Genomic DNA, 111,166 nt, shown 5'->3' with positions numbered 1-111,166 from the left:
GAGTGCCCGTTGGCGTGCCAACAGCGCAGTTGTCGCTGGCCTCAGGAGCGCTGATCTCCACGCGGGCGCTACAAGCGCCGGCATCGGTGTTGGCCGTCACGGGCTCGGTAGCGGCGATCACCGGCGCAATTTCATCCTTCACTATAACCTGTTGGGTAGCAGTTGTAGAATTACCATTGCCGTCGCTGAAAGTCCAGGAGATAGTGTAAGTACCCTGAGTAGTATATTCTGTTGGGTTTGATGTTGTTCCCGTTACTATGCTGGCACAGTTGTCAGTTGTAGTTGGAGCAGTTACAGTTACTGAACATTCCCCTGTGGCGGCAGCTATAGTTGGTGTATCAGGAGCTGTTACGTCTTCTATAGTTACAACAGTGGGCTCAGAAGCAGATGATGAGCATCCGTTTGCTGATACAATAACTGTGTAAGAGCCACTCTCATTTGCTGTAAATGACTGGCTTGTTGCTCCAGATATTATATTCCCGTTTCGATACCACTGGTTTCCGGAAGAGGCAGAAGATGTTAAAGTAACTGTACTTCCTGGACATGCCGTTGTTCCAGATTGAGCAGTTATAGTTGGTTTGTCTGGGGTAGTGCAAGGAGCATTATAAGTATAAGCATTCGCTAATGTTGCAGTACCAGAGTTACCGCCACCGGGTGCAACAACTGTTATTGAAACGTCTAAAGTACCTGCTGATTGTGCGGGAGCAATTGCTGTTACAGTATTATTATTTATACGCGTACCTGTTACTGATAAATTTCCAAATTTAACAGTAATAGATGAGGCAGAACTTACATAACCTGATCCTGTTAAAGTAACTAAAGTACCACCTGTTGTTGGACCACTTGTAGGTGAAATTGAAGCTAATGTTGGCGCATCAGTAAAATATGTTCTGGCTTCTGCACCACTTTGTTTGCCATTAACTATTACCGTAAAAGCGACACCCAAGTGCCGATCTTCTATAGGAAACTCAATTTTCCATGAGCCATCTGGATTAACTTTTGTATCATGATAGCCATGATGATGATCATGGGCTGGTTCTTCTTCAAAGTGGACATCAACTAAACTATCTTGTGTCCATCCATAGCCAGTTATGATGGCTATCTCCCCAGGTGCATAATCATCCTTATCAGACATTACAGTTGGCTGATAATTATTGAAGGCGCTTACGCCAACAAAAGTGAGTGTACTAATTAACGTGATAAGATACAGGACACGCCATTTAGATGATTTCTTGAGTAAATTTTTCACATACATACTACTAGGGTTATTTTTTTTATAAAACTGACTCTACATTAACTCGCGACATCTAACTGTGGCGCAACAAAAGGGCATAACTCACCTGTAATGGTCAAGCGAAACAGCTTTACCAGGCAAGTTTAAGTTGATGAACCACCATCAGTAGTTATCAAAACTTAATCAATTAAATATTTATTAGATTATTTTAGCTTTATTTAAGACTTATACAAATTAATGTATAAAAAGTTGTATTAGTTCTATAACCAACATAAAATAATGTAGACGCGATGTTATGTTATGCCAATGGATTTATTATTAGAGTGGAGCATATATGTACCAACTATAAGCGTTATCTATAGCACACTTCGAACTATTATGAAAGTTAACTTAGACTTAAATTTTATATCTTTGCATTTGTTCTAGTTGAGAGAGAACTGGCAAGGTTTTTTCGGGAGGATTTAAACCCGTACCTAAAACGCAAATAGAATTTATCTGATGAATAAGTACCTGTTTAGACTACTGTTTCTTTTTCTTATTTTGACTTCTGGTACTAGAGCTAGTGCCCAGGTTAAACTTCCGCAGGCCAGCCCTGAGTCCTTTGTAAAGCAAACTATAGGGCTTACAGATGTTTCAGTACATTATCATGCACCTGGCGTAAAAGGCCGTAAAGTTTTTGGCGGGCTTGTTCCTTTCGGCAAACTATGGCGTGCAGGCGCTAACGATGCTACACTCATCACTTTTACAGACGAACTATTCCTGAACCACGAGCGGGTGCCAGCAGGTACATACTCATTTTTTATTCTACCGGAGAGCGACAGCGTGTGGAACGTAGTGTTGAACCGCGATACTACTTTATGGGGCCTCGAAGGATATGACGAGTTGAAGGACGTAGCTTATTTGCGTGTAACGCCGAAAAAAGTACCGTTCCACGAAACATTACAGTTTAGTTTCTCCGAAATCGGCACAAATACGGGCTATCTGAACCTGACCTGGGAAAATACACAGATCTCGCTACGCATCGAAACAGAAATAGAAAGGAAAGCACTGGCAAATATTGAAGATGCGCTTTCCAAAGCCGCCCCTGATGACTGGTACATCTGGGCGCAGTGTGCTGATTATATGATCTCCCGAAAAGAGCTTCATCAGCGTGCCCTGGAGATCATTAATAAATCAATCGCTATTAAGGAGACATTTTTTAATAACTGGGTGAAAGCCAAACTATACGCTCTAAACCGTGAATATGGTGTTGCAGCCGATCTGACAGCAAAGGCTATTAAATTAGGGCAGCAGGAACCGGAGTCGTATCAGACGTATGCCCGTGATATTGAAAACGCACACAGCGCCTGGAAAAAGCGTAAAATGTAAGAACTATAGTTTATAGTTGAGAGCCTCTACTTCGGGGCTCTTTTTTTAACTATAGGTTAGAACTTAGCTACGAAACGCAGATTTAATCGGCGGCCTGTCAGGTAGTTCGGCACAGCATATGTTATGTTATTTAAATCTTTAACATAAGTATAAGATACTCTGTTGTTTGCATCGATAATATTAAGTACTTCCAGCCCTATCCAAAGACTTTCCAACGCAAACTTGTTTCGCTGCACAAGCTCATTCTCCAGAATCAATACTTTTGAAAAACCAATGTCGATGCGTTTGTAAGATTTGCCCGAAAAAGAATTACGGAACTCTGGCTGACGTGGCGGCCCAAACGGTAAACCGCTGCCGTACACCAGGTTCAGGTACATTCTTATAGTTGGGTTATCAGGGAGGTGGTCCTGAAAAAAGATTCCAACATTCACGATCTGGTCTGAAGGTCTGCGGATATACCCCTGTGCCTCTCTGCCTGTCTCCTGCCCTGCCGGATTAAATACTGTTACAGAGTCACCGGCTACATCTTCGCGGGTTGTCATCAGTCCAAGGCTCAGCCATGATTCCGCTCCTTTTATAAATTCACCATTCACACGCACGTCAAATCCAGCTGCATAGGCCTTGGCGTTGTTATGCGCATAATAGCGCAGCCTTACATTGTCGATGTCATAAGGCACTACATTGGTCAGGTGTTTATAGTACAGTTCGGTTGTCAGCTTAAAATCACGTTCCCAGGCCTTAAACAGGTAATCGCTGCCAACTATAGCATGTACAGATCGCTGTGCTTTCAGGTCCGGATTCAGGTTACCGTCAAAATCGCGGAGCTCGCGGTAGAAAGGTGGCTGGTAATATACGCCGAGCGCTGCTTTAAATGAGAGATCAGGATTATGGCGGGTAATGAAGGAATATTGAATACGCGGTGAAATGAGCCACTCACGGTTCAGATCCCAATAGCTTGCACGAATACCATAGGTCAGGGTTTTTAGCGTGTCCAGGTTTATAGTATGCTGCAGATAAGCATTATAACGGATCGTGTTCAGGTTTAGGCCTGCATCCAGAAAATAGGTCTGCGACACATAATCAGCTGAATCGGTAAAACCATACTCTTCCAGCTTATCCTGTATCTTTTCCAAACCAACCTTTAATCCGAACAGTAGCTGGTTATGCTGATTCAGTTGCCAGGTATTTCGGGTTTCAGCAGTAAAAATACGGGCCAACAATGCATTCCGGGCGTGGTTAAATTCGCTGCCAACACCCAGCACCATCTGGCACTCCTCAAAGTTACCGGTGTTGTCCATTTCGCAGATACGGTAGCCGGCTTCCAGATCGCGGAACTCCCGCTCCCTCGACTCCACCCCGGAAACTATAAGCTCGGAGGTATAGTTTGTTGTAAACTGATGGGATAGGTTAATGCCGGCCTGGTACGTGTTATAGGTCATTTTCTCACGACCATCAAAGCCGACATAAAGGCGGAGCGGTACCTGGCGTGTACCAAACGTTGTAACTCTTGATTCCGGAATAACCAGGTAGTCGTTGTTGGCGTAGCTGGTAAGAATGCTAAGCATCGTTTTACCAGTTGGCTCTGCTCCTTTGGTCAGGTCCAGATTAACGAGCGCCTGCGCATCGCTGAAACGGGGCCTGTATTCGCCATCTGTTTGCAGGCTCTGCAGCATATACTGTCCATTCTTATGCCGTACACCAAATAAGTAAGATATGCGTTTGTTTCGGGACGCATTCTCTAAATGTATTGAGCCGCCTGTCAATCCGCCTGTAACGGAGGCAGCAAATTCGGTAGGTCGTTTATAGGCAATGCTTAACACCGACGACAGCTTATCGCCATACTTCGGCTGCCAACCTCCAGAAGAAAACTCAATGTTCTCAACCAAATCCGGGTTTACAAAGCTGAGTCCCTCCTGCTGCGCATTGCTGATGAGGAAAGGCCGGTAGATTTCGATCCCGTTAACATAAACCAGGTTCTCATCAAAGTTACCGCCACGGACTGAATAAGTGCTCGACAGCTCGTTATTGCTGCTAACGCCTGGAAGTGTTACAAGAATTTTGTTGAAGTCACCATAAGCTGATGGCAGGTTGCGGATCTCACGCGGGTCGAGTTTAGTTGTACTTACTTGTTCCCGGGTATCGTCATCGCGTTTGCCATGTACCTGCACTGTGTTCAACTGCTTTGGGTCAGGCTCAAGCACAATACTTAAAGCTATAGTTTGCCCATATGGCACCTGTACCTTTTGTATCAGCTCTTTATAACCCAGGTACCGGATGTGCAACTCTAGTGGCTTACCTGCCGGAACCCGTAAGCTAAATTCACCGTTGGCATTGGTTTTTGTACCAAGGGTAGTTCCTTTAACACCTATAGTTGCCAGCTCCAGCGGCAGCTTATCCGGGGTGCTGACAGTACCTTTTATAGTTCCCTCTTGAGCTAAAACACACAGCGGCAAAAGCAGCATACACCATACCGTCAGATATTTCAGCATCAGGGCGACTAATTATTTAGATAAGTTCTTCAGATCTGCGATGGTGGTAATAGGATCAGCAGCAGAAAACACAAAGCTACCGGCTACTAGTACATCAGCACCGCTTTCAACGAGTTTTGGCGCATTCTGTTGGTTAACTCCACCATCAATTTCGATAAGTGCCTGAGAATTATGCTGTATAATCAGATTTTTTAATGTTTCGGTCTTTCGGTACGTGTTTTCAATAAACTTCTGACCGCCGAAGCCAGGATTCACTGACATCAGGCAAACCAGGTCCAGGTCAGCGATAATATCTTCGAGCAGCCTTACAGATGTATGCGGGTTAACAGCAACGCCGGCTTTTGCTCCGGTTGCTTTTATCTGCTGTATAGTGCGGTGCAGGTGGTTACAGGCTTCTATGTGTACCGAAATAACCTCAGCTCCTGCCTCGCGGAATCGCTCAATGTAAAGCTCAGGCTCTACAATCATCAGGTGCACATCCATCGGCTTCTGCGCATGCTTTTTAATGGATTCCATCACCGGGAAGCCAAAGGAAATGTTCGGCACAAAACGGCCGTCCATAATATCAATGTGCAGCCAGTCTGCCTGGCTTTTATTTAGCATTTCTACTTCGGACTGCAGGTTAGCAAAATCTGAAGCTAGTACGGAAGGGGCAATTAGTGGTCTCATGCCGGCAAAGGTATTGAATTATATAGAAGTTGAAAAAGCATACTTCAGGGCTATTACCCAGGAGCAGCACTTTATAGTTTTACAAAACGAATGGTAGCAACCTGTTTACCCGAACGGACTTTGCACAGGTACATACCTTTCTGCAATGCCAGCGGCTGCAGATCTATAGTTTGCCTGTCAGCAGTTACTTGTATGGAGTAGGTTTTTAATGCTTTTCCAGTTGCGTCCAGCAACTGGACTTCCGCTTTCTGGCCATGCCATAGTTCTGATAACAGCAACACCAGTTCGTTACCAGCTACCGGATTTACAACCTGAACCCCATCATTGGCAAATAAATTAGGTAAACCAGTAACTACCCGTTTATAGCTCGGAATACCATAGCCGTAAATATTATCCGGGGCACTGGCCCTGTCGCCGGACTGCCGGATAAACTGGATCAACTCCAGGTTAGTTTTAGAATTATAGCCCTGCCAGAGTATTGTGGCAAAGCCAGCCATAATCGGACCTGAAAATGAGGTTCCGTTGCTTCTGACTAGATTGCCTGCAGTGTTCAACACATAGGTATTTTGCCCCAGCGCTACCACATCAGGTTTTACACGACCGTCGGATGCAGGTCCCCGTGAGCTGAATGAAGCAATATTTGTAAGCGAATCTACTGCACCAACAGCCAACACAGAATCGGCATCGGCAGGAGCTGTAATATGTTGCCAGGCTTTGTTGCCTTCGTTTCCGGCACTTGTAACAACGAGCATTCCGGTAGCAGCAGCAAAATCAGCTGCTTTAGTAACTATAGTTGTATTCCCATCCATCTGCTCATAACTATAGCTTTGCGATGGCGGATCGAAAGAAGAATAACCCAGCGAAGAGTTCAGAACATCTGCTCCGGCACTATCAGCATACTCGGCAGCAATAAGCCAGTTAACTTCTTCTATGTTATGTTCAGAGGCGGCATCTTCGGTACGTAGCAAGAGGTAATTCGCTTTATAAGCAGTTCCGATCATAAAACCTGGTTCATACGCAGCCATAGTAGAGAGCACCGCTGTACCATGAGAACTAGCCGTATAAACATCCTGCTTTTTGGTAACAAAATCGAAGGTGCCCCTTAACTGATTGTTTTGGTACAGGTGAGAGAAAGCAGCAATAATATTTACTGCAAGGAAGCCTGCATCAAGTACGGCAATGGTCATCCCTTCACCCCGAAAACCAGCAGCATGCAGCTCTGTCACGCCTAGCATATCAGCCTGATGAAAAGCCCGGCCATACATGTTATTGAGTGCTTGAACAGACGATTTACTGGTTACAGCAGTTGTGTCTGAATCGGGAGTGGAATAGGTAAGCTCTGCAGATGATCCGGCTACACGGTTAAGTGAACGGGATTGCTTCACAATGTTGAGGTTATTTATCTGCTCTAGCTGAGCCTCTGTGGCCTGTACAACCACTGCATTAAACCAACGGGATGTGTACCAAACTAAAGCGCCGGTTGCTTTTATATTCTGCACGTAAGCTGGGTTAACAGGAAGATCGCGGGTAGTGACTGAAATTTGCTGCCTTGTGCGGCGGGCAATGGATTTAGCACTTAAAAACTGCTCAGGTTGTTGTATACTGTATGGCGTGCCGGCTTTATCGTTAAGGTAGATCAGGTATTTGCGGGGCGTTTCCGTTGTCTGTGCAACCGCAGTTGCAGACGCAATTACAAGCAGCAAAAACAGAAACAACCTTTGCATAAGCCTATAGTTTACCGTGTTCTATTAATACTTCAGTACGCTTATGACCGTCAAGAATAAATGGCTTTTCAGGATCACAATTCATGAGACATTCTTCGAGCTCTTTACGATCAAATAATCTATAAATACGACCTACATTCCAGGCATAAACTTCTTCTCGTTGGTCAATTTTAGTTTCAAGTAATGGAGGCTCACCGAAAGTAATCATTACTGTATTGTCATAAACAGCATTATTTAGAGGATAAGTCTGTCCAACAAATGCAAACTTCGCTTGTTCACGCTTTCCATTACCCAGTTTGCGGGTATTATAAACATCAGGTTCCCAGGTATTACCCTCTTTAACCGGAAATACCATTTTCACATAACGGGTGTTGTCCTTTGTAAGGATAACACGGTTATGATCTTTGGTAACAGTCATAACGGAATCATCCAGCCATTCAGCCTGGGCATCAGGTCGAATGGAACGGATGATTTTATAGGTAAGGGCGTTGGTCTGGTCCAGGAAAGAATCTGCAACCCACTCCCGCATCTGGAAACGCTCTTTAGTCGCCACGTTGTTCTGGTAGTGTATATCTGTTACATCGTAAATCCGATACTGCCCTACTTTTAGGGGGTAATAGTTTAACCCGCGGGCTTCCGGATCCGGTGTAACAAAGCTTTCTTCGCAACTGATTGCAACAAAAGCTAATACACACCAACAGAGCAACTTTTTTATCATGATGGCAGAACGTCTAAAGTATAGTCCAGGTTATAGTTTGTTTCGATCCAGCCACCACCAACTACATCATTTCCTTCATAAAATACGGCAGCCTGGCCAGGCGCAATGGCGTGCACACCATGTAAAAAGTGTACTTTCATTTTATCGCCTTCCTGCTCAACTATAGCTTCTGTGCCAGAATCGTTATAACGCACTTTGGTTATAGTTGGTATTGGCTGGCCAATCAGGTTCTCATACTTAACCATGTTCAGTTTGCCTACTGTCATTGCGTTTTTAGCCAGGTCTTCAAAATTACCCAGCACTACACGGTTCGCATCTTTCTCAATGCGGGTAACATACACCGGGAAACCCAGCGCTACACCTAAGCCTTTACGCTGGCCGATAGTATAGAATGGATAGCCTTCATGCGTGCCTACCACAGTGCCGTCTTCCAGCACAAACTCACCACCGGCAACCTGCTCTTCCAAGCCCTCAATGCGGCGCTTCAGAAAGCCACGGTAATCGTTATCCGGTATAAAGCAGATCTCGTAAGACTCAGGCTTGTTTACCAGTTCTGTAAAACCGCGGTCCATTGCCATTTGACGAATCTCTGTTTTACGCAGGTTACCTAACGGGAAAATAGTACGCGCCAAGCTTTTCTGCGAGATTCCCCACAGAGCATAAGACTGGTCTTTGTTTTCATCCAGGCCTTTCGAGATCACATAGCGTCCGTTTTCTTCGCGCACCTGCGCATAGTGGCCGGTAGCAATAAAGTCGCAACCCAGTTGGTCGGCACGGCGCAGCAAGGCATCCCATTTAATATGTGTGTTACACAGCACGCACGGGTTTGGCGTACGGCCGGCCATGTATTCATCTGTAAAATGGTTGATCACAAAATCGCCGAACTCCTCACGGATATCAATGATATAGTGCGGAAAGCCAAGCTGTACAGCTATGTTACGGGCGTCGTTTATCGAATCCAGGGAGCAGCAACCGGTTTCTTTTTTGCTGCCACCACTTGAGGCATAATCCCAGGTTTTCATGGTCATACCAACCACTTCGTATCCTTGCTCGTGTAACAGTACTGCTGCAACCGAACTATCGATACCTCCGCTCATGGCAACCAAAACCCTTCCTAATTTACTCATGTATGTAAGGTACTAAAATGCTACGTTTATATAATTTTGTTACAAATATAGCAACAACCTGGCACTAATAAAGATTTCAGCACATCGAATATTGGCCGGTTGCAACTATAGTATCCTGAAAAACAGGATAAAAAAGAATAGAAAAATCTGGCATCGAACCCGTATTAGGGCTTACTTTGGCAATTGAAAGAATAACAGAGATTTATATTTATAGTTTAAGATAAAGATAAAATGGGCTTACGTACCTCAGTAATAGTTAACGGAGTAAATAACCTGAGCGATGCACGGTATTGTGCCGGCATGGGCGTGGATGTAATTGGCTTTAACCTGAAACTGGACGACCCGAACCGGGTGCAGCCACACACTTTAAAAGAAATTACAGGCTGGGTATCTGGCGTAAAACTGGCTGGCGAATTTGAACGTGCCAAACCGGATATCATAAATGAACTAGCCGAAGAGTTTAACCTGGACATGATCCAGCTGGATACTCCTTACCTGATCGACGAGATAGAAGAGATCAACCGCCCGGTGATTCAGAAAGTATTCATCAACAAAGACACAGTAGTGAGTGAGCTGCTCGAAATGATGGACCTCTATAGTCCTTATGTAGATAGCTTTATTATCTACTCAAGCGACTTCAAGACAATAGACGACACCAACGAAAAGCTGCTGAAAGAAGTAGCCAAAAAGCATAACGTGTACCTGGGTTTTGGTCTACACAAAGAAAACGTTAGCCACATCCTTAACAAGGTAAAGCCAACTGGTATCGGACTACAAGGCGGAGAAGAAATCAGACCAGGCTACAAAAACTTCGACGAATTCCAGGACATTTTTGAGGAGTTAGAAAGTTAGAAAGTTAGAAAGTTTGGAAGTTAAAAAGTTAACTATGGTTTTAATATGCGGGATATGCCTCAACTATAATCCTGTTGCCTAAACTATAGTTAACAGATAAAAAAACAAAAGCCCGCTGAAGTAAAGATCAGCGGGCTTTTGTCTGAGATATATTCAAAACTTAAAAGTTATGTACTTCTAAAATACCTTTCTAACTTCCAAACTTCTCAACTTTCTAACTTTCCTTCACTGGCTTGTACTGCAGGTACTTAATTGCGATTCCTTCAGCAAGGTAGCGTTTTTCGTATGTTGTATAGATGCCCATGGTGTGCTCCTGCAGGTCGGAATTGTAAAGGTCGTGGGTTGAAACCAGGTGCTTTATCTTTCTTTCCTGAAGCACCTCCAGCGTGTAGTCGAATAACGGACCGTTGTCGGTTTTCAGGTGGATAATGCCATCATGCTTTAACAGATAACTATAAAGCTCCTGGAAACGCGGCGATGTAAGCCTGCGCTTTATGTCGCGGTCTTTCGGGCGCGGGTCCGGGAAAGTAATCCAGATTTCGTCAATTTCACCTTCAGCAAAATGGTCGGTTATCGTTTCGATGAACGTACGCAGAAAGGCAACGTTTTCCAGCCCTTCCTCAACGGCCAGCGTACTACCTTTCCAGATGCGATTCCCTTTAATATCCACGCCGATATAGTTTTTCTCAGGATGTAGCCGGGCCATACCAACCGTATATTCACCACGACCGCAACCTATTTCCAGCACAATTGGATTATTATTACCAAACTGCTCTGAACGCCACTTGCCCTTTAGCTGACCATACTTCTCATTACCATCCTGCACTACATTGTCGCGCTCAGCTATAGTTGCAAATTTCTCTAATTTAGATCTTCCCATTCTTTATAGTTCTTCAATCTCTGCCACCACAAAGGTACTGCCGCCAATAAATATTATCTCATCAGGTGCCGCATTTTCTTTGGCTGCCTTTACTGCATCCGCTACAGAACTATAGCTTGTACCACGTAAGCCTACTTTTTCTGCTTTCTGCGATAACTCTGCTACAGGCAGCGCTCTCGGAATATCAGCCTGGCAGAAATAGTAGCTATAGTTCTTTGGCAACAGCTCCAGTATAGTGGTAACATCTTTATCGTTTACCGCACCGAAAACAAAGTGCACCTGCTTAGGCTGCAGGCTATGTAACTGTGCAAGTATCTGATTAATTCCATCCACGTTATGGCCGGTATCACAGATAGTTAAAGGGCTATAGTTGAGTACCTGCCACCTGCCTTTTAGTCCTGTGAGCACTTTAGTGTTTTCCAGTCCGTTACGGATAGCCTGCTCCGTAATCTTAAACTCACGATTCAGAAGCACATCTATAGTTTGCAGCACGCCTGGCAGGTTATAACGCTGGTAAATACCGGTAAGGTCTAGTTTTAAACCATGCAGGTACAGTTCACCATTCCGGTAAACATCAACAACCTGCTGTTCCAAACTATAGCTTTTGAGTTCTACACTATAAGTATCAGATGCAAAGAATAAAGGAGCATTTACTTCTTCAGCCTTTGCAGTAAATACAGCTGTAGTTTCGGGCTGCTTCAAGCTTATAGTTGCAGGAATACCAGGTTTAATGATTCCGGCTTTCTCAGCAGCAATTTCTTCTAATGTATTACCAAGCAAAGCCTGGTGATCGAAACCAATGTTCGTGATTAGTGAGGCTTCGGGTGTAATGATGTTAGTAGAATCCAGCCTGCCGCCCAAGCCAACTTCAATTACAGCCACATCAACCTGTTCATCTGCAAAATATTTAAAAGCTAGTGCAACCGTCATCTCAAAAAACGAGGGCTGCACTTTTTCAAACAGTGGCTTATAGTTCTCTACAAAATCAATGAGATACTGCTGTGGCAACTCCGTGCCATTAATGCGGACACGTTCAGTAAAAGATTTTAAATGCGGCGATGTGTAGAGTCCCGTTTTGTAACCAGCCTCCTGTAGCACGGCAGCCAGCATATGCGAACTGCTTCCCTTGCCATTGGTACCTGCTACGTGTATGGTTTTATAGTTTTGCTGGGGGTTGCCCATGGCATCGCAGAGCGCGATGATGTTGTCCAGGCTCTTCTTAAAAGCAGCATTGCCGATGCGTTGAAACATCGGCAATTGCTGGTATAGGTAATCTAATACTTCCTGATAGTTCATTTAAAAGGCTATCTGGTTCTGATTGTATACGTTATAAAGCCCGTGGCTCCTTTGTTCTGATCAGTGTTGCCACCAAGGCGCACGAACGTCGCTTTCTTGAAAACTTCCATGCGGTAAATTTCAGCTACCTGCGGCGAAACCGTTGATTCATGCACCGTAGCACTTTCTACTACGCCATCCGGACTGATCTTGATTCTGATAACCACTTTACCAGTTTCACTGGAATTATCGCGAGGTCTTGGAATATCGCCCCAGCCCCATCCGGCCATGTTTAATGAACCTCCTGCACCGCCTCCGGCTTTTCCATAAAGCGCTTCAGCATTTAACGAACCTTTCGGATCTCCTTTATCGCCTACTGTGCCTGGATTATCTCCGTTGTTATTTCCTGTAGTTTCGTTAGATGTTCCGCTCTTGCCTGTGCCTGTTGTGGTCGAAGTCTTACCAGGATAAAGTGCCTTTGGTTTCTCAGGCTCTTTTACCGGTTCCTCTTTAGGCTGCGGCTTTGGCTCTGGTTTAACCTCCTCTTTTACAGCTACAGGTGCATCAGCAGTAGTGGTCTGCACTTTTGGCGTTTCAGTTGGCTTTGGCGGCGTTGGCTGTACCGTAGGCTTAGGCTCAGGCTTCACATCCGGTTGCGTAGGTGCAGGCTTACTGTCCTCTACGTTCTTAGACTCATTTGGCGTAGCCATCGTCTGTACTTTACCACTGCCCACATCATCCAGACCATAGTTCAGTTCAATGCCTAATTCTTCGGCAGGCGGGCCAGGTGCACGCCAGGCTATTACATATATCAAAAGCAAAAGCAGAATAATATGTACTGCTATACTTATACCAGCAGCAATACGTTTATTCTTTTCTTCTTCTCTTGTTAAGGCTATTGACGACATAGTTTCATTTATACTTATTCGCTGGGTAAAGTTGCCAGCGTCACTTTTGCGTTCAGGCTAGATGCAATACCAGCTACTCTGGCAAGATGCTCAACAGGCACTGATTTATCTACATGCAATACAACGACACCTTCACCTTCCTTAGTTCCTTGCAAAAGTGCTGCCAATTGTGGTTCAAGATCCTCAATTGCTATAGTTCGATCGTTTAAGGCGTATCTTAAATCTGAGGTTATGGTTACACTGATCTTCTGTAGTACAGTATTAGACGCCTTGCTGGAAGGAAGACTAACCGGTAGACCTGCTGGTGTAACCAGGTTAGATGTAAGCATAAAGAAGATAAGCAGCAGGAAAATGATGTCAGTCATAGACGACATGCTAAACTCGGCACTTATCTTGTTTTTAGAGCGTAGGTTCATGCTTATAGTTGTGGTTCTTGTAACAGGTCAAGGAACTCAATAGCTGAGTACTCCATTGAGTGTACAATGTTATCAATTTTTGTTGTCAGGTAGTTGTAGCCTACATAAGCCGGAAGGCCAATAATCAGACCTGTAGCAGTCGTCACCATCGCCTCGTAAATACCACCTGAAAGCAGTTTCGGGCTGATAGAACCTTCTGCCTGAGCGATCGCGATGAAAGCCTGTATCATACCGGTTACTGTACCAAGGAAGCCAAGCATAGGTGCAGCACCTGCTACAGTTGCCAAGCCTGCCAGGTTACGCTCCAGGCGGCTGATCTCGATCTTACCAACGTTCTCGATAGAAGTCTCTATGTTCTTCAGCGGGTTACCTATGCGGCTGATACCTTTAGACAGCATTCTGGCAACAGGCGTGTTTGTTTGGGCACAAAGCATTTTAGCACCGTTAATATCGCCGGCAAGTACCATGCTTTTAATGCGGTCGTTAAAGCCTTCCGGATTTTTAGCTGCTTTCTTCAGCGTCAGGTAACGTTCAACAAAGATGTAAACGGCAGCCAACGAAAGTAAAGCCAACGGATACATGGCCCAGCCTCCTGCTAATGCAAGATCGATTAATGAAACAGATGCTTCAGCAGCAGATTGTGTACCTTCAGCAATTGTTGTAGTGTCGGCAGGTGCACCGGTTGTAATTTGTAATAAGAGAGACGTCATATTAGTTATTAAGTACCCAGAGTGAATTTCCGTATGTTTTTCTGTATTCGTTCATAGCAGTTTGTGCTTCGTTTGCAGTTGCAAAATCAGCAACCGAAACGCGGAAAAGGCGACTTCCTTTTAGTGGTGTAAGCACTTTTCCATCATGGCCGTTGGCTCTTACCGCTTCACGGCTAACTTCTGCATTCGCTAAACGTGCATACCCACCCGTAATGATATAGAAACGGCCGGTTTTTTCTGAAACTGTAAGAGCAGGCGCCCCCTCTTCAACTATAGTTTCCTGATTTACATCACCTTCCGCTTCAGTAGTTAAAGCTAAGCCTGCATTATCATCCCAGCCTTCTGCATCAATATCAGAAGCTACAGCTAAATGCTCACCTTCTATTGTGGTAATAATTCCGGCAGCTGGTAATATTGCCTGATATGCTTCTAATCGCTCTTCTTCGGATACTGGTGTAAAGTCAGTTGTATAATCTGCAACTATAGATTGCTTCTCTGCTGCTGTAAAATGAGCAATCGGGTTAAGGCTGCTCAGATTATAGTCTGTCTGGATAGACAATAAGTACAAAGCCGAACCGGTAAGACCTGCAATGACCAGCGCTGCAGCCGTATTGTATACTCGGCGCAGGCGGCGCTTAAACTTATTGCCCTGTAACTGTTGCTCCTGCTCGCGATTCTTCTGCAGTGTTCTCAGTACAGCAGATTCTTCATGCCTTACCGGCCTGGCAGAAATCTCTGGTAAGCCAAAGCTGGCCTCCAGCAGGTTATCGGTTTCCTTGTACTCGAACACAAGGCGTTGCTCAGCGTTATACCTGAAAATGCCAATATCATTTAAAGTAAACGTGTTTTCGGCTCGTAATTGCGTATTTACCTGGGCCACAAAGGCAGCTACCATTTGTTGCGCTTCAGCAGCAGTAATGCTGTTCTGGTACGCAATGGTACTGATAAGCAAACCATCGTTCAGGATAAGCTTTTCATTAAAGGCTACCCTTTTGGATGGCGGTGTAATGGTATGCTTAACCGGGTGCACTATAGCCGGCACATAGCGGGTTATCAGGCCGCCAAAGCCAGGAATAATGACACAATCGTGGTCATAGAGCAAATTTCTGATGTGCTTTGCAACCATAGGCTACGTTAAAATGAATAGGTGATGCCTCCTATCAGGTTAATACTTTTAGCGTGGTAATTTACAAACCTTTCGTACTTCTTACCAAGAACATTATTGGCCATCAAAAATACGGTAAAGTTTGTTGTAAACTTATAATCCGCCTTTAAATTCAGGTCAATAATATTATCGGTCTCGCGGTTTACAAAAGTGCCGTCTGGCCTGTAAATGCGCCCGAAAGAACTCCCAATATAATAAAGTTCTGAGTTAAAGAGAATCTTGTCGTAAAAGTTATAGGTGGCAAAAGCGCTCGCCATCAGCTCCGGACGGTGAAAGGGCTGGTCTAAGGAAGCTGTGTTATATTTGTTATAATCAAGCTTTAAACCTAAACGCACCTCATCAATATAATCAAAAACGGCCTCTGAATAAATATTTAAAACATTTGTTACACCATCGTCATACACCAGATCAAACTTAGTGGAATCGGAAGCGGAATTGTTAAAGAAGTAAAGATTGCGATAGTTCTGGTAAGCTACACGGCCTGTAAGGTGCACATAGTTCGACAGATTAGCCGAAAAACCACCATATATCTCTAGGCCTTTGTTGATATCTGCTACCTGCACGTTCGGAGCCAGCCAAGGGTTCTCTTTGGTAAGCTCATATAAAGTAACTCTTTGAAGATCGCCACCTAACCCTGCGTATAACTGCAGGTTATCTTTGATCGGCTCTACTCCTATTCTGAACTGAGGATAGATATTGAACTGACGGGCATCGTTTACTTCGTCGCCGGTGTATGCCACATTCGCACCGATCGTAATACGTGCAGCACCAAACTGGCGTTCATAGCTCGGGTTCAGCTTAAAGAAAGTGCGCGACACACTGCTGGAATCCTTATGAGAAACAAAAGACAGGTCGGCATTTACTCTGAAGCCTGAAGTCTCGTCTATAGTATACTCTGAGTTAAGGTTGAGCGCGATATTTGCCTCGCTCATATCAAAACGGTCGTTGAGATAGTTTAGCTTAACGCCAGCCCTGTATAAAAGTGGTGAATTGGATGTCTGGTTATGGATGTAACCATTAGCATTAATACGGTTGAAGATCTGTTTGGTCGTGTCTTTGTCCACTTCATCCATCAGGCTTGGAGCATACCCATAAAAATGGTACTTATCACGCTCATAACCTAGTCGGCCGCCAATCGTGAAGCCTGGCAGGTAACGCTCGGCGTGTGCACCAATACTGCTGTTTGCCACCGCAGACTGGTCCTTTACTTCCGGCCCGCGTGCAGAACTTACATGGCTTACATTTGCGCCATACGATGCAGTCTCTGATCGCTTGTTATGGAAATAGCCTTTCAGGTAGAAAGTGCCATAGTTGCCAAGACCTGCCTTCAGGTAGTTGCCGTATAATTTGTTCAGCTCATCCTGCTTTATAGTTAGCACGCGCATCTGCAGGTTAATGTCCTGAGAAGGCAGGCGGTAATCTTCGAAACGATACCGCACATTACGATCGGCTACTGCGGGTGGCTCTATACGAAACTTTTCAAAGTTACGAGCTGCATTCGGCAACTCTATTACGCGGTTTTTCTCTACTACTACTTCTGCATCTTCCAGCTTAGCGCCTTCACCCCAACCGTTGTTCTGCGCCTGAGCTGTATTCATAAATGCGTAGCCAACACATAACACAATGGCCAGCGATGCTTTTCTTATCTTATTTTTCATCATGGATGCTTCTCTGTCTAAAAGTGTTTGTTTATCGTGGCTGGTTTTGCTGCGTGCCACCTGTTTTGTTCAGCTGGTCCAGCTTTTGCTTCGCCTGCTCAACAATCTCCGCTACCGGCGAACCTTCAATAATTGAATTAAGGGTTGCCTTTGCCTGGAATAGCTCATTCTGCGCTGTATAGTTATCTGCAATCAGCAGGAACGTTTTACCCAACCAGAAATCATGTGCTGAGAACTTGTTGTTGAAGGCAAAAGCCACATCCAGAGATTCTTTATACTTTTTCTGTTTGTACAGAATTTCAGCTACAAGATACTGTGCTTCAGCTCCATGCACGTCATTGGCTGCATTGGCAGCTTCCTGCAGTTCCTTTTGTGCCTGATTCAGATCTCCCTGCGCATAAGTAGACTTACCACGGTACAGCATGGCCGTGTTATAGGCATTAAGCGCTGCATTACCCTGGCTGATCAGTTCGTTGGCAATGCGCTTGCTGCCTGCGTAGTCATTCGTCAGGAAGTAGCTCATCATCAAACCAGACAGAGCGTTTTGCTGCTCTCTTCGGTTAGCGGCCACATCGCGCAATTTTGTATAGTATCTGATTGCTTCGGTATAGTTCTTTGCTTCAAACTCTAAATCTGCCACACGTTGGATGGCACGGTTCACATACTCAGACTTATTTTCAGCTACTACTTCTTTCATGCGTTGTAAGCCACGCTGTGCCTCTCCTTTGCGCAGGTAAGAATCTGCCAGGAAGTAACGGGCATCAAATACAAACGGACTCTTCGGATAAGCTGTAAGGTATGCTTCAAGCTTAGTAGCAGCCTGATCGTATTTCTCGTTGAAGTATAAGGTTTTAGCCGCCTCGAATTCAATGCTTTCTAGAGCGTTGCTTTCCGGGTTGTTAGACTTATATTTAGCCAGGTAACTATCAAACTCCTCGCTACGGTTCTGCGCAGCCAATGATTCCTGCAAACCATACAGCGCACCACTTGCAATCTTAGAAGTCGGGTATTCATCCAGCACACGCTTATAATCAACTATAGCATCATTGTGACGTCCCTGGTTCGCGTAGGCCTGACCGCGCTTATGTAACGCATTTGGTATAAGCCTGCTGTTGGTGTTTGAATTAATAAGGGTTGTAAAGCCAGAGATGGCTGGCCCATAGTTACCAGCTTCAAATTCCAGGATGGCTGCCTGGTACTGGGCATCATCAGAATAACGAGAACGAGGGAACTCGTTTATAACCGTAGACAGGCTTTGTTGTGCCTGCGCTTTGTTCCCTGTAATGCCTGCAATTACACCACGCTGGAAGAAAGCATAATCTTTGTCCGGTGAATTAGATGCAATCACCTTATTATATAGATCCTGTGCCTGGTTATAGTTCTTGCTCACATAGTACAGGTCGGCCAGGCGCAGCACCGCATCAAAATGGTTCGGGTTGCTGGCATTTGTACCGTCAACATAAGCCTTGAAATGTGGCAGCGCCTTGTCGTACTGTTTAGTGTTATAGTAGGCATAACCAATTCCATAACGAGCTTTCAGGTAATACTCCGATTGTCCGGCAGATGTATTGCGGAACACGGCAGCGTAGGAGTTAATAGCATCCTGGTAACGCTGGCCAACAGAATAAGCTTCCCCTTTCACAAAGTGGCTGGCAGCAGTCACATCCTTGTCATAAGGGTATTGCAACGATTTATCTAGCATGGCAACTGCTGCCGGAAACTTGGCTTCGTTGTACAGGTTAACACCGTGCAGGTAAGTAACACGCTGATAGGTCTGGAGTATCTTCCAGCTTTTCTTCGGCATATTCTCGATATGGCGAATTGCTTCCGGATAGTTGTTGGAGCTGAAATAGGCTTCGCTCAACAAGTCGTCAACAACAGTCAACTGATCTGAATTAGGGTAGTCGTTGTTGAATGTTGACAGGGAATTGATCACCTCGCGGTTATTACCAAGCTCATAGTTAACCTGCGCATATTTTAAAGTCGCAGCCTGAGTCACGTCTTTATCGTGGTTGTTCTTGCGGGCCTGATCAAAAGCGGTCATTGCAAACTGCTTGTTATTTTCACGCAGGTAACTCAATCCCAAGTAATAGGCCGCATTCTGGCCAAGTGCATCTTTTTTAAGCGCTACAGCTTTAAAGTTTGTGATAGCGTCTTTATAGTTGTTATTCTTATAATCGGTATAGCCGATTTTGTATTGCACTACCGAGTCCAGAGACTTTTTACCCTGCACATACTGGTCGAAATACTTGTCAGCTATTTTATAGTCGGCACGTTGGTAGTAAGCATCTCCTACCAACAGGGCAATCTCATCAGCCTGCTGTACTTTTGGGGTGCGTGCTAAGGCGGCTTCGCCATACCGGATCACTTCATATACATCGTTCTCTTTGTACAGGATTTCAGTGACCATATAAGGAACGATCTGGGCGTAAGCTTCATTCTTCTCAGCTATTTTCAGATCTTCTTTGGCAGCCGCATAGTCGCCATTGCGGTACGAAATGTACCCTGAGTAGTAATTTGAAGCATAGGCAAAACGGTGTTCTTCTTCGCGGAAGCCATTGGTCTTGTTCTTATCGAAATAGGTCTTGGCTTTTTCAAAATCTTTTGTGGCGAAGTAAGAGTAGCCCAGCTTAAACTCCAGCTCTTTGTTTTGCTTGATGCTTAACAGGTGTGTTGGGGCAAGCTGCAGATACTCCACAGACTTTTTGTAATCCTTCTGCTCAAAGTAATAAAGGCCCAGTTCATAGTTAGCTAATGCAGTTTTAGGGTGAGCAGGATAGTTCTTCGCAAAGTTGAGGATCAACTGCTCAGCATCAGGATGTAGCAGGTACAAACCGCTCAGAGCATAATAATACTGTGCATCAGCTGTTCTAGCATCATCTCCAATCAGTTCGATATATTTCCTGAAAGCTTCCTGCGCTGCACCATACTTGGCACGGTCAAACAGTTCCAGCCCTTCATGAAAATAATTGTCTTTAGCAGTGAATACCTGCGTGTTCTGGGCTGCTACCACATGCGAGCCTCCCGCCAGTACCGACGCCAGTGCAATTTTGTACGCTATCTTCATAGTATGTTCTTAAAACGGTCCTGCTAGCGCAGGTTTAATCGTTTCTGATTTCTCTAAAGTATAATTTACCCTACAAACGGGCAGTTAAAGTCAAAGTTAAGTAATTTTATAAAGGTACACAGCTGGATCGGTACTTACATAGCTTTACCCATATACAATGTAAAGGTCTCCAAAATATTGTGCACCGTTTAAAATATTACACGCTTAATATTCTGGGTACTGGGTGCAGGATCTTAAACACCAGTTCGCGCAGTATATCAGCCTCACTCATATCGCCTCCGGTAATCCCTTTCGACTGCAGATCGGCTTCTCTTATGTAATGAATAATGTCTGCAACCCGGTTAATCGGGTAAAGGCGCATGGCATGCTGAAACTCTTTTAATTTCCAGGCCTGTTGCCCAAGCAGCTTTTTTAGTCCTGCCTCTGATTTATCGCTAGCGGCGTGCAGGCTTAAAAGCTTCGTAAAAAACGAAAAGAGCATTCCGATGTTAGGGATGACCGGGTTGTTTTTTGGATTAGCTTCGAAATAATTGATGATACGGTTAGCTTTAAGTGCATCCTGGGCAATGAGAGCCGCCTGTAGTTCAAAGATATTATACTCCTTACTGATGCCTACATTTTCCTGAACTACCCGTTCATCTATAGTTTGCCCAGGCTTCAGGTTAAGCAACAGCTTGTCAATTTCATTGGCTAAGCGGCTTAGATCAGATCCAATAAACTCGCTTAGCTGCTGCACCGCCTGGGGTGTGGATTTAATGCTTTTACTTTTGAGGTAATTATTAACCCAGGCTGGCACCTGGTTCTCATACAGTTTTTTTGTGGTCAGCATAACGGCATGCTGCGCAAACATTTTAGACAGAGACTTACGGCCATCGAGCGTTTTATGCTTGTAGGCAAATACCAGAATAGTAGAAGGCAGCGGGTTCTGCAGGTAGGCTTCCAGTTGCTTCGTTCCTTCATCCTTATCAATATCCACTATACTTTGCGCTTCCTTCACGATCACCACCGAACGATCCGACATCATCGGGAAACGTTTAGCCTGAAGCAGCACCGTAGCAACATCCACATCTTTACCATAGATTACCACCTGGTTGAAGCCTTTTTCGTGCTCCTGTAACGCATGCTGCTCTATGTAATCTGAGATCAGATCAATATAATACGCCTCTTCCCCCTGCAGAAAGTATACAGGTGCAAAGTTTCGTTTCTGTAGTTGTTCTAAAATGCCTTCGGGTGTATGGGCCATGTCTGCAAAAAAAATTACCTACACAAATTTAAGGCATCAAACCTAAAATGAAAGGATAAACCCCGATTATTGCTCAGCCAGCTTATAGTTACCGGTAGTTCCGGTATGCAGGAAATCGAACTTAGGGTTTTGCTGAAATACAACCGACGCTAACAGGAATACGCTGAAACAGAACTCCTGCAGTTCCCATAGTTTGCCGGTAGGCAGTATGAGCGGCAGCATAAAGAAGCCCAGGTACATCCAGCCCCATGATTGTTTTGGGATTGGAATATACAGGTATTTCCAGTTGCGAAGCTTAGAACTATACTTATACAGCAAAGGCAACCCCAGGAAATAAAAGAAAATGCCCGAATACATGACTGTACTAAAGATTAACTTGTTGATTTTGACTTCGCCTACTTGCAGGTTATGAATATTGAACTCACCCTGTGCATTAACCGCATGTAGTTTTTCCGGTGTACTGAACTCAAGGATACGTTGCCCCCAGGAGATCTCTTCGCCACAACCAAATATAAAAACTATAGTGCCGAGTATTAAAAATGCACGCTTTACGCCGCTACTCTGGTAGGCTCCAATTCCACAAACTATAGCTATCATCAACAATGAGAGCGCTGTTGCATTTTCAATATAGCCATCTTCAATAATGTAAAGCTCAAAAAAAGAGGGATTCCAGAAAAAGCTGACGATACCAACAAGTAAGTGTACCAATACAATTGTTAAGATAACATACTCAGGAACCGTGAGTCGACCTTGATTCATAAAAGAACTGTTAAGCGGGAAAGGATACTATAATACATACGGCTCAACCTCAGCAATGTGAAAAAGAGCCTTCGCTATTTGTAACAGGCATACTATATTAATTGTTAACGGCAATCTTTAATCCTTAAACGCACCTGTACACAGAGTAGCGTACATCGTGTGTTCTTTATGCATTGCTTCTGATTATACCATGCATACTGCCAACTCTTTTTTATATTTGCCCCAAACAGTAGAAGACGCTTACATGAATCTGATAGAAGAATTAAGATGGAGAGGCATGCTCCACGATTTCATGCCGGGAACTGAAGAACAACTGGCATCCGGAATGACCACAGGTTACATCGGTTTCGATCCGACTGCATCCTCCTTACATATTGGGAACCTGGCGACTATAATGCTATTGGTACACCTGCAGCGCGCCGGTCACAAGCCAGTTGCACTGGTAGGTGGTGCTACGGGTATGATCGGGGACCCATCCGGCAAATCTGCAGAGCGCAACCTGCTGGACGAAGACACATTGCGTGCCAACCAGGAAGGGATCCGAAGACAGTTGGAGAAGTTCCTGGACTTTAACAGTGGTGCCAACGCTGCCGAGATCGTTAACAACTATGACTGGTTTAAGGACTTCAGCTTCCTGGGTTTCCTGCGCGAGGTAGGTAAGCACATTACGGTAAACTATATGATGGCAAAAGATTCGGTTAAAAAGCGTATCAGCGCCGATGAAGACGGAGAACGTGCCGAAGGCCTCTCCTACACCGAGTTTGCTTACCAGTTAATCCAAGGTTACGACTTCTATCATTTATATAAAACCAAAGGTGCCAAATTACAGATGGGCGCCTCAGATCAATGGGGAAACATTACTACAGGTACTGAACTGATCCGCCGTATGGATGGTGGCAAAGCTTATGCTTTAGTAGGTAAACTGGTTACCAAGTCAGATGGTACTAAGTTTGGCAAGTCAGAAGGGGGCAACATCTGGCTAGACCCAAATTTTACATCGCCATATAAGTTCTACCAGTTCTGGCTGAACCTGTCGGATGAGGAAGCGGAAAAACTTATTAAGGTATATACGTTGCTCCCTCAAGAAGAAATTGAACGTTTGACAGAAGAGCACAAACAGGCGCCTCATTTACGCGTTTTACAGAAAGCCTTAGCTAAGGATGTTACAATTCGTGTGCATTCTGAAGAAGACTATAATGCAGCTGTAGATGCTTCAGAAATTTTATTTGGAAAAGGCGATTTAGAAACCTTAAAGAGCTTAAAAGAGGATATGTTGCTGTCTGTGTTCGAAGGTGTACCACAGATCGAAGTGGACAAAATAACCTACGCCGGAGCTACTAGTGTAAGCGAGCTTCTTTCCGACTTAACAGGTGGTCAGGTGTTCGAATCAAAGGGCGAAGCAAAGCGCATGATCAAAAATGGCGGTGTAAGCATTAACCGACAAAAGCTGCAGAACCCGGATGAGGCCGTAAACTATAACCTTTTACAGGAAAAGTACCTTGTAGTGCAGAAGGGCAAGAAGAATTATTACCTGGTTATAGTTAAGTAACTAAAAACCAATTACTTACAAATAAAAAAGGTGACCTTAATAGGCCACCTTTTTTATTTTCAGTATGCTGTCTGATTACTATTTTTTATCAGCAGTGCTGTTCTTCATGTCCTGAACTTCCTTACGGATGTCCTGTGCCATGTTTTTCAGGTCTTGCATACCTTTACGTACACGAGTACCAGCAGCAGCGTTACCTTTGTCGTAGAACTTTTCGAAGTCAGCTTCCAGCGACATAACTAGGTCTCTCAGTTTGCTAAAGTTGTTGTTCATTAGAGCTATTTGTTATAGTGAAACATTTGGTTTGATAGCTCTAATATACACATTTAGTAATAAGAAGCAAAAATTAGAGAAATTTAATATATGCCTTTGGAGCAAGTTAAGCGGTAACCGGAGACTTCGAGTACAGGCCTTTGTCCAATTTTTGTGCAATTTTCTCAAAAGCATCAATTGTCTCCTGTACATCCTCCAGGGTGTGTGCCGCAGTCGGGATCAGGCGCAGCATGATCACATCTTTCGGTACTACCGGATACACTACTATAGAACAGAAAATATTAAAGTTTTCGCGTAGGTCTAACGTCAACTGTGTTGCATCCGGAATCTGACCGTTCAGGAACACAGGCGTTACAGGCGAAGTTGTTGTACCAATATTGAAACCTTTCTCGCGCAGGCCGGACTGCAGGGCGTCAACTATAGTCCATAGTTGGTCTTTCAGTTCAGGCTTTGTGCGAAGCAATTCCAGGCGTTTCAGAGCACCAATTACCAACGGCATCGGCAATGATTTTGCAAAAATCTGAGAACGCATGTTGTAGCGCAGATATTCTACTACCTGCTCATCAGCGGCAACAAACGCACCGATGCTGGCCATAGATTTCGCGAATGTAGAGAAGTATACATCGATACCATCCTGGCAGCCTAAATGCTCACCAGTACCAGCACCAGTTTTACCCATCGTACCGAAACCGTGTGCATCATCTACAAACAGACGGAACTGGAATTTCTCTTTCAGCTTAACCACTTCATCCAGTTTGCCCAGGTTACCAGACATACCGAATACACCTTCCGTGATAACAAGGATCGCACCGCCTGTATTTTCAGCCCAGCGCGTTGCGCGCTCCAGCTGCTTCTCCAGACTAGCCATGTCGTTGTGTGAGAACACAAAACGCTTACCCTGGTGCAGACGTACGCCATCAATTATACATGCATGCGATTCAGCATCATATACAATCACATCATGACGGTCAACCAGTGCATCGATGATAGAAAGTACACCCTGATAACCAAAGTTTAGGAGCAATGCATCCGGCTTCTGAACAAACTCAGCCAATTCTGACTCAAGTTGCTCATGATAATTGGTATTCCCAGACATGATACGGGCACCCATTGGTGTAGCCATACCCCACTGTGCAGCCGCTTCAGCATCTGCTTTGCGTACTTCCGGGTGGTTAGCAAGACCAAGGTAGTTATTCAGGCTCCAGGTAAGCACATCTTTGCCCCTGAACTTCATGCGTGGAGCAATTTCTCCTTCCAGTTTAGGAAACGTAAAGTAACCATGCGCATAGTGAGAGTGGCTACCTAGCGGACCTCTGTTGGTCCTCAGTTTTTCAAATAAATCCACTTTAGTAAGAATTAAGTTATCGGGATATTTTCTATCTAAATCTGCCTTAGATGCACTTATAGTAATCTATGCATAAAAGCTGCGCAAATTTAACTTTTTATGCAATCATTTACAATGTAAACGCCTGCTACTAATGTCTTTTTTATATATACAGCTTTTATGTTTGGCCGCAAAGCTGTTTCTTTGAATTCTGAATCAGATTAGCTCCGGCATGAGAAAAATAAATAAGATACTGGTTGCCAACCGTGGCGAAATTGCACTACGGGTTATGCGTACAGCCAAAGAAATGGGCATTAAAACTGTAGCTGTTTACAGCGAAGCAGATCGCAACGCACTACACGTAAGGTTTGCGGATGAAGCAGTTTGTGTAGGCGGCCCGAAATCAAGTGAATCTTACCTGCGTGGCGATGTCATTATAGATGTCTGTAAAAAACTGCAGGTGGATGCGATACACCCCGGCTATGGTTTCCTTTCTGAAAATGCGGGATTTGCCAAGGCAGTAGAAAATGCCGGAATTATTTTCATAGGCCCGTCGCCGGAAGCAATTGAGCTAATGGGTAGCAAACTGGCAGCGAAAGCTGCTGTAGCCAACTATAATATACCGATGGTGCCTGGCACTGAGTATGCGATTACAGATGTTGAGGAAGCTAAGATAATTGCCCAGAATATCGGTTTCCCAATCCTTATAAAAGCCAGCGCTGGCGGTGGAGGAAAAGGAATGCGTGTTGTAGAAAGCGTAGAAGTGTTTGAAGAGCAGATGCAGTTAGCTGTAAGCGAAGCAACTTCAGCCTTCGGTGACGGCTCTGTTTTTATAGAGAAATACATCGGCTCTCCTCGTCACATCGAGATTCAGGTACTGGGCGATACACACGGTAACATAGTGCACCTGTTTGAGCGTGAATGTTCTATTCAGCGCCGCCACCAGAAAGTAATCGAAGAGGCTCCTTCGGCTGTACTTACACCTGGCCTGCGCGAAGAAATGGGCCGTTGTGCGGTTAATGTTGCCAAAGCCTGCGACTATGTAGGTGCCGGTACAGTAGAGTTCCTGGTAGATGAGAATCTGAACTTTTACTTCCTGGAAATGAATACGCGCCTGCAGGTAGAGCACCCGGTAACAGAGCAGATAACCGGCCTCGACCTGGTTCGTGAACAAATCCTGATCGCTGAAGGAAAAGCCTTAAGCTTCAGACAAGAAGACCTGCAGATAAATGGGCATGCACTCGAGCTTCGTGTATACGCTGAAGATCCAGCCAATAATTTCCTTCCGGACATTGGAAAGCTGGAAACCTATAAGCGCCCTCAGGGTCTTGGCGTACGTGTAGACGATGGATTTGAGCAGGGCATGGATATTCCGATCTATTACGACCCGATGATTGCCAAGCTGGTTACATTTGGTAAAGACCGTGAAGAGGCGATAGGGAAAATGCTGCGCGCTATAGATGAATACCAGATAACAGGTATTGCTACTACCCTGCCTTTTGGTAAATACGTACTACAGCATGAGGCTTTTGTGAGTGGTAACTTCGACACGAAATTTATTGAGCGCTATTTTACACCGGAAGTACTACAACCACAAGCCACAGAAGGCGAAGAAACTATAGCTGTAGCGCTTGCCGCTTTGCTTATGCAAAAACAAAAGCCTGCTGTTGCAAGCGAATCTGCACAAGCGACTTCTAATGTTTCGAACTGGCGTAAAAACAGAACCTAAACTATAAAATAATCTTACCAACTATAAACAGGAAGGGCGCTATAGTTTAGCGCCCTTCCTGTTTATAGTTTATAGTTAAAAGCTATAGTTGCAGCCAACTATAACTATAGCAGATCAAATAAGCTCTTAACTCCGATCAATCTTTCAACGGTAAAACCCTCGCCATAGGTAGCACCAATGGCGTGTCCGTACTCTTTTGCTCGGGCTTCGATAAACTCCATAAACTCCGGAGAAGAAATATAGGTATGAGCTGAAGTATCTTCTGGGTTAAAAAACTGAGACTTAAATGCTTTTATGCTTTCAACTTTCTGCTCCCAGTAAGGGGTAATGTCCACCACTACATCTGGTTTTATGTAACGGTCCTGAATAAAGTGGTAAACAGCCGTTGGTCTCCATGCTTCCTGTTTCTCACCATCCGGCCCAAACGTTTCAATCATCTTCAACCCTGCCAGAAAACATGCATCGGACACTACCTGTGAACCACGTCCATGATCCGGATGCCGATCATAAATCGCATTCATCAACACGATTTCAGGTTTGTACTGCCGGATCTTCTCTACAATTTTTAGCTGATGTTCTTTATCGTTAAGAAAAAATCCATCCGCAAAATCAAGATTTTCGCGCACACTCAGTCCTAATATTTTTGAAGCGGCCTCAGCTTCTGCTGCACGAATTTCAGGCGTACCACGTGTGCCGAGCTCTCCTCTTGTCAGATCAACTATACCAACCTCTTTTCCGGATGCAACATGGGCTATAATGGTACCTGCGCAGCCAAGCTCAGCATCGTCGGGGTGTGCAGCAAAAGCAAGTATATCTAATTTCATAGTCGGATATCAGGTTATTTTACTCGTATTCGTTTACCCACCTGCAACGTAGAACGCGTGCTCATACCGTTAAGCTTCGTAATCTGCGATACGGATACGCCATACTTTTTAGCAATACCTGATAAAGTATCGCCCCTGCGTATGGTATGGTAATACGTTCTGCGACCACTGGAAGAACTACCGCTTTTCGCTTTATTATAATAGTTAAACAGTGCCGAAGTGATCTGGAAGTTCTGCCCCTTCAGCAGGTAATCCGGGAAGTCATAGATGTTCTCAGGGTCCAGCGGATTGCCCTGGTAGCGTACTTCATAGTGAAGATGTGGTCCGGAACTACGGCCTGTACTACCACCCAACCCGATTACCTCACCTGCTTTTACAAACTGGCCTGGCTGCGCAATAGTCTTACTCATGTGCCCATACAAAGTTTCTAAGCCGTTGTAGTGGCGAAGCACGATATAGTTTCCATACCCACTACCGTCCCACTTGTTAATGCGCACAACTCCGTCAAAAGCAGCGTAAATACTATCACCTGTATCAAGGTCAATGTCAGTACCAAAATGCCAGCGATAGCCCCGATGCCCGAAGCGACTAGTAACGGGCGTCTTTTCCAATGGCATAAAGTAGTTACGGTTAGAGCGGGGATCATAGAGTACAACATCAACGGTATCTTTCAGTTGACGGCCATCCATTTTATATGGATTGATGTTCCGCGTATCCCATATGGCATAGTAACCAGCAATCCTGATCCAGGAAGAGTCTATCAATACTTCGTCCGAAACTTCAACGATGTGTTGCTGCCCCAAGTCTAACTCTGTAGTATCTTCACTAACTATAGACAGTTCTTTTTTAGGGCTGAAATTTATAGATTTCCCAGCATCTGATTCATCATTAAACTCATCATACTCAATCAGTATGGTCGTGTCCGGACGAACGAACTGTATCTTTGGCGATTTTACCTTAAACAGGTCTTTGGCTTTCTTTTGTGCAAATACATCTGGCGTCAGATATGTTAAACACAGCAAAAAAAGTACAACTGATAAGGAGCTTTTAAACTTTGGCATTGGCTTAAAAATTAGGCATAGGGCAGTTTAGTACAGAACAATATGCTTCCTAAACTACATGATGCCAATTTTATTGTAACTATCCAAACAACCCGATGTAAAATCAATTGCAGGTGCGGGAATAGTCTTTACTTTTATTAATGCAAATTATTGGCCGCCAGGTAACGCTCGGCGTCAAGTGCAGCCATGCAACCCGTACCAGCTGCTGTTACCGCCTGGCGGTAAGTAAAGTCCTGCACATCTCCACAGGCAAATACACCATCAATGTTTGTTTTAGATGTTCCTGGTATGGTACGGATATAGCCGTTCTCATCCAAGTTGAGGTAATCTTTGAAGATATCAGAGTTAGGCTGATGGCCAATGGCAACAAAGAAGCCGCTAACATCAAGATCTTTGGTCTCGTTGGTAAGTACGTTACGCACTCTTACGCCTTCTACAACCTGATCTCCTAAAACTTCTTCAGTCACCGAATTCCAAAGAACCTCAATATTTGGGGTGCGCTTTACGCGTTCCTGCATAATAGTAGAAGCACGCATCTGATCACGACGCACGATCATATACACTTTACGGCAAAGGTTAGCAAGATATGTTGCCTCTTCAGCTGCTGTATCGCCGGCACCAACTATAGCCACATCCTGTCCTCTGTAAAAGAAGCCATCGCAAACAGCACATGCCGAAACACCTTGTCCGTTCAAACGCGCTTCTGACTCCAGTCCCAGCCATTTAGCTGATGCACCTGTTGAAATGATTACAGTATCAGCTTCAATAACTTTCTGATCGTCTATCGTAACGCGGTGCGGCTGACCTGAAAAATCTACAGCTGTAGCAATACCATAGCGAACGTCAGTGCCAAAGCGCTCAGCCTGGCGCTTAAAGTCTTCCATCATCTGTGGGCCATTGATCCCATCCGGGTAGCCTGGATAATTCTCTACGTCGTTTGTAATGGTTAGCTGGCCACCTGGCTGTAGGCCCTGGTATAAAACCGGTTGAAGCCCTGCTCTAGATGCATAAATAGCTGCCGTATAGCCGGCAGGACCTGAACCTATAATGAGGCATTTTACTCTTTCTATTTCCATGAAATCTGATGCAATATATTTTGGATGCAAGTATACAAAATTTCTACTCCTTTGCCCGCATCCAACGGCATAAATAGGCCATATAACGACAGAAGCCCCGGATTTGCGGCCGGGGCTTCTGTATATCCAATGTTATCAGCTTAACCTAAATATGGTTTAAGCGCTTTGCTTCTGGATGTATGGCGCAATCTTCGGATAGCTTTTTCTTTGATCTGGCGCACACGCTCACGTGTCAGGTTGAACTTCTCTCCTATTTCTTCCAGCGTCAGAGAATGCTCTCCGTTCAAACCAAAGTAAAGTGTAATTACATCGGCTTCGCGCTTGGTAAGTGTAGAAAGTGCACGTTGAACTTCCTTGCGTAGTGAATCATTCATCAGGCCTGTATCCGGAGATTCTTCATCTTCGTTCTCCAATACGTCGAGTAGGCGGTTTTCTTCACCCTGCACAAACGGTGCATCTACCGACACATGGCGACCTGAGATTTTAAGCGTATCAACTACTTCTGCAGTTGTTAGCTCCAGTACTTCAGCAATTTCTTCCGGCGATGGCTCACGTTCAAACTTCTGCTCCAGTTCCGAGAAAGACTTCGAGATCTTATTCAACGAACCAACACGGTTAAGTGGTAAACGCACAATACGCGACTGCTCAGCCAAAGCCTGCAGAATGGACTGGCGGATCCACCAAACGGCGTAAGAGATAAATTTAAAACCTCTGGTTTCGTCGAAACGTTTTGCAGCTTTGATCAGACCTAGGTTACCTTCATTAATAAGGTCGCCCAGCGATAAGCCCTGGTTCTGGTACTGCTTCGCAACAGACACCACGAAACGCAGGTTAGCTTTCGTTAGCTTCTCAAGTGCAAACTGATCTCCTTCTTTGATTCTCTGCGCCAACAACACCTCCTCATCCGGTGTAAGCAGATCAACTTTACCAATCTCCTGTAAATATTTATCAAGCGACTGGCTTTCGCGGTTCGTGATCTGTTTGCTTATCTTGAGTTGTCTCATCAGAGTATATAATTAATGCAATAATGTGAAATTTTCTATTCGGGCTCGGTGTGGTAACATCAGAAAATCGCGCAAAGTTCTTACATATTACGAATAAAATCAAGAACCTGTACGCGTTACCCAAAAAAATAAAAGCTCCTGGTACCGTTACAGAGAACTGCACGGCACCAGGACTTTAAAATATGATTACTAGTTTTGCTTAGGAGCTTCCGGTTTTGGAAGTGTAGCTTTGCGGGACAGCTTGAATTTACCTGTCTTCTTGTCTACATCGATCAGCTTTACTTTTACTTCCTCGCCTACTTCCAGCACGCCTTCCATTGTCTCAACACGCTCGTGTTTGATCTCAGAAATGTGCAGCAGACCATCTTTACCCGGCATAAATTCTACGAAGGCACCGTAAGGCTGAATAGACTTAACTTTACCAAAGTAAACTTCACCGATCTCAGGCTGAGCAACTATAGCTTTAATCTTGCTAACCGCGCTGTTCATAGAATCCTGGTTGCTGGCAAAGATATTTACATGGCCCTTCTCATTCTTTTCTTCGATAATGATCGTAGCACCAGTATCTTTCTGGATTTGCTGGATTACTTTACCACCTGGTCCGATTACAGCACCAATAAATTCTTTATCGATCACCATGTTGAATGAGCGTGGAGTATGCGGCTTATAGTCAGGGTTTGCATTTGTAAGCGTTTTGCTCATCTCGTTCAGGATATGCAGACGGCCGGCCTTAGCCTGCTCCAATGCCTGCGACAGCACCTCGTAAGATAAACCCTGCACTTTAATGTCCATCTGGCAAGCTGTGATACCATCTTTGGTACCTGCAACTTTAAAGTCCATATCACCCAGGTGATCTTCATCGCCCAGGATATCAGAAAGAACAGCAAATTTACCAGTATTCAGATCTGTGATCAGACCCATGGCGATACCAGAAACGCCGCCTTTAACCGGTACACCGGCATCCATCAGTGCAAGCGAGCCTGCACAAACAGTAGCCATAGATGATGAACCGTTAGACTCCAGAATATCAGAAACAACACGGATTGTGTATGGGTTCTCTGCATCCGGTGGAAGCACTTTCTTCAGCGCTCTCAGCGCCAGGTTACCATGACCGATTTCACGACGGCCAGGGCCTCTGTTAGGCTTCACTTCACCGGTAGAGAACGCCGGGAAGTTATAGTGTAATAAGAATTTATTAGAACCTGATACCATGGCGCTGTCGATCATCTGCTCATCCAGCTTAGTACCTAAGGTTACAGTAGTCAATGATTGCGTTTCGCCACGCGTAAAGATAGCAGAACCGTGTGTTGCTGGCAGGTAATTAACTTCAGACCAGATCGGACGGATTTCGTCCAATTGACGTCCATCAAGGCGCACACGCTCATCCAGAATCATATTACGCACAGCGTCCTTCTCCACATCATGGTAGTAAGTTCTGATCAGACCTTCGTCGTAACCATGCTCTTCACCAAGCGATGCGATAAATTCATTCAGTACAGCCGCAAAACCTTCTTTACGCTCAGATTTGTTAGCGCTGCCACGCTTAGCAACAGCATAAGCTTTATCATAAGTGGCGCTATATACTTTCTGGCGAAGCTCATCGTCGTGCGTCTCATGCGAGTATTCACGCTTCTGTAGTTTACCCACCATTTCAGCAAGCTCCAGCTGTGCTTGGCACTGAATTTTAATAGCGTCGTGAGCAAATTTAATCGCTTCCAGCATTTCTGCTTCAGAAACTTCACTCATTTCGCCTTCAACCATCACCACGCTGTCCATAGAAGCACCAACCATCATATCGATATCGGCACGCTGCAGGTCAGAAGTGCTTGGATTAATTACAAAATGGCCATCTATGCGGGCAACACGCACCTCAGAAATAGGGCCATTGAAAGGTATATCAGATACAGCCAGTGCAGCAGAAGCAGCCAAAGCAGCCAGAGCATCCGGCATGATCTCCGTATCAGCAGAGATCAGGTGTATCGTCATTTGTGTTTCAGCATGATAATCTTCCGGGAACAGCGGACGTAGTACACGGTCTACCAGGCGGGAAACAAGAATTTCATAATCAGAAAGGCGGGCTTCTCTCTTAAGGAAACCACCAGGGATTTTACCGGATGAAGCGAACTTCTCCTGGTAGTCTACAGAAAGTGGCAGGAAATCTACCCCTTCGCGGGCTTCTTTATTGGAAACAACAGCTGCAAGCAGCATCGTGTTTCCCATTTTTACCACAACAGAGCCGTCGGCTTGTTTGGCTAATTTACCAGTTTCAATTTGGATCTCCCGGCCATCCGGAAGAAAGATTGTTTTGTTAATCGCGTTTACAGACATCTTCAATTATTTTTTACATCAAAAAACAGGGCTGCCGTTTGCGGCCACTGTCAGGGTACTGGCAAAAAAACGGGGTGTTATAAAAAAGACTAGGGAATCCCTTTGTATGAATTCCCTAGCGCTCAATATTATTTGCTTATTTACGGATACCCAGCTCGCTGATAATAGCTCTGTATCTTTCGATATCGTTTTTCTGAAGGTAGTTAAGCAATCTTCTTCTTTTACCTACCAGTTTCAGAAGGCCCAGACGAGTGCTGAAGTCTTTTTGGTGTGTCTTCAGGTGCTCAGTCAGATCCGAGATACGCGTTGTAAACAGGGCGATCTGTGACTCCGCAGAACCAGTATCGGTTTTAGACTTTGCCAGGCCGTGTTTTTCGAAAATTTCTTGTTTCGCTTCAGTAGTTAATTTCATTTCGTATAAAATATCAATCTGTTTTTATCTATAGAGATTGCTGTATAAGCCGCAAAGATATAGAATTTTATTATAATCAAAAACTATTTTCTAGGGTTTGAGTCGTTTATAGTTGATTTATTGAATGCTTGACAACTATAGTATAAGTCAGTTTATGCCCCTTATCGTCAATAGCATCAACTCACTTCTGCCTATATTTTACTGCGTCGTAGTCGGGCCATTATTTTACGCCATAAATCAAATTCCAGCAGACTGGAGTCGTGACGTGCCTGGTAAAGGAAAAACAAACCAATTGGCAGCAGGATGGCATTGGATGCCCACATACCTACCGGCACCGGCACCAGGCTCTCTCGTGCCCACTTCTCCCCCAGAATCGAGAGCACATACATGATTATGAAAAAGATAATGGAGATAATAACTGGAACACCGAGACCACCCTTTTTGATGATAGCGCCCAGCGGTGCCCCAATCAGGAACATGATCAGGATGCTTGCAGACTGGGTGTACTTTTTCCAGATCTCAATCTCGAAGTTGTTAGCTTCGCGTATGGTGCTGTTTAACCGCTCAATGTAGCCTGTTGTATAGTTCTTAATATTACGGGCCTTATTCTTAGCCATTACGTAGGTTGTAGCGACAGGCTCCGGAAGCTGTTTATCAAATTCCTCGTTTATCCGTGCGCGGCCACTGTATTTTGCTTTGGTTGTATCCACACTCAGGTACATATAGAATGGATCTACGTTCGCAATAAACCTGGAATGTTCGTTTCCGGCCTGCGTATGCAACGAGTCTGTAATAAAATCCAGCTCCGAGATGTTTTTCATCATCTTGTTGTCTGCAAAATATTCTTCGCGTGTGCGGCTTAGGTTAAAGGAAGCCAGACTGAACATGAGCTTACTTTCACCAAAACGTTGCCTTACAAATTGTTCGCTTGAACCCTGAAAAGCACCTGAATTCTGGTTCACATAAATACTGCCCTTAAAAAGCTCCAGCACCAGATAATTATCGTTACTGGCTGTATACATACGCCCGGAATCGGCCAGTATAACCCGTGTATTGTTACCACCCTGTGTGTGGTCATAGATCATCACATCGCGCACGTTTCCGTCATCGCCCAGCTTCTCGTTTATCTTGATACTATACCCTGGAATACCGTTGTAAAATGCCCCTTCCTTAAAGTTCATCGTCGGTTTGGTCTGCCTGATGTCCCATAGCAAACTATAAGCTTTAAGGTTAGCGCGTGGCACCACATAGTTGTTAAAGAAGAAGGCACTGATTGCTAGCACTACGGAAAAAATAAGAACAGGACGTAAAATACGTGGAAGCGCAATGCCTGATGTTTTAATGGCCGTAAGTTCATGGTGCTCCCCCAGCGTACCGAAAGTCATGAGGGCAGATAGCAGTACCGCAAGCGGCAGCGCGACAGGAGCCATGTTCAGGCTGAAGTAAAAGAGTAGCTCACCAAAAATGGCAGCACCCAAATCTTTCCCTACCAGTTCATCAAGGTACTTAAGCATATACTGCGTAAGCAGGATAAACTCAACTACAGCAAAAGTTAATACGAAAGGGCCGATAAACGACCTTAAAATAAGCTTATCTAGTTTCTTCATTAAGAGCAAATAAACCACCACGGCTTTGCCTGCGCAATGGGCTTATAGTTTAACACACATCCCCCAAAAAACGTGCAAAGATACGCAGCGGAATAAGACAGCGCGCTACCCTCCTACTATTTCTCTTAATTTCTGCATCAGGTGGTCCCACAACTCGGCCAACTCTTCCACATCATTTTCTTCAGAATAGTCTGTTACTTTCAGAAACTGCTCTTGCGTTAGCTCACTTGTCTCAATAGAGAAGTCGATATAAGAGGCATCTGATACATGGTTTCTGTTTTCGTCCAGGAACATGAAACGTACAGAGCGGTTTAAGCGATAGTTTGTGAGCTCAGCATAGTGGTTGCTGCCATCCCACAAAAAATTAAACACTTTGTTCTCCTCCACCACTACATCATCGCAGAACCACTGCACAAGGCCGCCGGCCGTACTCAGGTATGGATATAAAATTTTAGCGGAAGCATTTATCGCGTACTCTTCAACAAATTTTGTTTTAGTAGACTTAATCATAGTTAGAATGGTAAGTGACTGAGTAAGTATAGTGTTATTTTTTGATTCTATTAATATATCGAAAATAAAATATTTTTTTTCTGACGAAGGTATTGTGCGGTATTAAAACTTTTACCTACATTTGCACCACAATTCGGCGGGGTAGCTCAGATGGTTAGAGCGCAGGATTCATAACCCTGAGGTCGGCAGTTCGATTCTGCTCCCCGCTACAACAAAAGCCTGCTGGTTAATTCCGGCAGGCTTTTTTGCTTTAAAACAGTCCAATATTACTAAATTAAAAAGCACAGGCTGCCGTTGTAAAACATGGCAGCCTGTGCTTTTTACAGATTAATTTTATAGTTAAGACTTAGCGAAGTTTTACCTGCACTGGTAAGTCCTCTAACTGTGCATAGCTTAGTTTCCAGGTACCGTCTTCTGCTTTCTTCCAGAGTAACATAAAGTTACCTTCCCCTTCGCCACCTGGCTGACCCGGAGCGTCTGGGAGAACATCTACGGTAAATGTACCTGCTTCGTAGGCAATGTCTCCTGAAATGCCGGAGCTAATCGTTCTCAGGCGCAGGTCGTCAATCGTTTTGATGGTTTCGTTTACCCACTTGTCCATTACTTCGGATTTGCCCCGAAAATGAATCTCGCCCTGCACAAAGTCCACATCATCGGCCATCATGTCTTCCAGCTTATTTTCGTCCCGGTCGTTCCAGGCATCAATAAATGCACGGTTAAGCTCCTGTACTTCTTTTATATCCGGGGCTTTGCTACATGATACCAGCAGAAACCCCATTACCAGCATTGTTATTAAAGATCTCATACATTCAGAATTTAGTGTATAATAAATACAAGATGTTTTTTTTCGCCTTATACGGCTATAAAAAAAACCAGACAAAGCAGCCTGGTTTTTTTATAGTTAAGAGTAAAATATTTTACCAGCTCTTTCTTCTATACTCAGAAGTATGGTACGGCTTGTCAGTATCGCCAAAGTGTGGGTTTGGCAGGAACATGTTACCAGCCAGGTACTCGAAAGAGTTAGCATTTGCTGCAAAAGCATTTTCTTGTGTGCTCGCAACCAAGGCATTAGCAGCAGGTGCCGCAACAGCAGGCGTTACTGCTTTCTTAGCTTTAGGTGCAGAGGCCATACGGGCATTAGCAGCCCTGTTAGCAGCGGCAGCACGGTTAGCAGCAGCAATTCTTTCAGCTTCTTCTTTCTTCTGCTTGTTATCTATGGCTTTACCGATACCGTAACCAGCAGCGCCACCAACAACACCACCTACTACACCACCAACCACTCTATTACGCTTATGGATGATTGCACCGGCACCTGCGCCAGCAGCAGTACCAATTACAGCACCTTTAGCCTGTGGGCTCCAGCCTTTACGTTCTTTGGTCTGAGCAGTTGCGCTCAACGACACTGCAACCAACAACACTAGGCAAAGAGCAAAACTGATTAACTTTTTCATGACTTTCATTCTTTAAGTTGAAAACATTATACGCAACTGTAGAGGGTAGTTACAATTCGCGTGCCATAATTTTAAACCCGAATTTGATTTTCTTTTTTTATACAAATATTTTCTACCTTTAAGTAAGTTACAGGCCCTTTATCCCCGCTTTCTGATGAAAAAATCCCTGAAGTACTTACTAAAGGCATACTCGCTGTTAAGTATAATAGCCTTTACCGCTGCCTGCAACCGCCCGAGTGATGAACTATACCTCGAAAGCCGGAATTTTGAACAACAGATAGCACAGGAACAGAACCTGGTATTTAAATTTAATAAAGATCTCGTCTCAGACTCCTTACTGAATCAATGGGATACGATACCTTATATCAGCATCAGGCCGGCAGTGCCCGGCCAGTTTAAATGGACTGCCCCCGATGAATTAGTGTTCTCCCCTTCTAGGCCTTTTGCACCAAGTACAAACTACCAGGCCGAGTTAACAGATAAACTGCTGCTTCATACTGGCAGCAACTATAAGATACCCAGCGGACAGGGCTTTACCTTTCATACGCCTTACCTGGCGCTTACTAAAACCAACTCTTACTGGACACTGAACGAGAATAATCCAACAGAACTGGAAGCAAACCTGCAGCTTTACTTTAACTATCCGGTTAACCTGCCGTCGCTTCGTGAGGCCTTGCAAGTGTTCCAGAACAATACCGAAGTACCGGCAGAACTTGTAAGCAGTAACCGCGAGAGCATAACGATAAAACTGAAAGGGCTGCGCCAGGAAACAGATAATGCGGTGCCGGTTCGGCTAACAATAGCCAAGGGCTTGCGCATGCCCGGCAGCACATACCAGACCACCCAAACTATAGAACGCCAAATAGAACTGCCAAGTCGCAGGCAGATGCAGATCACAGAAGTTGCCACCGCATATGAAGAAGGCCAGGAACGCATCTATGTATTCACCACACAACCAGTTACGAATGCAGACCTGCACAGCCTGCTAACGATAGAACCACGCAGAACCTTTACAGTAGAACGGCTGGATAACGGCCTGGTGCTGCAAGGTAATTTTTCGGGTCAGGAGAACTATACACTAACTATAGACGGAAAACTGGCCGGAGTAGCAGGTAAGGAAATGGGAAAGAGCTACAGGCATCCGGTAACATTTAACACGCTGCAGCCTACCGTAGCTTTTGCAAACCCCAGAAGCATTTACCTGAGCAGCAAAGGCTCCCGCGACATTGCTCTGAACCTGGTGCAGGTGCCACGCATTAAGGTCAGCATTGGCAAAGTTTACGAGAACAACATGCTGCGCTACCTGCAGGAAGGCAAACACTACGACGGCTATTACGACCAGGAAGCAGAAGAATATTACGAGAGTTACTACTACGATGTGAACGACAACAACGGAAACATCATTTTTGAGCGGGAATACGACACCAAAAGCCTGCGCAAGCAGGGCAGCAACCGCCTGCTCCACCTAGACCTCGATGACTTGGATTTTGACAGCCAGTTTAAAGGCCTATATGTAATTACAGTGACCAGTACAGAAAAGAGCTGGCTGAAAGATTCCAAGATCGTGTCTGTTTCTGATATAGGACTGATAGCTAAGCAGGGTAAGAACGATGTGGTTGTGTTTGCAAACTCTATCCGCGATGCTACTACCTTGCCCGGTGTTGAGATCCGTTTTATCAGTACCAATAACCAGGTTATTCATAAAGCTACTACTGATAAGGATGGCGTAGCAAGGTTCAGTAACATAGATAAAGTCGCTCCGGATTTTAAAATGGGCCTGATAACAGCGCGACTGGAACACGACTTTAACTACATGCCTTACAGCCAGACACAGGTCAATACTTCACGTTTTGATGTAGGTGGAAAACGCTTAGGACAGTTGGAGTATGAAGCTTACATCTACGGCGACCGCGACCTCTACCGCCCTGGCGATACGGTGCATGTCAACACCATTATCCGGACAACCAACTGGGAAACTATAGCCGGCCTGCCTGTTAAGCTAAAACTGCTGCTGCCTAATGGCAAAGAGTACCGCAGCATTAAGTCAAAACTGAACCAGCAAGGCGCCACTACTGCTGATTTTGTGTTAGGCACCGCTGCCGTTACAGGCACCTATACGATAGAGGTGTATTCCGGCAACGACGTGCTGCTAAACGCTCATAAAATTGGTGTGGAAGAATTCATGCCGGATCGCCTGAAGGTTACTGCTATCCTTAACAAATCATCTTACATACCAGGCGATAAACTTATAGTTGATTTAACAGCGCAAAACCTGTTTGGCCCACCGGCAGCAAACCGTAATTACGAAGTACAGCTCAACCTTAAAAAGAAAGCATTTTCCCCAAAAAACTACCCGGACTATACTTTCGATATCAACACCTCGGGTGCGGTAGACATACAAAGCAGCGTGCGCCAGGGAGAAACCAACGAACAGGGTAAGGGCCAGGAAACTTTCCAATTGACAGACTATAAAGATGTTGGGTTACTGGACGGTTCGGTTTATACTACTGTTTTTGATGAATCCGGCAGACCGGTTAACAGGCTGAGCAAGTTTGATGTAAGCACGCAACAGGTGTATTTCGGTATCCGGACCTTTGATGCTTATGTGAGCACCAGAAAGCAAATGCACATTCCGCTCCTTGCCCTGAATCGCGATGGTAAACCAGTAGCCGCTACAGCACAGGTGCAACTAGTGCGCTACACCTACGAATCAGTAATAGAGCGATATTCCGACAACTATAACTATAAATCGCAGCGCAAAGAAAATGTGGTGCTCAGCAAACAGGTTAATGTGCCAGCTGGCGGAGCAAACTTCAGCTTTACCCCTGTTTCGTCGGGTGAGTATGAGCTGCGTATAATGCGGCCCGGAGCCTATAATTATGTGGCGCAGGAGTTTTACGCCTATGGCTGGGGCGATACCGAAAGCACCTCGTTTGCTGTTAATACCGAGGGCGAAGTAGACATAACTATCGACAAAGAAACCTATGCGGTTGGCGATAAGGCAAAAATACTGTTTAAATCACCATTTGCTGGCAAAATTCTGGTAACCGTAGAGCAGGACCAGGTACTTAGCTATTATTATCTTAAAACTGATAAAAAAGCCGCTTCGCTTACGTTGCCTATAGTTAGCGAGCACCTGCCTACTGTCTACATCACGGCTACCGCATTGCGCCAAGTTAAGGACAACCGTATGCCTTTAACTATAGCTCGCGGCTTTAAACCGCTACAGGTTACATCATCAGAAACAAAACTTGCCGTAGCAATTACAGCACCTGATGTATCACGCTCGGGCAGGCAACAGCAGGTGAAGATCAAAACCGTTCCGAACGCCGAAGTTACGCTGGCTGTAGTAGACGAGGGCATCCTGCAACTCAAAGACTATAAAACGCCTAACCCGCATGGGTACTTTTACCAGAAACGCGCCTTGGCTACTGAAGCTTATGACCTGTACCCTTACCTGTTTCCGGAGTTGGCAGGTAGGTCGAGTGTAGGCGGTGATGGCTATGACCTGGAGAAGCGCATCAATCCGCTTACATCCAAGCGCGTTAAGCTAGTGTCATTATGGAGCGAGCATCTGAAAACGAATGGAAATGGTGAAGCTATAGTTAAAGTAAAGATACCTGAGTTTTCTGGCTCGCTGCGGGTTATGGCAGTAGCTTATAAAGGAAAATCATTTGGTTCTGCAGAGAAAATGATGCGGGTTTCTGATCCGGTGGTCATCAGTACGGCGCTGCCGCGTTTTGTTAGCCCGGGAGATACGATGCTGGTACCGGTAACATTAACCAATACAACGGCCAATACCGCAACGGCCAGCAGCAGCATTACCGTTACAGGCCCGCTCCGCCTGGTAGGCACAGCTGCTCAATCAGTAACTATAAAACCGAACGCTGAGGCCCGTGTAAACTATAAAGTAGTGGCAGCATCCAATATAGGCCAGGCTAAAGTTATCGTTACGACCAATGCACTCGGCGAAAAATTCAGTAACACCACCGACATCACCGTTCGCCCGACTGCGCCGCTTGCCAAAGTAACCGAAGCCGGGACTATAAAAGATGGTGCCACAAAAGAGATCAGGCTTAACCATGACTTTATCCCTTCATCGGTATCCTCTAAACTAATCGTCAGTAATTCGCCACTGGCACAGTTTACCGACGATATAACCTTCCTACTGCGCTATCCGCATGGTTGCCTGGAGCAGACCACATCCACGGCCTTCCCGCTGCTTTATTATACCGACCTGGCCCGCTCGCTGCAGCAAACACAGCAGAATAGGACCTACAACCCGGCTTACCTGGTGCAGGAAGCAATTACAAAGATTGAGCTCACGCAGCAGTACGATGGCGGATTTACCTACTGGCCCGGCGCCGAAAATACCGACTGGTGGAGCAGTGCCTATGCCACACACTTCTTACTGGAAGCCAGAAAAGCAGGCTACCCGGTAACACAACAGGTATTGGACAAGGCGCTGACCTACCTGCAACGCAAAGTAAAAGGCAAAGGCATGGAAGAATACCGCTACTATAACGCAAGCCGACAGGTGCAAAGCAAATACATCGCTTCGCGCGAGACAGCTTACTCACTTTATGTGCTAACTATAGCCGGCAAACCCGATTGGGCAACGATGAACTACTATAAAGCAAAGCCGGAGCTGCTCTCACTGGATAGCCGCTACCTGCTGGCCAGCACATACGCCCTGAACGGAAGGCGAGAAAGCTTTAACCAAGTACTACCCCGCTCCTTCTCCGGCGAAACGTCTGTTCGGGCATTGGATGGCAGTTTTTACTCTCCAATGCGCGACATGGCCATATCGCTGAACGGGTTGATTGAAGCTGATCCGGAGAACCCGCAGGTTGCCACGCTTGCAAGGCATTTATCTGAAGAGCTCCGATCTAACCGGTGGTACAACACACAGGAACGCGCTTTTGCTTTGATGGCGCTTGGCAAACTGGCTAGCCGCAATGCAGGTAACAGCACGCTACAGGTTTTACAGAACGGTAAAGTAATTGGCACATACCAGGATAGGGATTTGGTTTTACAGGATAAGATTAAGTCAGGCGCGATTACGTTACGCAGCTCCGGCAAGGGTACGCTATATTACTTCTGGGAAGCGGAAGGTATAAGCCAGAGCGGCAACTATAAACAAGAAGACAACTATATGCAGGTGCGCCGCAACTTTTTTACCCGTGACGGTAAGGAAATAACCAGCAACTCAGTAAAGCAAAATGACCTGGTTATAGTTAGAATAGCCCTGCAGTCGCTGGACGGAAGAACGATACCGAACGTAGCTATAACCGACATGCTTCCTGCAGCTTTCGAAATTGAGAACCCGCGCCTGATGACCGAACGTGAGTTCAGTTGGATACAGAAACAACAACCTGCATTGCCTGACTACATCGACATCCGGGACGACCGCATCAACATTTATGCAACAGCACAACCAAAGCAGCAATACTTCTTTTACCAAGTACGTGCAGTATCGAAAGGTACCTTTAAGCTGGGGCCTGTAGGTGCCGATGCCATGTACAATGCCGAATACCATAGTTACCACGGCGCCGGCACAGTTAAAGTGAGATGAGATTACATTGAGTTTGAGTACTGAGACACCTATAGTTTGATGCGTCTTTTGCTACATTCGTTTAAACTTCCTAAGCTCTCAATAGCCATAAAAAGGCGTTGGTTTGGTTTCGCGTTTGTACTGCTGACGCCTATAGTTGCTTTCTTAGTTCTTAACTGGCTTTATCCCTTAACTATAAATGTCTCTTATTCTCCGGTAATCACGGCTTCTGATGGCAGTGAGATCAATGCTTTCCTGAGCAAGGATGATAAATGGCGTATGCGATTGGAGCCCGACGAGCTGAATCCGGTGCTGAAAAAAGCCGTGCTACTGAAAGAGGACCGTTATTTCTACTATCATCCGGGAGTAAATCCTGCAGCAATCGTCAGGGCGGCTTATTATAACCTCATAACAGGTAAAACCACGTCGGGGGCATCCACTATAACCATGCAGGTAGCCAGGCTGCTGTATCCTCAAAAACGCACCTACCGCAACAAAGCCATCGAGATTTTTAGGGCGCTGCAACTGGAGCTGAACTATAGCAAAGACGAGATCCTGCAACTATACTTAAACCTGGTACCTTTTGGTGGCAACATCGAAGGCGTTAAAGCAGCGTCTGTCCTGTTCTTCCACCAATCGCCAAATCAACTAAGTCTGGCCCAGGCCGTTACGTTAACCGTTATCCCGAATAAGCCATCGTCGTTACGCATCGGTGGGCAAAATGCGCTTATAGTTGCATTCCGGAACAAGTGGCTAAATTACTATAAAAGAGAAAAAGCTTTTCCGGCGGATGCATTGGAAGATGCACTACAGGAACCTTTGGAAGCCACCCGGCTTGAGGCCCCCAAAGTTGCCCCGCATTTTGCCTACCGCATGTTCCGCAACTATAGAAATCAGCCGAACATTAAAACAACGCTTAACCGGCGGATACAGGAAAAAGTAGAGCAACTGGCCTACAACTACATGCAGCGCCTGCGTTACCAGAATATCCATAATGCAGCCGTACTGGTCATCAATAATCAAACAAAAGCAGTGGAAGCCTACCTGGGTTCTGCAGACTTTTCTGATGCAGCACATGGCGGGCAGGTAGATGGCGTACGGGCCATCCGCTCGCCTGGCAGCACGCTTAAGCCCTTTCTTTATGCTACTGCTATTGATAAAGGATTGATCACACCTAAAACCATTATCAGTGATGTGCCGGTTGACTATGCTGGTTACCGGCCCCAGAACTATTTCGGCAACTATAACGGCAACGTAACGATAGAACATGCGCTGGCCACTTCGCTGAATATACCGGCTGTAAAGTTGCTGGATCAGGTAGGCGTGCACACCTTTGTAAAAAAACTGCAGCAGGCTGAGTTCTCGGAAATGAAGCGGAACGGCAACGAGCTTGGACTGTCGCTGATACTGGGCGGTTGTGGCGTTACCCTGGAAGAACTTACGGCGCTTTATGCAGCGCTGGCTAACAACGGCAACTATAGCCCGGTCCGGTTTCTGCAGCAGGATACAACTATAGTCCAGAAGCAAGTTTTCTCCCCGGCATCGGCATACATGTTAAACCAGATCCTAACGCAGCTATTGCGACCCGATCTGCCGCATAACGCACAAAACAGTGCCCATTTACCTAAAATAGCCTGGAAAACCGGCACTTCGTATGGCAGGCGCGACGCCTGGAGCATTGGCTACAACAAAAACTATACGGTAGGTGTGTGGGTAGGCAACTTTTCAGGGGAAGGCGTTCCGGAACTTAACGGCACCGATTCGGCCACACCACTGTTGTTCGATATTTTTAATGCCATAGACTATAACAGCCCCAACAACTGGTTTTCGCCCCCTGAATCAGTAGCGAACCGTGCAGTTTGTACTGCAACAGGGGCACCGGCTAACAGCTTTTGCTCCGATCTGGTAATGGATACATTTATTCCGGGCATTTCACGTGTATCTAAATGTTCACACCTGAAAAAAGTAGCGGTTTCTGTGGATGAAAAGTACGCCTATTGTACCACCTGCCAGCCGGAAACCGGCGTGCTGCAAAAGTGGTATCCGAATCTTGCCCCAGAGATCTTGAGCTTTTATAACGCAGAGCATATCCCGTACCAGCGTATTCCCGGTCATAACCCTGCTTGCAGCCGCATTTTCCAGGAATTTGCACCAGTTATCACATCGCCTGCATCCGAAATGGAATACATTTTAGAACGGGAAGAAAAACAAAAGCTCATGTTGTACGCTAACGCACACAACGAAGTAAAGCAGGTTTACTGGTACATCAACGATAAATTTCTGAAAGTCGCCCCAGCCAGCGAACAGGTGTTTTTTGAGCCAACACGAGCCGGTAAGTATAAAATCTCCTGCACCGACGACCAGGGCCGTAATACCAACAGTTACATTACCGTGCAGTTTCTGTAACAACTATAGTTGGCTATACTTGTTTTTCAGCAAACCGTACTATCAGCATGACGCATAAAACTACGTACCAGGCCGCCCAGACTGTAGCCCAAACTATAGAACAGCACTTTGTTTCGCATTTGTCTGCTGCGCGCTCAGCCAGTGACAAAACGCTTGCACCTGCGCCCACTGCCAGACAAATAGAGAAACTGATTGATACAGCTTTCTGGGCCAGCTTACAGCGTGAGGAAGGCCACATTATTAAAATATCGCTGGCTTTTCTACCACCCGATCTGGCTGACCAACCGGTTCTGTTTCAGCAGCGCCTGCCATTAAAACCAGCTATACTTACAAAGCTTGCCCCTGGAGTTGAACGGCCAGGCATACATACCGGCGTATGGCAGGAAGATGGCGAACTATACATCTGGGGTACCACGCGCGCTATACCAAGCTTAAGCTTTGTGGTGGATGTATCGGAACCAGGTTTGCTGGTTATAAAACACCGGCGGCTGGAAGGCTTTGGTAAGTATGCCAACGTTGCCGTGCTGCAGGGCGACCAGATTAAGTTTATAGACGAGAAAAGTGTCATAATAGAGGATTGCCCTGGTATTCTGACTTCTCTGCTTGATTTTAACACCCCACTAAAGGACATAGCCGCCAATGTGCTGGTGCAGCTGGCGGTATCAATGCGGGCGCATAAGCGTGGTGGTTCCCTGCTGATTGTTCCTTCTGGAACTGATAACTGGCAGCGTTCTATCATCAAACCAATGCTTTATGCCATTACAAATTCGGTAACCGGGCTTGCCCAACTGGTAGCGCATGAGGAGGAAGAAAAAGCTAACGGCACCTGGTTTGAGGCTTTAAAAAGAGAAGTGGATGCACTCGCCGGCTTAACTGCCATCGATGGCGCTACAATTATTACGAACAACTATAACCTGCTGGCTTTTGGTGCTAAAATCGGAAGAGCTACTGGCAGCAAGCCTGTAGATGAGCTGCTTCTGACAGAACCTATAGTTGGAAATGAAGAAAAGCAAGTACACCCTGCTCAGATTGGTGGCACACGACATTTATCAGTCGCCCAGTTTGTACACGATCAGCGCGATGCCCTTGGGTTGGTCGCGTCTCAGGACGGGCGTTTTACAATCTTCTCGTGGACGCAGCACAGGCAAATGGTACATGCCCACCTGATAGATACACTGCTGCTATAGTTTATAGTTTGTAACTCGCTTTTACAGGCTGCGTTCTTAGTGGCATGAGCAGAGCATTTGTAAAAGAAGACGACTCCGGGGAAGCCCCGATCATTCCGCCCAGGGCTGCGTTGCCTGCTGGGGTAAACAACTATGTAACGCCCCGCGGGCTGGAGCTATTACGCAACGAGCTTACCGAACTGGAAGCAGAACGCAGCCAGGCAGAAGCAAACCGTGAAAACGAAGCCGAAAGAACCCGCCAGTTAACGATACTGAATGGCAGAATTGCGGCGCTCACCTCCCGAATAGCTACTGCAAAAGTAATTGATACAAAAGATCAGCCTGCAGACCAGGTTCGCTTCGGGGCTACCGTAACCCTGGAAACTATAAAGGGGAAACATCCCGGCAAACACCGAACCTTTACTATAGTTGGAGTGGACGAAGCATCTGTAGAAGAAGGCCTTATTGCCTTTGTGGCTCCTATTGCGCGGGCAGTAACAGGCGCCAAAGCCGGACAGACGCTAACTATAAAATTAGGCCGTGATGAAGAAACCGTGAAAGTAACAAACATCAGTTACGTTTAAACCAGTACTACATAAAAAAGCGCTGGTTCTACCTCCCTAATCTGAGTAGAACCAGCGCTTTTATAGTTTAGCAACAATCTATGCTTTTACAGATCTCTTAAAAATAAGATAATCGACCATTCGCCACTCTTTGCCATCGCGGCTGACTTCATAAGTCATTTTAAAAGAATCAGCAGAAAGCTTTTCGTAGATAAAGTGCTGCCACATGATACCAAACTTAGGATGAGGCTGTTGCGTGGTAAGTACCAGCTTTCCATCTCCGAAGCCTTCACTCTGGAATTTACGGTGTCCGCTATAGTTATCGAAAATGTACGCTACAAAAGTGCCTGTTTCCGGATCGGAACCCCACCACGACGTAGCCTTATAGGTATTAGGAGCTAAATCGGTGTGGTGGTGCATCAACCAGCTGCTATCAAGGGCCAAACTAAAATCGAGGGTAGCAGCAATGGGCTTGCCACTCGAGAACTGCCCTTCGCCGGTCCACTTGCCGGAAAAGAACTGTACTAACTCTTTTGATGGTTTTTGAGGCGCAGGCTGTTGTGCCTGCGCACTGAACACGGCACATAGCAATGCCAGTGTGAAGATGAGGTTTTTCATTGGTTTTATTTTGTAGTAAAAAGGGATTAGGGAGCAATGCTGCCAAAGCAACGGGCAAATTTAGTAAAATTATAGCTTATACTATAGCTCTGGTAAACTATAATCAGGTGAGCTAAACCTGTTCTACTTATGCCTCGAGAAGCTCTGGCAACTATAGCCAAACAAAAAAGGCTTAGCCGAAGCTAAGCCTTTTAAGGATTATATTGCGAAGTAAATTACTTTACTTTATCAACGATGCTCTTGAAAGCTTCCGGGTGGTTCATCGCCAGGTCAGCAAGTACTTTGCGGTTCAGGTCGATGTTAGCCTTTTTAAGGGCGCCCATTAAAGCTGAATAAGACAAACCGTGCTCGCGTGCACCTGCGTTGATACGCTGGATCCAAAGTGCGCGGAAGTCTCTTTTCTTCTGCTTTCTGTCGCGGTAAGCGTAAGTTAAACCTTTTTCAACAGCGTTTTTCGCTACTGTCCAAACGTTCTTACGACGGCCAAAGTAACCTTTGGCCATTTTCATTATTTTCTTTCTTCTGTGTCGTGCTGCTACGACGTTTACCGATCTAGGCATTTTTTTACAGTTTTAGCGGCTGGTGATTAAATCTTTAATCTTCAAAAAACCAGACACTGGGTTTATACTAATTAATTAACCTTCTAATTCCTGGAATTAGATTTGAAGCATCAATTTCACTCTGTCTGTGTCAGCTGAGCTAACCAGGCCAGTGTGCGTTAGATTACGCTTCTGCTTTGTCGTCTTCTTGGTCAGGATGTGGCTTTTGTAAGCGTGCTTACGCTTAATTTTGCCAGTACCTGTCAAAGAAAAACGCTTCTTTGCACCAGATTTAGTTTTAACTTTAGGCATGTGTATATAATTGATTAAACAAATTACTTTTTAGCAGGAGCTGCAACTTTTGGTGCCAGCATCAGGAACATTCTTTTTCCTTCCAGCTTTGGCAACTGCTCTACCTTCGCTACATCTTCAAGCGCCTGAGCAAACTTAAGCAGCAGGATTTCGCCACGCTCTTTAAACACGATAGTTCTACCAACAAAGTGCACATAAGATTTAATCTTAAAGCCACTTTCCAGGAAAGACCTCGCGTGCTTCAGTTTAAACTCGAAATCGTGGTCATCGGTGTTAGGACCGAAACGGATCTCCTTCACCACTACCTTCTGCGCCTTCGCCTTCATCTCACGGGTCTTTTTCTTCTGCTCGTACTTAAATTTCGAGTAGTCGATGATACGGCATACGGGTGGGTTGGCAGTAGGAGAAATCTCAACCAGGTCAAGATTCTGCTCATTTGCAATTCTCTGAGCATCCCTTGTCTGGAATACTCCCTGCTCTACATTGTCTCCAACGAGTCTTACCTCTCGGGCAGTAATCTTATCATTGACTTTGTATGGCTCTTCCACCTTTCCGCGTGGGATAAAGCGCCTGTTTTGCGTAGCTATAGTTTTACCTCCTTAATTTATTTTAATAATCAGGGTGCGAATATCGCAATTAATCTATCAAAAAGAAAATTCTTTTCTTAATTGTTCAGTATTTCAGCAATTTTACTCTGAAACAAGGAGATAAAATCATCTACCTTCATCGAGCCCAGGTCGCCCTCACCGTGTTTGCGTACAGAAACAGCATTTTCTTCCTGCTCCTTCTCTCCTACAATCAGCATATAAGGTACCTTGCGCACTTCTGCATCGCGTATCTTGCGTCCGATCTTCTCATCGCGGTTATCTACAAAACCTCTGATGTCCTGTTCTGCCAGACGGTCATACACTTGCTGTGCAAAATCGTGATATTTTTCTGATATCGGCAGAATGGCAAACTGCTCAGGACTCAACCACAGCGGGAAATTACCGCCGCAGTGCTCGATCAGAACTGCCACAAAACGCTCCAGCGACCCAAATGGTGCACGGTGAATCATTACAGGGCGATGTTTCTGGTTATCAGCACCAATGTATTCCAGCTGGAATCTTTCTGGTAAGTTATAATCTACCTGAATAGTTCCCAACTGCCACTTACGGCCTAGGGCATCGCGCACCATAAAGTCGAGCTTAGGTCCGTAAAACGCAGCCTCGCCCAGTTCGGTTACAGTACGTAAGCCTTTCTCGGCGGCAGCTTCAATAATAGCGCTTTCCGCTTTTTCCCAAACTTCGTCAGTACCAATATACTTACTCTTATTCTCTGGGTCACGAAGGGAGATCTGGGCAGTATAATCCTCAAAGCCAAGCGCCTTAAATACGTAAAGCACCAGGTCAATAACTTTTATGAATTCTTCCTTAACCTGATCCGGGCGGCAGAAAATGTGCGCATCATCCTGCGTAAAGCCACGCACACGGGTTAAACCATGCAGCTCTCCGCTTTGCTCATAACGGTACACAGTACCAAATTCGGCCAGGCGAACCGGAAGCTCTTTGTAAGAGCGCGGACGTGTTTTATAAATCTCGCAGTGGTGCGGACAGTTCATCGGCTTCAGCAGGAACTCTTCGTTCTCGTTCGGCGTCTTGATCGGCTGGAACGAGTCGGCACCATACTTCTCGTAGTGGCCGGATGTAATGTATAGTTCCTTGCTGCCAATGTGTGGTGTAACAACCGGCTGGTAGCCGGCTTTAACCTGCGCTTTACGCATAAACTGCTCCAGACGCTCACGTAGCAAGGTACCTTTAGGCAACCACAACGGCAGCCCTAAACCAACCTTCTCAGAGAAAGCGAACAGTTCCAGCTCCTTGCCCAGCTTGCGGTGGTCGCGCTTCTTGGCTTCTTCCAGACGCTCCAGGTATTCTGTCAGCTCCTTCTGCTTTGGGAAAGTAACGCCATAAATACGGGTCAGTTGCTTTTTGGACTCGTCGCCACGCCAGTAAGCACCAGCCACGTTCATCAGTTTGGCAGCTTTAATAAATCCTGTATTCGGGATATGCGGTCCGCGGCAAAGATCTACGAAGTTACCCTGCTCGTAAAACGTGATACTACCGTCTTCCAGATCTTTGATAAGGTCCAGTTTATATTCATCGCCTTTTTGGGTAAAGTACTCTGTAGCTTCGGCTTTGGATACTTCGCGGCGCTTAAACTCACTTTTATTACGTGCCAGCTCCAGCATCTTCTGCTCTACTTTGGCAAAATCATCCTGCGAGAATGTACGGTCACCTAGGTCAACATCGTAATAGAACCCGTTCTCTACCGGGGGACCAATACCGAATTTAACTCCAGGGTATAATTCTTCCAGGGCCTCCGCCAGCAAGTGTGCCGACGAGTGCCAGAAGGCGTTTTTACCGAGATCATCGTTCCAGGTGAGAAGTTGCACCGTAGCATCTTCCGTAATAGGGCGCGTAGCATCCCACACGGTATCATTCACTTTTGCTGCAAGCACGTTACGTGCAAGACCTTCGCTAATGCTCAGTGCAATCTCGTAGCTCGTTACCCCTTTCGGATACTGGCGAACAGAGCCATCTGGTAATGTAATGTTGATCATGTATAGTTTTATTGACTCGTGATATTATTATCTGCTTTGTAAGTACTCTATTGTATCGCGTCTTACAAAAGGAACAGGCCGTGTAAGTTTAGCTTTTAACCTATTGATGCTCTGGTTTGCCAGGGCATGATCAGGCTGCAGTGCAATGACACGCTGATACTGCTCTAACGCGTTCAGATTCTGTCCGGTTCGTTCATAAGCATTCGCAAGCGCCGAAATATACTTAATATTCTTCTGGTTGCCTTCAATTGCTTTTTCTAAATGTGAAATAGCACCTGCATAATCGTAGCGGCTATACAACAGGATGCCTGTTCTGGCATGGGCCACCTGCAGGGTATCTGCTAATTTTAATGCTTGGCTGTAGCTCCATAAGGCACTGTCTGGCTTTTGCTGCAACTGATAGTAAACACCCTGGTAAAACCAAACCAGCCCATCTTTCGGCAACAGCGCTTTCACTTTCCTAAGCTGTGGTTTGGCATCTTCGAACTGATGTTTAAAGACCAAGGCGCCTGCCAGTTCACGCTGCGCTTCAAGTAAATCGGGCTCTTCTGCTACAGCTAATCTATAGTTGGCAAGTGCACGTGTGGTATCGCCAATAGCAGCGGAAGCTTTTCCTTTAAAGTATAAGGCATAGCCGTTATTCGGATCGAATTCCAATGCTTTTCGTGCAGCTTTACCAGCCTCATTCGGCTGTTTTAACTGCAAGTAAAGGTCGCTCAGCAAAGTATACAGCGAAGCATTCTGATACGAATTGCGCTCTGCCTGTAAAGCAAGTTTTAAAGCTTCATTGGGCTTGCCCAGAGAACGTAAAACCTGCGCTTTCAGAAACAAGTAACCCATGTTGCTCTCATTTAGCCCGATGGCGCTGTTGGCATCGCTTAACGCCTTCTCATATTCCTGACGCCTGATGAGCACTTTTGCACGCCGGGCGTATAAACTTGCATCCTGTTTGTTCCGGGAAATAGCTGCATCCAGGTTACTTAACTGGGCGTCTTCGTCATCGGTTACATGCTGCAGGTCTACCATGCGTTCGCCGGTACCCCGCTCCATATTGCAGCCCGTAGCATAAACCAGCAGCGCAAACGACAAAAGCCGTCCAGCCCTGCTAATGAATGAAAATGCGCTATAGTTCCGACCTTGCATAGGTGCGCTAAATTAGATAATATTTATGGAATTATTAATGTTGGTACCTATAGCCGTAAAAGAAAAGCCTGCTACAAATCTGCAGCAGGCTTTTAAAACTTTTATACTCAATGCCTATTTCTGATACTGTTGTAGCATTATCCTGCAGCGTCGCGATAGCTCAAGTTCGTCACGTGTAGTTACTTCAAGAGCTAAAGCTTGTTCCAGTGTTCCCGTAAAAGCATCATTCTGTTTCAGGTCCTTATAAATCATCGCCAGATCGAAATAGTACTGGATGTTATTCGGGTTATACTTTATAGCCGTTTGCAGGGCTTCTATAGCTTTCTGGTTAGAGGCTTCATCACATACGCCACCGAACATCATTTTAGCTGCTACAGACTCGGCAAAGTTCAGGTTCGCCATTTTATAGTTCCATCGTGCCAGTAAATGCCACGAATCGGCATGTTTGCTGTTACTTGCCAGCGCTGCATCTAAAAATGATTTCATCTGGTTAATGCCTGTCAGCCTTTGCTTAGGTCCCGAAACCATTGCCATGGCACCTAAAGAAAGCGCCATAACATAGTTTGCATCGGCATCGGCTGGTTTCAAACTATAGGCTCTGGCCGCATATTCTTTTGCCTTGCTGTAAAATGCAATCCTGGTTCCTTCGTCTGTGATGCGTTCTCCCATGCGGCACCGCAGGAAGCTGGCTTTACACAAAGCAGTATAGTTATCAGGTACTGCCTGCAGTACTTCTTCATACATCGCCAGCGCTTCGCTGTCGCGGTAGCTAACCATGAGTTGTTCCGCTTTTTTCAGGAGCTGCTCAGTGCTCTCGCTTGCAGCAACACCCAATGGGGCGGCCAACAGCCAGAGCACTAGCAAAAATATACTTACCTGTCGCGGTTGCTTCATAAGTCAGATTACTTGTATTAAGGAATTTGGACAAGAAGCAGTGCTTATGCTAGAATAGATTCAGTTGTTTCTTTTCTTTTATAGCTTTCTTTGCACTGTTTTCCTGTATACTATCCTCTACGTCGTCAAGAGAATCAGGTTGAGTTCCGCTTGCACGTGCAGCTTCCTCAGCCAGTTCCTTTAACTCCGATGGCAGGGTAACTGGTTCACGCTTAGCACTTTTTTTAGCTTTCGGCTTCTCTTCCTCATGCTCCACTACCTCCTGTTTCGGCACGCTCACATCGTAAATCTTGAAGTAGTTGAGCTTGTTACCCATGGCCTTCCAGCCTTTCACATCAATAAACTCGCTGAGCAGTAATTTCTCAGATTCTTTCTCGCCACGCAGGCTTCGCTTGAATTTGATATCTGCCAGTGGTTCCGGATGCGTGGACACTGCTTCCAGTCTGGAGTTTTTGCTTTCAGAAATGAAGGAGAATTTCTTACCAACCGTAGAAGTCTCTATCCTGAAACGCTTTACATAGTAGGTTTTATTGTCTCCGTCATAATAAATTGACGATACAACCAACTCCGGATCAAACTTCTGCAGCACCTTGATCTTCTCAACACTATAATGGTTGTTCAGGTCAAAGGACGTTTGCTCATATGTACCGTCTTCGTAGATCACCAGGATGGTATCATCTGTATTAAAGGAACCCAGGTAACGGCCACGGCTTTCGGTATTCAGACGTCCGATCACCTCGTCGTAGAAAATCTCACGGCCACCTAAAGTAGACTCACCAAGGCTCTTCTGTACTACTTTCTTGATCGGGTATTTGGTCACGATGTTACCATTAGAACCTTTACCCTTGATCATCAGTTCGGCAAAGTCATAATCAAATTGTTTGTTGCGGGCCGTAGACTGCGGTGCAAGTGTTATACTCACCACTTCAGACTCTGAGTTCGGATTGGCTGTCAGGTAATGTACTTTCGAGCCTTTGCTTCCTTTGGTAAGGTCATATTCCTTGTCTCTGGTAATAGACTTCACGGCAAAGCGCTTCGCAAACGATACGCCGGTTTTGCCATCCACATAGATCATGTTGTACACCATGTGCTCGTCGTTCTTGTTGTAAACGCCGGCCATAATAATGTCCTTGCCCACAAAAGTCTTGTCAGCTACTTTCGTAACCATGAATTTGCCATCCTTACGGAACACGATGATGTCGTCCATATCAGAGCAGTCGCACACAAACTCATCTTTGCGCAAACTGGTACCGATAAAGCCATCCTTGGCATTCATGTACAGTTTCTGGTTGGCAATGGCTACTTTCTGTGCTGTGATCACGTCAAAGGTCTTGATCTGCGTTTTACGATCTTTGCCTTGTCCGTATTTCTTGAGTAAGCCTTCGAAGTATGCAATTGCATAGCGGATCAGGTTAGCCAGGTTATCATCTACCTCAGCCATTTCCTCTTCCAGCTTATTAATGTATTCATCCGCTTTGAAAGAGTCGTACTTCGAAATACGCTTGATCTTGATCTCTGTCAGGCGAATAATATCTTCTTCGGTAACTTCACGGCGCAACAGCTTCTTGAACGGGTCAAGCCCTTTATCAATCGCCTGCAGCACAGCTTCCCAGGTTTCGCACTCTTCAATATCGCGATAAATGCGGTTCTCAATGAAGATCTTCTCCAGGGATGAGTAATGCCACTTATCTTCCAGTTCACCTTTACGGATCTCGAGCTCACGCTTCAGCAGGTCTACTGTTTTGAAGGTAGAGATGCGCAGTAACTCGTCCACACTCAGGAAGTGCGGCTTTTCGTCGATGATCACGCAGGTATTCGGCGAAATAGAAACTTCGCAATCAGTGAAAGCATACAGCGCATCCATGGTCAGATCTGGCGATACACCAGTTGGCAAGTGCACTTGTATCTCCACCTCGGCAGCCGTGTTATCAACTACCTTCTTGATCTTGATCTTGTTGTTCTCGCTCGCCTTAACTATAGATTCCATCAAACCGGTTGTCGTTGTACCGTAAGGTACATCGCGGATGATGAGCATTGTCTTGTCTACCTTCTCTATAGTTGCGCGCACACGGATCTTACCACCACGCACACCATTGTTATAGTTGGTAGCGTCAATCATACCTCCGGTCGGGAAGTCTGGCAGCAGTGTGGTGCTACGGCCTTTCAGCACATCTATCGAACCCTTGATCAGCTCTTTGAAATTGTGCGGCATGATCTTGGTCGAAAGACCTACGGCAATACCTTCTACACCCTGTGCCAATAACATTGGGAACTTTACAGGCAGTGTCACCGGCTCGTTCTTACGACCATCATAGCTTAGCTGCCACTGCGTTGTCTGCGGATTAAATACCACATCAAGGGCAAACTTAGAAAGACGAGCCTCGATATAACGGGCTGCAGCAGCGCTATCTCCCGTACGTACATCACCCCAGTTACCCTGCGTCTCAATCAGCAGGTCTTTCTGGCCCAGGTTAACTATAGCATCTCCAATAGAGGCATCACCGTGCGGATGGTACTGCATGGTCTGACCAATAACGTTGGCCACTTTGTTAAAGCGACCATCGTCCATTTCCTTCATGGCGTGGAGAATACGTCGCTGCACTGGCTTAAAACCGTCTTCGATAGCTGGTACCGCACGCTCCAGAATTACATAAGAAGCATAGTCTAAGAACCAGTTCTCAAAAAGGCCACCAACCGGGGTTACATTATGGATGACTTCTTCTTCGCCATCGGTAAATGCTACTTCCTGTTCCTGTCCCTCTTCCTCGTGTTGGTGCAATTCTTCGTTTATATCGTCGTTATGCATATACTTCTTCAACTATGTCTTTTTCAATCTTCAAATTTTCGATAATGAACTGCTGACGCTCCGGTGTGTTTTTACCCATGTAGTAGCTTAGTATCTTCTGTATGGTAGAATCCTTCTGCAGAATTACCGGCTTCAGTTTAATGTTGTCGCCAATAAACTTGCCAAATTCGTCCGGCGAGATCTCACCAAGACCTTTAAATCGGGTAATTTCCGGCTTCTTGCCCAGTTTATTGATAGCTTCCTGCTTCTCTGTTTCGTTATAGCAGTAGATCGTTTCTTTCTTGTTGCGCACACGGAAAAGTGGCGTCTCCAGGATGTACACGTGGCCGTTACGCACCAGATCCGGGAAGAACTGCAGGAAGAATGTCAGCATCAACAGGCGGATGTGCATCCCGTCCACGTCGGCATCGGTTGCGATTACCACGCGGTTGTAGCGCAAGCCTTCCAAGCCTTCTTCAATATTAAGTGCGTGCTGTAGCAGGTTAAATTCCTCGTTTTCATAAACTACTTTTTTCTTCAGGCCAAAGCAGTTCAGCGGCTTACCGCGCAAACTGAATACCGCTTCAGTATCCACGTTGCGCGACTTGGTAATGGAACCACTCGCCGAGTCACCCTCTGTTATGAAGAGCGTAGAAAGCAGTGAGTTCTCGTGCTTGTCTTCGTTAAAGTGCAGGCGGCAATCGCGGAGCTTACGGTTATGCAGATTCGCTTTTTTAGCACGCTGGTTCGCCAGCTTTTTAACACCGGCCATGTCCTTACGCTCGCGCTCACTCTGCTCAATTCGCTTCTTCAGCGCTTCGGCTGTAGTTGGGTTCTTGTGCAGGTAGTTATCAAGCGCCTCTTTTATAAATTCGTTGATATAAGCACGAACCGCCGGACCATCAGGTCCCATTTCAATAGAACCCAGCTTGGTTTTGGTCTGCGATTCAAATACAGGCTCCTGCACGCGTAGCGAGATAGCACCGATAATGGAACCACGGATATCAGCCGCATCGTAATCCTTTTTATAGAAATCGCGCACCGTTTTTACTACTGCCTCACGGAAAGCTGCCAGGTGTGTACCACCCATCGTCGTATACTGGCCGTTTACAAAACTATAGTATTCTTCGCCGTAGTCGTTGCCGTGGGTTAAAGCCAGCTCAATATCCGCACCTTTCAGATGGATGATCGGGTAACGCATAGCTTCTTCATCGGCTTTGTTACGCAGCAGGTCTAAAAGGCCATTCTCTGAGTAAAACTTTTTGCCGTTGAAGTTTATAGTTAAGCCCGCATTCAGGTACACGTAGTTCCAGATCTGGTTCTCCAGGTACTCCGGGTTAAACTTATAGTTCTTGAAAATGGTATCGTCTGGCGTGAACGTGGTAAGCGTACCGTTTCGCTGCGATGTAGCTTCTAAAGGTAAATCGTTCGTCAGTACGCCGCGCTCAAACTCAGCAGCTTTCATCTGCCCGTCGCGCACCGACTGGATGCGGAAGTTACTTGAAAGTGCGTTTACTGCTTTGGTACCCACACCGTTCAGACCCACTGATTTCTGGAAGGCTTTGCTGTCGTACTTACCACCGGTGTTGATCTTACTCACGCAATCGATCACTTTGCCCAGCGGAATACCACGGCCATAGTCGCGCACCTGCACCTTGTGGTCAGATATTTTGATGTCAATGGTCTTACCGAAACCCATCACATGTTCGTCAATGGAGTTATCGATCACTTCCTTCACTAAAATGTAAATACCGTCGTCAGCAGCCGAACCGTCGCCGAGCTTACCAATGTACATACCAGGGCGCAGCCTGATGTGTTCGCGGGGCTCTAAGGAACGGATACTGTCTTCGTTGTAATTATGCTCTAACTCTGCCATTGTGTAAGCGTAAGTGTAGTTGTTTAAGTAAAATCAATCGGAAATATAGAAAAATAAAAGGGACAGCACGCAATAATAGTTCCGGTGCCTCCCGGTTTGCAAATTAATAAATTTTATTTGCTAATAAAATTAGCCACAAGCATTTATTACTACTAGTAGAAGCTTATCCTATAGGATATAAACCACTTAAACAGGATTCTGGTTCAACTATAGCAGTCTTTATTTTGTGGACACAAGCTAATATTTTTAGCATTAAAATATCTATTTTTTTGTATATTGTAAGCGAAAGAAAACTATAAATTAATTGCATAACCTGCAAAGGGGTGCCCGCTCCATGGAAATAAAATTACCCTCGTATTTTAAATACACTGTTATCTTACTTGGCATCATTCTGCTGATCTGGCTTTTGCAGATGTTTAAATCTGTGTTGGTGCCTTTTGCCTTTGCGGTACTGTTTGCCATGCTCCTGCTGCCCCTGGTGCAAGACCTGGAAACTAAGCTGCGCGTACCGCGGCCAATTGCCATTCTTTTCAGCATCATCCTGATCGTAATTGTGCTGGGCTTAGTTATCTGGTTCCTTTCAGTGCAGTTACTGAACTTAACTTCTGAGCTCGATAAAATTGGCAGCAACGTAAGCGACCTGGTAGATAAGGTGCAGCTGTTTTTACAGACCAAATTCGGAATAGAGCCATCAAACAAAAGCGACCTTGTCCGGAATGCCATCAGCAGCCTGCAGAATCTTGCCACTACTTTTCTGGGCAATACCATTTCCATGACGACAGGTGCTATTGCAGCGCTAACTATAGTTCCCATCTTCGTTTTCTGCCTGCTTTACTACCGCGATCACCTGCAGCAGTTTATGTTCCGGTTTGTATCCAAAGACCGCCGCAGCAGCATGATACAGACCGTTACAAATATACAGGAAGTAGTGCAAAGCTACATTTCGGGGCTGATGATCGTGATCGTGATCGTGGCATTGCTGAACTCTGCGGGCCTGTTGCTGCTTGGTGTAAAGTACGCTATTTTCTTCGGCATTTTTGCTTCCATCCTTACTATCATCCCTTACATCGGTATCCTGATCGGTGCCATGTTACCTGCTTTATTTACCCTGGCAACTACCGGCCACCTGATAGATGCTGTGCTGGTGATTGTAGTGTTTATGGTAGTGCAGTTTATGGAAGGTAATTTCATAACGCCTTTTGTAGTAGGCTCTAAAGTAAGTATAAACCCTTTTGCGGCTATACTGGGTCTGCTAATTGGTGGTGAGGTATGGGGTGCGCCCGGCATGATCCTGTCGATACCAATTATTGCCATGCTGAAAGTAATTTTTGATGTGTATGAGCCGCTGAAGCCGTTTGGTTTTCTGCTGGCCGATATCGATGATGTGGAACCGAAGCGGCATAAAAAAGTAACCAACTGGCTGCAGGAAATCTGGAACGGAATAGGCCGGGGCAAACGGAAAAAATCAGACGAAGAGCCGGAGTAAAATCCTCATCGATTACTAAGCTTATTTGCACACCAGATAGTTACACGCCTAATTTGAAACGGTTTACTAAAAATATTGGTTTAGGTATAAAGCCGCCGGCACCCGATGCTTCGGCCTTAGAAACAGACCTAAATCAGAGTCATTTGTACGCAATCATCGACATTGAGACAACAGGCGGGCAGCCTGCTCAGGATAAGATAACAGAGATAGCAATTTTTATACATGACGGGGAGAAGATCGTGGACAAGTATAACACGCTCATCAACCCGCAGCGCCCTATCCCCTATTTTATAACGCAGCTCACAGGCATTTCGGACGATATGGTGCAGGATGCGCCTAAGTTCTATGAAGTAGCTAAGGAGATTGTTGAGTTTACGGAAGGAAAGATCTTTGTGGCCCACAACGTACGGTTCGACTATTCTTTTATCAAAAAAGAGTTTGCCGACCTGGGCTATACGTTCCAGCGTAAAACCCTGTGCACCGTTCGCCTGAGCCGTTCGCTTATTCCGGGACTACCCTCCTATAGTTTAGGGAAACTCTGCAAAAGCATCGATATACCGTTGCAGCAGCGCCACCGCGCCATCGGCGATGCCGAAGCAACGGCGCACCTCTTTGATAAGCTGATCAAGATCAATCGTCCGGTGGTGGATGGCAACATGCAAATGGCTGCCGAACACACCACACAGGTACTAAAGCAGGAGATCAAAACTTCCTTGCTGCCCCCTAACATCAGCAAAGAACAGGTAGATGCGCTGCCTATGGTGCCTGGCGTGTACTATTTCCATAATGACAAGGGCGAGGTGATTTATGTGGGCAAAAGCATCAACATCAAAAAGCGCATCATCCAGCACTTCAACATCGACTATAAAAGCCGTAAGTCACTTGATTTCAAGAACAGTATCTCGGATATTACTTATGAGCTGATGGGCAATGAGTTGGTGGCTTTGCTGTTTGAATCGGCAGAGATAAAACGCATGAAGCCGCACTTTAACCGCCAGCAACGCCGCAGCGTGTTTAACACCGGCATTTTTGTATACGAAGACGAAAAAGGATATAGACGCCTGACCTTTGGCAGTATTAACAAGGCCGACAATGTGAACATGACGCCGCTGATCGCGCTATCGAATCACTATAAAGCAAAGGGTTTCCTGTTTCATAAAGTGGCGAAGTATAACTTGTGCCAGAAACTATGCGACCTGTACAAAACCACCGGTGCCTGCTTCGATTACCAGGTACATCAGTGTAATGGCGCTTGTATTGGCAAAGAAAGTCCGGAAGAATATAACAAGCGTGTAGCGGAAGCCCTCGACTCGTTTACCTATGAGCACAACAGTTTTGTAATTATAGGAAAGGGCCGCGAGCCGGGTGAGAAATCCATAGTTGTAGTTGAATACGGCACTTACTTAGGTTTCGGGTTTGTAGATGAAACTTTCTCGGCCAGCACCCTGGAAGATTTTAAAGGCGCCATTACCCGCTACAACGACAACAAAGACATCCAGCAGATCATACGCGGACACATGCGCGGCAAACACAAAGACAAAGTGATAGTGTTTGATAGTTAGCAAGTTAAAACACTTTCGAAAAGAAAAGGCTTGCCGCAACATACACGACAGGCCTTTTTTACTGACAGCTGCACTCGTAAAATTCCTGAATTTCTCAACTTTCTAACTTACTAACTTATTAACTTCTAAACTTGCTCAGCTTCTCTAAAAGCTGTTGAACTTCGGCCACATCGTTTAGTCTACAGTTGGCAGCTGTATTTTCGTCGTGGCGACCTACCAGAATGCCTATGCCCCTGCCCTGCAACGATGCGAAGGCATCTTCGTCTGTAATATCGTCGCCGATGTAGATCGGTAAAACTTCCGCTGAATCAAGGTTAAAATGCTGCAGCAGCCAGAGTACTGCTTTGCCTTTGTGCCAGTCCAGGTTGGGCTTCAGTTCCAGAACCATTTTGCCGAGCCCTTTTTTAAGCTGCGGATGCCGGGCAAGTATGGTTCTTGTTATTTCTTTTACCTGTTCCACCTGCCCATCGGGCACGTTGCGGTAGTGTACGGCAATAGCATAGCGTTTGCGTTCTACCAGCACACCGGCTATAGTTTGCGATTCACTCTTAAGTTCCTGCTCGGCGGCATCGAGGGCAGAAAGCACTTCTGTTGCTCCGCCCGGTTCGGTATGCAAATTGCCTGGCCCGGAAATATCAAAACCATGCGAGCCGGCAAAGTATAACTCATCCAGCTTTACCAACTGCTGCACGTTGGCGCGGTCTCGGCCACTAACTATAGCTACGAAACATACCTTAGCCAATTTCTGAAGCGTATCCCGCATTTCCTCTGCCAGAACAGCTTGCTCCGGTCGCTGTACGATGGGTGTCAGGCAGCCATCGTAGTCCAGGAAAACAGCAGGCTTGCGGTTCTGCAGTATTGTGTCGAAAGCTTCAAGGGCGTGAGGTAATGTAGCAGGGTCTGAAAGTTTAACTTCGGTACCGGATCTAAGCGTCATGAGTCGGAGTTTATAGTTGGCATAGCAGACTACTCAGCGTTGGCTGATGTAAACTATAGTTGTTCTGAAAAGTTGATCTCTTCTACGGGCATACCTGTTCCCGGTTATAGCAGTAGATCAGCTATAAATAAATTAAAAAGAACCGGAACTATAGTTTGTCGGTTTTACGGGATGCCTTCTGTTCGTTCGTGAGGTGGAACATTAGGCTCCTGTTCCGGATGTGTATTTCGATGGGCATTGCCTACGCCATAAGCGCTGGGTTGAGGTGGGGTACGCTTTCCATCATCTTCACGGAGTACCTGTTTCTTTGTTGGCTTATCTGCGTTTCCTTTTTTCTGATTCTGTTCCATGGTGCTACTCATTTTTAATGCTGCTGCTCAGCACATTGCCGGGCATAGTGCACTCTTTCATACGGGAGTTTGATGTTTTGGTACTATTTTCTGAACTTTAGGGTAGTTGATGCAGCTACCGAAACCGTAACCTGATAATTAAAATCAGAGTAGTTGAGCGCATAGTGCAAAACACCAACTTTCAGCTTTTATGCTCCGAAACACCACTCCTACCTCCTGCGCCTCATGGGCAGAGCTACAGGTACACTACCAGCAACTACAGCCGCAGCACTTGCGCGGGCTGTTTGCCTCTGATCCCGAACGTGCCGCTAAACTAAGCTTCCGATTCGAAGACTTTATTTTTGACCTCTCAAAGAACCGCATTACAGACGAGACGCTGAACCTGCTGGTGCAACTGGCAGAGGAAATGGGTGTGCCGGGTGCTATTGAAAGCATGTTCACCGGCGAAAAGATAAATGCCACCGAAAACAGGGCGGTGCTACACACGGCACTGCGTAATTTCTCAGATCAGGAGCTGCTACTGGACGGAGAAAATATTCTGGATGAAGTGCGCGACGTACTGAAACAGATGCAGCAGTTTTGCGATGGCATCCATAGTGGCAGCATTACAGGCTACACTGGTAAGCGCTTCCGGCATATCGTTAATATCGGTATTGGTGGCTCACACCTGGGTCCGCAGATGGTTTGCGAAGCCTTAAAAATTTATCAGCAACCGGACCTGGAAGTACATTTTATTTCAAATGTAGACGGTACCGATGCGGCAGAAGTGCTCCGGAAACTGGACCCGGAAATAACACTTTTCATTATTGCATCCAAAACGTTTACCACCAAAGAAACTATAACCAACGCCCATACTGCACGCAACTGGTTTCTGGAGCAGGCAAAAGATGTTGTGCACGTGAGCAAGCACTTTGTAGCCCTATCAACCAACACCGCCGAAGTAGAAAAATTTGGTATTGCGCCTGAAAACACGTTCCGCTTCTGGGACTGGGTAGGCGGCCGTTTCTCGTTGTGGTCGGCCATTGGGTTGTCTATTGCCTGCGCGGTAGGCTACCAGAACTTTGAGCAACTGCTGCGTGGCGCCGAAAGCATGGACAAGCATTTCCGTAAAGCGCCGCTCCGTCAAAACATCCCGGTTTTAATAGCCCTGCTGAGCATCTGGTACACTAACTTCTTTAACTGCCAGACCCACGCCATATTGCCATACGACCAGTACATGCGCCTGCTTCCGGAGTTCCTACAACAGCTAATGATGGAAAGCAATGGCAAAAGCACAGACAGAAACGGACAACCAGTAACGTACCAGACACAGCCTGTTATCTGGGGAGCGGCCGGTACCAACAGCCAGCACTCTTTCTTCCAGCTCATACACCAGGGCACTATTCTTATTCCCTGCGATTTTATAGCGGCTGCCCAAAGTAACAACCCAATTGGGGAACACCAGGCGTTGCTGCTCTCCAACTTTTTTGCCCAGACCGAGGCGCTGATGCAAGGCAAAACAAGAGATGAAGTACGAGCGGAACTACAACAAAAAAACTTGCCCGAAGCTGAACTGGAAGCGCTGCTGCCACACAAACTTTTTAGAGGCAATAAGCCAACTACCTCTATTATGATGAAGCAATTGACGCCCTATAACCTGGGTGCATTGCTGGCCATGTACGAGCATAAAACCTTTGTGCAGGGCGTAATCTGGAACATCTATAGTTTCGACCAATGGGGCGTGGAACTGGGTAAGCAGCTGGCAACAACTATAGAAAAGGAACTGCTACAAGATACCCCTGCTAACCACGACAGTTCAACCCAAATGCTGATCAATTACTATAAAAGTAACGGGTGATAAACTATAGAATTTAAGACAAAGCAGCTGCCTCTCCGGTAGCTGTTTTTTTTGTATAAGGTTCTATAAAATAGTGTTATATTTTATCCTTACTTCGCTAAAAGGATTTTAAAAAACTCTATACATAGAGAAGATAACAGGAGTAGGTACTCCTGATATACCATAGTTTCGGTAATATAAAACAAAATTAAAATGAATAAATATGATGAAGGTGAGTTAAATAAATTAAACCTAATGGTTGTTGCACTTTACTGTAGATACAGAAAGAGGGAAGATAGCTGGCTAAGCGGGTTTTGGGCAAGGTCAGTAGTTGGTGTGGCCATAGTGTTTCTGTTATTAACTTTGCTAGAAGTTGGACTAGTTTTATATGGACATGCGAGTTTAAGGACGTTTATTACTGATGCCTATTTAATTGTATTTTTCATTCTATGGGGAATTAGTACGTTTTGTGTTTATAAGCTATCAATTCCAAACGATTTGCTATACAAAATATATCTACCTGAAGAGGATTATGTTAAAGGAAATATCATTGCCTTTCTATTTCTCTTTACAGCTTTATCTATTTGTGTGTCTGTTATGTTCTATACTGACAATATGTAATATTAGTAATAGGTATAAAACTACAACCACCAACATTGTATGAACGTCACGCAACGGCAGATGGCCTAGCGCGTCGTTTATACGGGACTGTTAAGCAAGATCAAAAACAACCCAAAATATGAAGTTAAAGAAGCTCTACCTCACACTTATCGTTCTTTTATGTTTTTATGCTTCTGCATTCACGGCAAAACAGGATGCTGAGCCTGACTATTTTGTGTTTGGTCTGCTTTATGGTAAATGTAAAAGTGGGGAATGCATCACAGTATATAAGCTAGAAAACAAGAGCCTTTTTCAATACAAGGAGGAAACAGCATACTATCCACCTTTTAATACCTTTCACAATGGCGACTATATAGAGCTAAGCAGAGACAAGTATCAACAGGTAAGCACAGTAACTGCAAAAATACCACAGCAGCTTCTTCAATCACAAAGTGGCAAAATAGGCACTTTTACTGATGTCAAACAGGACAAGCTCTATTTCGAATACTCAGATAATGGAGTTAAAAAATTCTGGGTGATAAACTCAAATAAATAAAAATTACCTGCTTATTTACATGCCTTTGTTGATGAAATTGGTACTGCGATCAAGCTTATAAGAGAATAAATTCCTGAAATAAACGCAGTGAGGGTTCCATATGCAGCTATATAAGTAACCAGTAAGTACTCCATCAAGCACTTGCAAAACCATATAAAAACTGACTTTAAAACTGCAGACGAATACATCAAACTATTCTCTGAAGACGTGCAAACCATATTGGAAAAGGTTCGTGCTACAATTATTGAAACTGCACCAGACGCCATGGAGGGAATTGCTTATGGAATGCCAGCCTATAAACTGAACGGAAAACCGCTGGTCTATTTTGCGGCTTTCAAATCGCATATCGGGTTTTACGCCACTCCTTCAGGACATGCAGAATTCAAGGATCAGCTTTCGGTGTACAAACAGGGAAAAGGCTCCGTACAATTTCCAGTAGACAAACCGATTCCGTATGAGTTGATCAAGCAAATTGTAGCCTTTAGGGTAAAAGAAAATACGGCAAAGTAAAGCCGTTTTACAGCAGTATTAATTGCCCGCCTTAACAAAAATAGCCAATCATACCTATGGAAAAAACCAACAGTGAGGGTACATCAGGAGCCGCAAACAACGACCAGCGTGCTGAAACATATTACCATGGCACCAAAGCAAATCTTAATACAGGAGACCTGATTGAGACCGGCTATAGTTCGAACTATGGTCAGCGCAGGAAAGCGGCGTACGTTTACCTTACTGCCACCCTGGATGCGGCTACCTGGGGAGCCGAACTTGCACAGGGCGAAGGACGAGGCAGAATTTACATTGTTGAGCCAACCGGCCCGATTGAAGACGATCCCAACCTGACAGACAAGAAATTCCCCGGAAATCCGACCAAATCCTACCGTACACGCAGTCCAATTCGGGTTGTGGGTGAAGTTGCTGACTGGCAAGGGCACTCCCCAGAGCAGCTTAATGCCATGAAAGAACACCTGGAACGGTTAAAGCAACTTGGCATCGAGGCCATAGAGGATTAAGTACCTTCAGGTAAACCTATAGTTACTCCTTAGAAATTTGCTGATGCAATTGCTGGCTTCAACTATAGACGCATTTCTGCATGCAATGTCAGGCAGCCCTACGGAACAAACCTGCGTATGCACTTGCAAACTATAGCTATTACTGTACTGCCTTTTTGCTAAAAAATAGGCAGCGCAGCTTATAGTTGAGCTTGCTATGGAACTACTGAAGATTGATTTTGCTGCACTTTTTCACCTTAAAACACCGGTTGCAGAACTGATAATAAGAGGTGCACTTATGTACCTAGGTATTTTACTGCTGCTGCGTGTGCTACCCCGCCGCACCGGAGGCGAACTGGCCATGATGGACCTGATCTTCGTGATCCTGATTGCAGAAGCTGCCACGCACTCTCTGGGAGGTTATAAATCTATAACTGAAGGCTTTATAGTAATCACGACCTTAATGCTCTTAAACTATAGCGTAAACTGGCTAAGCTTTCGGGTAAAGTTTATAGAAAAGATCTTCTCGGCCCCGGCTTTACAAATCATAAAGGACGGCAAGCTGCTGAAACGAAATATGCGCCGCGAATACATTACAGAAGAAGAGCTGAAGGAAAGCCTTCGCAAAGAACAGATCGAACATGTTGAGCAGGTGAAAGCCGCTTATGTAGAAGGAGATGGCAGAATCAGCATCATCAGAAAAGATTAAGCCGAAGCTGTTTTAATCTAAACTATAGCAGAAAAAGCCGCGGCAAACTATAGTATCCATTTACCGTGACTCCTTTGCCTGTGATCTACATTATACTTTTGCCCACTAGACTTGATATGAATAAACTAAACTATAGGCAGCTACAGGTAAACTATAGTACTTTGCCACTTGTAAAAACTGCCTTATAATTTGTATTAGTCTTTCTTTCCGACGGCCTTTTTTACTGCAGGGGCAACTATAGTTCCGAGCAGTTCTATGGCGCGCAGCATTTTGTCATGCGGAATAGTGCCTACGCTGAACTGAAGCAGGAAACGGGTATTGCCGAACAGCTCATGCTCGTAAAGTATCTTATCTATCACCTGCTGCGGGCTGCCTACTAACAGTGATCCTTGGGGCGCACGCATAGCTTCGTAATGATCACGGCTCATCGGCGACCAGCCTCTCTCCCGCCCCAGTTTGCTCATTACCTGCGCATACGGTCCGTAAAATTCATCAGCCGCTTTTTGCGAGTCTTCAGCAATATAACCATGGGAGTTTATACCAAGTTGCATTGGAGCTGTGTGCCCTGCAGATTTATAGGTTTGTTTATAAAGATTGGTGAAAGGCACAAAACGGTCGGGCATGCCGCCAATAATGGCCAACATCATAGGTAAGCCTTTGCTCGACGCACGAACAACCGATTCTGGTGTACCGCCTACTGCTACCCATATCGGAAGCTCTTTCTGGTAAGGTCTTGGGTAAACACCACGGTTTTCGATGGATGGCCGGTGCTTTCCGCTCCAGGTAATTTTCTCACTTTTGTTCAGTTTTATCAGCAGATCCAGTTTTTCTGAGAAAAGCGTATCGTAGTCCTTCAGGTCGTTGCCGAAAAGCGGGAAGGACTCTATAAAAGAACCACGCCCAGCCATAATCTCCGCCCTGCCTTCCGATAGCAAATCTACGTGTGCAAAATCCTGGAAAACCCGAACCGGGTCGTCGGAGCTAAGCACCGTTACGGCGCTGGATAGCTTAATATTTTTAGTTTTAACAGCCGCTGCCGCCAGCACAATAGCCGGCGAAGAAACCAGGTAATCCGAACGATGATGTTCCCCGATACCAAACACATCAAGCCCCACCTGATCAGCCAGCTCTATTTCTTCCATCAGGTTCTTTAGTCGCTGGTGCGGGGGCAATAGGTTGCCGTTTGTCGGGTCGGGCGTATTCTCTACAAAAGTCGTGATTCCTATTTCCATGGGCGTTAAAATGTAAACTATAGTTTAACCAGATCAAACTATAAATGTTATTTTGAATCTATAGTTGATTGGTTGAATGGATTGATGGCTGAATGGTTAAATTATTAATTGTTAGGTCTGCTATAGTTTAAGACACAATGTATTGCGTCTCTAAAAGTCTCTACATGTGCCTTCCAAAACTCCTTAACTTTCGAACTTACAAACTTTCTAACTTCTTAACTCGCTGTAACATCTTCAGCACCAGCTCTTCGGTTCCGGATAAGTACTCGTTCTTAGATTTGGTAGCGTCGTGATTGCGCAGGTAGTTCAGCAGTTTATCTTCCCGGAACATATTCACTACCTCGGGGTGAATGTAGTATTTGCTGCACACAGTTGGCGTATTTCCCAGGCCCTTTGCCACATCTTTCACGGCTGCTTTAATGGCTTTTTCTTTCTCCAGTTCAGGGTTTTCTTCCAGCACGTTTTCCAGGCACTTTACCATGCGCACTGAGCCACCCCATGTCCGGAAATCCTTGGCTGTAAAAGGCTGGTTGGTTGCTTCGCGCAGGTAGGCATTTACGTCACCAGATTCCAGCACCTGTCGCTCCCCGTTCTCATCGTAATACTGAAACAGATCATAGCCCGGAATATCCTTACACTTCTTTACCAGCTGCGCTAGCCGGCGGTCTTTCAGGTCTATGTCGTGCTCCACTCCTTTCTTACCCCGGAACGTGAATTTTACCTGGCTGCCGTTTATTTTCACGTGCTTGTCGCGCATGGTGGTCAGGCCGTACGAATCGTTGGCTTTGGCGTACTGCCTGTTACCGATCCGGATCAGGGCATTATCCATAATAGAGAGCACCAATGCTGTTACCTTCCGCCGGTCCAGGTTCCTGGCCTGAATATCTTCCTTGATCCGGGCACGCAGCTTTGGCAGTGCTTTCCCAAACGAGAGCATGCGCCCGAACTTGGTTACATTGCGGGATTTGTTCCATTCCGGGTGGTAGATATATTGTTTCCGGCCTTTGGCATCGCGACCAGTTGCCTGCAGATGCCCCTTAGCATTCGGGCAGATCCATACTTCGGTCCAGGCGGGTGGTATTACCAGCTTATTCAGTCGCTGCAGCACTTTCTCGTCAGTTATCTTTTCTCCCTTCGCGTTCAGGAACTGGTAGCCTTTGCCTGACTTTTTGCGGGCATAGCCCGGCCGCTCATCCGAGGTATAGCGCAGTCCCGCAGCCTCAGCAGACATGACAGGGTCGCCGTGCAAGTTATGTATCTCGTTCTTATTTCCCATTCTGTTTACTTTACCTGCACTTCATACTATAGCTACCAGCAAAAGTTGTAGCGGTAATTGTTACTTTATGATGTACATTTGGCTACACCTGTTAATTTGCAGGCGCTAACGTTTAACTATAGTTATCATGCATAAAAACATTTCGTACCTGTATGCTTTTTACGGGGCATTCCTGATTGGGTGCGGCGCCGTGGCTGTGGACATAGCCGGCGAGCAGGCCAACACGGCACTTATAACCGGTGGCATCGGCGGCTTTCTGGCGCTTACGGCCGGGCACTTTTTAAAACGCGGCAAGCGCTGGGCATTCTTTTTAGGTGCCGCCGAAGCAGGTTTACTAACTATACTGCTAGCCTGGCGCTCTGCAACCTATTTCATAAAGCTGCTTGCCATGGTGCAGCAAAGCGGCGATTCGGCTGCTACCGAAACGTCTGGCATGGCATTTCTGCTCACAACCGCTATGCTGATCATCTCGCTGCTTACCCTCACGGTATCGGTTATGTTTGCACGCCAGGTTTTGGTCGATACAAAATAGGATTTGGTCTATTTTAACATAGTAAATTAAACTTCATTTCACTATATTGGTCAAAGCAAACAATAACTAAAAACTAATCTTATGCTACAAAAAATTGGGTTGAGTATTGTGCTCACAGCAAGCGTAATAGGCGCTGCCGAGGCACAGACCAAACTGGTAGAGAAAGTAACCAAAAAAGGCGATGAGCTGGTTATTCCTTACGAAAAGTATAAACTCGCGAACGGTCTTACCCTGATCGTGCACGAAGACCATTCTGACCCGGTAGTACACGTAGACGTTACGTACCACGTAGGCTCGGCCCGCGAAGAGGTTGGTAAGTCAGGTTTTGCGCACTTCTTTGAGCACATGATGTTCCAGGGCTCAGACAACGTTGCCGATGAGGAACACTTCAAGATTGTATCGGATGCAGGTGGTACCCTGAACGGAACTACAAACCGCGACAGAACGAACTATTTCGAAACTGTACCAAGCAACCAGCTGGAGACCGCTCTGTGGCTGGAAGCAGACCGTATGGGCTTTTTACTGGATGCCGTAACACAGCAGAAATTTGAAGTACAGCGCGAGACTGTTAAAAACGAACGCGGCCAGAACTATGACAACCGTCCGTATGGCCTGGTGTACGAAAAAACTTCGGAGAACCTGTACCCATTTGGTCACCCATATTCATGGACAACTATAGGTTACATCGAGGATCTGAACCGTGTTAACGTAAACGACCTGAAAAACTTCTTCCTGCGCTGGTATGGTCCAAACAACGCTACTGTAACTGTTGGTGGTGATGTGAACCCTGCTGACGTAGTGAAGCTAGTTGAGAAATATTTTGGCTCTATTCCTGCCGGCCCGGCCGTGAATGACATGAAGCCAATGCCGGTTAAACTGGAAAAAGACCGCTACATTTCTTACGAAGACAATGTACGCTTCCCGATGCTGCGCATGACTTACCCAACACCTGAAGCTGGTCATAAAGACGAGGCTGCACTGGGTGTATTGGCAGAGATCCTGGGCCAGGGCAGAAACTCCATCTTCTACAAGAACTTTGTGAAGAACCAGAAAGCCATGTCTGCTTCGGCATTTAACTCAACTTCTGAGCTTGCCGGCGAGTTTGGTATTTCTGTAATGGCTTTCCCGAACACTAGCCTTGCTCAGACAGAAGAGCTGCTTCGCCAGTCTATTGCTGAGTTTGAAACTCGTGGTGTTACCGACGAAGACCTGCAGCGTTTTAAAGCCTCTGCTGAGTCGGGCCTGGTGAACAGAATGGCCAGCGTAAGCGGTAAAGTTTCTCAGCTTGCTGCTTATGAGACATTCCGTAACAACCCGAACTATCTTCAGGAAGAAATCCGCCGCATAAATGCTGTTACCAAAGCGGATGTACAGCGCGTGTACAACCAGTACATCAAAGGCAAGTCTGCCGTTATCCTGAGCGTAGTGCCAAAAGGCAAGTCAGAGCTAATAGCGAAAGCTGATAACTATAAAGTTGATACTTCTAAGTCGGTAGCACAGCCACAGGACTATAGCAACTTGAAGTATACTAAAGCTGTTGATTCTTTTGACCGCAGCAAGCGCCCTACAGCAGGCCAGGCGAAAGCAGTTAGCGTGCCTAACTACTACACTGCAAAGTTCAAGAACGGCCTGGAAGTGATCGGTACAAAATCTGATGAGATCCCAACTGTAACACTACAGTTAACTATAGCCGGTGGCCACAGACTGTCTGCAGCTAACCCTGGCAAAGCTGGTATCTCCTCGCTTACTGCAGCTCTGCTTAACGAAGACACTGAGAACTATAGCTCAGAGCAGTTCAGCAGCGAGCTGGATAAACTGGGTAGCTCTATCCGTATAGGTTCAGGCACAGAAGATACTTACATCATGGTATCGACGCTGAAGAAGAACCTGGATAAAACGCTGGCCCTGCTGGAAGAGCGTATGTTCCGTCCGAAGTTTGCGCAGGATGATTTCGAGCGTCTGAAGAAGCAGCAACTGGAAGGCATCGCAAACCAGTCTACACAGCCAACTGCCATTGCTACCGGCGTGTACAACAAACTGCTTTATGGTGAGAACCACATCATGGCCATCCCTACTTCCGGTACAACAGAATCGGTAAGCAGCATTACACTGGATGACGTGAAACAGTTCTACAAGGCTAACTTCTCTCCTTCTGTAACTGACCTGGTTGTAGTTGGCGACATCTCTGAAAAAGAGATCATGGGCAAGCTGGACTTCCTGAAGAAGTGGGAAAAGAAAAACGTAACCATCCCTGCTGATGTAAAAACGCCTGCAATAGCTAAAACTAAGATCTACTTTGTAGACAAGCCGGATGCAGCACAGTCTGAGATCAGAATTGGTTATGTAGCAATGCCTTACGATGCTACTGGTGAATATTATAAGACTGCATCGCTGATGAACTTTGCATTGGGTGGTGCTTTCAACAGCCGCATCAACCTGAACCTGCGCGAGGACAAAGGTTATACTTACGGAGCCCGTTCAGGCTTTGGCGGTAGCAAGTTTGCTGGTCCGTTCACGGCATCTGCCGGTGTTCGTGCCGATGCGACAGCTGCTTCTGTAGTGGAGTTCATGAAAGAGATCAACGATTTCAGAGCGAAAGGTATTACCGAAGCCGAACTGCAGTTCATGAAGAACTCGATCGGTCAGTCTGATGCCCGCAAGTACGAAACGCCTGGTCAGAAAGCCGTCTTCCTGGGCCGCATTCTGGAGTATGACCTGAAGAAGGATTACGTAGCCAAGCAAACGCAGATCCTGAACACGATCACGAAGAAAGAGATCGATGCACTGGCTGCCAAACACCTGCCATCAGATAAAATGCACATTGTGGTAGTTGGTGACAAGAAGACCGTGTTGCCAGAATTGCAGAAACTGAATTACGAATTGGTAGAGCTGGATACGAACGGAAATCCCGTTGGAACATCATCCGTAAAATAAGCTATACTACACACTGGAAAGCCCCTGACACACATCAGGGGCTTTTTTTATGCCTGGCAAGCCGATCTTAAACTATAGTTTGTAAACAGCAGTAGTTTTTGCTTCGTACATTCGGGCTATAACTACACATAGTAAGGCACAAACTTTGTAGTGCCAGTAAACTATATATAAAATACCGATTACATATGAAGCTTAAAAGATCTTTACTTACGCTTAGCCTGGTAGTTGCCAGTGCTTTTACATTCTATAGTTGTGGCGACGACGGGGTGCTGCTTTTTACTGTTGAAGATGATGTAGCCTTAGGAAAACAGGTAGCCCACCAAGTAGATTCGACGTACCGAGCGCAGGGCAGATTAATGGAGCGTAACTCCACCAACCAGCAGGCCTATGCTAACCTCGACAAAATTGTGAACCGTGTTCTGAACTCAGGAGAAGTGCAGTACCGCCAGCAGTTTGCCTGGGATGTGAAACTGATCCGAGACGATTCGCAATTAAATGCTTTTGCTACGCCGGGTGGCCATATTTATGTATTTACAGGCCTTATAAAATACCTGAACGACGAAGACCATTTTGCCGGAGTAATTGCTCATGAGGTAGCACACGCAGACCGCCGCCATAGTGTAAAACAGCTGCAGCGCCAATACGGTATTAACCTGCTGCTGTCTATTGCCTTAGGTAATAACCCGGGTGCCCTACGCCAGATTGCAGGTCAACTATCGGGTACACTGGCAGGCCTCAAGTTCAGCCGTGATGCCGAAACCGAAGCCGACAATTATTCTGTGGAATACCTGGCCGGAACTAAGTATTATGCCTGCGACGGAGCTGCCGGTTTCTTTATTAAGATGAACGAAGAGGCCGCACAGGGAACACCACCTGAATTCCTGAGCACGCACCCTAACCCTGAAAACCGCGTAGAGAACATACAGCAAAAAGCACGGCAGGAAGGCTGCAGCACTACAACTGCCCCGGACAATGACTTTACAGCGCTTAAAAATGCTTTAAAATAACGAATAAAGGCCTGCAGCTAGTTGCAGGCCTTTTTTATACTACCTGAACTATGAAAAACCTGAAAGATAAAGGCACCAAGGCCATACTGAAGGCAGAAGAGAAACTGGACATGCTCACGTTTAAGCTGAAAAGTAGACTAGGCATGATGCACCCCTTACAGATCGTACCTTATCGCAGCTATGGCACTCCCGAACGCCTGTACGTAAAAGGGCGTGTATTGAAAGATAAAGGCATTACCAAATCAGAAGAACAGGACACTTTATGGGAAAACCTGCTGAACATGTACCGCCGTTTCGAAACAGACGAAGTTCCCAATGCCCGCGTGCAGCTCTGTTTCAATAACCAGTTTCATGAGATTACAACTGATGTGGAAGGCTACTTTGTGCTGAACCTGGCTCCTGAAACACCCCTGGTGCTTGATGATATCTGGCATACGATAGAACTGAAACTGATTGATGCCCCCGTTGAGCTGAAAGAAGAAGTTACTGCCACAGCGCATGTACTGGTTCCGCCTCCCGATGCTGAATACGGCATCATCTCCGACATTGATGACACCATTATGCGCACAGGTGCCACCAGTTTACTTGAATCAGGCCGGAACGTGCTGCTCAACAATGCACATACCCGCATTCCGTTTCATGGCGTATCACAGTTTTATAAATCGCTGCAGTTGGGGCGAAATGGCAAACGTAACAACCCCTTCTTTTACGTTAGCAGCAGCCCCTGGAACAACTACGATCTGCTCTACCATTTCCTGGAGCTTAACGAAATACCGCAGGGTCCGCTCCTGCTACGCGACTTTGGCATAGACGAAACCAAGCTGGGCCACTCCGACCACATGAGCCACAAGTACAAAGAGATCGAAAACATCCTGATCACTTATCCTAAACTAGACTTTATACTGATCGGCGACAGCGGACAACAGGATGCGGCCATCTACAGTGAAGTAGTTAAGAAACACCCCGGACGTATTATGGCTATTTACATACGCGACGTGAACATAGAGAAACACACCCGCAAAGTAGTGAGCATAGCTGACGAGCTAAAAAAAGGCGGTGGCGAAGTGGAGATGCTATTGGTAAAAGAAACTGCCGAAGCTGCCAAACACGCCGCCGGTAACGGGTTTATTTTTGTTGAAGAAGTGAAGGAAGTAGAGAAAGAAGTGGAAATAGACGAGGCTGGGGATCAGTAAACATCGATCAGTTAGGAATAGGCTGTAAACAGCTTTAGCTATAGTTAAGCCGGATTGGTACAGTGGTACTTATCTGGCTTACTTGTTTTTGGGTATAATAGATAATTTATATCTTTAAGCTACAAACTGCTGATAAATCCGACTTCAACAAACTTTAACCTGCCAAATTATGCTATCACCCCGTGCACTCATCACACTACTTCTTGTTATTTGTGCAATAGTTAATTCACCGGCACAAAAGCTTACCAAGAAACAGCATTACAAAAATGGTATTTCAGAAAAGTATTTTGTGCTAAAGTCGGACAAATCGGTAAAACATGGTCAGTATCTGCGTACTTATAACGACGTTTGGTTCAAAGACTACATTATTGATTTCGGGGAATATAGCAACAACCAGAAAACGGGAAAGTGGTATGAGTTCTATGCAAAAGATCCCAACAACTTTTTGAGAGCAACAGGTGAGTTTAGCAATGATAAAAAAGAAGGCTGGTGGCAGTTATTTTACTTAGAAAATTCAGCAGACATAGCCATATCATTAGGTTCCCAGAAAATCACTGCCATAATAGAACCCAGAAAGAGTTCAGACAAATATAATATCACAATTGATACAACCAGACTGAAAAAGGAATCAGAAGGCAATTACAGCAATGGTTCTAAAACTGGCATCTGGAGCTACTTTGATGTAGATGGCGCATTAATTCATCAGTACGATCATAGTTCGAAAAAGCTGGTTGCAATTAACTATACGCTGAGCCCGACTGCGTATGTGTTATATCTGGGTAATGGAGACAGGTTTCTGAATTACTACCGCGCCGCACAGCAGGATATACAGTTAACAAATAGTAAACCACCAGTTATTACTAAACCATCAGAAGTAGTTTTTGAAGCATCAGATGATGGTACTTACAAACAGATATCAGGATTTGGAGACCAACAATTTATGGCACATGTCACTCGAATTGTACAATCAATTCCTCAGGAATGGGTTTACTTGGATAAAGAGAATCCCCAAAGAGTACATTTAGTGTTTACAGCAGAATATCCAGCTATTCCTAACAAGCCTACTTTTAACATAAGTCTACGTTAGGAAACATCCTGAAACAACTTAGAGCTTTACCTAACTCGAATGATCAGCTATAATCTTCCAGCCATCTACGAAGCGTTGGAAGATAACGGAAAAATGCCCTTCTAAGTCGCCTTTTGACTCCTCGCGTTGCAAGTGCCATTTGCCCACTACCAGAATATTATCCTGAGAAAGCGGACGGATTTCTTTAAAATCAAAGGTGAGCTTACCCATGGCTGATACGTCCGGGTAGCCGCGCTTATAGTTGTCGAGGGTTTGCTGCCAGCCGTAGGTTAGGCCGCTCTTGCCGACAAAAAGCAACGAATCCGATTTCCAGTAACCCTGCATATAGCCTTCCAAGTCGCCGACGCTCCAGCGTTCAGCCTGATCTGACAGCACTTGTTTTACCTGCTCAATTGCCTCAGCATGATCTATAGTTTGCTGCTGTGCTGTAGTTGTTGTTTTTGATTGCTGGCAACCTACAACTATAGTTTGCAGGGCCACAGCGGCAACTATAAAAAAATTATTCCTTATTTTCATATGAAGGCAATATAGGTTTAATATAGTTCACTCCACCCAGTCGACCCATAGCACGCGCTATTCGGCCGCGCTTCCGCTGCACATACCCACTAGGGTTTTTAGCGCTGTACTTGATCGGATTAGGCAAAACAGCGGCAAGCAAAGCAGCATTCTGGCGCCCCACATCTTTGGCTGGTTTCTTAAAGTATAACTGACTCGCAGCTTCCACACCAAATACCCCGTCCCCCATTTCGGCAATGTTAAGGTATACTTCTATAATGCGCTCTTTACCCCAGATAAGCTCGATCAGTACCGTAAAATAAGCTTCTACGGCTTTGCGCAGGTAGCTTCTGCCATGCCACAGAAAAACGTTTTTTGCTACCTGCTGGCTGATGGTGCTTCCGCCCCTTATCGTTCCGCCCTTCCTGTTACGCTTAAAGGCATCCATAATGGCGTCCATGTCAAACCCATTATGCTGCAGAAACAACTGGTCTTCGGATGCCACAACCGCTAGCGGCAGCTGCTCCGACATCTCGTCCAGATCTACAAATCTATAGTTTATAGTCGGGTCGTTCTTATCCGTCTTGCCGGCTTCTGCGCGCCGCTTTACCATGTGCAGCGTAGCAGGCGGATCAACCCATTTATAGAGCAGCACCCAGGCAATACTCAATAAAAAGAGGCTCAGCAACAGTTTAAAAAATACCACCTTAATGGTGTGCAGCCCCATACGCTTCTTACTCATAAAAGCATGTTCAATTCAGGCCGCAAAGGTATAGTATTCGCCCTTCTCGTTCCAAACGTATTGTGTTATTGTTATTGGCTTTTACAAGCCATAATTCATAACCTGTTTACTCTAACTTTAGAAGCTTAGAAAAAAGAAAAGTCTATCGAGCGGGAAACAGTTACTCACTAAGATGTTTTTTGCTTCCTACTTATAACTCCGATAGTTAGTAACCCAACACCGGCTGTGGCTAACCCACCGGCAATGGCAGCACCCAGGTTAAACTTCCATTTCATATAATAATCTGAGTCTCCGGAGTTATATTCATAGTCAATCTTTGAAACCCGTTTCTGTTTATAATAAAACTCATTGTTATTGAAGTAAGCACCTGCCATAACAGCCATAATCATCGCTAATCCTGCTATTATATTGTAATGTCGCTTCATAAGATTACTAAACAATTTTTGCCAAATATATAAGATTAAGCAAATTAAAAAACCTTACGTTGAGGGGCTTCAGTATTTGTAGTAATTCAAAATGAATAAATTCTCATCTAATAAAGAGATAAAAACAAAACGCCACCCTGATCAACGTAAAGGGATTTTATAAGTCAAAATTTAATGCTTTGCCAACTGTTGCGTGGGGCTCCTACGTAAGTTTAACAGATACCCGATGTTTACCTATTTTAAAACTTCATACACATGTCACAATATCTGCCCTTATTTCCATTGAATATTGTGGTTTACCCTGGCGAAAAATTGAACCTGCACATTTTTGAACCACGCTATAAGCAGCTTGTGCTTGACTGCATGATGGACGGGAAAAATTTTGGTATCCCGACCTATATTCAGAATGGTGTAGGCCAGTACGGCACCGAAGTAGAGATACTGAACATTGAGAAGAAATATGACAACGGAGAAATGGATATCCGGAGCCGGGGTGTTCGTACATTCAAGATCCTTAGCTTTGATAAAACGGCACCAGGCAGACTATACGCTGGTGGTGAGGTGGAATCTATAGTTTACCAGGACGATGAAGACATCATTACAAAAACCAAAATTCAGGAACTGATGCAGCAACTGTACGAAGCGCTTGGATTAAAAGGCCTGGCCAGTAGCCTGAGTGACGATTTTAACAGCTTTACTGTTGCACACCAGCTAGGCCTGAACCTGGAACAGGAATACGCACTGCTGCAAATGAAAAGTGAATCTGACAGGCAGGAGCTGATTCTGCAACATTTGCAAAACATACTGCCTATCGTGCTGGAAACCGAACGCTTAAAAGAACGTGTAAAGCAAAACGGGCACTTTAAATCGCTCACTCCACCGGAGTTCTAATAATCAGTATTCTATGAATAAATAACTTTTTAACCTTCTAACTCTCAAACTCTCTAACTCCTCAACTTACTCAATGCTTCTGTACTTTTTGATCATAGTGCCAACTCTTTTTGCATCTTTTCTGGTGTTCAGTTACTGGCAGGAACGAAAGTATAGACGCAAACCCTACTATAAATTAGCAGATGTGGGCTGGAGACAAAACACGCTCCCTCCCGACTCCGAGAAACTTTATTCTCTGGCTATGCTCGGCGATATAGGTGCCGTAGCCACTAATGGTACTGATCCGGTTTTGAATCATTTTAAACTATGGCAATCCGAAAACCGGGGAGCTGAAACTGCGGTTTTTCTGGGAGATAACCTGTACCCTGTTGGCCTGCCACCCGAAGGGCACCGGCACCGCGCTATGGCCGAAACCCGGCTGCAAACTATACTACAACAGTTGCAGGCTTACCAAACGAACTCAGTATTTCTGAGTGGCAACCACGACTGGAACAAAGGCCGCCCAGATGGTTACCAATACATGCTGCGACAGGAAAAATATATAGTTGAAGCGCTTGAGAACCCCGCCGGTTATCTGCCACCACATGGCTGCCCCGGCCCTGTTACGCTGCAACTAGCCGAAGGGCTACTGCTTGTGGTCATCAATACACAATGGTGGGTACAGCGCGGCGAGAAGCCGTTAGGCAAAAACTATAACTGCCCTTATACCGATATCGAGGAGTTTTACCTGAGCCTGAATGATCTGCTGCGAAAAAACAGGCACCAGCGCATTGTTATAGCCGCGCACCACCCGCTTTACAGCAACGCCCTGCATGGAGGTAAATTTACCATTAAGCAGCATGTTTTTCCGCTCACAGCAGCACATAAGCGTTTCCTGATACCACTGCCTTTACTTGGCTCACTGTACCCTTTTTATCGCCGCTATTTTGGTGCTTACGAAGACATGTCGCATAAAAAGTACAAGCGTATGCGCAAAAGGCTGCTACAGATTTTCCACCGCTATCAGAATATAGTGTATATAGCGGGGCACGACCATAACCTGCAGCACTTCGAGAAGCGTGGTAACCATTACATGGTAAGCGGCTCGGGTAGTAAGACAGCCTTTGTAAAGAAAGGTGGCAGCGCAACCTTTACCCTGGAGCAGCCCGGTTTTATCGTGTTAAATTATTACCGCTCAGGCGAACTATGGATGGAAGTGCACGTGGTGCCAGCTACCCCTGCAGAAGCAGCAACAGGCACCGGTGAGGTTATTTTCAGGAAAAAACTGGAGAGCGTACTTGTACCACAGCAGGCCCCCGTATAATTCAGGCTTCTTCTGGTTCCGGAACAGGCAGCAACACCTGAAGGCTTCTCGGCTTTATAGTTACCCTAACCTCTTTCCCCAGATCTATTGGCTCCCCGTCTATATGCATTACCTCGTTATCAGTATTGTAAATAGTGGCGGTGCGGCAGGTTAGTTTCCGGGTGTATACAGAGGTATCGATGCTATCAGTGTATAGTTTGTAGAGGATACCCAGGCCTGCTGCTTTCGGGAAGCGCTCAATCAGGCATATCTCAAAGCGTCCGTCATTAAGTATGCCATTTGGGTTAATAGCTGCATTACTCCCAAAGGCATTGGCATTAGCTATAGTTACCATAAACGCCTCGCCCTCAAAACGCTCCATATCGGTTTCAATCACATAATATTTTGGCTCATAACTCAGGTATTCCTGCAGCGCGATCCAGGCATAAGCGCCTGGTCCTCTGCTCTCACCATCCGAAAAGCGTTTTACAACCAGTGCGTTAAAGCCCAGGTCCGACAAGTGAATAGATGGATGGCCATTTATGTCAAGGGTATCAATGTTGCGAACCACATGCCGGTGGATCAGCACAAGTGCTTCTTCAATATCCTGAGGTATATTCAGGTCTTTTGATAAGCCATTACCCGAGCCAAGTGGAATAATACCCAATGGAATTTTCTGGTCGATCAGCAATGCAGCTACAAGGTTTACAGTACCATCGCCACCAACGGCAAATACAGCATCTGGTTTCTTTTCGCTTATAAGGCTTCTAATATGCCCTGCATCATCGTCTCCGGAGGTTTTATAGATATGCCCTTTAATATTGTGCTCTCTGCAGATTGCTTCTACCTGCTCTTCCAGGTCTGATTTATCTATATCACCTGCAATCGGGTTTATCACAAAAAGTAAAGTTTCGGCTGCCTGCATAAAATGTAATTATAAGGGTAATTAAGCACTGATACGAAGAAAACAGGATTGGGTAATGCACAAAAAAAACTAACCTGCGGGGTTAGTTTTTTCTGCAGCCGGCTTACGGCTGAGTTTTCAATAACTACTTGTTTTTAGATCCAGATGATCCGGAAGAAGAACCTCCTGAAGATGATCTGGAAGAGCTAGAGCCTGATGAAGAGCCGGAAGCACCACCAGAGCTTTTAGAAGTAGTTGACTTGTTTGCACTTGTTTTACCAGAGGTTGACGAAGAAGATCCTGACTTCGATGAACCGCTTTTCTGATTGTCGTTTTTATTAGTAGCCATTTTAATTAGCTTACAAGTTATAGTTTGTTTTGTATATGGCAGATGTGCCCGCAGCAGGGCTGCGTAAATGGAGCATTTGCAGTGAACTGCAATTTTCTTATACATAAAGTTTGATGGAAAGTTTTGTTTTCGACTTGCTTTCTCAACATTTTTTTAAGGCACAAGCCCTTCCGGCAGGCCATTTGGGTATTCCTGCTGAATGGCTTGTTCAATTTCAGCTATTCTATTTCCGGGGTTTGGGTGCGTCTGGGCAAACTCTGGCCCGTTGGATCCACCGCTTGCCTGCTCCAGTATGCGCATCACTTCAATCATGGCGCGTGGGTCATACCCGGTAGCACCGGTAAGCTTTACAGCCAGTCTGTCTGACTCAAGTTCATCTTCACGTCCATAGCGCATGGTCAGCAATTTACCTACCATGGCAGCAGCTATAGCTCCTGTGCGCGAGGCAGGATTATCAGGGTCGTATGTAGCGATGGCTGCAGCCCCAGTCAGCCCCTGTGTTAACCTAGATTTCGCTAACTGTTCAGCAGAGTGGCGCGCTACTACATGCCCTATTTCGTGGCCTAAAACGCCTGCCACCTGGCCTTCAGTGCTCAGCCTTCGTAATAAGCCTGCAGTAATAAATATCTGGCCACCGGGCAAAGCAAAAGCATTCACGGTCTGCTCATCTGCCAGCAAATGAAAATCGAATTTATAGGGTGTATTGGCCACTTCAGTTTCTTGTACAAGCCGCTGCCCTATTTCCTTTATGCGTTTAGCTGCTGCCTGATCGGGGTGTAAGCCACCGTACTGCGATGCCATCTCGGGAGCAGCCTGCAGGCCAAGTGCTATCTCCTGCTCCACTGTCATGTCTACATGCTGGTTTTCGCCGGTAAATTCGTTTTTTTCGGTATTGCACCAATATGTTACCAGCGATACAGCTGCAACAAGCAGCCCGATTATAAACTTTATGATTCCTCTCATGCTATAGTTATCTCATAGTTTCTGCAGGCATATATACGCCTGTAAAGCAGTTTGGCTGAGTGTAAAATTACCTTCGCAGCATCAAGCGCTAAAATGCTATACCTAATTATAGGATTATCGTATTACAGTTACGCAGGCTGCTATTGTGGCAGCTTACCTACATAAAAACGAAGAACTATGAATATGAAAAGAACTTTTGGCGCCCTGCTTACCATATTGGGTATCATAGGCATCATCTGGGGTGCTTATGCGTTTCTGATGGGCGGTGATGGCGCAGCAGTTGGCAAGTACACCTCTGCTATTCCATTTGTAATTGGCCTGATCTTCTTCTTTTCGGGCATCAGCCTAGTGAAAACTACAAAAGATCAGACTTAATAACTATAACACTATTATAACAAAGAAGCCCCTGCAGGATATGCAGGGGCTTCTTTGTTATAATTCAGCTTCTATTAGCTTGAAAACGCTGTAAGTGGCATATCAGCTGCAAAAGACTCTATAGCCAGTTCCATGTCCAGGTAATCTGATGTATATGGTTGGTTGCTGTGGTGTAAAAAAAGCACTGTTTCATCTTTGATTACATCAATCACCTCTTGCGATATTTCGGTTGGCAATGCCGGGCAACCCAGGCTACGGCCTAAACGGCCATGCTGCTTAATAAAATCCGAGGTTGCATAATCAGCGCCGTGTACAACTATAGCACGCTCCATGGCGTTGCTGTTAAAGCCTTCATCCATGCCTTGTAACCGTAGCGACAGGCCGTGCTTACCATAATAAGTCTTATCGGTTACATAAAAGCCTAGACTGCTCATATTAGAGTTAGGTACATTAGAAAACTTTTCGGCCTTTACATTTCCAGTGTTTTTGCCGTGCGATACCAGCGTATTATAAAGTAATTTTCTGGCAGAAAGATCTATAACCCATAGGCGCTTATGGTTACTGGACTTAGTGAAATCTATAACCGTAAGAATTGATTTTGAAGAAGATACACGGTTCTGTTGCTTCAGGTTGGTAAACCCGACAAAAGCTTTCTGGAATACCGCAAACGAAAGCCCTTTGCTTTCTAAGCCTGCTTCCTGGTATACTTGCTCTACATGCTGGGTAAAGGCAAGCTGTTTTTTCTCAAACGTTAACTCTGCTTTTTCTATCGTTTCAAAATTACCTGCTGTCATGGCGGCTGGTCTGATTTCAGCCATTGGGGAGTTGAAAGATTGCAGGCTGAGGGCAAGCAGAATAATGGTTGTTCTCAACATAAAATAGAGGTTCTTGTTTACGCAATTAATTTTTCAACAGGTAAAGCAGACAGAATTGTTCCGGACGGGTTAAAAATATGCCGGTTCGTAACTCCAAATTTATTCTATTTATAATACAACGCGCAACTATAGACCTGTGGTACAACCGACCTCAAAATATTTATTTAGCTGATATCCTGTAACTAAAACAAACTATAGAATAAGGTAAACTGAGCTTTATACCGTATTTTTACAGCATGAAAAAGCTGAACACGTTTCTGTTTATAGTTGCCTGCTGCCTTACAACTGCCTGCAGCACACCCGAAAGTTTACAAGGTTTTGATAGTGACACCTGGAAAAGCGACAAGAATGGCTGTTTAGGAAAACGCACAACACTTATACCTGAGTTTGAAAAAATCAGAAAAGAGCTTTATGGTAAAAAGGAATACCTGGTTCGAAACCTATTGGGTAAGCCCGATAAGGAAGAACTGATGGAGCGTAGCCAGCGCATTTACTATTACTATCTGGAAAGCGGTGCACAATGCGAGCAAACTATAGAACTATCCGATGCCTTGCGTGCAGAAGTACGGATAAATTCATTGGGTAAGGTTTCGGAGATCACTTACAATCATCCTGATGAAATAAAAAAGCCCGAGTAACCGGGCTTTTATATTATTCGTTTCCTAATTCCGAGAGATGCAGCATGTTCTGCCTTCCTTCAAGTTCCAGAAAACGTTGAACCTGTTCAGGCGTTAATATCTTCATCAGGGCTTTATCGTTATTCAGGTGCACTTTCTGTACAGCCAGCTGGCGTGTCCGTAGGTCTGTCAGCTCCGATTCCTGTAGTTGTTCGTAACGCTGCCGGTTAAGCTGCATCACTTCTTGCTGCTGTTCTGTGGTCAACTTCAGCTCCTGCACCATTTCCAGCGTTAGCAGCGCCGGCCCGGTAACATCAACAGCCAGTACTTTCTTATCCAGCCCATCATCTGCTTTCGTAATCCGCTGTGCGAATGCAGTTGTAGTGGCTAAGCCTAAGACAAAAATAAGTATAGAGAGTTTCATAGGGTATCCGTGTTAGGTTGTATGCTACACAATGTGTTATAGTTACTACAACGGAAAATCGGATTCAGGGTTAGGCTGTTTTAGTATATTTTAAATATCACACACATTACCAATTGCACCTATAAAAACACTAAAAATATGACTTTTTATATTTAAATGAATATAGTACAAAGAAAATGGTATATAAAACGGGATTAAGGTAACATAGATTTTTTTAGCTGGTATACACTATAAAATAAAATGATTAGTACTTTAATTAGCCCGCACACCTTTTAACCGCGGTTAACCATACGGAAAATATGAGAACAGAGAACTATAACCCCAGCATACTTGAAGTAGATTTCGCAAGAGCTTTTCATGAGATGAGTTCCCAACTTAGCAATCATATAACAGGCGGAAAAGTTGTAGAAGTGAAGTCCTACCCGCATCTGGACAATCCGCAACTTACCTACCGCATTAAAGACGAAGAAGGCGATCTGCATGAAATAGTGGTGCAAATCATACAGCGCCCGGATCACTTCATCAGCTAAATTAAGTAGCCACAAAACTATAAGCCCTGCCAGATCGGATCTGGCAGGGCTTATAGTTTATAGTTCATTTAACTTACCTGTTATCAGGGACTGTTCGGTACGGTATGGTCGTTCCGCTTAAAGAATTGCATGGCAATAAACCCGATCATTGCACCTGATATAACGCCTTCCATCATTAGTACCATGAATATAACAATGCCGGGTGTGCTTTCTACGCGCTCACCAAACATGCGGTCTGCCGAGATCACTTCTATCAACGAGTCGTCGAAGGCTTTAATGTATACCAGCATAAAAGCGGAAAAAACCACTGTAGCTGCCAGCGCTGTAATGAAAGATAACCCAAGGCCGCTCAGATATGGCACGTAGCGCGTTTTTTCGCGCCGCTTATATGCCCTGAGCGCCATGACAATTCCTATTGCCATAATGATACCATTCAGGAAACGGAACTCGAGGATATGTGACAGGCCGATCAGTTTCATGAACAGAAAATAGGCGATCAGGCCTGCTGCCGTCATCAAGCCATATTTCAGGCCCAGCTTTTCCATAGATTTTTTGGCTTATAAGGATTCTTATACAATCAAAGCTAAACCCGCTCTGTAAGCGAGTGGTCGGCACGCTTAAACCATTGCATGGCCACAAAAGCAATAATAAAACCAGGCACAGTGCCGTAAATAATGGTCAGGACAAACAGTGCTAGCAAGGAAATACTTTCCGGGAACAGCGAACTTGCTTGTAGGTGAGCCAGGTAAGTAGAATCGAAAAGGCTGATATACAACACCAGGAACAGCCCCAGTATAGTGGAAGATGCCACGCCTACAGTAGCACCAATAGCCAGCCCCTGGAAATAGTGGATCATACCATTCTTAATTCGCTTAAATTTAGAGATTGCCAGCACAATACCTATAACCAGGAAGATTGCGCTGATAAAGGAAAGCGCTACAATATCGTGTAAACCGAAAATGCCCATCAGCAGGAAATATACGATGTGCGCAGCACCTACCAGTATACCATACTTTAATGCAACTTTCTGATATGTTATTTTTCCTAATGCCATGATATTAAAAGTTTAGGGTATTCAATTACTTAATTCAGAATGAACAGTTTAGCAGCAGAATTGGTTAGTAAAAAAGTTACTAAGCCTATAGTTGGCTGCTAACTGAAATATTATTTAAACTATATACTAAAGAAGTATGGGTGGCGTTGTGCTTTGTAGCATATATTTTTACCACAATCACCACAACAACCTGTTTACAAGCACATTATAGCAACACTGATGTGCAACTATATTCAGCACCGGACAGGCATATCTTTAAACCCGACTTTTATTTTGTAGTTTTGCATTCAGAATCCATTTAATTCTCTAATAAGAAAGCATGATCAGCACTAGCAATGTAAGCCTGCGGTATGGCAAGCGCACATTATTTGAAGATGTAACTATAAAATTCGTTCCCGGCAACTGCTATGGCCTGATAGGTGCCAACGGTGCGGGTAAATCTACTTTCCTGAAGATCCTTTCGGGCGAGATAGAACCAAACACGGGCTCTGTGGAGATTCCGCCGAAAGCCCGTCTGGCTGTCTTAAAGCAGAACCACTTTGCTTACGATGAGTACCAGGTACTGCAGACAGTAATAATGGGCCACAAGCGCCTGTTTGACATTATGCAGGAAAAGGACGCCATTTATGCCAAAGCTGACTTTACGGATGCAGACGGCGAGCGTGCTGCTGAGCTGGAAGGCGAATTTGCTGATATGGAAGGCTGGAACGCTGAATACGAAGCGGCAGAGTTGCTGAGCGGCCTTGGTATAAGCGAAAGCCTGCACTACTCAAAAATGAAAGACCTGAGTGGTAGCGAGAAGGTACGTGTGTTATTGGCGCAGGCCCTTTTCGGTAACCCGGATATTCTGTTGCTGGATGAGCCTACCAACCACTTAGACGCAGAATCGATCATGTGGCTGGAGAACTTCCTGGGTAACTTCCCGAACACGGTTATAGTTGTATCGCACGACCGCCACTTCCTGGATGCGGTTTGTACACACGTAGCCGACATCGACTTTGGCAAGATCAAGATGTTTGCCGGTAACTATAGTTTCTGGTACCAGTCGAGCCAGCTGGCGCTTAAGCAACGTGCCGATGCCAATAAGAAGACCGAAGACAAGCGAAAAGAACTGGAAGAATTTATCCGCCGTTTCAGTGCCAACGCTTCCAAATCAAAGCAGGCTACCTCACGTGCCAAGTTACTGGAGAAACTTACGGTAGAAGATATTCAACCATCGTCGCGTAAATACCCATACATTGCCTTTAAACCAGAGCGCGAAGCAGGTAACCAATTGCTGAACGTAGAGAATCTGAGCAAGGCTATAGATGGCCAGCCGATATTCACGGATGTAACTTTCATGGTTGATAAAGGCGACAAAATCGCTATTCTTGGCCGTAATGACATTGCTGCAACTACTTTCTTTAAAATACTGGCAGGCGAAGAAAAGGCTGATACCGGTGAATTTAAATGGGGCACAACTATAAACACGGCTTTCTTCCCGAAAGACAACGCCGAGTTCTTTAACACTGACCTTAACCTGGTAGACTGGCTGCGTCAGTTCTCTGTTGAGAAAGACGAGAGCTTTATCCGCGGTTTCCTGGGCCGTATGTTGTTCTCAGGCGAAGAGTCTCTGAAGAAGGCTAACGTACTGTCGGGTGGTGAGAAAGTGCGCTGTATGTTCTCTAAAATGATGCTGCAGTCGGGCAACTTCCTGGTAATGGACGACCCAACCAACCACCTGGACCTGGAGTCAATTACGGCACTGAACAATGCCCTGAAAGACTTTGATGGAACTGTTATCTTCTCTTCGCATGACTTACAGTTTGTAGATACCATTGCCAACCGAATTATCGAATTAACGCCAAACGGCATGATCGATAAGCGTATGACATACGAAGAGTACCTGCAGGACGAAAATATCCGCGAACTGCGTAAAAAGATGTACGAAACAGCTACAGTTTAAAAACAGATGTCAGCTAACCCTACTTCTCTATTTGCAAAGTGCCTGCTGGCACTTTGCTTTTTTGTGCTTTGCTCGATCAGTGCTAACGCTCAGGTGGAGCCTGATACGGTGAAACGTAAGCCAGCCCTGCCAACCGGACCTCCGGGGAGCGGCCAGCCTGTATATACACCAACGCGCACACAACCACAGCAGCCTCCCAAGCCTAAGCCAGAGGTTGTAAAGCCGGTAGTACAGGAAGAAGAAAAAGAGAAGGAAGAGTTTATAGACAAACTATATTTTGGCGGTAGCCTGGGACTGCAGTTCGGTACATACACTAACATTTCTTTATTGCCTATACTTGGCTACCGTATTACTGACAGGCTGAGCGCTGGCGTTGGAGCAGTGTACCATTACATTAAGGATGGCCCCTACTCCATGCACAACTATGGCGGACGGTTATTTGCACAGGTAGAAATGTTTGATATTGGCGATGGAGCCATACTGGCGCATGCCGAAGCAGAGAACATCAGAAGGGAGTACCTGCGCGTAAACAGCACACAGACAGCCCTTGAAAAAGCAAATAAAAATCTGTTATTGCCTTTGGTTGGGTTAGGGTATCGCCAACGCATTTCCGAAAAGGCATCTTTTGATATTCTGGTGCTTTATAACAGTAACAACGATCCGGTTAACCCTTATAGTAACCCGGTTATCAGAGCTGGTGTAAATATTCCCTTCCGGAAATAACCAACTATAACATACAACAAAAAAGAGCTGCCTTACAGGGCAGCTCTTTTTATTTACTTCAGTTTATAAACCAATGGTTGCGTCAACCCCTTATAAGGCGTAACAGCACCATGATAACGGCGATCACAAGTAGAATGTGAATCAGGCCACCCACGGCATCAGGGAATCCCAGGAAGCCGATCAGCCAGAAAATCACAAGGATAACTGCTATAATATACAATAAATTTCCCATAGTTTTAATTGTTTAATGAAGGATGTAAGTTCATTGTTTTAAATAATAACGTGTTTTACTGTTCTAAGTTAGACTCCCCGAATCAGGCGAAGCAGTACAGCAACAACTGCCAGTACAAGCAACACGTGAATGATACCACCTACGGCATCCGGAAATCCTAAAAAGCCGATCAACCAAAAAATGACCAGCACCACGGCGATGATATAAAGTAAGTTTCCCATTGTTAAGAGTCTTTTAATTTTTAAAACAACTGCTGCCAATATTTATAAAGCAGCATAGTTGCACTTTTTTTGTTTAAGCTTTTACGCATATATATTGTAAAGGATTTATTAAATGCATATTTTTTTCATCCTTCAACAGTTGTTGCAACTTTAACCCAGTATTAAACTATAGCCAACTAACGTATATAAACAACTCATTTTAAGATGATTTAACCACCCCACTTCCTCCTTCTTTCTAGAGAAAAAACTTAAACATGAAAGTTCGATTTTACATCCGCAGAATTGTATCTGTGTAGCCCTAATGGATTGTCATTTTTTGAAGTATACCGTGAAATACAGTATTAATTCCGAAGAATATTAGATTTTATTTTAGCTTTGTATGCTTTACAAAAATTACGAACCCGCAATTCCTATGAACAAAATAGCAGTTATTGGCTCCGGCACGATGGGCAACGGTATTGCCCACGTATTTGCGCAAAATGGCTTCCAGGTATCACTTGTAGATATTTCGCATGATGCTTTAAATAAGGCTCTGGCAACAATCTCAAAAAACCTGGACCGCATTATTGCCAAAGGCAACCTTACCGAAGAGCAGAAAACACAGACATTAGGTAACATTACCACCTTTACCAACATGCAGGAAGGTGTGCAGGATGCAGACCTGGTAGTAGAAGCTGCCACCGAAAATGTGGACTTGAAACTAAAGATCTTCCGTGACCTGGATACATTTGCGAAACCAGAAGCTATTCTTGCCAGCAACACATCCTCTATCTCCATTACTAAAATTGCCTCGGTTACCAATCGACCTGAAAAAGTAATTGGCATGCACTTTATGAACCCTGTTCCGGTAATGAAACTGGTGGAAGTGATCCGTGGTTACTCTACTACCGATGAAGTTACGCAGCAGATCATGGAGTTGTCGAAGAAATTAGGCAAAGTTCCTGCAGAGGCGAACGACTACCCAGGCTTTGTGGCGAACCGTATCCTGATGCCGATGATTAACGAAGCGATCTATAGTTTATACGAAGGCGTTGCTGGTGTAGAAGAAATCGATACGATCATGAAGTTAGGAATGGCACACCCAATGGGCCCACTACAGTTAGCAGACTTTATTGGCCTGGATGTGTGCTTGTCTATCCTGAATGTGCTGCACGATGGCTTCGGCAACCCGAAATACGCACCATGCCCGCTACTGGTAAACATGGTACAGGCTGGCCACAAAGGTGTAAAGACCGGACAAGGCTTCTATAGCTGGACACACGGCACCAAAGACCTTATAGTTGCTGACCGTTTTAAGAAGAAGTAATTGTTAAATGGCTGGATGGTTAAATTGTTGAGTGATTTAACTGTCGCAGAATTTAAACTATAGTTAGAGCCGCTGCAGGGTAAACTTGCAGCGGCTTTATTGTTTATCTGAAGCAGGATTTTCAGGATTTAAGGATTGGCAGGATGATGTGTATTGACCTTTATTATAATATCTTTAAACCAACTATAAACATAAGAGCCTTCACCACTCAGGCAAAGGCTCTTATGTTTATAGTTGATTACTATTATGAATTCAGGTCAACAATTTAACCACTCAACAATTAACAATTAAACCGCTACCGCATTTTCGCGCAGCGCGTCGTTCAGTGAAGTTTTCAGGTCAGTGCTTTCTTTACGCTGGCCGATGATCAGGGCGCAAGGCACCTGGAAATCGCCTGCCGGGAATTTTTTGGTGTAAGAACCAGGAATTACAACCGAACGTGGCGGCACATAGCCTTTGTATTCTTTCGGCTCGCTGCCTGTTACGTCGATGATCTTGGAGCTACCAGTTATCGTGACACCGGCACCAATCACAGCCTCGCGGCCAATGCGGCAACCTTCCACCAGGATACTTCTTGAGCCGATAAAGGCATTGTCTTCGATGATAACCGGGGCAGCCTGAACAGGCTCCAGTACACCACCCAGACCAACGCCACCACTCAGGTGCACGTTTTTGCCTACCTGCGCGCAGCTACCAACTGTTGCCCAGGTATCTACCATCGTTCCTTCGCCTACATAAGCGCCAATGTTCACGTATGATGGCATCATGATAACCCCCTTCTCCAGGAACGAGCCATAACGCGCAATAGCATGAGGCACTACACGCACGCCCTGTGCTGCATAGTTGGTTTTAAGCGCAATCTTATCGTGAAATTCAAAAGGACCTACTTCTATGGTTTTCATGGCCTGAATCGGGAAGTACATCAGCACGGCTTTCTTTACCCACTCATTCACCTTCCACTCGTCGCCATTTGGCTCTGCTACGCGCAGGCGGCCTTTGTCAAGTTCTTCTATTACAGCGCGTACTGCATCTACAGTAGCCTGTTCTTTTAGCAGGTCTCTGTTTTCCCAGGCCTGTTCTATTATCGTCTGAAGCGCCATCTATAATATAGTTGATGTTGAATAATGCGTAAAAGTATTAAATTTAACCGATGTCTGAAAAGAGAATTCTGCTGGCTTCGCTGCTAAAACCCGTGAACGACACCCGTATGTACGGGAAGTTGGGGCTATCGCTGTGCAAGTTACCGGAGGTGCAGGTGCATGTTGCAGGCTTCACAGCCCCTCTTCCTGCAGAGGCTCCAAATAACCTTCACTTCCACCCGATCTTTTCCTTTAAAAGACTGAGCAATGGCAGGTTTATAGCGCAGCAAAAGTACTGGCAGCTACTCAAAACGGTTAAGCCAGACCTGCTTATAGTTTGCACACATGAGCTACTCTTGCTTTCGTGGCTGTATTGCAAAAACCATAGTTGCAAACTGATCTATGATGTGCAGGAAAACTATAGATTAAACCTTACCGCGCAGGATACTTACAACCCTATCCTGAAAAACTTGTTAGCAAAAGGCGTACGGACGATTGAAAACCTGACTGCATCAACTATAGCACACTTCTTTTTGGCTGAGCAGAGTTATGTAAAAGAGTTACCTTTTATAGATGATCGGTATACTATAGTTGAAAACAAGTATAAACCAGCCCCGAACTATAAGCCAAGGCCTACGCCGGTGAACTTAAAACCCGGACCTTTGAAGCTGCTCTACTCGGGCACCATCTCGGGCATCTATGGCATTTTTGAAGCGGTGGAACTGGCTAATAACTGGCATAAGCTTAACGCGCAGGTAACCTTAACAATTATCGGGTATTGTGCCCACAAGCCAACCCTGCAAAAGCTAAAGCAAACTATAGCTGACAAACCTTACATTACCTTAATCGGCGGCGACAAGCTGGTACCGCATCCAGAGATATTAAAAGCCATCACAACACACGATTTGGGCTTGCTGCCGTATCAGCCTAACGAGAGTACTTGCCGATGCATCCCTACCAAACTATACGAGTATATGGCATATGGCTTACCAGTACTGATGCAGCACAACAAACTATGGGATGACATCCTGACAGCAAACAATTCAGGCTTAAGCATAAACTTTAACAACACAACTACAGAAACCATAGAACCAGATATTTACAACAGTTCTTTTTACACAAACGGAATACCTAAAAACGTATTCTGGGATACTGAAGAACGGAAGCTTTTAACGATCACAAGCCAGGTTTTACAGCAAAACCAACTATAAAAACCAGAGAAAAATATTTTTAGACGAATCTAAATTTAAAAATAAACAGTATATTTGAACATTAACAACTATAACTATGCGCAATTCAAAAATAGCTGGCGTTGGCCATTATGTACCTGAAAAAGTGGTTACCAATAAAGACCTGGAGCAGATAATGGATACTTCGGATGAATGGATCCGTGAGCGCACAGGGATAGTGGAGCGTCGCTACTTTACTGAAGGAACCGACACTACTGCCAACATGGGAGCAAACGCAGCCCGTATGGCCCTAAAAAACGCCGGCCTGGAGGCTTCTGACCTCGACATGATCATCTTCGCTACGCTTAGCCCTGATTATGTGTTCCCGGGTTCGGGTGTGTTGTTGCAGCGTGAACTGGGCCTAAAAGAAATTCCTGCCCTGGATGTGCGTAACCAGTGCTCCGGCTTCGTGTATGCCCTATCAGTTGGCGACCAGTTCATCAAAACCGGCATGTACAACAATGTGCTTGTAGTTGGCTCAGAGATTCATTCCAGCGGTCTGGACTTCTCTACACGTGGGCGTAACGTATCGGTTATTTTTGGGGATGGCGCAGGCGCTGTAGTCCTTACTCCTTCTGAGAGCACAGACAAAGGCATACTTAGCACACACCTGCATGCCGATGGAGAGTTTGCTGAAGAACTGGCAACTATAGACCCAGGTAGCAAAAAGAAAGACCGCCTGACGCACCAGATGATCGATGAGGGAACCATCTTCCCTTACATGAATGGTAACATGGTGTTTAAGCATGCGGTTACCCGCTTTCCGGAAGTGATTGAAGAAGCACTTAACAAGAACGGCTATAAAGCATCTGATATAGATATGCTTATACCTCACCAGGCCAACCTGCGCATCACGTCTTACATACAGCAAAAAATGGGACTATCGCCGGACAAGGTAATGAGCAACATCCATAAGTATGGTAACACAACAGCAGCCTCGGTACCACTCGCGCTGAGCGAAGCCGTACAGGAAGGCCGCATTAAAGAAGGTGACCTGGTTTGTATGGCAGCGTTCGGCAGCGGCTTCACCTGGGCATCTGCGCTTATCCGTTGGTAGGTTTAAAGAATTATGAATGCTGAATTATGAATTATGAATTGTGAGAGTGGAGACTTGGCGTTTCTCATTCATAATTTATAATTCATAATTCATAATTACTCAAAATGAGCCACAGCTTTACAGAAGAGAATTACATAAAGGCGATCTATAAGTTATCGAATGGGCGGGATGGCGTAAACACCAATGCCATTGCCGATGCGCTGGAAACAAAGGCTGCTTCGGTAACCGATATGCTGCGCAAGCTTAGCGCCAAAGGGCTTGTAGATTACGTGAAGTACAAGGGCGTATCGCTGACGGATGCCGGAGAGCGCGTTGCACTGCAGGTAATTCGCAAGCACAGACTTTGGGAAGTGTTTCTGGTGGATAAGCTGAAGTTTAACTGGGACGAAGTGCACGAAGTGGCTGAAGAACTGGAGCACGTAAGCTCCGAGCTGCTCACCCGCCGCTTAGATGAGTTCCTGGGTTACCCGCAGTTCGATCCGCATGGAGATCCGATTCCGTCTGAAGACGGCAAACTGAAACTGAAGCCGCAGAAGTTGCTGGCCGAGATGGAAGTGCAGGATTCGGGGGTGGTAGTGGGCGTTAATGACTCGCAACCTTTGTTCCTGCAGTACCTCGATAAGATGGGCATTTTTCTGGGAGCTAAAATTAAAGTAATAGATAAGATCCCTTACGATAGTTCCCTGGAGATCAACATAGAAAACAAAAAAGACCTGGTAGTATCCAGCGAAGTAGCGCGAAACATTTTCCTGTCTGCTTAGCATTTTTATGAACGCGTACCGTACCTCCCTCCTGACCTTACTGTTGCTGTGCCTGCTGTGTTTTGGCTGTGCTCAAACTATAGACAAAGGTCCTGTGCCCGAAGGCAAGAAAATGTATGTGGTAACTACTACGGGGATACTGGGCGATGCGGTAAAGAACATAGTTGGTAATGCTGCTACTGTTGATGCGATTATGGGTAGCGGTGTAGACCCGCACCTGTACAAGGCCACACAAGGCGACCTGCAGAAACTGACCGATGCCGACGCTATAGTTTACAATGGCCTGCACCTGGAAGGTAAAATGGGGGAAGTACTCGGCAAGCTCGATCGCTTTAAAACTGTAATAACAGGTAGTGCAAGCATACCGGAGCAGCAACTGCTACGCTCTCAGGCCTTCGCCGACAGCCACGACCCGCATATTTGGTTTGATGTGCAACTATGGCAATTGGTGGTACAGCACGTTGCTGCTGAGCTCCAAAAGAAGGACCCGAAAAACGCTGAACTATACGCCCGAAATGCACAGACTTACCTGGGCAAACTGGGACAACTCCATGCCAGCACCAAACAAGCCATTGCATCTATCCCTGAACAACAACGCATCCTGATCACGGCACACGATGCTTTTGGCTATTTCGGTAAGGCTTACGGAATAGAAGTGCGCGGTTTACAGGGCATCTCAACTGTGTCGGAGTTCGGGTTGCAGGATGTGTCGCGGCTGGTAAACTTTATAGTTGACCGTAAGATAAAAGCAGTGTTTGTAGAATCATCAGTATCGCCGAAAGCTATCGAAGCAGTTGTAATAGGCAGCAAGCAAAAAGGCCATGAAGTACGCATTGGCGGCACTCTTTACTCTGATGCGCTGGGCAAAGCAGGCACACCGGAAGGCACTTATATTGGCATGGTTGAGTATAACGTAAACAACATTGTATCGGCTTTAAAATAAAATAATTACCCCATGATACTTCATGTAGAACATCCGGTAGTAGAAGTGCACGACCTAACTGTTAGTTATGAGCGGAAGCCAGTGCTTTGGGGCATTGACCTAACCTTGCCCGCCGGCTCGCTGGTTGGTGTTATTGGTCCGAATGGGGCAGGAAAATCTACCCTGATCAAAGCTATTATGGATCTGTTGCCGGCAAGCAGTGGGTATGTTCGCATCTTCGATGAGCCGATAAAACAGGTGCGTAAACGCATTTCCTATGTGCCACAACGCGAGTCTGTAGACTGGGACTTCCCGGCTTCGGTATTTGATGTAGTGCTGATGGGGCGTTATGGCAACCTGGGTTTGTTTAACCGGCCGCGCAAAGCTGATAAGGACGCTGCCATGCAGGCGCTCGAAAAAGTGGGCATGCAGGCTTTTGCAAACCGCCAGATCTCACAACTATCGGGTGGGCAACAGCAGCGTGTATTTCTGGCAAGAGCACTGGCCCAGAATGCCGACATCTATTTTATGGATGAGCCTTTTGCCGGCGTAGACATTGCCACCGAAACAGCCATTATAGAACTATTAAGAACAATGCGCGAGCAGGGTAAAACGGTTATAGTTGTGCACCACGACCTGCAATCGGCAAGCCAGTATTTTGACTGGGTAATTTTACTGAACATGCGTCTTGTGGCATCCGGCCCGACAGAACAGGTACTTACGCAGGAACTACTCGAACAAACTTACGGCGGAAAGCTAACTGTGCTCAGTAAAGTGGGCGACCTGCTCCGCAAACAGGAATTCCCAGTGAGAGAGAAAAGAAGTTAGAAAGGTGATTTTAGTTTAGGAGTTTAGGAGTTTTAGAATTGTAGAGACGTAATACGTTGCGTCTTTTACGCCAGGAGACATAACAATTCAACCTCTAACCATCAACAATTTAACAAATAACAACCAGCAACCAACAACTATAGCATGAACGATTTTGTGGAGTTCTTTTCGTTTGTTGATGCCAACATACGGTATGTAACGTTGGGCTCTGTGCTGTTAGCAGCCAGTTCGGCGGTGGTGGGCTGCTTTACATTGCTGCGTAAAAGAGCGCTGGTTGGCGATGCGGTGGCCCATTCAGTTTTGCCTGGGGTGTGTCTGGCATTTATACTTTCAGGCACTAAAAACCCGCTTATTTTATTGGTAGGTGCGTTTGTAACAGGCTGGCTTTCGCTGGTATCTATAGATTATATTACAGCCCGCTCACGCATAAAAGAAGATACTGCTATCGGGCTGGTGCTGTCGGTATTCTTTGGAATCGGTATTTTGCTGCTAACGTCCATACAACATTCCGGCGATGCTGCGCAAAGTGGCCTCGATAAGTTCCTGTTTGGCAAGGCAGCTTCACTTGTTGGTGAAGACCTGATCGTATTCAGCGCCGTAGCTATCGTTTTGCTTATCACCACCATCCTTTTTTATAAAGAGCTAAAGCTGCTTTGTTTTGATGAAGTTTACGCCAAAAGCATCGGCTTCCCGGTACGGTCGCTAGAGCTGTTACTTACTACGCTTACGGTATTTGCAGTAGTAGTGGGCATTCAGGCTGTTGGAGTAGTACTGATGGCAGCGATGCTGATAACGCCGGCTGCAGCTGCACGCTTCTGGACTGAACGGCTTGGTGTAATGCTGGTATTGGCAGCGCTTATTGGTGCTTTCTCGGGTATTGCAGGAGCATTTGTTTCTTACACCGCCCCTGCCATGCCAACAGGCCCCTGGATCGTGCTGATTGTGTCGATGATCGCTATTATCTCGTTCGCATTGGCACCAAAACGCGGCTGGGTAGCCCGCTTATTAAGACAGCGTAAAAACAAAACACAGATACTGGAAGAGAACCTGCTGAAATTGCTTTACCAGCTCGGCGAGGCACACGAAGACTACTTCAGTAACCGAAACCTGGAATCAATACTGGAGCGCCGCAACTTCCCGAAAAGGCAGGCGCTTGCTGGGCTGGCAAAACTGAAACGGCAAGGCTACATTCAACGCCACCCGGACGGCTGGTCGCTTACTATTGAGGGCGAGGCGCGCGGCAAGCGGGTAGTGCGCCTGCACCGCCTGTGGGAACTATACTTAACGCAGTACTTGCAACTTGCCAGCGACCATGTACACGAAGATGCTGAAACAATTGAACACATCATCACCCCCGAACTGGAGAAGCGACTAATGGAAGAACTCAATTACCCTGCCCTGGACCCACACCAGACGCGAATCCCATAGTTCTTTTTAATTATGAATGATGAATTAAGAATTATGAATGGAAAGGTGTAATAACACAGCGGCAAACAACAATTTAACAACCAACAATTTAGCAATTAAGAATTGAACGCTTTCTGGATCATATTAACCGGCTCATTGGTGGCAACCTGCTGTAGTTTGCTGGGTTGTTACCTGATACTCCGTCGCATGGCCATGGTGGGCGATGCCATTTCGCATGCCGTGTTGCCAGGTATTGTTATTGCCTTTTTGTTCACTGGCTCCCGCGATTCGTTACCTATGATCATTGGTGCTGGTTTGCTGGGCGTGATCACCACCTTCCTGATCGAGTTTTTTCACCGCTATGCACGTGTACAGGCCGATGCTTCTATTGGCATTACGTTTACCTGGCTTTTTGCGATCGGCATTATTCTGATCTCCGTTTTTGCAGGCCAGGTAGACCTGGACCAGGATTGCGTGCTTTACGGCGAAATTGCCTACGTGCCATTGGATCTCTGGATTACCGATAACAACCTGAGCTATGGCCCGCGCACGATCTGGACCTTAGGTTTTGTTACCTTACTGATCATTGCCGTTATCGTTTTAGGCTACAAGGAGCTGTTTTTAACGGCTTTCGATCCGGCTTATGCTGCGGCAATTGGCATTTCCACATCGGTTTGGTATTACCTGCTCATGACGGCCGTATCCCTGACTACAGTTGCTTCGTTTGAGTCGGTAGGTGCTATTCTGGTAGTAGCATTTCTGGTTGGCCCGCCGGCCACAGCTTACCTGCTTACCGATAATTTTAAAAAGATGCTGGTGTTGTCTGTACTGATCGGAATTGTAACGTCTATAGTTGGGTATTACCTGGCTTTCTGGCTCGATGGCTCTATTGCAGGTGCCATGGCAACTATAACAGGCCTCGCATTTTTACTGGCCTTCCTGTTTTCGCCAACGCACGGACAATTTTTTAAGCGGCGTAAAGTTATTCCAGCATAGCAGGTTCTGAAACATTTCCGGCCCAAACTTTGTGATAGAGAAAACCAACCCCAACATGAAAAGAAACACATATACGCTTTTTGCACTTTTGGCATTGCTGATCGGCGTTTCAGCTTTTAAGATGGCTGATAACTCTGGTAAAACGCAGGATAAGCCCGCCAAAGGCGAAACTATAAAATGGATGACGCTTGCAGAGGCTGAAGCCAAAACAAAGAAAGAACCCCGCAAAATTTTTATCGACGTGTATACAGACTGGTGCGGCTGGTGCAAAAAGATGGACAAAGACACCTTTTCTGATCCGGAGATAGCAGCCTACGTGAATAAAAACTTTTACGCAGTAAAGCTAAATGCTGAGGGTAAAGAACCTATCACCGTAGGCGGCCACACTTTTACCTATAAGCCGGAGTATAAAGTGCATGAACTGGCCATTGCCTTACTTAACGGCCAGATGAGCTACCCCACCACTGTTTACCTGGACGAGAAAATGAATATGCTCTCCCCTGTTCCGGGCTACCTCGATAAAAAGAACTTCACCAAAATCATCCGCTACTTCGGCGAGAACCACCACAAAACCATGAGTTGGGCGGAGTATGAGAAAAGGAAGTAGCTATGTTTAGTTGCCTGAATCAGGATTTACTGGATTTGATCTATAGTTCTAAAGTCACTACATCAACACCCCTGTAGTCCCCTCAAGGGGACACTTTCTGTTATTACTGTAGCTAAGCGATAGTTCTATAGTTTAGGTTTGTCATACCCCTTCGCCCCCTCAAAAGGAGACTTTTTCTGCTATAGCCAAATCAAAAGCTATCGTTCTATAGTTACAGCCTATGATTCGGACAGGTCGCGACCTGTCCCTACGGAAAAATGACCACGAGAAAGCCACAGAACTATAGCTATTCAAACTATAGGAACTATAGCTATCGAAGGATTTCAGTCTTTGGGTTGAGCGCCTTTGACTTGTTGCGGTGCCGCAGGCAATCCGACGCAGGAGGATAGCAAGAAGGCAGCAGTGCGATGCCCAAAGACGAGGCCTCGCGGCCGTGAGCGCACCAAAGTAACTATGACAACTATAGGCTATTAGAGCTCCCAGGATGAAGGGTAACTATAGCATGAACTGCTTGTGGCAAGTAGCAACTAAAGGTAGCTATAGGTCATATAAGATGTCTCGACTTCGCTCGACATGACGGTAGAGAACTATAACATTAAACGCTCCGAGGTGCAAGCACGCTCGGAGGTTTTCCCAACTTATAGTTAACTATAACTCAACTAAAACCACTACATCAGAATAACTTTGTAAATTTGCATTCTGATAAAAAGAACTGATTTGAATCCGCATATACTTACTAACGATACCATTGTAGCAGTAGCTACCGCTTCCGGAGCCGGAGCTATTGCTGTTATTCGCCTGTCCGGGCCCGATGCTGTAACGATAACGCAGCGTGTGTTTAAAGGCAAGAATCTCGAACAGCAGACATCACATACCATACATTTCGGTACTATCCGCGACGAAGATAAAATTGTAGACGAAGTGCTGGTGTCGCTGTTTAAAGCGCCTCACTCCTACACAAAAGAGAATGTGGTAGAGATCTCGTGCCACGGGTCTGATTACATTGTGCAGCAAATTGTGAAGCTACTCCTGAAGCAAGGTGCACGTTTAGCCAATGCCGGTGAGTTTACAAAGCGCGCTTTCCTAAACGGGCAGTTTGACCTGGCGCAGGCCGAAGCAGTGGCTGACCTGATCGCTTCAGACTCGGCTCTGTCGCATGAGGTGGCGATGAAACAGATGCGTGGCGGTTTTTCGCAGGAGATTAAACGACTGCGCGCTGAACTGGTGCATTTTGCCTCCATGATTGAACTGGAACTGGACTTTGGCGAAGAAGACGTGGAGTTTGCTGACCGCGACCAGCTACGCAACCTGATCCTGAACATACAGCGCATCATCCGCGAACTGCTTAAATCGTTTGAACTGGGTAACGTGATCAAGAATGGTGTACCGACGGTTATAGTTGGAAAACCAAACGCTGGTAAGTCTACGCTGCTTAATGAGCTGCTGAACGAGGAAAAAGCCATTGTATCGGATGTGCCGGGTACTACGCGCGACTTTATCGAAGATGAGATCAGCCTGGGTGGTGTTACGTTCCGCTTTATAGATACTGCCGGCCTTCGTGAAACGACCGATAAGGTGGAAGCCATTGGTGTGGAGCGTACCATGCAGAAACTGAATCAGTCGTCGCTGATTATTTACCTTTTCGATATTACATCCACCACACCTCAAGAGGTATTACAGGAAATTGCAGAGCTGAATCCGAAAAACCTGCCTCTCCTTCCTGTAGCGAATAAAATAGACGAAGCATCTGCCGAAACGCTTGCTGCTTTTGATACACTGGAGGGATTAGTTAAGATTTCGGCTGCAGAGGGTGCTAACATGGAGGCCCTGAAAGAAGCACTGATAGAGAAAGTGAACCTCGGCAAACTGAATACCCAGCAGCAAACTATAGTTACCAACCTGCGCCACGTAGACAGCCTGAATAAAACTTACTCCGCACTGGATGATGTGCTGAACGGTCTGGCATTAGGCATGAGCGGCGACCTGGTAGCAGCCGATATCCGTAGAGCACTCTATAGTTTGGGCGAGATTACCGGAGAGATCACCACTGACGATCTGTTAGACAATATCTTTACCAAGTTCTGTATTGGCAAATAAACCAAACGCCTGATCATAAACCGGTCAGGCGTTTTTATTTAAACTATAGCTTAAGCTAATTTCGGTTCCGGAACATGCGAACTGGGTACAGGCGCGCTTCTTCCAGGCAGACCACGTAAAGGCTGCCGTTCCAGTGGATGACCGGCACCAGTTCAGCCATGTTGTGGCTATGACCGGGAAACAAAACCATGGTATTTCCAATGTAGCTGATGTGATGAATACCCAGCTTTTCTGAGACGTATTTTATAAAAGCATCTTTCTCTTCCTGATCCGAAGTATAGCCTATTTCATGGGTTCGTTGTACATCCGGCGTTTCCACTTTCAGGTACACAATACGCGAGTAAGTATTCAGGGCGATCTCTGGTAATCCAAGTTTCGGTACGCTTGAGATAGATTGCTTTGTGTCTTCAAACACCTGCTGGCTTACTATACGGTTAAGTGCACGATGGTTGTGTCCGTTCTTATTATCGCGTTTAAACGGGTTGGCTATAGTTCTTCTTGCTTCTGCAACCACTGGCTCCTGCTGTACGTCGTGGTGCAGCTGATGCACATTCATGATCACGGTAAAAGTGTTCAGGAAATGGTCGGTGTGCTGCAGGTGGAAAAGCTCTAACTCATGCCCCCTGCCTCTTTCGACCAGGTACGTATGGATGCGCCTTGTTTTGTGATACACCTGCTCTATCTGCCGGAGGTGTGGCGTGTTTTTATACTGCGTACCCAGCAGCTTCAGCGCCTGCAGTCGCCGGTTAGATTCCTGAATATAGGGCAGTTCGTTTACAGGTATATTGCCTGGTAGCCCTACTACTTTCCTGTTACTGCCCGCTTTTTTACTCCCGAAAAGGGAACGCCAGAAACCGCTCATTTCGTGAGAATCTTTTTCAGATGCTGTGTTTCGATCTCGACCTGCACTTTTTCGGCAGCTTTCAATTCGTTATAGATCTCGTCCAGCCGTTTTACATACAAATCAAGAATGGCTTCCTGCTCCTGCGTCAGGATGTTGTTTTGGTGGTGCTTTTTATCGTCGGGCATTATCAGGTCTCGATCTGTTTGGATTTGCTGAAGGAGTTAATGATTTTGGTGTTGAGTTCTTCCTGTACGGCGGCCAGTTCTTTTACAGCTTCCTGTCTTTTCTTGGCCCCTTCTTCCGATATTTTCAGTACCGCATCCAGTGTTTCCACCATATCACGGTTCACTTTTTTAAGGGTTTCGACATCCACAATGCCGCGCTCGTTTTCCTGGGCAGCATTTATCACATTGCCCTTAAGCAGCTCAGAATTCTTACGGAGCATTTCGTTGGTAGTATCCGTTACTTTTTTCTGTATCTCAAGTGCTTTCCGCTGTTTTTCCAGGCCAAGCGCAATGGCTACCTGTTGCCGCCAAACCGGGATTACGGTAACGATGGAGTTCTGGATTTTCTGAGCCAGCACATCGTTTGTAGTCTGTATCATCCGTATCTGCGGCATCGACTGTGTGGCTATAGTATGAGAGAGCGTGAGATCGTGAACTTTCTTCTCGAGCCGGTCTTTAAAAGCCACCAGGTCGCTGAGGCGCTGCACAAGCAGTTCGTCCTGATTACTGGCTTCCACCTCAGCCTGTAGTTTCGGAATCTGCTCGTTCTCCAGTTCGGCAATCTTCATTTTACCGGCAGCAATCACAGCGCGCACTTCGTGTATATATTCCACGGCCTGGTTAAACATCACCTCCAGGCTGGTAGAGTCTTTCAGCACACTCTGGCGGGTTTTCTCCAGCTTCACCACCACATCATCCACGTTATCCGATATGTTGTTGTATTGTATGGCCAGGCGCTTGGTGCGGTCTTTTATTTTTTTGGCGAAAGGAAGTCGGGCAAAAAAGCCGGGTTTCTCTTCCTCGTCAATCTTGATCATGTTGATCTGGGTGAGCAGTTCGTTGATGGCTTCGCCCGCATCGCCGGCATCTTTGGCTTTCACTTTGGTGAGCAGCTCGTTGGAATAATAGCCGAGTTTACGTTGTGTTTCCACACCAAAGTTGGTGAGTGTTTCGGGTTTGGCAGGATCTATCGTGTTGGATAGTTCACGGGCTTTCTGCTCCAGCTGGGTGTTGTTTTCGGCTTTGGTCAGGTTGGTGTTTTCCATGGTGTTATTCTCCGAAATGTTGTTTATGCAGGGTATCTGCGGTGTGCAGGTTACGTTTTATTCTTTCGTGCTGTTCGGTTGTTTCGTACCATTCTATGTCTTCCAGAGGCAGGTAATCGCCCAGCAGGTCGCGCACTTCCTGCAGCAAAGCCTCTCCTTTCCGGGTCCTGAAATCCGGGTTTTTATAGTTGGCACTGATGTATTCTACTTTCACCTGCCCGCCCTTGGTTACGGCCAGCTCCTTTACTTCAACTATAAGTTCTGAGGTCTGGTTATTATCCGTAACTATCGTTTTATATACGCCCTTGTGGCCTTCCTGTAGCATTGTTCCAGCCAGCTGCTTTGCTTTCTCGAGGCTCTGGCGCAGGCGCATATTGGGTCGCACATAATGGCCGATCAGATAACCCAGCACTGCTCCTATCACAAACGTCCAAAAAATGATCATAACGCTGTTCTCTTAAAAGGTGAATTTATTTCCTATACGCGTTTTTAGTCCTCACAGATGATAACTACCTGTAACCTAACCATTCATAAACTATAACTACTCGCAAGAAACTATAGCCCGACCTACAGGGCGAGTGATGTTATCGGCTTAAACAAGTATCTTTAGCCATGGATTTTGTAGCCCTTGATTTTGAAACCGCCACCCCGCAGCGCGACAGCCCCTGCGAAATTGGCCTGACCGTGGTAAGCAACAATGCTATAGTTGAAACGCGCTCATGGCTGATCAAACCTCTGTATTACCCACATTTTAATCCGTTTAATATTGGAGTGCATGGCATTTTGCCCGCAGATGTGAAAGATCAGCCGGATTTCAGGGAGTTGTGGCCGGTGCTGAAGCCTTACCTGGAAGGCCAGCTGCTGATTGCCCACAATGCCAGTTTTGATATGAGTGTACTGCGCAAAACCATGGCTACCTATAACATTCCGTTGCCGGATGCCCATTACGCCTGCAGCCTCAAGTTCTCTAAAAGCATCTGGAAAGGCCTGCGCGCTTACGACCTGAAAACGCTCTGTAGCATGCACCGCATCGATTTTCTGCATCACCGCGCTGCTTCTGATGCCTATGCCTGCGCTTCTTTATCTTTAAAAGCACTGGAACTAACCGGCACGGGCTCCGAAACCGAATTTGCTGCAAACATGGGCTGTGGCATCAGCAGTTTAAATTAGCATAAACTATAGTTTTATCTATAACCAAAATCCAACTATAGCTGTTGCCTTCTGGCAAACCCGAACACTACATACCTGATGAAGAAAACCCTTAAAGTTGTACTGGCTGCCTGCCTGTTTTTAATATTGCTGGCAACCGTGGCTGGATGTTCCATTTTAAACCTCTCGCCGCAGTTTGGTGCCGAAGCGGAAGGTGCCCGCCTGCAAAAAATACAGCAATCGCCTAATTACCGCGACGGACAGTTCCAGAACCCTGTGGAGACCAACATGGACATTGGCTTTAGCGGCTACATGAAACTGCTCCACACACGGCTTTTCGGTGAAACAGCAGACCAGCTTCCGGACCGCCCGATCCCGGTGAAAGCAATAAACCCGACCCGTTTGCAGATGCCCCAGGATACCGCAACTATAGTTACCTGGCTGGGTCATTCGTCTTTTATAGTGGAGATAGACGGAAAGCGCCTGCTGCTGGACCCGATGCTAAGCGACATGGCTTCGCCTTTCAGTTTTATTGGCCCTGAACGCTTTGCTGCCCTGCCGATTACCGTGGACGAATTGCCAACGATAGATGCCGTACTCATCTCGCACGACCACTACGACCACCTGGACTATAGCTCTATTCAGAAGCTGAACAAGAAGACCGGTCACTTTTTTGTTGCCCTGGGCGTGGGCGCACACCTGGAGCGCTGGGGCATACCCGCCACCAAAATAACAGAACTGGACTGGTGGCAGGAAACAAACTATAAAGGACTCACTTTTGCCGCCACCCCATCGCGCCACTTTTCCGGCCGTGGCCTTTCCGACCGCATGAAAACACAATGGGCATCGTGGGTTATAGTTGGCAATGATGACAGAATCTTTTTCAGCGGCGACTCCGGTTATTTTGATGGGTTTAAAGAGATCGGCAACAAGTACGGCCCCTTCGACCTGACACTGGTAGAGTGCGGCCAGTACAACGAACTATGGTCCAGCATCCACATGATGCCCGAGCAAACCGTGCAAGCCCACCTCGACCTGAAAGGTAAATTGCTTATGCCCATTCACTGGGGAGCCTTCTCGCTAGCCATGCACTCCTGGACCGACCCGATAGAACGCGCCTCCGCGGAGGCAAAACGGCTGAACGTGCCCATGGCTACGCCAAGAATTGGGGAATCTATAGTTATAGGTAAGAATGCACCGGTAAAAGCCTGGTGGAGGGAGTAATTTTAAACTGACTACAAGTTTGCTGTCTAAGAATTACTACCTTAGTTTGAAATCATAACATCATAATGGCCGACATTTCTACTACACTCAAACTATACCTGAAAAAGTTTATTAAACTGCGTCAAGGAGTTACGAAGTATGGCAAAGCCCCGCATAAGCCAGTCCTATTGTTAACATTAATTGACCGTTTTGAAAAAGGAGAGTTTAGTGAAAATAGAATCTATATTACTCCCGAGTTAGTTGGTTTGTTTAAAGAAACTTTCTCTCTTCTTGCAAGAACAGCGCACAAATCTGAATTCTCACTTCCATTTTATCATTTATCAGGAGAAGGATTTTGGGCCGTAAAAACTAAAAGCGGTGCTACTTTAAACCTGCACATCAAAAGCATAAACACATTAGATGAAGTTGTTGATTATGCTTATTTCACCGACGATCTTTATCTATTACTTATAAACAAAGAGAGTCGGAACATTTTAAAAACGGCTTTACTCGATCATTACTTTTCAGACACTAAAACTGAATACTTAAAAGTAAAGCAAGGTTGCTATATCCAGAATCTTCAGAGCTATCTGCTGAACGAATCAACCGTTGAATACAGGATAGATCCAACAGAAACAGATGAGGAAGAACAATACATTAGAAGTGGATTATTCAAAAAGCTCGTGCCTCAGGTCTATAATCATACATGCAGTATTTCCGGAATGCGGTTAGTCTCCAGTCACGGTTTTTCAATGATTGATGCTTGTCATATTGTTCCGTTCAGCCTAAGTAAAGATGATAAAATCACGAATGGTTTAGCACTCTGCCCTAATTTGCATCGCGCTTTCGACAGGGGCTTGATTACCGTTGATGTTAATCTGAAAGTACTGGTTTCTGATACTATAGCAGAAGATATTTCTAATAACTATGCACTCCAGCATCTGAAAGGCAGACCATTAAGTTTACCATTTGGAGCAAAACATTACCCAGCCGTTGCTAATTTAGCATGGCACCGTGATCAAATTTTTAAAGGCTAATCCATCACATCAACCCCATGACAAAACAAGACCGCTATACCCTTACTGTAAGACAAACCTTCAGCGCTTACCTGGATGGAATTATCGACAACGAAGAACTGATTGTAAAGCTTAGGGAAATTGAGATGCAGATCATGTCGGATTATGACACGGAGGAGGAAGAATATGTAGCCGATAAAGGGTTATGGATTCGATTTTTCAGCGGCGATACAGAAGGGCTTACCATTAACGAAATTGAAAAGGACCTGCAAAACAGGGATCATCCCAACTATAAAATTCTCAAGCATGGCATTGCGATTGGTTTGGCAGATGATGAACTGGAAGTACATTATTCGTAAGTGCTCTAACCCTTAAAATAACGATGTTCTAAAATAAAACAGGAACTTAGGTTTATAGTATGTATCTTTAAATAAACTATAAACATAACTGTTATGGCAAAGTCACAAGACGCAAAGAAAGAAGCGAAGAAAAAGCCTGCTAAAACTGCGAAAGAAAAACAGGCAGCTAAACTCGAAAAGAAAAAGAACAGCTACGATTAAATACATACTGTTCCGTGAGCATAAACAAGCCGCAGATCATCTGGTCTGCGGCTTCTGTTTTTATAGTTTATGTAATTACAATCTATAGCCCTGCGCCTACCGGTGCTGCTCATACTTATTTGCCGGTAAAACAGCCTTCAGGTGTTCGACTTCACTATTGGGCAACGGCGCAGTACTGGCAGCCAGCAACGCATCCTGTAGCTGCTCCTCTGTTCTAATGCCCAGTACAGCAGAACTTACAGCCGGATGATGTAACGCGAACCTGACAGCTACCTCAGCTGGTTTTCGGTTGGCTCCTGCTACTGCCTGCACTGCTGCTGCGGCTTTATCAACTTCCTCTAAACTATAGTTCAGGTAAGGTTTGGCTGGTTTTCCGGCTAATAAGCCTTGCGCCAGACTACCGCGGGCCAGTACACTTATGTTGTGCTCGTGTAGCAGGTCCAGAACGGTTTCTTCCGGTCTACGGTCCAGCAGGCTGTATTGCATCATCACGCTAACTATAGCAGCGCGGTTCACATATTCTCGTATCACATTCGGGCGGATAGATGAGATGCCGTATGCCCTGATCTTACCCTGCTGTTTCAGTAGTTCAAAAGCTTCTATCGTTTCGTCAATCGGGTCTTCTATCGTTCCGCCATGTAGCTGGTACAGGTCGATGTAGTCGGTTTGCAGGCGGCGCAGGCTCTCCTCTACTGCCTGCAGTATGTAGGATTTGGTTGGGTTCCAGCCCCAGCCGCTGCCATCTGGGCGCCACTGGTTACCAACTTTGGTCGCAATAATTACTTTATCGCGCATCCCCTTAAAAGCTTTGCCAACCATTACCTCGTTCTCACCTTTTTCATACAAATCAGCAGTGTCAAAAAAATTGATTCCCCGGTCCAGGGCCTTATACAGCAGGTCAATAGCTGTTTTCTGTTCACTACTTGTCAGCGACATGCACCCAAAGCTGACTTCGCTTATGCGCAAACCTGAATTTCCGAGTTGGTTATAGTTCATAATAGCTCTCCTTTAAAAAGGTAATTATAGTTAACTCTACAGCCCGTTTCCCGAAATGTTTTAGTAATGTAGCTTACGCTGGTTATAGTTTAACTATAGCCAGAGAGATGCAAGCGGGCATTAGGTAACTATAAAATTCGCACTATATTTACAGATGCATTCTAACGTATCGGCACCCCAGCCGACTATTAGCACGACACAACAACACAACAAATATCATGAGTAAACTAATCATCAGCAGCTTACAGGAACTGACGCAGTACGAAGGTCAGGAAATGGGCATTTCAGAGTGGCACACCATTACACAAGAGCAGATCACCAAATTTGCAGATGCCACCCTCGATCATCAGTGGATACACCTGGATGCAGAACGTGCCAAAACCGAGACACCATTCGGGGCTACCATTGCACACGGCTACTTAACCGTTTCGTTGCTACCTTACCTGTGGTCGCAGATCATCGACATCCGAAACCTGAAAATGCAGGTAAACTACGAAATCGAAAGCCTACGATTTAACCAAGCTGTAACCGTAAACAGCGACGTGCGCCTACGTGCAAAACTATTGTCGATAAAAGACCTGCGCGGCATTGCCAAAACCCGCATAGAAGTAACTCTGGAGATAAAAGACAGCAAGAAGCCGGCTTACACAGGCATCATTACTTTCCTGTATCATTTTAACGCGTAAAAGACTTTTACAAACTATAGCCAGCATCAATTCCTGAACTGAAGCGCGGGCGGCAGAGTATACCAAACTATGGAAGAACCAAACCTGAACGAGTGGGACGAAGAAAGATACCGGGAGCTGAACTCGTACTTCCGGGTAAGGATACAGGTGCTTGTTGACTCAGATCCTGTTATTAAAGAAATGGTGCAGCAGGGCAAAAGCATGCAGCTCAGCGACCTCATCAACCAGTTGTCGGAAGACGACCAGCAACTATGGCATGAATTTATTAAGCTGGATGCCATTAAGCTGCACTTTGATATGCAGAATCACCTGGAAGGTAAGGGCACTCCCTACAATCCACGCGATGGTTTCAGCAGCTCCGCCGATGACGATGAAGAGGATGAGCGCCCGCCAACCTGGTAACTATAGTTTTGAATGATCTTACAAAGCCACCTTTAAAACAGGTGGCTTTTTTATTGAAATTAAAGTTAAACACAACTGGTATAACTGACACTGCATCATTACCGTTGTTTAACTATAGTTACCTTTTTAACAATAAATCGAACAGGAAGTCTAGTCGTTCTAATCCGGCTGAAACAGAAACAAACGGCACGTGTGGCTGTTAGCTTTATGGTGTTTAATTCCGTAGCTTCGGTGCGGTTCTCAGGACCTGCACAAGTACAATAATCCTATCAGATTATAAAACTTTTTTGAAGAACACCGTTAATAGGTAAGACGTCCGAAGTGCCGGATGTTATTACATTGTAAATTTTAGATATTACAACAGGCAAATTTCATTTTAAATCATATTTTGTATAATTTCGCCTTCAACAAACGAGACACTACAACAGACATAAATTAATCGAACCAATGTCAGATTTCGCTGAAATTATTTTAGAGGGTAAATCCTATAAGATGCCCATCGTAGTAGGTACCGAAGATGAGAAAGCAATCGATATCAACAACCTGCGCGCTGAGAGCGGTTATATAACGCTTGATTCTGGTTATAAAAACACCGGTGCGACAAGCAGCGCCATCACTTTCCTTGATGGTGAAAAAGGTATCCTGAGCTACAGAGGCTATCCTATCGAGCAACTGGCCGAACAGTCAAGCTTTATAGAAGTTGCCTACCTGCTGATCTATGGCGCGCTTCCTACAACGCAGGAACTGGCTGATTTCAGCAATTCTATAAAAATGCATACCCTTGTAAACGAGGATATGCGCAAGATTTTAGATGGTTTCCCATCTGCCGCTCACCCAATGGGCATTTTGTCTGCACTGGTTAGCTCCCTTACTGCTTTTTACCCTGAGTCGCTTAACCCGAACCAGAGCACCGATGAGCTTAACCTATCTATCATCCGTTTGATGGCGAAAATGCCAACTATAGCGGCCTGGTCATACAAAAACTCTATTGGTCATCCGGTTAACTACCCTAAAAACAAGCTGGATTACTGCTCGAACTTCCTGCACATGATGTTCGCCTACCCTACCGAAGAGTACGAAATGAACCCGGTAGTTGTAGATGCGCTGAACAAGCTGCTGATCCTGCACGCTGACCATGAGCAGAACTGTTCTACATCTACTGTACGTCTGGTAGGTTCAGCTAACGCAAGCCTTTACTCTTCTGTGTCTGCAGGTATTTCGGCGCTGTGGGGTCCGCTACATGGTGGCGCCAACCAAGCTGTAATCGAGATGCTGGAAGAAATAAAAGCGGATGGCGGCGATTCTAAAAAATTCATCGAAAAGGCGAAAGACAAGAACGATCCGTTCCGCCTGATGGGCTTCGGTCACCGTGTTTACAAGAACTTCGATCCACGCGCTAAAATCATCAAGAAAGCTGCCGACGAAGTATTAACTGCACTAGGCATTAACGACCCGATCTTGGACATCGCGAAAGAGCTGGAAGAAGCTGCCTTGACAGACTCTTACTTCGTGGACCGTAAACTGTACCCGAACGTAGACTTCTACTCAGGTATCATTTACCGTGCACTTG

The 111,166-nt window shown here is 45.6% G+C and carries 104 protein-coding genes and 1 tRNA gene (1 of these 105 only partly in view); 47 read left to right on the top strand and 58 right to left on the bottom strand.

Going from position 1 to position 111,166, the window contains the following annotated elements; translation table 11 throughout:
• Positions 1 to 1,249: IPT/TIG domain-containing protein (locus GXP69_RS09620; RefSeq protein WP_204281970.1), on the bottom strand; the 1,249-nt coding region annotated here is incomplete at its 3' end.
• A 525-nt stretch (positions 1,250 to 1,774) separates the two neighbouring features.
• Here GXP69_RS09620 and GXP69_RS09615 point away from each other — a divergent pair.
• A complete protein-coding gene (locus GXP69_RS09615; protein ID WP_235925643.1) occupies positions 1,775 to 2,602 on the top strand; it encodes a DUF2911 domain-containing protein in 828 nt (275 codons plus the stop codon).
• 56 nt (positions 2,603 to 2,658) lie between these two features.
• On the opposite strand, the gene GXP69_RS09610 is transcribed toward GXP69_RS09615, so the two are convergent.
• From GXP69_RS09610 to mnmA, 5 genes are all read right to left on the bottom strand, one after another.
• Entirely contained in the window at positions 2,659 to 5,091 is a 2,433-nt protein-coding gene (locus GXP69_RS09610; RefSeq protein ID WP_163914754.1) for a TonB-dependent receptor, read from the bottom strand.
• A 12-nt stretch (positions 5,092 to 5,103) separates the two neighbouring features.
• Complete coding sequence (rpe, locus tag GXP69_RS09605; RefSeq protein WP_163914752.1) at positions 5,104 to 5,760, bottom strand: ribulose-phosphate 3-epimerase; 657 nt, start codon at positions 5,758 to 5,760, stop codon at positions 5,104 to 5,106.
• A 71-nt stretch (positions 5,761 to 5,831) separates the two neighbouring features.
• A complete protein-coding gene (locus GXP69_RS09600) occupies positions 5,832 to 7,484 on the bottom strand; it encodes a S8 family serine peptidase (RefSeq protein ID WP_163914749.1) in 1,653 nt (550 codons plus the stop codon).
• Between the two features lie 4 nt (positions 7,485 to 7,488).
• Complete coding sequence (locus GXP69_RS09595; RefSeq protein WP_163914747.1) at positions 7,489 to 8,190, bottom strand: hypothetical protein; 702 nt, start codon at positions 8,188 to 8,190, stop codon at positions 7,489 to 7,491.
• Positions 8,191 to 8,198: 8 nt separating this feature from the next.
• Positions 8,199 to 9,329: a tRNA 2-thiouridine(34) synthase MnmA gene (mnmA, locus tag GXP69_RS09590; protein WP_163914745.1), complete on the bottom strand. Its 1,131-nt coding sequence runs from the start codon at positions 9,327 to 9,329 to the stop codon at positions 8,199 to 8,201.
• A gap of 231 nt (positions 9,330 to 9,560) precedes the next feature.
• Between mnmA and trpF the strand changes: the two genes are divergently transcribed.
• On the top strand, positions 9,561 to 10,181 hold the full coding sequence (gene trpF, locus GXP69_RS09585) for a phosphoribosylanthranilate isomerase (protein ID WP_163914743.1): 621 nt from the start codon (positions 9,561 to 9,563) through the stop codon (positions 10,179 to 10,181).
• Positions 10,182 to 10,395: 214 nt separating this feature from the next.
• Here trpF and trmB read toward each other — a convergent pair whose 3' ends face one another.
• The 10 genes from trmB to GXP69_RS09535 form a co-directional block, all read right to left on the bottom strand.
• Positions 10,396 to 11,061 (bottom strand): tRNA (guanosine(46)-N7)-methyltransferase TrmB, encoded by a 666-nt coding sequence (trmB, locus tag GXP69_RS09580; RefSeq protein ID WP_163914741.1) that lies wholly within the window; start codon positions 11,059 to 11,061, stop codon positions 10,396 to 10,398.
• A gap of 3 nt (positions 11,062 to 11,064) precedes the next feature.
• On the bottom strand, positions 11,065 to 12,357 hold the full coding sequence (locus GXP69_RS09575; RefSeq protein ID WP_163914740.1) for a bifunctional folylpolyglutamate synthase/dihydrofolate synthase: 1,293 nt from the start codon (positions 12,355 to 12,357) through the stop codon (positions 11,065 to 11,067).
• Positions 12,358 to 12,365: 8 nt separating this feature from the next.
• A complete protein-coding gene (locus tag GXP69_RS09570) occupies positions 12,366 to 13,244 on the bottom strand; it encodes a hypothetical protein (protein ID WP_163914738.1) in 879 nt (292 codons plus the stop codon).
• 14 nt (positions 13,245 to 13,258) lie between these two features.
• Positions 13,259 to 13,660: an ExbD/TolR family protein gene (locus GXP69_RS09565; protein WP_163914736.1), complete on the bottom strand. Its 402-nt coding sequence runs from the start codon at positions 13,658 to 13,660 to the stop codon at positions 13,259 to 13,261.
• A gap of 2 nt (positions 13,661 to 13,662) precedes the next feature.
• Positions 13,663 to 14,370, bottom strand: coding sequence for a MotA/TolQ/ExbB proton channel family protein (locus GXP69_RS09560; protein WP_163914735.1), 708 nt, complete (start codon positions 14,368 to 14,370; stop codon positions 13,663 to 13,665).
• Between the two features lies 1 nt (position 14,371).
• Positions 14,372 to 15,496 (bottom strand): HU domain-containing protein, encoded by a 1,125-nt coding sequence (locus tag GXP69_RS09555; protein WP_163914734.1) that lies wholly within the window; start codon positions 15,494 to 15,496, stop codon positions 14,372 to 14,374.
• 8 nt (positions 15,497 to 15,504) lie between these two features.
• Positions 15,505 to 17,253, bottom strand: a complete 1,749-nt coding sequence (locus tag GXP69_RS09550) for a TonB-dependent receptor (RefSeq protein ID WP_317164577.1) — start codon at positions 17,251 to 17,253, stop codon at positions 15,505 to 15,507.
• On the bottom strand, positions 17,225 to 20,260 hold the full coding sequence (locus GXP69_RS09545) for a tetratricopeptide repeat protein (protein WP_163914733.1): 3,036 nt from the start codon (positions 20,258 to 20,260) through the stop codon (positions 17,225 to 17,227). Before GXP69_RS09545 ends, GXP69_RS09550 begins: the two co-directional genes overlap by 29 nt.
• Positions 20,261 to 20,456: 196 nt before the next feature.
• On the bottom strand, positions 20,457 to 21,503 hold the full coding sequence (holA, locus tag GXP69_RS09540; RefSeq protein ID WP_163914732.1) for a DNA polymerase III subunit delta: 1,047 nt from the start codon (positions 21,501 to 21,503) through the stop codon (positions 20,457 to 20,459).
• Positions 21,504 to 21,569: 66 nt separating this feature from the next.
• Entirely contained in the window at positions 21,570 to 22,262 is a 693-nt protein-coding gene (locus GXP69_RS09535) for a hypothetical protein (protein WP_163914731.1), read from the bottom strand.
• Positions 22,263 to 22,506: 244 nt separating this feature from the next.
• Between GXP69_RS09535 and tyrS the strand changes: the two genes are divergently transcribed.
• A complete protein-coding gene (gene tyrS / locus GXP69_RS09530; protein ID WP_163914785.1) occupies positions 22,507 to 23,811 on the top strand; it encodes a tyrosine--tRNA ligase in 1,305 nt (434 codons plus the stop codon).
• 78 nt (positions 23,812 to 23,889) lie between these two features.
• Here the strand turns inward: tyrS and GXP69_RS09525 are convergent, their stop codons facing one another.
• Positions 23,890 to 24,081 carry a histone H1 gene (locus GXP69_RS09525; protein ID WP_163914730.1) on the bottom strand — a complete coding sequence of 64 codons (192 nt, stop codon included), beginning with the start codon at positions 24,079 to 24,081 and terminating at the stop codon, positions 23,890 to 23,892.
• A gap of 106 nt (positions 24,082 to 24,187) precedes the next feature.
• Positions 24,188 to 25,426, bottom strand: a complete 1,239-nt coding sequence (locus GXP69_RS09520) for an aminotransferase class I/II-fold pyridoxal phosphate-dependent enzyme (protein WP_163914729.1) — start codon at positions 25,424 to 25,426, stop codon at positions 24,188 to 24,190.
• A 211-nt stretch (positions 25,427 to 25,637) separates the two neighbouring features.
• On the opposite strand from GXP69_RS09520, the gene accC reads away from it, so the two are divergent.
• On the top strand, positions 25,638 to 27,134 hold the full coding sequence (accC, locus tag GXP69_RS09515) for an acetyl-CoA carboxylase biotin carboxylase subunit (protein ID WP_163914728.1): 1,497 nt from the start codon (positions 25,638 to 25,640) through the stop codon (positions 27,132 to 27,134).
• Between the two features lie 104 nt (positions 27,135 to 27,238).
• On the opposite strand, the gene bshB1 is transcribed toward accC, so the two are convergent.
• The 8 genes from bshB1 to GXP69_RS09475 form a co-directional block, all read right to left on the bottom strand.
• Positions 27,239 to 27,958, bottom strand: coding sequence for a bacillithiol biosynthesis deacetylase BshB1 (bshB1, locus tag GXP69_RS09510; protein ID WP_163914727.1), 720 nt, complete (start codon positions 27,956 to 27,958; stop codon positions 27,239 to 27,241).
• A 14-nt stretch (positions 27,959 to 27,972) separates the two neighbouring features.
• On the bottom strand, positions 27,973 to 29,019 hold the full coding sequence (locus tag GXP69_RS09505; protein ID WP_163914725.1) for a M23 family metallopeptidase: 1,047 nt from the start codon (positions 29,017 to 29,019) through the stop codon (positions 27,973 to 27,975).
• 137 nt (positions 29,020 to 29,156) lie between these two features.
• Positions 29,157 to 30,095, bottom strand: coding sequence for a thioredoxin-disulfide reductase (gene trxB / locus GXP69_RS09500; protein WP_163914723.1), 939 nt, complete (start codon positions 30,093 to 30,095; stop codon positions 29,157 to 29,159).
• Positions 30,096 to 30,235: 140 nt separating this feature from the next.
• Complete coding sequence (locus GXP69_RS09495; protein WP_163914721.1) at positions 30,236 to 31,099, bottom strand: sigma-70 family RNA polymerase sigma factor; 864 nt, start codon at positions 31,097 to 31,099, stop codon at positions 30,236 to 30,238.
• Positions 31,100 to 31,288: 189 nt separating this feature from the next.
• Positions 31,289 to 33,427, bottom strand: a complete 2,139-nt coding sequence (gene pnp / locus GXP69_RS09490) for a polyribonucleotide nucleotidyltransferase (protein WP_163914719.1) — start codon at positions 33,425 to 33,427, stop codon at positions 31,289 to 31,291.
• 136 nt (positions 33,428 to 33,563) lie between these two features.
• Positions 33,564 to 33,839 (bottom strand): 30S ribosomal protein S15, encoded by a 276-nt coding sequence (rpsO, locus tag GXP69_RS09485; protein ID WP_163914718.1) that lies wholly within the window; start codon positions 33,837 to 33,839, stop codon positions 33,564 to 33,566.
• Positions 33,840 to 34,030: 191 nt separating this feature from the next.
• Entirely contained in the window at positions 34,031 to 35,446 is a 1,416-nt protein-coding gene (locus GXP69_RS09480; RefSeq protein WP_163914717.1) for an LptF/LptG family permease, read from the bottom strand.
• Between the two features lie 105 nt (positions 35,447 to 35,551).
• Positions 35,552 to 35,956 carry an START-like domain-containing protein gene (locus GXP69_RS09475; protein ID WP_163914716.1) on the bottom strand — a complete coding sequence of 135 codons (405 nt, stop codon included), beginning with the start codon at positions 35,954 to 35,956 and terminating at the stop codon, positions 35,552 to 35,554.
• A gap of 135 nt (positions 35,957 to 36,091) precedes the next feature.
• On the opposite strand from GXP69_RS09475, the gene GXP69_RS09470 reads away from it, so the two are divergent.
• A tRNA-Met gene (locus GXP69_RS09470) sits at positions 36,092 to 36,165 on the top strand.
• Positions 36,166 to 36,302: 137 nt separating this feature from the next.
• On the opposite strand, the gene GXP69_RS09465 is transcribed toward GXP69_RS09470, so the two are convergent.
• Positions 36,303 to 36,761, bottom strand: coding sequence for a YybH family protein (locus tag GXP69_RS09465; protein WP_163914715.1), 459 nt, complete (start codon positions 36,759 to 36,761; stop codon positions 36,303 to 36,305).
• Positions 36,762 to 36,873: 112 nt separating this feature from the next.
• Positions 36,874 to 37,407 carry a glycine zipper domain-containing protein gene (locus tag GXP69_RS09460; RefSeq protein ID WP_163914714.1) on the bottom strand — a complete coding sequence of 178 codons (534 nt, stop codon included), beginning with the start codon at positions 37,405 to 37,407 and terminating at the stop codon, positions 36,874 to 36,876.
• Between the two features lie 154 nt (positions 37,408 to 37,561).
• On the opposite strand from GXP69_RS09460, the gene GXP69_RS09455 reads away from it, so the two are divergent.
• Genes GXP69_RS09455 through GXP69_RS09440 form a run of 4 tightly spaced genes read left to right on the top strand, consistent with a single transcriptional unit; the run spans position 37,562 to position 47,117 of the window.
• Positions 37,562 to 42,982 carry an alpha-2-macroglobulin family protein gene (locus tag GXP69_RS09455; protein ID WP_163914713.1) on the top strand — a complete coding sequence of 1,807 codons (5,421 nt, stop codon included), beginning with the start codon at positions 37,562 to 37,564 and terminating at the stop codon, positions 42,980 to 42,982.
• A gap of 39 nt (positions 42,983 to 43,021) precedes the next feature.
• Positions 43,022 to 45,367, top strand: a complete 2,346-nt coding sequence (pbpC, locus tag GXP69_RS09450; RefSeq protein WP_163914712.1) for a penicillin-binding protein 1C — start codon at positions 43,022 to 43,024, stop codon at positions 45,365 to 45,367.
• 47 nt (positions 45,368 to 45,414) lie between these two features.
• Positions 45,415 to 46,554 carry a putative sensor domain DACNV-containing protein gene (locus tag GXP69_RS09445; RefSeq protein ID WP_163914710.1) on the top strand — a complete coding sequence of 380 codons (1,140 nt, stop codon included), beginning with the start codon at positions 45,415 to 45,417 and terminating at the stop codon, positions 46,552 to 46,554.
• A gap of 44 nt (positions 46,555 to 46,598) precedes the next feature.
• Complete coding sequence (locus tag GXP69_RS09440) at positions 46,599 to 47,117, top strand: GreA/GreB family elongation factor (RefSeq protein ID WP_163914708.1); 519 nt, start codon at positions 46,599 to 46,601, stop codon at positions 47,115 to 47,117.
• Positions 47,118 to 47,195: 78 nt separating this feature from the next.
• Here the strand turns inward: GXP69_RS09440 and GXP69_RS09435 are convergent, their stop codons facing one another.
• The 9 genes from GXP69_RS09435 to GXP69_RS09395 all read right to left on the bottom strand — a co-directional run bounded on the left by GXP69_RS09435 (position 47,196) and on the right by GXP69_RS09395 (position 57,865).
• The gene (locus tag GXP69_RS09435) at positions 47,196 to 47,714 is read right to left on the bottom strand and encodes a DUF1579 domain-containing protein (RefSeq protein WP_163914706.1); all 519 of its coding nucleotides are present in this window, start codon (positions 47,712 to 47,714) and stop codon (positions 47,196 to 47,198) included.
• Between the two features lie 215 nt (positions 47,715 to 47,929).
• Positions 47,930 to 48,274: a 50S ribosomal protein L20 gene (gene rplT / locus GXP69_RS09430; RefSeq protein ID WP_162344375.1), complete on the bottom strand. Its 345-nt coding sequence runs from the start codon at positions 48,272 to 48,274 to the stop codon at positions 47,930 to 47,932.
• A gap of 96 nt (positions 48,275 to 48,370) precedes the next feature.
• Entirely contained in the window at positions 48,371 to 48,565 is a 195-nt protein-coding gene (gene rpmI / locus GXP69_RS09425; RefSeq protein WP_163914704.1) for a 50S ribosomal protein L35, read from the bottom strand.
• A gap of 23 nt (positions 48,566 to 48,588) precedes the next feature.
• Positions 48,589 to 49,113: a translation initiation factor IF-3 gene (gene infC, locus GXP69_RS09420; RefSeq protein WP_163914702.1), complete on the bottom strand. Its 525-nt coding sequence runs from the start codon at positions 49,111 to 49,113 to the stop codon at positions 48,589 to 48,591.
• Between the two features lie 116 nt (positions 49,114 to 49,229).
• Positions 49,230 to 51,167: a threonine--tRNA ligase gene (gene thrS / locus GXP69_RS09415; RefSeq protein WP_163914700.1), complete on the bottom strand. Its 1,938-nt coding sequence runs from the start codon at positions 51,165 to 51,167 to the stop codon at positions 49,230 to 49,232.
• A 27-nt stretch (positions 51,168 to 51,194) separates the two neighbouring features.
• Positions 51,195 to 52,256 carry a tetratricopeptide repeat protein gene (locus GXP69_RS09410; RefSeq protein ID WP_163914698.1) on the bottom strand — a complete coding sequence of 354 codons (1,062 nt, stop codon included), beginning with the start codon at positions 52,254 to 52,256 and terminating at the stop codon, positions 51,195 to 51,197.
• A 168-nt stretch (positions 52,257 to 52,424) separates the two neighbouring features.
• Complete coding sequence (locus tag GXP69_RS09405) at positions 52,425 to 53,204, bottom strand: tetratricopeptide repeat protein (protein WP_235925641.1); 780 nt, start codon at positions 53,202 to 53,204, stop codon at positions 52,425 to 52,427.
• 49 nt (positions 53,205 to 53,253) lie between these two features.
• Positions 53,254 to 56,010: a DNA gyrase/topoisomerase IV subunit A gene (locus tag GXP69_RS09400; protein ID WP_163914697.1), complete on the bottom strand. Its 2,757-nt coding sequence runs from the start codon at positions 56,008 to 56,010 to the stop codon at positions 53,254 to 53,256.
• A complete protein-coding gene (locus tag GXP69_RS09395) occupies positions 56,003 to 57,865 on the bottom strand; it encodes a DNA topoisomerase IV subunit B (protein WP_163914695.1) in 1,863 nt (620 codons plus the stop codon). Before GXP69_RS09395 ends, GXP69_RS09400 begins: the two co-directional genes overlap by 8 nt.
• 304 nt (positions 57,866 to 58,169) lie before the next feature.
• Between GXP69_RS09395 and GXP69_RS09390 the strand changes: the two genes are divergently transcribed.
• Both GXP69_RS09390 and GXP69_RS09385 read left to right on the top strand, forming a co-directional pair.
• The gene (locus tag GXP69_RS09390) at positions 58,170 to 59,351 is read left to right on the top strand and encodes an AI-2E family transporter (protein WP_235925639.1); all 1,182 of its coding nucleotides are present in this window, start codon (positions 58,170 to 58,172) and stop codon (positions 59,349 to 59,351) included.
• A gap of 143 nt (positions 59,352 to 59,494) precedes the next feature.
• Complete coding sequence (locus GXP69_RS09385; RefSeq protein ID WP_163914783.1) at positions 59,495 to 60,913, top strand: exonuclease domain-containing protein; 1,419 nt, start codon at positions 59,495 to 59,497, stop codon at positions 60,911 to 60,913.
• A 118-nt stretch (positions 60,914 to 61,031) separates the two neighbouring features.
• Here GXP69_RS09385 and otsB read toward each other — a convergent pair whose 3' ends face one another.
• A complete protein-coding gene (gene otsB / locus GXP69_RS09380; protein ID WP_163914691.1) occupies positions 61,032 to 61,850 on the bottom strand; it encodes a trehalose-phosphatase in 819 nt (272 codons plus the stop codon).
• 164 nt (positions 61,851 to 62,014) lie between these two features.
• Positions 62,015 to 62,200: a hypothetical protein gene (locus tag GXP69_RS09375; protein WP_163914689.1), complete on the bottom strand. Its 186-nt coding sequence runs from the start codon at positions 62,198 to 62,200 to the stop codon at positions 62,015 to 62,017.
• 190 nt (positions 62,201 to 62,390) lie between these two features.
• Between GXP69_RS09375 and pgi the strand changes: the two genes are divergently transcribed.
• The 6 genes from pgi to GXP69_RS09345 all read left to right on the top strand — a co-directional run bounded on the left by pgi (position 62,391) and on the right by GXP69_RS09345 (position 66,873).
• Positions 62,391 to 64,037: a glucose-6-phosphate isomerase gene (pgi, locus tag GXP69_RS09370; protein ID WP_163914688.1), complete on the top strand. Its 1,647-nt coding sequence runs from the start codon at positions 62,391 to 62,393 to the stop codon at positions 64,035 to 64,037.
• A gap of 192 nt (positions 64,038 to 64,229) precedes the next feature.
• On the top strand, positions 64,230 to 64,637 hold the full coding sequence (locus GXP69_RS09365) for a hypothetical protein (protein ID WP_163914686.1): 408 nt from the start codon (positions 64,230 to 64,232) through the stop codon (positions 64,635 to 64,637).
• A 118-nt stretch (positions 64,638 to 64,755) separates the two neighbouring features.
• The gene (locus GXP69_RS09360) at positions 64,756 to 65,172 is read left to right on the top strand and encodes a hypothetical protein (RefSeq protein ID WP_163914684.1); all 417 of its coding nucleotides are present in this window, start codon (positions 64,756 to 64,758) and stop codon (positions 65,170 to 65,172) included.
• A gap of 141 nt (positions 65,173 to 65,313) precedes the next feature.
• Entirely contained in the window at positions 65,314 to 65,682 is a 369-nt protein-coding gene (locus tag GXP69_RS09355; RefSeq protein ID WP_204281969.1) for an iron chaperone, read from the top strand.
• A gap of 56 nt (positions 65,683 to 65,738) precedes the next feature.
• The gene (gene arr, locus GXP69_RS09350) at positions 65,739 to 66,185 is read left to right on the top strand and encodes an NAD(+)--rifampin ADP-ribosyltransferase (protein WP_163914682.1); all 447 of its coding nucleotides are present in this window, start codon (positions 65,739 to 65,741) and stop codon (positions 66,183 to 66,185) included.
• A gap of 196 nt (positions 66,186 to 66,381) precedes the next feature.
• Positions 66,382 to 66,873, top strand: coding sequence for a DUF421 domain-containing protein (locus tag GXP69_RS09345; RefSeq protein ID WP_163914680.1), 492 nt, complete (start codon positions 66,382 to 66,384; stop codon positions 66,871 to 66,873).
• A gap of 194 nt (positions 66,874 to 67,067) precedes the next feature.
• Here GXP69_RS09345 and GXP69_RS09340 read toward each other — a convergent pair whose 3' ends face one another.
• Positions 67,068 to 68,105 carry an LLM class flavin-dependent oxidoreductase gene (locus GXP69_RS09340; protein ID WP_163914678.1) on the bottom strand — a complete coding sequence of 346 codons (1,038 nt, stop codon included), beginning with the start codon at positions 68,103 to 68,105 and terminating at the stop codon, positions 67,068 to 67,070.
• 196 nt (positions 68,106 to 68,301) lie between these two features.
• Complete coding sequence (locus GXP69_RS09335; RefSeq protein ID WP_163914676.1) at positions 68,302 to 69,381, bottom strand: DNA topoisomerase IB; 1,080 nt, start codon at positions 69,379 to 69,381, stop codon at positions 68,302 to 68,304.
• Between the two features lie 127 nt (positions 69,382 to 69,508).
• Here GXP69_RS09335 and GXP69_RS09330 point away from each other — a divergent pair, with 127 nt between their 5' ends.
• The 5 genes from GXP69_RS09330 (at position 69,509) to GXP69_RS09310 (ending at position 76,134) form a co-directional block, all read left to right on the top strand.
• On the top strand, positions 69,509 to 69,913 hold the full coding sequence (locus GXP69_RS09330) for a hypothetical protein (protein ID WP_163914674.1): 405 nt from the start codon (positions 69,509 to 69,511) through the stop codon (positions 69,911 to 69,913).
• A gap of 81 nt (positions 69,914 to 69,994) precedes the next feature.
• On the top strand, positions 69,995 to 72,847 hold the full coding sequence (locus GXP69_RS09325) for a M16 family metallopeptidase (protein ID WP_163914672.1): 2,853 nt from the start codon (positions 69,995 to 69,997) through the stop codon (positions 72,845 to 72,847).
• 185 nt (positions 72,848 to 73,032) lie between these two features.
• On the top strand, positions 73,033 to 73,854 hold the full coding sequence (locus GXP69_RS09320; protein ID WP_163914670.1) for a M48 family metalloprotease: 822 nt from the start codon (positions 73,033 to 73,035) through the stop codon (positions 73,852 to 73,854).
• A gap of 50 nt (positions 73,855 to 73,904) precedes the next feature.
• The gene (locus GXP69_RS09315; RefSeq protein WP_163914668.1) at positions 73,905 to 75,047 is read left to right on the top strand and encodes an App1 family protein; all 1,143 of its coding nucleotides are present in this window, start codon (positions 73,905 to 73,907) and stop codon (positions 75,045 to 75,047) included.
• Between the two features lie 169 nt (positions 75,048 to 75,216).
• A complete protein-coding gene (locus GXP69_RS09310; protein ID WP_163914666.1) occupies positions 75,217 to 76,134 on the top strand; it encodes a toxin-antitoxin system YwqK family antitoxin in 918 nt (305 codons plus the stop codon).
• 30 nt (positions 76,135 to 76,164) lie between these two features.
• On the opposite strand, the gene GXP69_RS09305 is transcribed toward GXP69_RS09310, so the two are convergent.
• From GXP69_RS09305 to GXP69_RS09295, 3 genes are all read right to left on the bottom strand, one after another.
• The gene (locus GXP69_RS09305; protein ID WP_163914663.1) at positions 76,165 to 76,650 is read right to left on the bottom strand and encodes a YybH family protein; all 486 of its coding nucleotides are present in this window, start codon (positions 76,648 to 76,650) and stop codon (positions 76,165 to 76,167) included.
• The gene (gene mtgA, locus GXP69_RS09300) at positions 76,634 to 77,371 is read right to left on the bottom strand and encodes a monofunctional biosynthetic peptidoglycan transglycosylase (protein WP_163914662.1); all 738 of its coding nucleotides are present in this window, start codon (positions 77,369 to 77,371) and stop codon (positions 76,634 to 76,636) included. The genes GXP69_RS09305 and mtgA overlap by 17 nt, the downstream gene beginning before the upstream one ends.
• A gap of 167 nt (positions 77,372 to 77,538) precedes the next feature.
• Positions 77,539 to 77,796 (bottom strand): hypothetical protein, encoded by a 258-nt coding sequence (locus GXP69_RS09295; RefSeq protein ID WP_163914660.1) that lies wholly within the window; start codon positions 77,794 to 77,796, stop codon positions 77,539 to 77,541.
• Between the two features lie 255 nt (positions 77,797 to 78,051).
• Here GXP69_RS09295 and GXP69_RS09290 point away from each other — a divergent pair, with 255 nt between their 5' ends.
• Positions 78,052 to 78,687, top strand: coding sequence for an LON peptidase substrate-binding domain-containing protein (locus tag GXP69_RS09290; RefSeq protein WP_163914658.1), 636 nt, complete (start codon positions 78,052 to 78,054; stop codon positions 78,685 to 78,687).
• Between the two features lie 73 nt (positions 78,688 to 78,760).
• Positions 78,761 to 79,990 carry a metallophosphoesterase gene (locus GXP69_RS09285; RefSeq protein ID WP_163914656.1) on the top strand — a complete coding sequence of 410 codons (1,230 nt, stop codon included), beginning with the start codon at positions 78,761 to 78,763 and terminating at the stop codon, positions 79,988 to 79,990.
• Between the two features lies 1 nt (position 79,991).
• Here GXP69_RS09285 and GXP69_RS09280 read toward each other — a convergent pair whose 3' ends face one another.
• Positions 79,992 to 80,894 (bottom strand): diacylglycerol/lipid kinase family protein, encoded by a 903-nt coding sequence (locus tag GXP69_RS09280; protein ID WP_163914654.1) that lies wholly within the window; start codon positions 80,892 to 80,894, stop codon positions 79,992 to 79,994.
• A 128-nt stretch (positions 80,895 to 81,022) separates the two neighbouring features.
• Between GXP69_RS09280 and GXP69_RS09275 the strand changes: the two genes are divergently transcribed.
• Positions 81,023 to 81,199 carry a hypothetical protein gene (locus GXP69_RS09275; RefSeq protein WP_163914652.1) on the top strand — a complete coding sequence of 59 codons (177 nt, stop codon included), beginning with the start codon at positions 81,023 to 81,025 and terminating at the stop codon, positions 81,197 to 81,199.
• A gap of 176 nt (positions 81,200 to 81,375) precedes the next feature.
• Here the strand turns inward: GXP69_RS09275 and GXP69_RS09270 are convergent, their stop codons facing one another.
• On the bottom strand, positions 81,376 to 82,185 hold the full coding sequence (locus GXP69_RS09270; RefSeq protein ID WP_163914650.1) for a M48 family metalloprotease: 810 nt from the start codon (positions 82,183 to 82,185) through the stop codon (positions 81,376 to 81,378).
• 183 nt (positions 82,186 to 82,368) lie between these two features.
• Between GXP69_RS09270 and GXP69_RS09265 the strand changes: the two genes are divergently transcribed.
• Positions 82,369 to 82,560: a hypothetical protein gene (locus tag GXP69_RS09265; protein WP_235925636.1), complete on the top strand. Its 192-nt coding sequence runs from the start codon at positions 82,369 to 82,371 to the stop codon at positions 82,558 to 82,560.
• Between the two features lie 74 nt (positions 82,561 to 82,634).
• Here the strand turns inward: GXP69_RS09265 and GXP69_RS09260 are convergent, their stop codons facing one another.
• Complete coding sequence (locus tag GXP69_RS09260) at positions 82,635 to 83,435, bottom strand: murein L,D-transpeptidase catalytic domain family protein (RefSeq protein WP_163914646.1); 801 nt, start codon at positions 83,433 to 83,435, stop codon at positions 82,635 to 82,637.
• 236 nt (positions 83,436 to 83,671) lie between these two features.
• Between GXP69_RS09260 and GXP69_RS09255 the strand changes: the two genes are divergently transcribed.
• Positions 83,672 to 84,073, top strand: coding sequence for a hypothetical protein (locus GXP69_RS09255; protein WP_163914644.1), 402 nt, complete (start codon positions 83,672 to 83,674; stop codon positions 84,071 to 84,073).
• 13 nt (positions 84,074 to 84,086) lie between these two features.
• Here the strand turns inward: GXP69_RS09255 and GXP69_RS09250 are convergent, their stop codons facing one another.
• Positions 84,087 to 84,476, bottom strand: a complete 390-nt coding sequence (locus tag GXP69_RS09250; protein ID WP_163914643.1) for a hypothetical protein — start codon at positions 84,474 to 84,476, stop codon at positions 84,087 to 84,089.
• Positions 84,477 to 84,775: 299 nt separating this feature from the next.
• Between GXP69_RS09250 and GXP69_RS09245 the strand changes: the two genes are divergently transcribed.
• On the top strand, positions 84,776 to 85,006 hold the full coding sequence (locus GXP69_RS09245) for a hypothetical protein (protein WP_163914642.1): 231 nt from the start codon (positions 84,776 to 84,778) through the stop codon (positions 85,004 to 85,006).
• An 83-nt stretch (positions 85,007 to 85,089) separates the two neighbouring features.
• Here GXP69_RS09245 and GXP69_RS09240 read toward each other — a convergent pair whose 3' ends face one another.
• A complete protein-coding gene (locus GXP69_RS09240; RefSeq protein WP_163914641.1) occupies positions 85,090 to 85,551 on the bottom strand; it encodes a DUF4199 domain-containing protein in 462 nt (153 codons plus the stop codon).
• A gap of 38 nt (positions 85,552 to 85,589) precedes the next feature.
• The gene (locus GXP69_RS09235; RefSeq protein WP_163914640.1) at positions 85,590 to 86,060 is read right to left on the bottom strand and encodes a DUF4199 domain-containing protein; all 471 of its coding nucleotides are present in this window, start codon (positions 86,058 to 86,060) and stop codon (positions 85,590 to 85,592) included.
• Positions 86,061 to 86,379: 319 nt separating this feature from the next.
• Here GXP69_RS09235 and GXP69_RS09230 point away from each other — a divergent pair, with 319 nt between their 5' ends.
• A complete protein-coding gene (locus GXP69_RS09230) occupies positions 86,380 to 88,005 on the top strand; it encodes an ABC-F family ATP-binding cassette domain-containing protein (RefSeq protein WP_163914639.1) in 1,626 nt (541 codons plus the stop codon).
• A gap of 6 nt (positions 88,006 to 88,011) precedes the next feature.
• Entirely contained in the window at positions 88,012 to 88,728 is a 717-nt protein-coding gene (locus GXP69_RS09225; protein ID WP_163914638.1) for a hypothetical protein, read from the top strand.
• Positions 88,729 to 88,810: 82 nt separating this feature from the next.
• Here GXP69_RS09225 and GXP69_RS09220 read toward each other — a convergent pair whose 3' ends face one another.
• Together GXP69_RS09220 and GXP69_RS09215 are read right to left on the bottom strand one after the other, a co-directional pair.
• The gene (locus GXP69_RS09220; RefSeq protein WP_162345496.1) at positions 88,811 to 88,960 is read right to left on the bottom strand and encodes a lmo0937 family membrane protein; all 150 of its coding nucleotides are present in this window, start codon (positions 88,958 to 88,960) and stop codon (positions 88,811 to 88,813) included.
• 68 nt (positions 88,961 to 89,028) lie between these two features.
• The gene (locus tag GXP69_RS09215; protein WP_163914637.1) at positions 89,029 to 89,181 is read right to left on the bottom strand and encodes a lmo0937 family membrane protein; all 153 of its coding nucleotides are present in this window, start codon (positions 89,179 to 89,181) and stop codon (positions 89,029 to 89,031) included.
• 412 nt (positions 89,182 to 89,593) lie between these two features.
• On the opposite strand from GXP69_RS09215, the gene GXP69_RS09210 reads away from it, so the two are divergent.
• Positions 89,594 to 90,487: a 3-hydroxyacyl-CoA dehydrogenase family protein gene (locus GXP69_RS09210; protein ID WP_163914636.1), complete on the top strand. Its 894-nt coding sequence runs from the start codon at positions 89,594 to 89,596 to the stop codon at positions 90,485 to 90,487.
• Positions 90,488 to 90,774: 287 nt separating this feature from the next.
• On the opposite strand, the gene GXP69_RS09205 is transcribed toward GXP69_RS09210, so the two are convergent.
• Positions 90,775 to 91,587, bottom strand: coding sequence for a 2,3,4,5-tetrahydropyridine-2,6-dicarboxylate N-succinyltransferase (locus GXP69_RS09205; protein WP_163914633.1), 813 nt, complete (start codon positions 91,585 to 91,587; stop codon positions 90,775 to 90,777).
• A gap of 50 nt (positions 91,588 to 91,637) precedes the next feature.
• Here GXP69_RS09205 and GXP69_RS09200 point away from each other — a divergent pair, with 50 nt between their 5' ends.
• From GXP69_RS09200 to mnmE, 9 genes are all read left to right on the top strand, one after another.
• On the top strand, positions 91,638 to 92,777 hold the full coding sequence (locus GXP69_RS09200) for a glycosyltransferase family protein (RefSeq protein WP_163914631.1): 1,140 nt from the start codon (positions 91,638 to 91,640) through the stop codon (positions 92,775 to 92,777).
• Between the two features lie 76 nt (positions 92,778 to 92,853).
• Entirely contained in the window at positions 92,854 to 93,852 is a 999-nt protein-coding gene (locus tag GXP69_RS09195) for a 3-oxoacyl-ACP synthase III family protein (RefSeq protein ID WP_163914629.1), read from the top strand.
• A gap of 104 nt (positions 93,853 to 93,956) precedes the next feature.
• Positions 93,957 to 94,613, top strand: a complete 657-nt coding sequence (locus tag GXP69_RS09190) for a metal-dependent transcriptional regulator (RefSeq protein ID WP_163914627.1) — start codon at positions 93,957 to 93,959, stop codon at positions 94,611 to 94,613.
• A gap of 7 nt (positions 94,614 to 94,620) precedes the next feature.
• Positions 94,621 to 95,556 (top strand): metal ABC transporter solute-binding protein, Zn/Mn family, encoded by a 936-nt coding sequence (locus GXP69_RS09185; protein WP_163914625.1) that lies wholly within the window; start codon positions 94,621 to 94,623, stop codon positions 95,554 to 95,556.
• Between the two features lie 12 nt (positions 95,557 to 95,568).
• Positions 95,569 to 96,363, top strand: coding sequence for a metal ABC transporter ATP-binding protein (locus GXP69_RS09180; RefSeq protein WP_163914623.1), 795 nt, complete (start codon positions 95,569 to 95,571; stop codon positions 96,361 to 96,363).
• Positions 96,364 to 96,507: 144 nt separating this feature from the next.
• Positions 96,508 to 97,791 carry a metal ABC transporter permease gene (locus tag GXP69_RS09175; protein ID WP_163914621.1) on the top strand — a complete coding sequence of 428 codons (1,284 nt, stop codon included), beginning with the start codon at positions 96,508 to 96,510 and terminating at the stop codon, positions 97,789 to 97,791.
• 102 nt (positions 97,792 to 97,893) lie between these two features.
• Entirely contained in the window at positions 97,894 to 98,766 is an 873-nt protein-coding gene (locus GXP69_RS09170) for a metal ABC transporter permease (RefSeq protein WP_163914619.1), read from the top strand.
• 55 nt (positions 98,767 to 98,821) lie between these two features.
• Positions 98,822 to 99,373, top strand: coding sequence for a thioredoxin family protein (locus GXP69_RS09165; RefSeq protein WP_163914617.1), 552 nt, complete (start codon positions 98,822 to 98,824; stop codon positions 99,371 to 99,373).
• 717 nt (positions 99,374 to 100,090) lie between these two features.
• Positions 100,091 to 101,470: a tRNA uridine-5-carboxymethylaminomethyl(34) synthesis GTPase MnmE gene (gene mnmE, locus GXP69_RS09160; protein ID WP_163914615.1), complete on the top strand. Its 1,380-nt coding sequence runs from the start codon at positions 100,091 to 100,093 to the stop codon at positions 101,468 to 101,470.
• Positions 101,471 to 101,525: 55 nt separating this feature from the next.
• Here the strand turns inward: mnmE and GXP69_RS09155 are convergent, their stop codons facing one another.
• The 4 genes from GXP69_RS09155 to GXP69_RS09145 are packed head-to-tail and all read right to left on the bottom strand — an operon-like array spanning position 101,526 to position 104,029.
• Positions 101,526 to 102,332 (bottom strand): hypothetical protein, encoded by an 807-nt coding sequence (locus GXP69_RS09155; protein WP_163914613.1) that lies wholly within the window; start codon positions 102,330 to 102,332, stop codon positions 101,526 to 101,528.
• Entirely contained in the window at positions 102,329 to 102,499 is a 171-nt protein-coding gene (locus GXP69_RS18950; protein WP_204281968.1) for a hypothetical protein, read from the bottom strand. Before GXP69_RS18950 ends, GXP69_RS09155 begins: the two co-directional genes overlap by 4 nt.
• Before the next feature lie 2 nt (positions 102,500 to 102,501).
• Positions 102,502 to 103,584: a toxic anion resistance protein gene (locus tag GXP69_RS09150; RefSeq protein WP_163914611.1), complete on the bottom strand. Its 1,083-nt coding sequence runs from the start codon at positions 103,582 to 103,584 to the stop codon at positions 102,502 to 102,504.
• A 4-nt stretch (positions 103,585 to 103,588) separates the two neighbouring features.
• Positions 103,589 to 104,029: a hypothetical protein gene (locus GXP69_RS09145; protein ID WP_204281967.1), complete on the bottom strand. Its 441-nt coding sequence runs from the start codon at positions 104,027 to 104,029 to the stop codon at positions 103,589 to 103,591.
• Between the two features lie 167 nt (positions 104,030 to 104,196).
• Here GXP69_RS09145 and GXP69_RS09140 point away from each other — a divergent pair, with 167 nt between their 5' ends.
• The 4 genes from GXP69_RS09140 to GXP69_RS09125 all read left to right on the top strand — a co-directional run bounded on the left by GXP69_RS09140 (position 104,197) and on the right by GXP69_RS09125 (position 107,311).
• Entirely contained in the window at positions 104,197 to 104,754 is a 558-nt protein-coding gene (locus GXP69_RS09140; protein WP_163914609.1) for a 3'-5' exonuclease, read from the top strand.
• Positions 104,755 to 104,832: 78 nt separating this feature from the next.
• Entirely contained in the window at positions 104,833 to 105,957 is a 1,125-nt protein-coding gene (locus GXP69_RS09135) for an MBL fold metallo-hydrolase (protein ID WP_163914607.1), read from the top strand.
• Positions 105,958 to 106,022: 65 nt separating this feature from the next.
• A complete protein-coding gene (locus GXP69_RS09130) occupies positions 106,023 to 106,973 on the top strand; it encodes an HNH endonuclease (protein WP_163914605.1) in 951 nt (316 codons plus the stop codon).
• A gap of 17 nt (positions 106,974 to 106,990) precedes the next feature.
• Complete coding sequence (locus GXP69_RS09125) at positions 106,991 to 107,311, top strand: hypothetical protein (RefSeq protein WP_163914604.1); 321 nt, start codon at positions 106,991 to 106,993, stop codon at positions 107,309 to 107,311.
• Between the two features lie 297 nt (positions 107,312 to 107,608).
• Here GXP69_RS09125 and GXP69_RS09120 read toward each other — a convergent pair whose 3' ends face one another.
• Entirely contained in the window at positions 107,609 to 108,508 is a 900-nt protein-coding gene (locus GXP69_RS09120; protein ID WP_163914602.1) for an aldo/keto reductase, read from the bottom strand.
• A gap of 218 nt (positions 108,509 to 108,726) precedes the next feature.
• On the opposite strand from GXP69_RS09120, the gene GXP69_RS09115 reads away from it, so the two are divergent.
• The 3 genes from GXP69_RS09115 to GXP69_RS09105 all read left to right on the top strand — a co-directional run.
• Positions 108,727 to 109,194, top strand: a complete 468-nt coding sequence (locus GXP69_RS09115; RefSeq protein WP_163914600.1) for a MaoC family dehydratase — start codon at positions 108,727 to 108,729, stop codon at positions 109,192 to 109,194.
• A 69-nt stretch (positions 109,195 to 109,263) separates the two neighbouring features.
• Positions 109,264 to 109,596, top strand: a complete 333-nt coding sequence (locus GXP69_RS09110) for a hypothetical protein (RefSeq protein WP_163914598.1) — start codon at positions 109,264 to 109,266, stop codon at positions 109,594 to 109,596.
• A 447-nt stretch (positions 109,597 to 110,043) separates the two neighbouring features.
• Positions 110,044 to 111,166, top strand: the 5' portion of a protein-coding gene (locus tag GXP69_RS09105) for a citrate synthase (RefSeq protein ID WP_163914596.1). It continues 164 nt past the right edge of the window; only the first 1,123 of its 1,287 coding nucleotides appear in the window; its start codon is at positions 110,044 to 110,046; the stop codon falls past the right edge of the window.

It is taken from the genome of Pontibacter burrus (assembly GCF_010686685.1).
Taxonomy (GTDB): Bacteria; Bacteroidota; Bacteroidia; order Cytophagales; family Hymenobacteraceae; genus Pontibacter; species Pontibacter burrus.
The sequence above is the reverse complement of the archived record's forward strand: the minus strand, read 5'-3'. Positions and strand labels throughout refer to the sequence as shown.

Bases quoted from the DNA above. Each gene is read 5' to 3' on its own strand.
- GXP69_RS09310 (WP_163914666.1), top strand. From the start codon at position 75,217: ATGCTATCACCCCGTGCACTCATCACACTACTTCTTGTTATTTGTGCA.
- GXP69_RS09335 (WP_163914676.1), bottom strand. From the start codon at position 69,381: ATGGGAAATAAGAACGAGATACATAACTTGCACGGCGACCCTGTCATG.
- trmB (WP_163914741.1), bottom strand. From the start codon at position 11,061: ATGGGAAGATCTAAATTAGAGAAATTTGCAACTATAGCTGAGCGCGAC.
- GXP69_RS09130 (WP_163914605.1), top strand. From the start codon at position 106,023: ATGGCCGACATTTCTACTACACTCAAACTATACCTGAAAAAGTTTATT.
- GXP69_RS09190 (WP_163914627.1), top strand. From the start codon at position 93,957: ATGAGCCACAGCTTTACAGAAGAGAATTACATAAAGGCGATCTATAAG.
- GXP69_RS09525 (WP_163914730.1), bottom strand. From the start codon at position 24,081: ATGAACAACAACTTTAGCAAACTGAGAGACCTAGTTATGTCGCTGGAA.
- accC (WP_163914728.1), top strand. From the start codon at position 25,638: ATGAGAAAAATAAATAAGATACTGGTTGCCAACCGTGGCGAAATTGCA.
- GXP69_RS09195 (WP_163914629.1), top strand. From the start codon at position 92,854: ATGCGCAATTCAAAAATAGCTGGCGTTGGCCATTATGTACCTGAAAAA.
- GXP69_RS09260 (WP_163914646.1), bottom strand. From the start codon at position 83,435: ATGTTGAGAACAACCATTATTCTGCTTGCCCTCAGCCTGCAATCTTTC.
- mtgA (WP_163914662.1), bottom strand. From the start codon at position 77,371: ATGAGTAAGAAGCGTATGGGGCTGCACACCATTAAGGTGGTATTTTTT.
- GXP69_RS09200 (WP_163914631.1), top strand. From the start codon at position 91,638: ATGTCTGAAAAGAGAATTCTGCTGGCTTCGCTGCTAAAACCCGTGAAC.
- GXP69_RS09245 (WP_163914642.1), top strand. From the start codon at position 84,776: ATGAGAACAGAGAACTATAACCCCAGCATACTTGAAGTAGATTTCGCA.
- pnp (WP_163914719.1), bottom strand. From the start codon at position 33,427: ATGTCTGTAAACGCGATTAACAAAACAATCTTTCTTCCGGATGGCCGG.
- rpmI (WP_163914704.1), bottom strand. From the start codon at position 48,565: ATGCCTAAAGTTAAAACTAAATCTGGTGCAAAGAAGCGTTTTTCTTTG.
- GXP69_RS09555 (WP_163914734.1), bottom strand. From the start codon at position 15,496: ATGGTTGCAAAGCACATCAGAAATTTGCTCTATGACCACGATTGTGTC.
- GXP69_RS09235 (WP_163914640.1), bottom strand. From the start codon at position 86,060: ATGGCATTAGGAAAAATAACATATCAGAAAGTTGCATTAAAGTATGGT.
- GXP69_RS09110 (WP_163914598.1), top strand. From the start codon at position 109,264: ATGGAAGAACCAAACCTGAACGAGTGGGACGAAGAAAGATACCGGGAG.
- GXP69_RS09600 (WP_163914749.1), bottom strand. From the start codon at position 7,484: ATGCAAAGGTTGTTTCTGTTTTTGCTGCTTGTAATTGCGTCTGCAACT.
- GXP69_RS09575 (WP_163914740.1), bottom strand. From the start codon at position 12,357: ATGAACTATCAGGAAGTATTAGATTACCTATACCAGCAATTGCCGATG.
- GXP69_RS09295 (WP_163914660.1), bottom strand. From the start codon at position 77,796: ATGAAGCGACATTACAATATAATAGCAGGATTAGCGATGATTATGGCT.
- bshB1 (WP_163914727.1), bottom strand. From the start codon at position 27,958: ATGAAATTAGATATACTTGCTTTTGCTGCACACCCCGACGATGCTGAG.
- GXP69_RS09135 (WP_163914607.1), top strand. From the start codon at position 104,833: ATGAAGAAAACCCTTAAAGTTGTACTGGCTGCCTGCCTGTTTTTAATA.
- GXP69_RS09570 (WP_163914738.1), bottom strand. From the start codon at position 13,244: ATGTCGTCAATAGCCTTAACAAGAGAAGAAGAAAAGAATAAACGTATT.
- GXP69_RS09180 (WP_163914623.1), top strand. From the start codon at position 95,569: ATGATACTTCATGTAGAACATCCGGTAGTAGAAGTGCACGACCTAACT.
- GXP69_RS09345 (WP_163914680.1), top strand. From the start codon at position 66,382: ATGGAACTACTGAAGATTGATTTTGCTGCACTTTTTCACCTTAAAACA.
- pbpC (WP_163914712.1), top strand. From the start codon at position 43,022: ATGCGTCTTTTGCTACATTCGTTTAAACTTCCTAAGCTCTCAATAGCC.
- trxB (WP_163914723.1), bottom strand. From the start codon at position 30,095: ATGGAAATAGAAAGAGTAAAATGCCTCATTATAGGTTCAGGTCCTGCC.
- GXP69_RS09215 (WP_163914637.1), bottom strand. From the start codon at position 89,181: ATGGGAAACTTACTTTATATCATCGCCGTGGTGCTGGTCATTTTTTGG.
- GXP69_RS09405 (WP_235925641.1), bottom strand. From the start codon at position 53,204: ATGAAGCAACCGCGACAGGTAAGTATATTTTTGCTAGTGCTCTGGCTG.
- GXP69_RS09250 (WP_163914643.1), bottom strand. From the start codon at position 84,476: ATGAAACTCTCTATACTTATTTTTGTCTTAGGCTTAGCCACTACAACT.
- GXP69_RS09165 (WP_163914617.1), top strand. From the start codon at position 98,822: ATGAAAAGAAACACATATACGCTTTTTGCACTTTTGGCATTGCTGATC.
- tyrS (WP_163914785.1), top strand. From the start codon at position 22,507: ATGAATCTGATAGAAGAATTAAGATGGAGAGGCATGCTCCACGATTTC.
- GXP69_RS09115 (WP_163914600.1), top strand. From the start codon at position 108,727: ATGAGTAAACTAATCATCAGCAGCTTACAGGAACTGACGCAGTACGAA.
- GXP69_RS09255 (WP_163914644.1), top strand. From the start codon at position 83,672: ATGAAAAAGCTGAACACGTTTCTGTTTATAGTTGCCTGCTGCCTTACA.
- GXP69_RS18950 (WP_204281968.1), bottom strand. From the start codon at position 102,499: ATGCCCGACGATAAAAAGCACCACCAAAACAACATCCTGACGCAGGAG.
- GXP69_RS09565 (WP_163914736.1), bottom strand. From the start codon at position 13,660: ATGAACCTACGCTCTAAAAACAAGATAAGTGCCGAGTTTAGCATGTCG.
- GXP69_RS09265 (WP_235925636.1), top strand. From the start codon at position 82,369: ATGAAAAGAACTTTTGGCGCCCTGCTTACCATATTGGGTATCATAGGC.
- GXP69_RS09460 (WP_163914714.1), bottom strand. From the start codon at position 37,407: ATGAAAAAGTTAATCAGTTTTGCTCTTTGCCTAGTGTTGTTGGTTGCA.
- mnmA (WP_163914745.1), bottom strand. From the start codon at position 9,329: ATGAGTAAATTAGGAAGGGTTTTGGTTGCCATGAGCGGAGGTATCGAT.
- GXP69_RS09290 (WP_163914658.1), top strand. From the start codon at position 78,052: ATGTCACAATATCTGCCCTTATTTCCATTGAATATTGTGGTTTACCCT.
- rpsO (WP_163914718.1), bottom strand. From the start codon at position 33,839: ATGAAATTAACTACTGAAGCGAAACAAGAAATTTTCGAAAAACACGGC.
- GXP69_RS09145 (WP_204281967.1), bottom strand. From the start codon at position 104,029: ATGATCATTTTTTGGACGTTTGTGATAGGAGCAGTGCTGGGTTATCTG.
- GXP69_RS09435 (WP_163914706.1), bottom strand. From the start codon at position 47,714: ATGAAAAACCTCATCTTCACACTGGCATTGCTATGTGCCGTGTTCAGT.
- GXP69_RS09560 (WP_163914735.1), bottom strand. From the start codon at position 14,370: ATGACGTCTCTCTTATTACAAATTACAACCGGTGCACCTGCCGACACT.
- GXP69_RS09175 (WP_163914621.1), top strand. From the start codon at position 96,508: ATGAACGATTTTGTGGAGTTCTTTTCGTTTGTTGATGCCAACATACGG.
- GXP69_RS09155 (WP_163914613.1), bottom strand. From the start codon at position 102,332: ATGAGCGGTTTCTGGCGTTCCCTTTTCGGGAGTAAAAAAGCGGGCAGT.
- thrS (WP_163914700.1), bottom strand. From the start codon at position 51,167: ATGATCAACATTACATTACCAGATGGCTCTGTTCGCCAGTATCCGAAA.
- GXP69_RS09230 (WP_163914639.1), top strand. From the start codon at position 86,380: ATGATCAGCACTAGCAATGTAAGCCTGCGGTATGGCAAGCGCACATTA.
- GXP69_RS09270 (WP_163914650.1), bottom strand. From the start codon at position 82,185: ATGAGAGGAATCATAAAGTTTATAATCGGGCTGCTTGTTGCAGCTGTA.
- holA (WP_163914732.1), bottom strand. From the start codon at position 21,503: ATGGCCCATACACCCGAAGGCATTTTAGAACAACTACAGAAACGAAAC.
- GXP69_RS09205 (WP_163914633.1), bottom strand. From the start codon at position 91,587: ATGGCGCTTCAGACGATAATAGAACAGGCCTGGGAAAACAGAGACCTG.
- GXP69_RS09375 (WP_163914689.1), bottom strand. From the start codon at position 62,200: ATGGAACAGAATCAGAAAAAAGGAAACGCAGATAAGCCAACAAAGAAA.
- otsB (WP_163914691.1), bottom strand. From the start codon at position 61,850: ATGACGCTTAGATCCGGTACCGAAGTTAAACTTTCAGACCCTGCTACA.
- GXP69_RS09305 (WP_163914663.1), bottom strand. From the start codon at position 76,650: ATGAAAATAAGGAATAATTTTTTTATAGTTGCCGCTGTGGCCCTGCAA.
- GXP69_RS09455 (WP_163914713.1), top strand. From the start codon at position 37,562: ATGAAAAAATCCCTGAAGTACTTACTAAAGGCATACTCGCTGTTAAGT.
- GXP69_RS09140 (WP_163914609.1), top strand. From the start codon at position 104,197: ATGGATTTTGTAGCCCTTGATTTTGAAACCGCCACCCCGCAGCGCGAC.
- rplT (WP_162344375.1), bottom strand. From the start codon at position 48,274: ATGCCTAGATCGGTAAACGTCGTAGCAGCACGACACAGAAGAAAGAAA.
- GXP69_RS09285 (WP_163914656.1), top strand. From the start codon at position 78,761: ATGCTTCTGTACTTTTTGATCATAGTGCCAACTCTTTTTGCATCTTTT.
- GXP69_RS09330 (WP_163914674.1), top strand. From the start codon at position 69,509: ATGCATAAAAACATTTCGTACCTGTATGCTTTTTACGGGGCATTCCTG.
- GXP69_RS09320 (WP_163914670.1), top strand. From the start codon at position 73,033: ATGAAGCTTAAAAGATCTTTACTTACGCTTAGCCTGGTAGTTGCCAGT.
- GXP69_RS09545 (WP_163914733.1), bottom strand. From the start codon at position 20,260: ATGAAGATAGCGTACAAAATTGCACTGGCGTCGGTACTGGCGGGAGGC.
- trpF (WP_163914743.1), top strand. From the start codon at position 9,561: ATGGGCTTACGTACCTCAGTAATAGTTAACGGAGTAAATAACCTGAGC.
- GXP69_RS09185 (WP_163914625.1), top strand. From the start codon at position 94,621: ATGAACGCGTACCGTACCTCCCTCCTGACCTTACTGTTGCTGTGCCTG.
- GXP69_RS09610 (WP_163914754.1), bottom strand. From the start codon at position 5,091: ATGCTGAAATATCTGACGGTATGGTGTATGCTGCTTTTGCCGCTGTGT.
- GXP69_RS09495 (WP_163914721.1), bottom strand. From the start codon at position 31,099: ATGAGACAACTCAAGATAAGCAAACAGATCACGAACCGCGAAAGCCAG.
- pgi (WP_163914688.1), top strand. From the start codon at position 62,391: ATGCTCCGAAACACCACTCCTACCTCCTGCGCCTCATGGGCAGAGCTA.
- GXP69_RS09125 (WP_163914604.1), top strand. From the start codon at position 106,991: ATGACAAAACAAGACCGCTATACCCTTACTGTAAGACAAACCTTCAGC.
- GXP69_RS09325 (WP_163914672.1), top strand. From the start codon at position 69,995: ATGCTACAAAAAATTGGGTTGAGTATTGTGCTCACAGCAAGCGTAATA.
- GXP69_RS09150 (WP_163914611.1), bottom strand. From the start codon at position 103,584: ATGGAAAACACCAACCTGACCAAAGCCGAAAACAACACCCAGCTGGAG.
- GXP69_RS09445 (WP_163914710.1), top strand. From the start codon at position 45,415: ATGACGCATAAAACTACGTACCAGGCCGCCCAGACTGTAGCCCAAACT.
- GXP69_RS09440 (WP_163914708.1), top strand. From the start codon at position 46,599: ATGAGCAGAGCATTTGTAAAAGAAGACGACTCCGGGGAAGCCCCGATC.
- GXP69_RS09240 (WP_163914641.1), bottom strand. From the start codon at position 85,551: ATGGAAAAGCTGGGCCTGAAATATGGCTTGATGACGGCAGCAGGCCTG.
- arr (WP_163914682.1), top strand. From the start codon at position 65,739: ATGGAAAAAACCAACAGTGAGGGTACATCAGGAGCCGCAAACAACGAC.
- GXP69_RS09340 (WP_163914678.1), bottom strand. From the start codon at position 68,105: ATGGAAATAGGAATCACGACTTTTGTAGAGAATACGCCCGACCCGACA.
- GXP69_RS09465 (WP_163914715.1), bottom strand. From the start codon at position 36,761: ATGAGATCTTTAATAACAATGCTGGTAATGGGGTTTCTGCTGGTATCA.
- GXP69_RS09220 (WP_162345496.1), bottom strand. From the start codon at position 88,960: ATGGGAAATTTATTGTATATTATAGCAGTTATCCTTGTGATTTTCTGG.
- GXP69_RS09505 (WP_163914725.1), bottom strand. From the start codon at position 29,019: ATGCCAAAGTTTAAAAGCTCCTTATCAGTTGTACTTTTTTTGCTGTGT.
- GXP69_RS09360 (WP_163914684.1), top strand. From the start codon at position 64,756: ATGAAGTTAAAGAAGCTCTACCTCACACTTATCGTTCTTTTATGTTTT.
- rpe (WP_163914752.1), bottom strand. From the start codon at position 5,760: ATGAGACCACTAATTGCCCCTTCCGTACTAGCTTCAGATTTTGCTAAC.
- GXP69_RS09280 (WP_163914654.1), bottom strand. From the start codon at position 80,894: ATGCAGGCAGCCGAAACTTTACTTTTTGTGATAAACCCGATTGCAGGT.
- GXP69_RS09395 (WP_163914695.1), bottom strand. From the start codon at position 57,865: ATGGCAGAGTTAGAGCATAATTACAACGAAGACAGTATCCGTTCCTTA.
- GXP69_RS09225 (WP_163914638.1), top strand. From the start codon at position 88,012: ATGTCAGCTAACCCTACTTCTCTATTTGCAAAGTGCCTGCTGGCACTT.
- GXP69_RS09210 (WP_163914636.1), top strand. From the start codon at position 89,594: ATGAACAAAATAGCAGTTATTGGCTCCGGCACGATGGGCAACGGTATT.
- GXP69_RS09400 (WP_163914697.1), bottom strand. From the start codon at position 56,010: ATGCATAACGACGATATAAACGAAGAATTGCACCAACACGAGGAAGAG.
- GXP69_RS09535 (WP_163914731.1), bottom strand. From the start codon at position 22,262: ATGAATCAAGGTCGACTCACGGTTCCTGAGTATGTTATCTTAACAATT.
- GXP69_RS09120 (WP_163914602.1), bottom strand. From the start codon at position 108,508: ATGAACTATAACCAACTCGGAAATTCAGGTTTGCGCATAAGCGAAGTC.
- GXP69_RS09475 (WP_163914716.1), bottom strand. From the start codon at position 35,956: ATGATTAAGTCTACTAAAACAAAATTTGTTGAAGAGTACGCGATAAAT.
- GXP69_RS09365 (WP_163914686.1), top strand. From the start codon at position 64,230: ATGAATAAATATGATGAAGGTGAGTTAAATAAATTAAACCTAATGGTT.
- GXP69_RS09315 (WP_163914668.1), top strand. From the start codon at position 73,905: ATGAAAAACCTGAAAGATAAAGGCACCAAGGCCATACTGAAGGCAGAA.
- GXP69_RS09480 (WP_163914717.1), bottom strand. From the start codon at position 35,446: ATGAAGAAACTAGATAAGCTTATTTTAAGGTCGTTTATCGGCCCTTTC.